This window comes from Mycobacterium sp. NGS34 (assembly GCF_059812845.1).
The window spans coordinates 224,103-336,612 of the sequence record NZ_JCALDM010000007.1 but is presented as its reverse complement, the minus strand read 5'-3'; the positions used below and the strand labels follow the sequence as shown (position 1 = coordinate 336,612).

The following is a 112,510-nucleotide window of genomic DNA, read 5'->3' as shown; positions in this document are numbered from 1 at the left end:
AACCAGGTGTAGTCGTGTCCGGACTTGGTGATGTGCTCGAGCGTTCCGAGGGTGTCGAATCCGGGATATAGCGGCACCGGCAACCGCTTGCCGGACGCGTCCAGCCATAGCGACGAGGGGCCCGGGATGATGCGGATGCCGTGCAGCGGCCAGATCGGGTCGTAGTTGGTGATGCCCTCGGTGTAGTGCCACATCCGGTCGGGGTTGATCACCCGCGCGCCGGCCCGCTGGGAGATGCCGATCATCCTGCCGTCGACGTGCGCCGGCACGCCGCTGAGCAGCTGCTCGGGGACGCGGCCCATCCGCGCCGGCCAGTTCTTGCGCACCAGCTCGTGATTTCCGCCGATGCCGCCGCTGGTGACGATCACCGCGGACGCCCGGAATTCGAATTGCCCCACCGCTTTTCGCGACGACGGCACGCCGCGCGCCGTGGCCGAGGGCTCCAGCACGGTGCCACGGACGCCGGTCACCGCGTCACCCTCGACGATCAGCTCGTCGACCTGGTGTCGGTGGGCAAAGCGCACCGACGAGCGGTCCCGCAGCCGGCGCGCGAAAATCTCGACCAGCGCCGGCCCAGTGCCCCAGGTGATATGGAAGCGGGGCACCGAATTGCCATGCCCCTGTGCCCCGTACCCGCCCCGCTCGGCCCAGCCCACCAACGGAAAGATCTTCAGCCCCCGGCCGCGCAGCCAGCTGCGTTTCTCCCCAGCGGCGAAATCGACGTAGGCGTGCGCCCATTGGCGTGGCCAGTAGTCCTCGGGCCGGTCGAACGCCGCGGTGCCGAGCCAATCCTGCAGGGCCAATTCGTGGCTGTCGCGGATGCCCAGGCGGCGCTGCTCCGGGCTGTCGACGAAGAACAGGCCGCCGAACGACCAGAAGGCCTGGCCACCCAGATTGGCGCTGTTCTCCTGCTCGAGGATCAGCACCCGCAGGCCGCGCTCCACCAACTCGCAGGCGGCCACCAGACCCGAAAGACCGGCACCGACGATGATCGCGTCAGCGGCGAACCCCGCCGAAGAATCGCTCATGTCCGAACAGGGTAATGCGCCCGTCCGGAGAGCTGACCGGACGCTGGGTCAGGCCGCGTCGAGGACGGCCCGGTCCGACCGCCACCGGTAAACCGTCGGGGTGCAGCCGTGCATCGACGCCAGGTCGACGGCGTCCAGCATCGCCTGCAGCGGCCCGGGCTTGCGCAACTGGTGCGCGGCGACCGCGACCCGCACGATGCCGCCGCGGCGCGCTATCCGCTCCGCGGACAGCACGACCATGCGGCACCACCACGGCTCGGTCAGGAAGCCCTCGCCGATGCCCAGCACCCGGGTGCGTTCGGTGCTGTGCCGGACCAGGTCGGTGATCCCGTGCAGATCGGCGAGCAGCCGAAATCCGTTCTGCGGCAATGCCTTGACCACGCCCGGGGAGACCACCCAGCCCGGCGCCGCGAAGAGCCGGGTGCGCAGCCCGAGGTGTTCGAGCACCCGGTCGGCGCCCATCAGTCGGAGGTTGGCCTCGTGCGCGCGCAGCACCGCGAATTCGCCGCGCCGCTTCTTGGTTGCGGGGTCGTCGTAGCCGTGCAGCACGATGGCGTCGCCGCCGGCCCGACGGGCGGTCAGCCACTCCACGGTGCGCGGGTCGCGGTCGAGCCGGTAGTCGCCCTTGAGCCGGGGAGCTACCAGCAACGAAACCGGCACCTTGCGGGCATCCATTTGCGCGCAGAACGCCTCGACGTCGCCCAGGGTACGTTCACCGATCCCCGAGACCGAGACGATCAATTTTCCAGACACACCTGCAGTTTGACGATTCCAGGTGTCGGGATGGTGAAGGACACGCAGACGGCAGGCGTATATCGGCCCAGGCCGCGAAGCCCGTCGAGGATGGCCCAGGGCGGGAAAACACCGCGAACGAGCCGCCCCCGCCGGGCCCCGACAGCAAACGCGTTCCGGCCCCTCTCCGTGGATCGATTCGATATGCTAAGCAACGTCATGGACAGCTCGCCGCCCACCGCTCCCCCCCAGCATCCGGGCGCCCATGTCTACCCGGACAAGCTGGACGCCAGGCTGTTCCGAGTCTCCGGGGTATGCCTGCTCGCCACGGTCATGGCGATCCTGGACGTCACCGTCGTCGCGGTCGCGCAACGCACCTTCATCGACCAGTTCGGCTCTTCTCAGGCCGTCGTCGCCTGGACGATGACCGGCTACACGCTGGCGCTGGCGACCGTGATTCCGTTGACCGGCTGGGCTGCCGACCGATTCGGCACCAAACGGCTTTTCATGGGATCGGTGGTGGCGTTCGCGCTGGGCTCGCTGCTGTGCGCGGTGGCGTCAACGATCGTGCAGCTCATCGTGTTTCGCGTGGTGCAGGGTATCGGTGGCGGCATGCTGATGCCGCTGGGATTCGTGATCATGACCCGCGAGGCGGGTCCCCGGCGCCTGGGCCGGCTGATGTCGATCCTGAGCATCCCCATGCTGCTCGCGCCGATCGGTGGGCCGATCCTGGGCGGTTGGCTCATCGACACCTCCAGCTGGAGGTGGATCTTCCTGATCAACCTGCCGATCGGGCTCCTGACGCTGATTCTGGCGGCGATCGTGTTTCCCGGGGATCACCCGTCGCGCTCGGAGACCTTCGACGTTGTCGGCGCGCTGCTGCTGTCACCCGGGCTGGCGACGTTCCTGTTCGCGGTGTCGTCCGTCCCGCGTTGCGGGACGGTGGCCGATCGTCGCGTCCTGATACCGGCGACCGTCGGCCTCGCGTTGATCGCCGCGTTCGTCGTGCATGCGCGGCGCCGTCTGGACCATCCGTTGATCGACCTGCGGCTGTTCCAAAACAAGGTGATCAGCCAGGCCAATGTGACGATGCTGCTGTTCGCCGCCGCCTTTTTCGGCGCGGGCCTGCTGCTGCCGAGTTACTTCCAGCAGGTGCTGCACCAAACGCCGATGCAGGCCGGCGTGCACCTGATCCCGCAGGGCCTGGGCGCCATGCTGACCATGCGGCTGACCGGCCCACTGGTGGACAGGCAGGGCCCGGGCAAGATCGTGCTGATCGGCATCGCGCTGATAACGGCCGGAATGGGCGCCTTCGCGTTCGGGGTGGCCCGGCAGGCGGGCTACCTGCCCACGCTGCTGGTGGCCCTGGCGATCATGGGCCTGGGCATGGGTTGCACCATGATGCCGCTCTCCGTCGCGTCGGTGCAGGCGCTCTCACCGCACCAGATCGCCCGCGGCACAACGCTGATGAGCGTCAGCAATCAGGTGGGCGGTTCCATGGGAACCGCGTTGATGTCGATGATCCTCACCAACCAGTCCAACCGCAGCGAGAACATCTCCGCGGCAAACAAACTCGCGGCCCTCCAACAGAAGGCGGAGGCCGCCGGGGCGCCGGTCGACCCGGCCGCGATACCCCGGCAGGCGCTCGCGCCCGGCTTCGCCGGCAACGTGCTGCACGACCTTTCGCATGCGTACACAACGGTATTCGTGATCGCGGCCGTGTTGGTGACGCTGACGGTGATCCCGGCGATGTTCCTGCCGAAGCAGCCCGCGATCGAGACGGCCGGCGAGGATTAGCCGTCGAACAGCATGGTCGCGATCCGCATCACGGTGTCCATCGGATCGGCCTTTTTGATCGCAGCGTTGACGGCCTCGTTGAGCCACAGCGTCGAAAACCCGTGCACCAGTGACCAGGCCGCCAATTGGGCGGCGGCGGGATCGGCCTGCGCGTTGGGATCCCGCAGCGTCGCGACCCCGCGGGACAGCTCGGCCCCGGCGGCGGCCTCGGCCGCGGCCAGTTCGGCGTCCAAGGGGTCCAGGAGCGACCTGTTGAACATCACCTGATAGTGGCCGGGATGCTCGAGGGCGAACCGCACGTAGGCCAGGGCGGCGTCGGTGAAGCGGCCGCGGGCCTCGGCCAGCGCCCCGGTCAGCAGCCGGAAACCCTCGGTGGCCAGCGCGGTGAACAACCCGCGCCGATCGGTGAAGTGGTGAGCGGGCGCGGCGTGCGAGACGCCGGCGCTGCGGGCCAACTCCCGCAGCGAGATCCCGTCGGCGCCGCGCTCGGCCACCAGGCGCGCGGCCTCAGCGAGGATCACCGCGCGCAGGTCGCCGTGGTGGTAATTGGGCCGGGTCACGGGGCCAGAATACCGACCGAACTTGACGGTGACTAGATCGCCGCCTATCGTGAGTGTTGGAATCTTGTCACTGTCTAGATTGGGATGATTCAGATGGCCCCGTTGATCACGCTGCTGTTCAGCACCATCGCCGCCCGGAGCATCGGCTGGCTCGGCGTGGCCTACGTCAACAACTGGACGGCCGCGCTCGCCGTCGGCCTCGCGGCGATGTTCCTGCTGACCGGACTCGCGCACTTCGCGCCGCCGCTGCGGCGCGACCTCATCGCGATCGTGCCGCCGCGCCTGCCCGCGCCCGGCTACCTGGTCACCATCACCGGCCTGCTGGAGCTGGCGGGGGCCGCGGGTTTGCTCGTTCCGGCGACCCGGGTGGCGGCCGCCGCCTGCCTCGCGGTGCTGATGCTGGCCATGTTCCCGGCAAACGTCTATGCCTCCCGGATGCCCGATCCGCCCAAGTCGATGACGACCCGGCTACCCCTGCGGGCCGCCATGCAGGTCGTCTTCCTGGCCGCCGCCGTAGCGGTCGCGGTCGGCAGCGGCTAGCAGCCACGCGTACTGGAACGCGGTTTCCTGCCAGGCCTTGTAGCGGCCGCTGACGCCGCCGTGCCCCGCGTTCATCTGGGTCTTCAACAGGATCGGGTTGCCGTCGGTGTTGGCGTGGCGCAGCGCCGCGACCCACTTCGCCGGCTCGACGTAGTAGACCCGGGTGTCGTTCAACGACGTCATCGCCAGGATGGCCGGATACCGTCTGGCCTCGACGTTCTCATAGGGCGAATACGACTTCATGTACGAGTAAACATCGCTGTCGCTCAGCGGGTTTCCCCATTCATCCCATTCGGTGACGGTCAGCGGCAAGGAGGGATCGAGGATGGTGGTCAGCGGGTCGACGAAGGGGACCTGCGCGAGGATGCCGGCGAAGAGGTCCGGCGCCAGGTTGGCCACCGCACCCATCAACAGGCCGCCCGCGCTGCCCCCGAGCGCGACCAGCTGCTGCGGCCGGGTCAGTCCCGAGTCCACCAAATGCCTTGCCACGGCCACGAAGTCGGTGAAGGTGTTCTTCTTCTCCAAAAGCTTGCCGTGCTCGTACCACAGCCGGCCCATCTCCCCGCCGCCGCGGACGTGGGCGATGGCGAACACCATGCCCCGGTCCAGCAGCGACAGGCGGGCGATGGAAAAGCTTGGGTCGGTGCATATCTCGTAGGCGCCGTAACCGTAGAGCAGGGCCGGCGCGGGAAATTCGAGGCCGGCGCGGTGCACGATCGACACCGGGATCCGGGTCCCGTCGTCCGCCCGCGCCCAGTCCCGCCGCTCCACGTAGTCGGCGGGCCGGTAGCCGCCGAGGACGGGTTGCTCACGCAGCAACGTGCGCTCGCCGGTGGCGAGGTCGATGTCGTACACCTGCACCGGGGTGACCAAGGACCCCGCTCGGATCCGCAGCTTGGGCGAGTCCCAGGTCGGATTGCCACCCAGCCCGCTCGACATCAGCTCCGAGTCGAAGGTGATTTCCTCGGGCTCCCCGTATTGTCCGTCGGAACCGATGGGCCACAGTTGAATTCGGGGCAACGCCTCGCGGCGGTAGCTGACCACCAGATGGCGGGCGAAGGCATCCAGTCCGTCGAGCCGGACGTCGTCGCGGTGCGGGATCAGGGTGCGCTGCCGCGTCGGATCGCTGACCGGCGCCTCCGTGAGCGCGAAGTTCACCGCGCCGTCGTTGTGCAGGATCAGGAATCGGTCCTGTCCGCCGACCACCGCGTGTTCGACCGAATATTCCACGCCCTCGCGCCGCGGCAGCACGACGGTGAACGGTGCCCGCGGGTCGGCGGAATCGGCGTAGTGGATCTCGGAGGTGATCGACGATCCCGCGGCGATGAACACGTACTTCTCGCTCCGGGTGAGCCCGACACCGAGCCAATACCGTTCGTCGGCCTCGTGATACACCAGCTCCGACGGCTTGCCTGCGCCGAGCCGGTAGCGCCAGACCTTGTCGGGGCGATGAGCCGGGTCCAGGGTCAGGTAGTACACCGTGCGGTTGTCGGCCGCCCAGGTCGCCCCCGCCGCGATGTCGGCGATCTCGTCGGGGTATTGCTCGCCGGTGCGTAAGTCCCTGAACCGCAAGGTATAACGCTCATCGCCGACGGTATCGACGGAGTACGCCAGCAGATTGCCGTCCAGGCTGACCATCGCGGCGCCCAGGGCGAAGAATTCGTGGCCCTCGGCTTCCACGTTCGAGTCGAGAAGCACCTGCTCGCCGGGGATTTCGGTGTTCTCGTCCAGGACCGGCGGATCCCAGTCATCGGGATCGGCGACCGGGCAACGGCACTGGACTCGGTACTGCTTTCCCTCGAAGGTGCGCGCGTAGTACCACCAGTCGCCCTGCCGGGTCGGCACCGACAGATCGGTCTCCTTGGTGCGCGACTTGATCTCATCGAAGATCTTCTGCCGCAACGGTTCCAGGTGCGCCGTCATCGCATCGACGTAGTCGTTCTCGGCCTCCAGGTAGCCGATGACCTCGGGGTCGGCCTTGTCGCGCAACCACTCGTACGGATCGATGAAGACATCGCCATGGAATTCCCGCCGGGTCTCCACCCGCTTCGCGACGGGCGGCGTGGGCGCGTCCAGTGCGGCGTCCGTCATGCGCCCGGGCCGATCCAGGCGCCGAAACTCAGGCCCGAAATGCGCTCGTAAGCCTCGATGTAACGGCTCCGGGTGGCGTCGATGATGTCATCGGGAAGCGGCGGCGGGGGCTGGGACCCGTGACGATCCCAACCGGACTCGGGGCTGGTCAGCCAGTTGCGGACGAACTGCTTGTCGAAACTGGTCTGGACCACACCGGCGCGGTAGTCGCGGGCCGGCCAGTACCGCGAGGAATCCGGGGTGAAGATCTCGTCGGCCAGCAGCAGGTTGCCGTCGCGGTCGGTGCCGAATTCGAACTTGGTGTCGGCGATGATGATTCCCCTCGTGAGCGCGTGATCGGCGGCCTGAATGTAGATCTGCAGCGTGCGGTCGCGCAGCTGGTTGGCCCGCACCCCGCCCACCAGCTCGATCACCCGGGCGAACGAAATGTTCTCGTCGTGGTCCCCCAGCGCCGCCTTCGTCGCCGGGGTGAACAGCGGGTTCGCGAACTTGCTGGCCTCCACCAGGCCCGGCGGCAGCGCAATGCCGCAGACCTTGCCGGTCGCCTGATAGTCCAGCAGCCCCGAGCCGGTCAGGTATCCGCGGGCCACGCACTCCACCGGAAGCATCTCCAGCCGGCGCACCACCAGCGCGCGGCCCAGCACCTCGTCGGGGATGCGCGGGTCGTCGGGCGGCCCGGCCAGGTGGTTGGGGGCTTGGGCAAGCTCCGAGACGAGCCCGAAGAAGAAGACGCTCATCGCGGTCAGGATGCGTCCCTTGTCCGGGATCGTGCTGTCGAGGACGTAGTCGTACGCGGAGATCCGGTCGCTCGCCACCAGCAGCAGGTGCTCGTCGTCGACGCGGTAAATCTCGCGGACCTTGCCGCTGGCCAGATGCTCGTACTCGGACAGTGCAGGGCGCATCGAGCCAGCCTATCGGGCGCCGTGTGGCCGGCCCTGTGCTGGTATTGCGCTATGACATCGCTGCCATCGCGGGTTCTGCCTTATGCCACCACGCCCGGCCGGCTGGCCGTCCAACTGTTCAGCGACTTCGCCATCTTCCTGTGGACGGCGCTGTGGCTGGTCGTCGGCACGGCGGTCTACGACGCCATCTCAGCCGTCGCCGAGGCCGGCCATCAGGTCGAGATCGGCGCGAACGGCGTCGCGGGCAACCTGGCGTCGGCCGGCCAGGGCGCACACAACATCCCGGTACTCGGCGACGCGGTCAGCCAGCCACTCGCCTCGGCCAGCACGGCCGCCCTCGACATCGCGGGGGCAGGACACAGCCTGGAGACCACCGCGGGCTGGCTCGCGGTGCTGGCGGCGCTGGCCGTCGTCGCCGTGCCGCTGCTGATCGTGGTCATCCCGTGGCTGTTGCTGCGGCTCCGGTTCTTCCGGCGCAAGTGGACCGTCAGCGGCCTGGCCGCGACGCCGGCCGGCGAACAGCTGCTGGCCCTGCGGGCCCTGACCAACCGGGCGCCGCGCAAGCTGGCCGCGATCAGCGCGGACCCGGTCGGCGGGTGGCGGCACGAGGATCCGGCCACCATCCGGGCACTGGCCGCGCTGGAACTACGGTCGGCCGGGATCGCCCTGCGCGCGCGCTAACCCGCTATGCGCCGAGCGCCGGTCCGACGGTGGTGTGCCAGGACTCCTGCATCTCCGACTCGAAGAGGCCCCAGGTGTGCGAGCCCTCGGGACGGACGACGTAGGTGATCGGCACCCCCGCGGCGTTCGCGGCGTCGGCGAATCGCTTGGTGCTGTCCGCGGTTATGCGCTCGATCATGCCGCCGGCGACGTTCGGCCCGAAGCCCGCCGGGAGCCGGTCCACGTCGCCCACACCCCCGCTACCCGACGCGGCGGCGTAAACCGCGACGCCCCTCAGCTTCCCGGCGTTCTTCGACGGGTCGTGGGCCACCCAACCGGGTCCGCCCAGGGGTCCCCACATGTTCTCGGCGCTTTGGCCGCCACTCGCCAGGGTCAGCGCGACCTGTTGGGCCTCATCCGGGTCGGAAACGGACGGGAAACCGCTGTAGGAAGCGACGGCCCGGTAGACGCCCGGCGCCTGAACGGCGTAGTCGATGGCGGTGCCGCCGGTGCTGGACAGTCCGCCGACCGCGTTCTTGCCGTTGGCGTGGTACTGCGCGTTGATCAGCGGGGGCAGTTCCCTGGTCATGTAGGTCTGAAACTGCTTGCCTCCGTCGTTGACCCAGTTCGTCCACCAGCTGAAGGCACCGCCGAGTGGGGAGACGACGTTGACGTTCTTGTTGGCGAAGAATCCTTGGACGTCGGTCATCCCGAACCAAGCGCTGTTGTCGCCGCCGTCGATGCCGGGCAGCAGGTAGAAGGCGGGTGCACCCGCGTTGGGGGCCTTGTAGACATCGTTCACGATGACGGTGTTCATCGCGGGCGAGTAGACGGAAACCTTGTCCCAACGGTCATTGATGTGCTGGATGTCGGTGATGTGCGCGCCCTGCGGCGGGTCCGCGGCGGCGACCGGAATCCCCAGCATCGGCAGCGCAGCGAGCAGTGCAACAACGAACGAGCGAACACGGGAAGTTTTGGTCACGGGGAGATTATGCAGGTTCGTGTGTGACGGGTCACGTCGAGGCGCGAATTTGCGCTCAACGGCGGTCGCCCACCGGCCGCCACACGCGCAGCAGCCCGGCGACGGCCACAATCAGCCACGCCGCCAACGCGTCCCAGAAGAAGACCAGCGAAACCGTGGTCAGCCAACGCTGACCGATTTGGGCGGCCATGGCGTAGCTGGCGGCCGAATACATGCCCAGCGGGAAGACCAGCGCCCACCACACACCGGCAAACCGCAGCGTCTCGGGCCGCCGGTTGATGCGGCGCAGGCCGAAGTAGATCAGCGGCGGAATCCACAGGCTGGCGGCCGCCCAGGTGACGACGGTGACGACCCGCACCGGTCCGGACAGCCACCCCGGGGCAAGGGCGTGGATGTTGTCGCCGGCCAGCGTCGCGATGGCCAACCCGCCCATCAGAATCCAGCTGTCCGGGGCGAAACCGTCGCGCCGACGTTCACCGAGCGCGCGCCACACGATCAGCCACGTCATCAGGCCGTAGATGCCGATCGCCGCCGCCCACATCGGCACCGCGACCGCGAGCCACCAGCGATGGCCGGCGTGCCGGGCCAGCTGAGCCGTCACGATCGCCAGACCGGATGTCCCGACACTGGCCAGTTCCCACGCGCCGTGGGCATTGTCGGGCAGCGCGGCCCAGTTGTGCGCCAACATATTCCGCGCGCTGAGGACGGTCAGCACGAGCCACGACGACAGCGCGACCAGGCCGAGCACGCGCAGCACCCACACGTTGGCCGACAGGCGCGAGTCGATCACGGCGCACGCGGCCACGAAGGTGAACAGCCTCAGGGTGATGTCGGGATCCGTGAGTTCCCAGCGGTTCCGGTGTCGGAGCGCGCCAAGGACCACCAGGGCGGCCAGGAACACCAGAGCGACGGTGGCCACGACGCCGAGCGCGTCGCTGAGCCACCGGTATCCGTGATCGCGCGCGCCGATCGACAAGATCCCGGTCGCCATCACCGCGGCGAACACATCGGGTGACGGCTCGGCATCGACGACCCGGAGCGTCACTATTCCTCTAGTAGCTCCACAACCAGGTGCCGGATGCCGGTGTGGCGATTGCTGCGCGTCCATTCGACGGGCCGGGCCACCCGCACGCCGCCGAAGCGCGCCAACAGTTCCTCGAACAGGACCCGCAGCTCCAGCCGGGCCAGATTGGCGCCCAGGCAATAATGGATCCCCTGGCCGAATCCCAAGTGCGGGTTCGGCTTCCGGCCGATGTCGAATTCGTCGGGGCGGTCGAACACGTCGGCGTCGCGGTTGGCCGAGCCCTCCCAGATTTGGACCTTCTGTCCCGCCCGGACGGACTGCCCGCCGAGCGTGACGTCGCGGGTGGCGGTGCGCCGCTTCGACGGCGACGGCGACGTCCACCGCACCATCTCCTCGACCGCCGTCGGCAGCAGGCCGAAATCCGAACGCAGCGCGCGCAATTGCTCCGGATGTTCGGCCAGCGCCAGCAGGCCGCCGGCGACGGCGTTGCGCGTCGTCTCCGCGCCCGCGCTGAACAGCAGGCTGAAGAACAGGTACAGCTCGAGATCGGAAAGCGCCGGGGCGTCCTCGTCGTCGAGCGTGGCGTTCGCGACGACCGACAGCATGTCGTCGGTCGGCTCGGCGCGCTTGGAGGCGATCAGTTCCTGGCCGTAGGCGTACATCCGCGATCCGGCCTCGGCGTCGGATAGCTGTGACATCGTCGCCTTGCGCGAGCCGCCGAAGTCGAACTGCGGCTCGATGGCCTGGAACAGCCAATGCCGTTCGGATTCGGGCACTCCCAGCAGGATGCAGATCATCTGCATCGGCAGTTCGGCGGCGACGTCGACCAGAAAGTCGAAGGGTTCGCCCGGCACCACCGCGTCGAGTAGCCGGCGCGCCCGGGTCCGCAGGTCGTCCTCGACGCGACCGATCATGCGCGGTGTCAGCCCGGAGCTGACGAGTCGCCGAATCTGGGTATGGCGGGGGTCGTCCATCATGTTGAGCACCTGGCCCGCGATGGCCAGGTCCTGCAGCAGCGTGCCCCCGTACGGCCGTTGCCCGCCGGTGACCGACGAGTACGTTGCCGGATCCCTCAGCACCTCAAGGGTTTCCGCGTACGTGGCGACGGACCAGAAACCCTCGCAGTCGGGAGTGTTGTCGGTCGGCTCGTGCCAGAACACCGGCGCCTCGCGCCGATGGACGGCGAACAGCTCGTGCGGGAACCCGCCGGCGAAATTGTCCAAGTCGGTGAAATCGATCCCCGACAGCGAGCTCGCAAGCGTCACAGGATCGCGCCCGGGGTGTATTTGGCCGCATCCGGGTAGCGGCTCACCAACGCGTCCACTTGTGCGGCAACCTCGTCCACCTGGTCACCGGCCGCCCCGGTGAACGCCTTCTTGTCGGCCAGTGCGGCGTCCAGCGCCGCACGGTCCAGCGGCAGCCGCTCGTCGGCGGCCAAGCGGTCCAGCAGGTCGGGCTCGGCGCCGCGTTCCCGCATGGTCAGCGCCGTCGCGACCGCGTGTTCCCGGATCACGTGGTGGGCCGCCTCGCGACCCATGCCGGCGCGCACCGCGGCCATCAGCACCTTGGTGGTGGCCAGGAACGGCAGGTAGCGATCCAGCTCGTGGGCGATCACCGCCGGGTAGGCGCCGAACTCGTCGAGCACGGTCAAGAACGTCTCGATCTGCCCGTCGATGGCAAAGAAGCTGTCCGGCAAGGCAACTCGGCGAACCACCGAGCAGAACACGTCCCCCTCGTTCCACTGCGCGCCGGCCAGCTCGGCCGCCATGGAGGCGTAGCCGCGCAGCACCACCTGCAACCCGTTGACCCGTTCGCAACTGCGGGTGTTCATCTTGTGCGGCATCGCCGACGAGCCGACCTGCCCTTCGGCGAACCCCTCGGTGACGAGTTCGTGCCCGGCCATCAGCCGGATGGTGTGCGCCATAGACGACGGCCCGGCGCCGAGCTGCACCAGCGCGGAGAGCACGTCGTGATCCAGCGACCGCGGGTAGATTTGCCCGACGCTGGTCAAAACCGTTGCGAAGCCGAGGAAGTCGGCGATGCGCCCCTCGAGTTCGGTCAGCTTGGCCGCTTCCCCGCCGAGCAGGTCGAGCATGTCCTGCGCGGTGCCCATCGGGCCCTTGATGCCGCGCAGCGGGTAACGGTCGATCAGCTCGCGCAGCCGGCCCAACGCGATCAGCGTCTCCTGGGCCGCCGAGGCGAACCGCTTGCCCAGCGTGGTGGCCTGCGCGGCGACGTTGTGGCTGCGCCCGGCCATCACCAGGTCGCGGTACGTCACGGCCCGCTCGGCGAGCCGCGCCGCCACCGCAACGCCGTGGGAGAAAACCAATTCCAGCGACCGCCGGATCTGCAGCTGCTCGACGTTCTCGGTGAGGTCGCGGCTCGTCATCCCCTTGTGCACGTGCTCGTGCCCGGCCAGCGCGTTGAATTCCTCGATGCGGGCCTTGACGTCGTGGCGCAGCGCGCGTTCGCGGTCGGCGATCGAGGCCAGGTCGACGTCGTCGAGCACCCGCTCGTAGTCGGCGATCGCCTCCGGCGGCACGTCGACTCCGAGCTCGGCCTGGGCCCGCAGCACGGCCAGCCACAGCCGCCGCTCGGCGACGACCTTGGCCTCCGGCGACCAGATCGCGACCATCTCGGCGCTGGCGTACCGGGTGGCCAGCACGTTCGGAATGCTCACAAGCACACAGCTTACGGCGGCGGCCATACGCTGTGCGGGTGCACTTCGTCGGCGTCGACCTGGCCTGGGGCGGTCGCAAGCCGACCGGCGTCGCGGTGGTCGACGCCGACGGCCATCTCGTGCAGCTCGGCGCCGCGCGAGACGACGCCGACGTGCTCGCCGCGTTGTCGCCCTACACCCGGGGCGATTGCCTGGTGGCGTTCGACGCGCCGCTGGTGGTGACCAACGCAAGAGGCCAACGGCCCGCCGAGGCGGCGCTCAACCGCGACTTCGTCAGGTTTGAGGCCGGCGCGCACCCGTGCAACACCGCCCGACCGGAGTTCGCCGAGACGCCGCGGGCGGCGCGGTTGGCCGCGGCGCTGGGCCTCGACCTGGACCCGCGTTCGTCGGCCGCTCGGCGCGCAATCGAGGTCTATCCGCATGCGGCGACGGTCGTGCTGTTCCGGCTCGAGCGGACCCTCAAGTACAAGGCCAAGCCGGGCCGCGACGTCGCGCGGCTCAAATCGGAAATGCTGCTGCTGATGGACGGCATCGAAAAGCTCGCGCACGCCGAGGTGCCGCTGCACGTCGAGAGCCTCGCCGGCTGGACGGAGCTGCGCCGGCAAGTCGTCGGCGCGCAACGCAAAAGCGAACTGCGCCGGGCGGAAGATCCCGTCGACGCCGTCGTCTGCGCCTACGTCGCGTTGTACGCCCAGCGCCGTCCGACCGAAATCACGATCTACGGCGACGTGGCCACCGGATGCATCGTGACGCCGTCGCCGCCCCGCGGCTAGAGGCTCAGATCTGCACCGGGCGCGGGTCGATGGGCGCGAGCACGTCGACCAGTTCGACCACGGTGCCCAGCGCGGCGGCGGCGGGATCGCCGCCCTCGACCAGCGCGGCAACCACCGAGCCGTCGACGGCGCAGATCAGCGTGCACACCAGCTCGATCCGCACGGATCGGCCGGATCGCTCCAGTGCCTCGGCCACCGCCTCGGCGCGCTGGCGCAGGCTTCGGCGCATGGTCTCGCGCAGCGCGGGCAGGCGCGTGCAGGCGATGTGCCGCTCGTAGCGGGAGATCAGTTGCTCGGTGAGCGCCGGATCGGACAGGTCGCCCACCAACAGGTCCGCCAGCACCTCGGCGGTGGTCTCGGGTCCGCGGCGCCGCCGGGACATCGCGTTGACCCGCGAGCGCAGCTGCGCGATCTCGATCATCCCGATGTGCTCGACCGCGCGCGCGATCAGGTCGTCCAGCGACGAGAAGTAATAGGTGGTGGAGGCCAAGGGCAGGCCGGCGCGACGGGCGACCGCCCGGTGCCGCACCGCCTCGAAACCGCCCTCGGCGAGCAGCTCGGCGGCGGCGCTCACGAGCGCATACCGTCGACGTTCTCCTTTTGGAGTAACTGCTGCAGTCACGAGTAGCAATCGTGCCAGCCAAAGTGGTACTGCATTGCCATTTTGGCCAAACGGCCATGGCATGATGGCCCGCATGCCCGACCTGAGCCGCCGAACCCTGCTCGGTCTCGGCGCCAGCGCGGCCATCGGTGCTACGGGAGCATACGCCCTCGACATCGTGTTTCAGCCCCGAACATCACACGCCACGCCGGCGGCGACGCGCGGGGCCCAGGCGCCGCTGGGACCCCCGCCACCCGCGCCCGCCGCACCGACCCAGCCGGCGCCGACGATGGTTACGGGGTCCTTCGTGTCGGCGGCCCGCGGCGGGATCAATACCAACTGGGCGATCGCGCGTCCACCCGGGCAGACCAAGGCCCTGCGGCCGGTGATTGCGCTGCACGGCAAGGGCAGCGACGCCGCTACCGTGATGGCGGGCGGCGTCGAGCAGGGCCTCGCGCAGGCCGTCAACGCCGGGTTGCCGCCGTTCGCCGTCGTCGCCGTCGACGGCGGGGGCGGCTACTGGCACAAGAGGGCCTCCGGTGAGGACGCCGGGGCCATGGTGCTGGACGAGCTGATCCCGATGCTCGGGGGCCAGGACCTGGACACGTCACGCGTGGCGTTCTTGGGCTGGTCGATGGGCGGCTACGGCGCCTTGCTGCTCGGCGGGCGGCTGGGAGCCGGGCGGACCGCCGCGATCTGCGCGGTGAGCCCGGCGTTGTGGCTGTCGTCGGGGGCCGCGGCGCCCGGCGCGTTCGACGGGCCCGAGGACTTCGCGGCCAACTCGGTGTTCGGAATGCCGGCGCTGGCGTCGATTCCGATCCGGGTGGACTGCGGCGACAGCGACCCGTTCTACGGGGCGACGAAGCAGTTCATCGCGCAACTGCCAAACCCGCCCGCCGGCGGTTTCTCGCCCGGCGGGCACAACGGCGAGTTTTGGAGCTCGCAACTGCCGGCCGAGCTGACCTGGATGGCGCCGCTGCTGACGGCGTAGTCGGCGCGCGCGAGCGTTAGGCTCGCGAAAGTGACCACACCCTTCGGTTGGAGCCTCCCCTACGCCTGGCCGCGAAAGCCCGTCCTGGCCGCGAACGTCGTCTGCACATCGCAACACCTTGCGGCCCAGGCGGGTCTGCGCATGCTCGCCGACGGCGGCAGCGCCGTGGACGCCGCGATCGCCACCGCCGTCACCCTGACGCTGGTGGAACCGGTGTCCAACGGCATCGGCTCGGACGCATTCGCCATCGTCTGGGACGGCGAACGTTTGCACGGACTCAACGCATCCGGCCGTTCGGCGGCCGCCTGGACGCCAGAATACTTCGGCGGGAACGCCGTTCCGATGGTCGGCTGGAATTCGGTGACCGTGCCGGGGGCGGTGTCGGCGTGGGCCGAGTTGCACGCCAAGTTCGGCAGGCTTCCGTTCGAGAAGCTCTTCCAACCCGCGATCTCCTACGGCCGCAATGGCTTTCTGGTTTCGCCGACGGTCGCGGAGCAATGGGCGGCCCAGGTGCCGCTGTTCAAGGGCCAGCCCGGGTTCGCCGACGCGTTCCTGCCCGGGGGACGCGCGCCGAAACCCGGTGAGCTGTTCAGGTTTCCCGATCACGCGGAAACGCTCGAGCGGATCGCCGCGTCCAAGGGCGAGGCGTTCTATCGCGGGGACATCGCCGCCGAGCTCGAGGCGCACTCGTCGGCCAACGGCGGGGCGATGCGGGCCAGCGACCTCGCCGCGCACCGCGCCGACTGGGTCGGCACGATTGATGCCGGCTACCGCGGTTACACCGTGCACGAGATACCGCCCAACGGCCAGGGCATCGTGGCGCTCATCGCGCTCGGCATCCTGGAGCACTTCGACATGTCTTCGTTACCAGTCGATTCCGCCGACAGCGTGCACCTGCAGATCGAGGCGGTGAAGCTGGCCTTCGCCGACGCGCACACTTATGTCGCCGACATCGACCACATGGCGCTGTCCCCGGATCGCCTGCTGGACAAGGACTATCTGCGGGAGCGCGCGGCGTTGATCGATCCGGCGCGGGCGAAGCCGGCGTCGGCCGGCACCCCGCGAGGGGGCACCGTTTATCTGACCGCCGCCGACTCCAGCGGGATGATGGTGTCGATGATCCAGTCCAACTACATGGGGTTCGGGTCGGGCGTGGTGGTGCCGGGCACCGGGGTCTCCCTGCAAAACCGGGGCGCGGATTTCGTTGTGGCGGAGGGTCATCCGAACAGGGTCGGGTCGGCCAAGCGTCCCTATCACACGATCATCCCGGGGTTCGTCACCAAAGACGGCGCTCCGGTGATGAGCTTCGGGGTGATGGGCGGCACCATGCAGCCACAGGGCCATGTGCAGGTGATGGTGCGCATCGCCGACCACGGGCAGAATCCACAGGCCGCGTGTGACGGGCCGCGATTCCGCTGGGTGCAGGGCATGCAGGTCAGCTGCGAGAGGGGTTTTCCGCCGACGACGCTGGACGAGCTGCGGCGGCGCGGGCACGACCTGGTCGCCGTCGACGATTACAACCAGTTCGGCAGCTGCCAGGCGATCTGGCGCCTCGATGACGGGTACCTGGCGGTGAGCGATCCCCGCCGCGACGGGCAGGCTTCAGGTTTTTGAGGGGTTCTAGACGCTGACCTTGCCCTCGGCGGCCGCGAGGGCGATGTCGCTGCGAAAATGGCTGCCGGGCAGTCGAATTGAACTCAGGATCTGGTACGCGTTCGCGCGTGCGGCCGACAGGTTCGCACCCGTGCCGACCACGGACAGCACCCGGCCGCCCGAGGAGACGACGGCTCCGTCGTCTCGGCGCGCCGTTCCCGCATGCAGCACCCCGTCGGCTTCGGACCCGACGACGACGTCGCCGACGCGGGGGCGCCCGGGGTAATTCTCGGCCGCCAGCACGACCGTGACCGCGGCGCCCTCGCGCCAGCGCAACTCGCCGAAATCGGCCAGCCCGCCGGTGCCCGCGGCGTGCAGCAGCTGGCCGAGCGGCGACTCCAGCAGCGCCAGTACGGCCTGGGTCTCGGGATCCCCGAAGCGGCAGTTGAATTCGACTACCGCAGGGCCTTTTCCGGTGATCGCCAGGCCGACGTAGAGCAATCCGGAAAACGGGCTGCCTCGCCGAACCAGTTCGGCCGCAACGGGTTCGACGATTCCGCTGACGATTTCCCGGTACACGTCCTCGGGCAGCCACGGGAGCGGCGCGTAGGCGCCCATGCCGCCAGTGTTGGGTCCGCTGTCGCCGTCTCCGACGCGCTTGAAGTCCTGCGCCGGCAGCAGCGGCACCACCGTGGCGCCGTCGACGACGCAGAAGAGCGACACCTCGGGGCCGTCGAGAAAAGACTCCAGCAGCACCGGGTGTCCCGACTCGAGCAAGCTCGCCGCGTGCGCGCGCGCCACATCCCGATCAGGGGTCACCACCACGCCCTTGCCGGCGGCCAGGGCGTCGTCCTTCACCACCCAGGCGGGGTCACCGGAGGGCGGCCCGAACCGGTCCAGGGCGGCATCCAAACGTGCTGGGCTGTCGACGATTTCGCTGGCCGCGGTGCGCACCCCGGCCGCGGCCATGACCTCCTTGGCGAACGCCTTGGAGCCCTCGATGCGGGCGGCGTCCTTGCTGGGTCCGAAGCAGACGATCCCGGCGGCGCGCACGGCGTCGGCCACGCCGAGCACCAGGGGCACCTCGGGACCGATCACCACCAGGTCGGCGCGGACCTCGCGCGCCAGGGCGACGACCTCCTCGCCCGAGGTGATGTCGACGTCGTGCTGCTCGGCGAGCCGCCCGGTGCCGGCGTTGCCCGGGGCGACGGCCAGGCCCGTGACCTGTGGGTCTTCGCGGAGCGCCAGTAGCAGCGCATGCTCACGGGCACCGGAACCGATCACCAGGACGCGCACGACACGTCAGACTAGTCCAGGCGCTCAGACAATTCGCTCCAGCAGGCCTTTCAGCTCTTTTTGCTGCGCGGCGGTGAGACGCCCGAGGCGCTTCTCGAACTCCGCCGACAGCAGCGCGAGGCCATCGGCGGCGGTTTTGCGACCCGCCGGGGTGAGTAGCAGCCGGTGACGCCGCAGGTCGGTGGGGTCGATCTCGCGCTGAACGAATCCCGCCGCCTCGAGCCGTTTCAGGTACACCGTCACCGTCGCCTTGGGCATGCTCAGCGTTGCCGCCAGTTCGGCCGGGTAGGGATGCTCGTCGATCTCGGCGAGCAGGAACAGCTCCTTGGACTCGAGCCCGAGCGCGCAGATGCCGGCCTCGGCGCAAGAGATGACCGAAACCAGCACCCGGTAGTTCAACGACCAGATCTTGGCCGCATCGACCGCTGACATCGACTTGCCAGATCGTTCAGGAGTGAACTAGTTTAGAATGGAACAAGAACATAAGCGAACAATCTACCAGAAAGCGATCACCATGCCTCTGGATCACTACGTGACACTCGGACGCTCCGGCCTGCGTGTCAGCCCGCTGTGCCTCGGCGCGATGACGTTCGGCGAAGACCTCGGCTGGGGCACCAGTGTGGAAGAGTCCCAACAGATCATCGACCGGTACACCGAACTCGGCGGCAACTTCATCGACACCGCCAACTTCTATACCCGGAGCCACTCGGAGAAGATCATCGGCGACCACATCGGGCGCCACCCCGCCCGCCGCGACCGCCTGGTGATCGCGACCAAATTCAGCGGCAACCTCTATCCTGGCGATCCGAACGGTGGCGGGTCGGGCCGCAAATCACTGATCAGCGCGTGCGAAAACTCGTTGCGGCGCCTGCAGACCGACTACATCGACCTGTACTGGCTGCACATCTGGGACGCGAACACTCCGATCGAGGAGACGATGGCGGCGCTCGACGACCTCGTTCGGGCCGGCAAGGTGCGCTACGTCGGCGTTTCGGATACCCCGGCGTGGAAGATCGCCGAAGCCAACCTCATCGCCCGCTTCCGCGGTTGGTCGGCATTCGTCGGGCTGCAGGTCGAGTACTCGCTGCTGGAACGGGACGTCGAACAGGAACTCGTGCCCATGGCCTCCGAATTCGGCCTTGGGATCACACCGTGGTCGCCGCTGAAGGGCGGCGTGCTCAGCGGGAAGTACACCCGCCGAAACGCGGGGCAGCACAACGCCGATCGCGGCGCGATGGTTGACAGCTTCCTCGACGAGAAAACCTACGCGCTGATCGACGAACTCGAGGTCATCGCCAAGGCGCACGACACGTCGGTCGCCAGCGTGGCGCTGGCGTGGGCCAGCGCACAGCGCGCCGTCTCGTCGGTCATCATCGGGGCACGCAGGCTCTCGCAGCTCGACGACAACCTCCGCGCCGTCGACGTAAAGCTTGGCGCAGAGGAGCTGGCCCGCCTCGACGCGCTCACCAAACCGGCGTTCGGATTTCCCCACAACATGCTGGAATTGGCGCCGGGCATCATCAACGGCGGGACAACCGTCAACGGCGTGTCCGGGCCGATCTCCGAATATGTGATGCCGCAGGGCGCCCGGCCCTACTGAGGTCGGCCATCACCGCGAGCAGACGCAAAATCGCACGTTTCCGCCTCGGAACGTGCGATTTTGCGTCTGCTCGGCGGAGCTAGTCGGCCTTGCCCCTGTGCATGCTGACCGCGGCGTCGACGTTGGCCTTCTTGTCCTCGCCGGCGCCCTTCGCCGCGGCCTTCTTACGCTTGGCCGCGACCGCATCGACCGCCCCGTTGAGCGCCGAACCCAGCGGGAACCCGAGATAGTGGGTCAGGAAGACCGCCATCTCCTTCAGCTCGGTCTCCGACAGTTCCCCGTTGAGCAGCGCGGCGTTGATCTGGATCTCGGCCAGGTCGCGATTTCCGACCGCCGTCACCGCCGTCAGCGTCATGATGCGCTTGTCGCGCATCGACAACCCGGGTCGGGTCCAGATGCTGCCGAAGAGGTGGTCGACTGTCAGGTCGAAGTAGGGGTCGCCCTCGATGTTGGGCATCTCCCAGCCGTAGACCTCGTTCATCTTCTCGAGGCCCTTGCGGCGCAGTTCGTCCATTTACGTCTCTTTCTCTGCGTGCGGCACGCCGAGGCCCGCCGCCAGGTTTTGAAAGGCCAGCTGCGCCAGCGGCAGGTCGACCGCCACCGACTCACCGAGCGCCAGCGCCAGGCTGAGGTCCTTCTCGCCGAGCCCGCGGGTGTGCAGGAATGGCTGATACAGGAAGTTTTCCGGCTCAAGGTCTTTCATGTTCTCGCGCACCATGATCGCCCCGGGTCCGCTCGTGAGGGCATCGGTGTGGCGCACCACCCGCCCGAGCGCCTGCAGATCCAGCCCGGCCGCCTCGGCCAGCTTCATGGCCTCGCACGCCGCGGCGTACGACGTGAACGTCAACATGTTGCGCGCCAGCTTCATTCGGGTCCCCGCGCCCGGCTCTCCGGCATGGATCACCATCGCGGCCCAGTGTTTGAACGCCGGCTTGATCCGTTCGTACACCTCGCGGTCGGCGCCCACCATGGTGGCAAGCTCGCCCTTGGCCGCCGCGGCCGCGCCACCGCTGACGGGCGCGTCGACGACGTGAATGTCACGCGGTTTCAGCTCGCGGGCCAACTCGACGGCGGTGGTGTCGTTGATGGTCGAGTGGATCGCGATGACGGTCCCGGGCTTGGCGTGCGCCGCGAGCTCGCCGACGACCTCACGCACCTGCGCATCGTCCAGCACGGTGACGTGAATGATGTCCGCCGCGGCGACGTCGGCGACGCTGTCGGCCAGGGTGGCACCCTTTTCGGCCAGCGGCGTCATCGCCTCGGTCCGGATGTCGTAGACCGTCACCCCGCCGGGCCATTCCGTCATCTTGGTGGCCATCGGCGCACCCATGTTGCCCAGCCCGATGTAGCCCAGGCGCAAGTTGTCTGTCATGACCGGATTATCTGTCCGCCGTCAACATTGAAGACCTGCCCGGTGATCCACGACGCCTCGTCGGACAGCAGGAACAGACACATCCCGACGACATCATCGGGCGTTCCCATCCGCGACAGCGGCAGGCCCTTGACGATGTCGGCGACCATCTCCTGCGGCGTGGTGGTCCGGTTGGCCTCGGTGTCGATGGGGCCGGGCGCGATCGCGTTGATCCGGATGTTCTGGCCGCCCAGTTCGCGCGAGAGCTGTTGGGTCAGGCCGTTGATGCCGACCTTGGCCAACGCGTAAAAGTTCGCGTAAAGCCATGCGGCGCTGGAGGATTGGTTGACGATCGCCCCGCCGCCGCGCTTGGCCATCTTCTTGTACACCGCGCGGGTGCACCACAGCGCGCCGTCGAGGTTCACGCTCATGAACTTCTTGTAGTACTCGGGGTCGACGGTGAGCAGGAAATCCAGCTTCATGCCGCCGAATATCGCGGCGTTGTTGACCAGGTAGTCGATGCCGCCGAACTCGGCCAGCGTGCGGTCGGCCATCTCCTTGGCCGACGCGGGGTCCGAAACGTCGACCGGGATGGCCAGCGCCGTTCCGCCCTCGCCCTTGATCCCGTCGGCCACCTTCTCGGCGCCCTGCAGGTTGATGTCGGCGACGACGACGGCCGCGCCCTCGCGGGCCAGCGCCTCCCCGTACGCCTGGCCGATGCCGCCACCGGATCCGGTGACGATGGCCACCTTGTTCTCGAATCGCATGCCGCTCCTCTAGTTGACCGCTGTCGCGATGGTCTTGATTTCCAGGTATTCCTCGAACCCGGCCAGACCCATCTCGCGGCCGTTGCCGGACTGCTTGTAGCCGCCGAACGGTGCGTCGGCCGAGTACCAGACGCCCCCGTTGACGTTGATGGTGCCCGCCCGGATCCGGGCGGCGACCCCGGCGGCCCGTTCCGGGTCGGCGCCAAAGACGGTGCCCGACAGGCCGTATGGCGAGTCGTTGGCGATGCGCACGGCGTCGTCGTCGCCGTCGTGCGGGATGACCGTGAGCACCGGCCCGAAGATCTCCTCCCGCGCGACGCGGGCGTCGTTACCCAGGCCGGCGATCACGGTGGGCTCGATGAAGAACCCGACCTCGCGGTCGGCCGGCCGGCCGCCGCCGCACGCGAACGCCCCGCCCTCCGCGATCGCCGAGTCGAGATAACCCTGTATCCGGTCGCGCTGGCGCGCCGAAATCACCGGGCCGCAAATGGTTCCCGGGTCGGTGGGATCGCCGGCCTTGATGCCGCCCATCGTTGCGGCCGCGATCGAGACGGCCTCGTCGTACCGTGCGCGCGGAACCACCAGCCGGGTGGTGATCGCGCACCCCTGCCCGGCGTGCATGCACACCGAGAATCCCGCAACCCCGACGGCACCGCCCAAGTCGGCGTCGTCGAGCACGACGAATGCCGACTTGCCGCCCAGCTCGAGGAAGACCTTCTTGATGGTCGCGGCGCCGTCGGCCATCACGCTGCGCCCGGTGGCCGTCGACCCGGTGAACGAAACCATGTCCACCCGAGGGTCTTTGGCCAACAGCGCGCCGACGCCGTGATCGCTGGAGGTGACGATGTTGATGACCCCTGGCGGAAAGTCGGTGTGTTCGGCGATGAGTTCCCCGAGCACCGCCGCACACCACGGCGTGTCGGGCGCTGGCTTCAGGACGACGGTGTTTCCGGCGGCCAGGGCGGGCCCGATCTTGGCGAGGTTGATCTGGTGCGGGAAGTTCCACGGCGTGATGGCGCCGACGACACCGACGGCCTCGCGGGCAATGGTGCGCCGGGTGGGGATCCCCATCGGCGACGCCTGGCCGAGATCCTGATTCCACACGTAGGACTCGGCCGTGGCGGCCGCGAACGCCAGGTCGTTGACCGGGACCTCGAGCTGAGCGATGGCGGTGAGCATCCGCGGCGCGCCGACTTCGGCGATGGTCAGCTCGCGCAGCTCTTCGAGGTGCGCCTGCATCGCCTCGCGCAGCTGGCGCACGCACCGGACCCGCAATTCGGTGTTGCGGGACCAGTCCGTGTCGTCGAAGGCCCGCCGCGCCGCATCGATGGCGCGGCCCATGTCGTCGGCGTCGGCGTCGGCGGCGACGCCCAACACTTCCTCGGTCGCCGGGTTGATCGTCGGGAACGTCCCCGCACTCCCGGGCGCCAGCTTGCCGTCGATGAACAATGCGCTCGCGCCGTCGGCCAGTAACGCCATCTCTCCCGCTCCCGCTCAAGTCATGGGCCTAGTGGACAGTTGTCCGATCGAACCCTAGTCGTCGGGCGGTTCGCCGTGCAAGGCCCGATCTTGTTGGGGGCCGGTTATCGGCCCGGCATCCTGCATTAGCCTGCGCATTCACAACTCATGCTTGCTTCCCGTTACCGACATCCGATAGCGTGGACACGTGTCCAGCGATGCCCTGGTTACCGTCGCGGCTACCGGCGACAACCAGACCGGAGAACCGGTGCGCAACCGCCGCCAAGAAGAGACGTTCCGCAAGGTGCTCGCGGCCGGAATCGAAACGCTGCGCGAGAAGTCCTATGCCGACCTGACGGTGCGCGCGGTGGCCGCCCGCGCCAAGGTCGCCCCGGCCACCGCCTACACCTACTTCTCGTCGAAGAACCACTTGATCGCCGAGGTGTACCTCGACCTGGTCCGGCAAGTCCCGTACTTCACCGACGTCAACGACCCCATGCCGGTCCGGGTGGACAAGGTGCTGCGCCACCTGGCGCTCGTCGTCGCCGATGAGCCCGAGGTCGGCGCCGCATGCACGACCGCATTGCTCGGCGGCGGCACCGACCCCGCAGTGGCCGCCGCGCGGGACCGGATCGGCGCGGAGATCCACCGCCGCATCGCCACCGCGATCGGGCCGGGCGCCGACCCCAGCACCGTCTCCGCGCTCGAGATGGCGTTCTTCGGCGCGTTGGTGCAGGCGGCCAGCGGCCAGTTCACCTATCACCAGATCGCCGATCGCCTCGGCTATGTCGTCGGCCTCATCCTCCCGTCCGACGACGATGCGGGCCGTCGCACGGCCAGAGGAGGAGTCGGACAATCGCCCGAGCCTGGAGAAGATCAATGACCGTACAGACCGAAAAGCCGGTCCTGGATCCCTACGATTACGACTTCCACGAAGATCCGTACCCGTATTACAAGAGGCTGCGCGACCAGGCGCCGCTGTACCGCAACGAGGAACTGAAGTTCTGGGCGCTGTCACGACACCACGACGTGCTGCAGGGGTTCCGCAACAGCACAACGCTTTCCAACAAGTACGGGGTCTCGCTGGATCCGGCGTCGCGCGGCCCGCACGCGTCCAAGACGATGTCGTTTCTGGCGATGGACGATCCCGCCCACCTGCGGCTGCGGACGCTCGTGTCAAAGGGCTTCACGCCGAGGCGGATTCGGGAACTGGAGCCTCGCGTCACCGAGATCGCCACGCGGCACCTCGACACCATGCTGGAAAAGTCGAAAGACGGAACCGTCGACTATATCGACGAGTTCGCCGGCAAGCTGCCCATGGACGTCATCTCGGAGCTGATGGGTGTCCCCGAACCGGATCGGGCGCGGGTACGGGCCTGGGCCGACGGCGTGATGCACCGCGACGAGGGCGTCACCGACGTGCCGCCCGAGGCCGTCGAGGCCTCCATCAACCTCATCGTCTACTACCAGGGGATGGTGGCCGAGAGGCGCAAGAAGCTGACGGAGGATCTGACGTCGGCGTTGCTGGAAGCCGAGATCGACGGCGATCGCCTCACCGACGACGAGATCCTCGGGTTCATGTTCCTCATGGTGATCGCCGGCAACGAGACCACCACCAAACTCCTTGCCAACGCCGCCTTTTGGGGCCACAAGAACCCCGATCAGCTGGGCCCGGTCTACGCCGACCTGTCCCGGGTGCCGCTGTGGGTCGAGGAGACGCTGCGCTACGACACGTCCAGCCAGATCCTGGCTCGCACCGTGTCCGGGGAGCTCACCCTGTACGACACCACGATCCCGGAGGGTGACGTCCTGCTGCTGCTGCCCGGATCGGGCCACCGCGACGAGCGGGTGTTCGACAACCCCGACGACTTCGTGATCGGGCGCGAAATCGGGCCCAAACTACTGAGTTTCGGCAGCGGCGCGCACTTCTGCCTGGGCGCCCACCTCGCCCGGATGGAGGCCAGGGTGGCGCTGACCGAGTTGTTCAGGCGAATCCGCGGATATGAGGTGGACGAGGCCAACGCCGTCCGCGTCCACTCGAGCAATGTCCGCGGGTTCGCTCACCTACCCATGACCGTGGAGGTCCGCTGAATGCCCCGCTTCGACCCGTTGCCCGAACGTCGGCCCACGATTGTTGCCGGCGCATCCTCCGGGATCGGGGAAGCCACCGCCATCGAACTCGCGGCGCACGGCTTCCCTGTCGCCCTGGGGGCCCGCCGGGTGGAAAAGCTCAACGACATCGTCGGCAAGATCAACGCCGAGGGCGGCGAGGCGGTCGGATTCCATCTGGACGTCACCGACCCGAACTCGGTGAAATCCTTCGTCGCACAGTCGGTCGACGCGCTCGGCGACATCGAGGTGCTGGTGACGGGCGCGGGTGACACCTACTTCGGCAAGCTCGCCGAGATCACCACCGACGAGTTCGAATCACAGCTGCAGATCCACCTCGTCGGCGCCAACCGGCTGGCCGCCGCGGTCCTGCCGGGGATGCTCGACCGGCAGCGCGGCGACCTGATTTTCGTCGGCTCCGATGTTGCCCTGCGCCAGCGACCGCATATGGGCGCCTACGGCGCCGCCAAGGCCGCTCTCCTCGCGATGGTCACCAACTTCCAGATGGAGCTCGAGGGCACCGGTGTGCGGGCCTCGATCGTGCACCCCGGTCCGACCAAGACGTCGATGGGCTGGAGCCTGCCGGCCGAGAAGATCGGCCCGGCACTTGAGGACTGGGCCAAGTGGGGCCAGGCCCGCCACGACTACTTCCTGCGCGCGGCGGACCTGGCACGAGCCATCACGTTCGTCGCCGAGACCCCGCGCGGTGGCTTCATCGCGAACATGGAGCTTCAGCCCGAAGCCCCGTTGGCCGACAAGAAAGATCGCCAGAAGCTCGCGCTGGGCGAAGAGGGGATGCCAGGAAATGGCTGATTCGACTACGGCGAACACCGCCATCGTGCCGCGGGTTTCCGGCGGCGAAGAAGAGCACGGCCATCTCGAGGAATTCCGCACCGACCCAATCGGTTTGATGCAACGCGTGCGCGACGAGTGCGGCGACGTCGGATGGTTCCAGTTGGCCGGCAAGCACGTCATCCTGCTGTCCGGCGCGAATGCCAACGAGTTCTTCTTCCGCTCCGCCGACGAGGACCTGGACCAGGCCGAGGCCTACCCGTTCATGACGCCGATCTTCGGCAAGGGCGTGGTGTTCGACGCCAGCCCCGAGCGGCGCAAGGAGATGCTGCACAACTCGGCGCTGCGCGGCGAGCAGATGAAGGGCCACGCCGCCACCATCGAGGGCGAAGTCAAGAAGATGATCGCGAACTGGGGCGATGAAGGCGAAATCGAGCTGCTCGACTTCTTCGCCGAGCTGACCATCTACACCTCGACGGCCTGCCTGATCGGGCTGAAGTTCCGCGAGCAGCTCGACCACCGGTTCGCGGAGTATTACCACATGCTGGAGCGCGGCACCGACCCGCTGTGCTACGTCGACCCCTACCTGCCGATCGAGAGTTTCAAGCTGCGCGACGAGGCGCGCGTGAAACTCGTTGCGTTGGTGCAGGAAATCATGGATCAGCGAATCGCGAACCCGCCGAAGGACAAGGCCGACCGCGACATGCTCGACGTGCTGGTCTCCATCAAGGACGAGGAGGGCAACCTGCGCTTCTCGGCCGACGAGGTCACCGGGATGTTCATCTCGCTGATGTTCGCCGGGCACCACACCAGCTCCGGAACCTCCGCGTGGACCCTGATCGAGCTGATCCGCCATCCCGACGTGTACGCCGAGGTGCTGGCCGAGCTCGACGAGCTGTACGCCGACGGTCAGGAGGTGAGTTTCCATGCGCTGCGCTCGATTCCGAAGCTGGACAACGTGGTCAAGGAGACCCTGCGACTGCATCCGCCGCTGATCATTCTGATGCGGGTCGCCAAGGGCGAGTTCGAGGTCGAAGGCTTCCCGATTCACGACGGTGACTACGTCGCGGCCTCCCCGGCGATCTCGAACCGGATTCCCGAGGACTTTCCCGATCCGGACGCGTTCAACCCCGACCGTTACAACAAGCCCGAGCAGGCCGACATCGTTAACCGCTGGACGTGGATTCCCTTCGGCGCGGGCCGACACCGTTGCGTCGGCGCCGCGTTCGCCCAGATGCAGATCAAGGCGATCTTCTCGGTCTTGTTGCGCGAGTATGAGTTCGAGATGGCCCAGCCCGCCGACAGCTACCATAACGACCACTCCAAGATGGTCGTCCAGCTCGCCCGGCCGGCCAAGGCCCGCTACCGCAAGCGCAGCGCGTAAGGAGTCAGTCCCATGGGCGGATTCAGGATCGAAGCGGATCTGGATTTGTGTCAGGGCCACGCCATGTGTGAATTGGAGGCGCCGGACTACTTCCGGGTGCCGAAACGGGGCAAGGTCGAGATCCTCGATCCCGAACCGCCCGAAGACGCCCGCGATGAAGTCGAGCGCGCGGTCGCTATGTGTCCAACGCAAGCACTGTTCCTAAAAGAGAAAGAAGACTAACCATGGCGTCACACTCGCGCGCGGACCTCGAGGCATGGGTCGATCGCTGGCTGCAGGTCAACAGGGACTGCGAGAAGGCCGGCGACTGGCGGCCGCTGGCGGACTTCTACGCCAAGGACGCCACCTACGGCTGGAACATCGGTCCCAAGGAGGACGTGATGTGCGTCGGCGTGGACGAGATCCGCGACGTCGCGCTCGGCCTGGAGATGGAGGGCCTGGAGAATTGGGTCTACGAGTACCAGAAGGTGCTCATCGACGAGAAGCAGGGCGAGATCGTCGGCTTCTGGAAGCAGATCGTCAACAAGAGCGACGGCACCCAGGACGAGATCTACGGCATCGGCGGCAGCTGGTTCCGCCTCAACGGCGACCAGCTCATCGAGTGGCAGCGCGACTTCTTCGACTTCGGTCACGTCGCGAAGATGTTCGCGACCCTGATCGAGTCCGGCGATCTGTCGGCCGGCATGCAGAAACGGATCGAGCGCAGCCTGGCCGGCGAGAAGCTGCCCGGCTACTACCCGCTCGGCGAGGCTCCGGTACCCATCTGGTGACCGCCCGACCGGTTGGTGGTACCCCTTGTCGACAGCCCGGTGACGCAGGTCATAATGGTCTGCGAATGAGAACACGTTCTAACTTGCCGTCCGGTACCGGTCGGTCCCTTTCACCGATACTCGGGTCAGGGCATGCTGATGGAGGTCCTTCATGAAAACAAAAGGCGCGCTGATCTGGGAATTCAACCAGCCGTGGTCCATCGAGGAAATCGAGATCGGCGACCCGCAGGCGCATGAGGTCAAGATCCAGATGGAAGCGGCCGGCATGTGCCATTCGGATCACCATCTAGTTACCGGCGGCATCCCCATGGCGGGTTTCCCGGTGCTGGGCGGCCACGAGGGCGCGGGCATCGTCACCGAGGTCGGCCCCGGCGTGGAGGACATCGCCCCGGGCGACCACGTCGTGCTCTCGTTCATCCCGTCCTGCGGGTCCTGCCCGACGTGTCAGGCCGGCATGCGCAACCTGTGCGACCTCGGGGCCGGGCTGCTCGGCGGCGCCGCGGTATCCGACGGCACCTTCCGCATCCAGGCCCGCGGCCAGAACGTCTTCCCCATGACGCTGCTGGGCACCTTCTCGCCGTATATGGTTGTGCACCGCAGCTCCGTGGTGAAGATCGACCCGTCGGTCCCGTTCGAGGTGGCCGCCCTGGTCGGTTGCGGCGTCACCACCGGCTACGGCTCGGCGGTCCGCACCGCCGACATCCGGCCGGGCCAGGACGTCGCCATCGTCGGCGTCGGCGGCGTGGGCATGGCGGCGCTGCAGGGCGCCGTCAACGCGGGCGCGCGCTACATCTTCGCGATCGACCCGGTCGAGTGGAAGCGCGACCAGGCGCTGAAGTTCGGCGCCACGCACGTCTACCCCGACATCAACGCCGCGCTGGCGGGCATGGCCGAGGTCACCTACGGCCTGATGGCCCACAAGGTGGTCGTGACGGTCGGCGAGTTGCACGGCTCGGATGTCGACGCCTACCTGAACATCACCCAAAAGGGCGGCACCTGCGTGCTGACCGCGATCGGTAGCCTGCTGGACACCAACGTCAACCTGAACCTGGCGATGCTCACCCTGATGCAGAAGAACCTGCAGGGCACCATCTTCGGCGGCGGCAACCCGCAGTACGACATCCCGCAGCTGCTGTCGATGTACAAGGCCGGCAAGCTCAACCTGGACGACATGATCACCCGGCAGTACAAGCTCGAGCAGATCAACGACGGGTACCAGGACATGCTGGACGGCAAGAACATTCGCGGCGTCATCCGCTACACGGACGCCGATCGGTAAGCCCACCGCAGATTCGCCGGTGAGCACCGGCTTCCCACACCTGTTGGCGCCGGGACGAATCGGCGCCATGGCGGTGCGCAACCGGGTGGTCATGTCTCCCATGGAGACCATGTACGGCACCCCCGACGGGCTGCCGTCACAACGCACCCGCGACTACTTCGCCGCGCGCGCCAAGGGCGGGGTCGGCCTGATCACGTTGGGCGCCACCGGGGTCGACCACCAGCACCCCGAGACGCCCGGGGGCCTGCACCTGGCCACCGACGACGCCGTTACGGCGCACCGGGCGCTGGTCGAGGTGGTGCACGAACACGGCGCCAAGATCCAGCCCCAGATCGTGCACGCCGGGCCCGACGGGCTGGGGCCGGAGATCTTCGGCGTCACCTCGCTGGGCCCCTCGGTGATCCCCTCCTACCTCACCGGGCGGCCCTCGGCCGAGATCAGCAAGCGGCAGCTTTGCGAGGTGTTCGATCTGTTCAAGGCCGCGGCGCTCCGCGCCGTCGAGGCCGGTTACGACGGCATCGAGTTGCACGCCGCGCACGGCTATATGCTGCTCGGCTCTTTCCTTGCCCCACAACGCAACCGGCGCACCGACGACTACCGGGGCGACTCGGCGCGAGGTCGGGTGCGCGTGGTGCTCGAGGCGCTGGCCGCGATCCGCTCGGAGGTCGGCGACGCCCTGCCGATCACGTTGCGCATCTCCGGCTACGAGCGGGTCGCGGGAGGCCGGCCGATCTACGAAACCGCGCAGCTCGCCACCGAACTCGTCGCCGCCGGGGTGAGCGCGTTCCACGTCAGCGGCGGCGTGATCGACCGGCTCGTCACCGGGATGGTCAACGGCGCCGACGACGGCGACGAGCTCAACGTGGGCGCCGCGGCCGCGGTCAAGCAGGTGGTCGACGTGCCGGTGATCGCCGTGGGCCGCATCCACGACCCGGTCCGGGCCGAGCGGATCCTGGCCGACGGCCGCGCCGATTTCATCGCGATGGGCCGCCCGCTGCTGGCCGACCCCGACCTGCCCGGCAAGCTGCGATCCGGCCGGGCGGATCGCATCCGCAAGTGCATCTCGTGTGAAAACTGCATCGACGCAATGGAACAACGCTTCTCCGTCGACTGCGCCGTCAACCCCCGCACCGGCAAGGAGCGGGAGCTGGCCGGGCCGCGCGCCGACCGCGCCAAGCGCGTGGTGGTGATCGGCGGAGGGCCGGCCGGCCTGGAGGCCGCCCGCGTGGCCGCCGAACGCGGCCACCGCGTCACGCTCTTCGAGCGCGCCGGCCAACTCGGCGGGGCATTGCGCTGGGCGGCGGTGCTGCATCCGGAGAATCAGCCGTTCCTGCGATACCTGCGCGACGAGATCAAGGCGAGCACCGTCAAAGTTCGGTTGCGACAAAGCGTTTCCGCCGACGAGGTGGCCGCACAAGGGCCCGATGCGGTGGTGGTGGCCACCGGCGGCCACGTCGCGGTGCCCACCATTCCGGGCGCCGGCCTGCCGCACGTGCACACCGGGCCCGGGCTGCGCGAGTTGCTCGATGGCCGCCTGTTCGCCGGCCGGCGACAGCGGCTGTTGTACCCCGCAGCGTTCCGTCTGGCGAGCCGCGCGTGGATGCCGTTGGGCCGGCGAGTCGCCATCATCGGCGGCGACCTGGTCGCCCTCGAGCTCGCCGAGTTCCTCGCCGCCCGGGGCAGGCTCGTGTCAATCCTCGAGGCGGGCAAGGACATTGCCCCCGAGGTGGGCAACAAGCGCAAGACTGAACACATGGATCGCCTCGACCGGCTCGGGGTCACCGTGCACGTGCGCGCGGCCGTCGAACGGATCACCGCGCAGGCCGTGGTGTTTGTACCCGCCGGCGGCGCCACGCGGCAGCTGGCCGCCGACAGCGTCGTCATCGCCGGGGCGGTCCAGCCCGACACCACCCTGTTCGACACCCTGGTCGCCGCCCTGCCCGGTGCCGAGGTGCACACCGCCGGCGACTGCACCGGCCTCGGCCTCATCCGCAAAGCCACCGAGGAAGGCGCACGCGCCGCGTGCGCGATCTAGAGAAGGAGAACAGCATGACCGAAACCGCGCAATCTCAGGCCTCCCCGGCACTGGCCGCATCGCAATCCTCGTGGCGCTGCGTGCAAGCCCACGACCGGGAGGGCTGGCTGGCTCTGATGGCCGACGACGTCGTCGTCGAGGACCCGATCGGCAAGTCCGTCACCAACCCCGATGGCGAAGGCGTCAAGGGCAAGGAGGGCGTCGCGGCCTTCTACGACAACAACATCGCGGCCAACCAGCTGACCATCACCTGCGAGGAGACGTTCCCGTCGAGTTCGCCGGACGAGATCGCCCATATCCTGGTGCTGGACAGCAAGTTCGAGGGCGGGTTCACCAGCTCAGTGCGCGGGGTGTTCACCTACAAGGTCAACGACGCGGGGCTGATCACCAACATGCGCGGCTACTGGAACCTCGACATGATGAAGTTCGGCAAGGAGGACTGAGCCGCTCAGCCGATGCGGCCCAGCCCGGTGAGGTTGCCCTGCATGGCCTTACCGTCCATCAGCACCATGGTCGGGGTCTGCAGCGGATCGCTGAGGATGGTTAGCGACTTCGGCTGCTGCCAGAGCAGCGCCCCGTTGCCGGCGTCGACCACGCCGTAGGCGAACAGGTCGAGCGGTGTCGTGTTGTCGCACCCGATCCGCGTGATGGTGTAAAGCAGGCCGTCCGCGATCGACAGGTGCGGCAGCGCCGCGCTTCGAACTTTGTTCTCCCACACCGTGTGACATCCGGGGTTGTCGACGTCGACCCGGGTCATGCCGCCGGTGAACGGCGCCGTCGGCGGAACCGCCGGGGGCGCGCCGGCGGGAACCGCCGGGTAGGGGTACCCATAGGTGCTCGACACGAACACCGAGTTGCCGACCCCGATCGGCGCGTTCTCGCTGCCCGGACCGCCCAGGGTCAAAACCGGTTGCTGGCAGACTAATTGGCCGGTGCCGGACCGGTAGACCAGCGCGTGCACCTGGGGGCTGGCGTTGTCGACGATGGTCAGGTAGTCGGCGCCGGTGGTCGGGCCGAAGTACACCGGGGTGGAGCCCGTCCCCCAGCTCAGCTGGCCGGGCTTGCGGGCCGGGCCGCGGTCATACGCTGCGCGCCAAAGGATTTGCGGGTTGCCCACGATGTCGAGGTTCAACTCGTAGACGGCGAAGGTGGTGGCCACCGCGACGCGCCCGCTGGGCGCCGACGAGATGCTGTTCGCCACCTGCTCGCCCGCGGGCAGCTGCACGGTGGCGACGCCGCCGCCCGGCTTGGCTACGCCCACGACGCCGTTGCCGGTGGCGAACCAGACGTTGCCCGCATAGTCGGGGACCAAGCCCACCGAATTGTCGCCGGCGGGTATCGCGCCGGACAGGTCGGTGGACTCGGTGATGACCAGCTTCCAACACCCCAGCGCGCCGTCCTTGACATGGGCGATGCGCAGCAGATGGTTGGTGCCGTCGATCATCACCACCTGATTGTTGTTGTCCAGATACGCGTAGACGCCGCCGAGCAGGCCGCCCTTGGCGACGTGCAGCTTGGCCAGCGGAACGAAGACCGGGACCCAGCCACCGGGATCGATCAGGACGACGGTCGGGGTCTGGCCGATGTCGGTGGTGCACAGCGCCAACACCAGCCCGTCGGTGCCCTGCATGATCGTCGGGCACGCCGCCAGCAGCGGGTAGCCGAAGATCGGGACCAGGTGGGCGCCCGGACCGGGAAGCGTTCCGGCGTCGGATGATTCGGAGTCGTTGTGCAGCGACGCTAGCCCCAGCGGCGCCATGAACGGGTTGGGCGGCGCCAACGGCCCGAACGCGGCGGCCGCCCGCACGGACGCCGCCGCGCCGGAGACGAGGGCCGGGGCCATGGCGACGGCGCAAGCGGCCAACAATGCCACGGGAAACCGCACAGAGGTCTCCTCCCGTGAATTGCGTACAGTGATTTTCCCGACACCGCGGAACGAAATGGCAACGGTGCGCTAACGATTCGGCGTCGAGACGGCGCGGCAGACGCAGCTGCCTAACGTCGGGTAAAGCTCAGGTGAGTAACGCCGCTGGGGCCGGTCACCGACTCCACCGCGAAACGCTGCTCGAGGCCCTCCAGCCCCTGCCACAGCGGCTCCCCACGCCCCAAGATGATGGGCACCACCGCGACGTGCATCCGGTCGACGAGGTCCGCGGCGAGGAATTGGCGGATGCTCGACGGTCCCCCGCCGAGGCGAATGTCGAGGCCTCCGGCGGCTTTTCGGGCGATCTCGAGGGCTTCCGCGGGGCCGGCGTCGATGAAATGGAAGGTGGTGCCGCCGTCCATCTCGATCGGCGGCCGGGGGTGGTGGGTAAGCACGAAAACCGGGGTGTGAAACGGCGGGTCGGCGCCCCACCAGCCCGTCCATCCTTCGCCGGCGTCCGATGGCTCGAACTTGTTGCGTCCCATGATTTCGGCGCCGATCCCGGGCACCCACGCGCGGGCCATGGCGTCGTCGATGCCCGTCGTCCCACCCGGCTCGCCGTGCATCGCGCGGAAGGTGCGCGTGGCGAAGAACCACTCGTGCAGCCGGCCGCCGGCGTGCCCGAACGGCGCATCCGCGCGTTGTCCGATGCCCGTGCCGAAGCCGTCGAGAGAAACCGAGAAATTGTGCACGCGCACCTGCGACATGGCGGGACTCCTTTTGGGTCGTGGGTCGTCGCAGGGTTGACCGTCCGCACCCGCCAAACTCATCGGTCGATCGCCGAACCTATGCTGGGGGCCATGGCGTCGATCTTCACCAAGATCATCAACCGTGAACTCCCCGGCCGTTTCGTCTACGAGGACGACGACATCGTCGCGTTCCTGACGATCGAGCCGATGACACAGGGCCACACGCTGGTGGTGCCCCGAGCCGAGATCGATCAGTGGCAGGACGTCGACGGCGCGGTGTTCGCCCGCGTCATGGCGGTGAGCCAGCTGATCGGCAGGGCACTCTGCAAGGCGTTCCGGGTGGAGCGTGCCGGCATGATCATCGCCGGGCTGGAGGTCCCCCATTTGCACGTCCACGTCTTCCCCACCCGCAGCCTGAGCGACTTCGGTTTCGCCAACGTGGATCGCAACCCGTCAGCGGAATCCCTCGATGCGGCCCAAGCCAAGATCAAGGCGGCCCTGGCTCAGCTGGCGTGAGCCGGCTCCGGCGCCGACACGTCGCTGACGCGGGGCAGTGTGACGCGGAAGCAGCACCCCTCACCGGGTGACGTCGTCACCGTGACGTCGCCGCCGTGCGCGCGCACCAACGAGTCGACGATCGACAGCCCAAGGCCGGTGCCGCCGCTGGCCCGCGCCCGCGACGAGTCGGTGCGGTAGAACCGCTCGAAAACCCGCGACGCATCCTGTTGATTCATGCCCGGACCCTTGTCGGCGACCTCGAGCACCGCGTTGCGGCCCGCGGTGCCGACGCGAACGGTGACGTCGGCGCTGGGCGGGGTGTGCTGCAGGGCGTTGGCGACGAGGTTGCTGAGCACCTGGCGGATGCGGGGTTCGTCGCCGAGCACCTCCGGGGTGCCGGGGCCGTCGAGGACCTCCATGGTGATGGCGCGCTTGGGGTCGATCGCCTGCGCGTCGTGCACGGCGTCGCTGGCCAGCGCCAGCAGGTCGACGCGGTTGTGTTCCAGCGGTCGCTGCACGTCCAGGCGGGCCAGCAGCAACAGGTCGTCGACCAGCAGGCCCATCCGGCTGGCCTCGCTTTCGATGCGCGACAACAGCATCGACACGTCGCGCGCGGCACCCTGGCGATACAGTTCCGCGAAGCCGCGGATGGTAGTCAGCGGCGTACGCAGCTCGTGGCTGGCGTCGGTGATGAACCGTCGCATCCGTTCCTCGGAACCGCGGGCCTTCTCGGCCGACGACTCCGAGGAGGCCACCGCCCGCTGGATCTGGGTGAGCATCCCGTTGAGCGCCAACGAAAGTCGGCCCACCTCGGTTCGGGGATCGCGTTCTGGGACGCGGCGATCCAGCTGGCCCGCGGCGATGTCGGCGGCGGTGTGTTCGACCTCGGTCAGCGGCCGCAGGCTGCGGTGCACCACCGCGAAGCTGGCGATCCCGACGACGGCCAGCACCGCCACCCCGATGCCGATCTGCAACCAGACCAGGGAGCTCAGCGTGTGCTGCACGTCGGACAGGTCGACCGCGACGGTGGTCAGGCCGTGTGGCCCGCGCACCGACACCGCGCGCCACTGGATGTCCGAACCGTTGACCGAGGGCAGCGTCGTCGGATTTGGACCCACGTCGTTGTCGGGCGGCAGCGCGGGTTCGGCGTTGCGGTCGTTGATGGCGGTGAATGGGGTGCCGTCGGTGCCGATGCCGCGCACATAGAACTTCGACGGCGGCCGCCCGGGGTCGGGGCCTTCATACGGCGGCGGTGACTGCCGCCGCGGGGCCTGCGCCCAGCTGCGGGAGGCGTCCAGCAGGTTCTGGTCGATCCGGCTGATCAGGCTGTGCCGCAGGATCGAGGTGACGGCCAGGCCGGAGACCGCCAGACCGCAGGCCACAAGAAGTAGGGTGGCGGCCACCAGCCCCACCCGTAGCGGCAATCCGCGTCGAATCTTGTTGGGCATGCCCATCTTCCTCGCTACCGCCCGCCGCTCAGCGCGGCTCCCGCAGCACGTAGCCCACGCCGCGCAGGGTGTGCAACAGCCGCTTCTCCCCCGTGTCGATCTTGCGGCGCAGGTACGAGACGTAGGACTCGACGACGTTCACGTCGCCGCCGAAGTCGTAGCGCCAGACGTGGTCGAGGATCTTCGGCTTGCTCAGCACGGTGCCGGCGTTGATCACGAAGTAGCGCAGGAGGGTGAACTCGGTGGGCGACAGCGACACGGGTTCGCCGGCCTTCCACACCTCGTGGGTCTCCTCGTCGAGCTCGATGTCGGCGAAACTCAGCCGGGCGTTGCGCGGTTCGGCCCCACCCTTGCCGGCGCGCCGCAGGATGACCCGCAGCCGCGCCACGACCTCCTCGAGGCTGAACGGCTTCGTCACGTAGTCGTCGCCGCCCAGCGTCAGGCCCGCGATCTTGTCCTGCAGGGAGTCGCGGGCGGTCAAGAACAGCGCCGGGGCGTCGATGCCGTCCGCGCGCAGCCGCCGCAGCACCCCGAAGCCGTCCATGCCGGGCATCATCACGTCGAGGATCACCGCGTCGGGGCGGGCGTCACGGGCCCGATCCAGCGCCTGGGCCCCATTGGTGGCGGTGTACACCTCAAACCCCTGGAACTTGAGGCTGACGGAGAGCAGTTCGACGATGTTGGCCTCGTCGTCGATCACGAGGACGCGAGCTTCCGGTTTGGATCCGCTTTGGCTGGGCGCTGTCATGAGGTCACATCTGTCCTTTGCTTGAACACTTATTTGGAGAAGCCTTTCCAATTATTGTGTGATTCCTGAAAGCTCGATGCCAGTCGTCTGCTAACAGTCTGCAAAGAATCATGGTATGAGCTTGGAACGGCTGGGGTCGGGCAGGGTGTGTCGCGAATAGACTCTGGAGGCATGAACTTCGCCAAAGGAATCGTGTCGCTTGCGACGGCCCCCGCCCGGGTGGGGCTGGCCGCGGCCGACGCGGGCTTGAACGTCGCCACCGCGGCGGTGGGGGTGGCGAAGCGCGCGCTGGGCGATGCCGGGGACTCGGGAACCAACGCAATGGCTTCGATGTTCGGGATCGACGAGGCGATCGTGCGCGCCAACCGGCTGGCCCGGCTGCTGGATGAGGACGCCCCGCTGGGGCGCGCCGTGGCGACCGACGGGCCGCTGGACCGGCTGCTGCGACCGGGCGGGGTGGTCGACATGCTGACGTCGGAGGGCGGCGTGCTCGACCGGCTGACCGCCGAGGGCGGAGGGTTGCAGCGCGCGCTGCAGCCTGGTGGGCTGGCGGATCAATTGCTCGATGAAGACGGGTTGATCGAGCGCCTGCTGTCCGAGGACGGCCTGGCGGACCGCCTGCTCTCCGAGGGCGGGCTGGTCGACAAGCTGACCGCCAAGAACGGTCCGCTGGACCAGCTCGCCGGCGTCGCCGACACCCTGGCCCGGCTGACGCCGGGGATGGAGGCACTGGAGCCGGCCATCGCCACGCTGCAGGACGCCGTCATCGGGCTCACCATGGTGGTCAATCCGTTGAGCAACATCGCCGACCGGATTCCGCTGCCCGGCCGGCGGCGTCCGTCGTCGCGGCCGGTGCGCTCAACGCGGATCATCGAGAGCGACGAGTGAACCGTTAGGCTTGCTGCTTGGTTTACCCGGCCTCCTTAGCTCAGTGGTAGAGCACTCGCCTTGTAAGCGAGCGGTCGTCAGTTCAATCCTGACAGGGGGCTCCGATGACAGCGCGCGCCGACAAGGAGGCGGTTGCGGCATGCGCAGCGTCACCGGCATTTATGGTTGAGCGTGCCCCTTAGGCGTGTCGACGAATTGAAGCCCGGAGACAGGATCCGCATGAAGATCGGGCACGCCACCGTCGTCGCGACCGAGCCCCTCGACGATGACCGCACCCTGATCACTTTCCTCTACGGGACGCAGGGCCCTGCCGACAACTCGCTCACCGTCGACGTCTTAGACGAGGACGAGTGGGGTTGGTAGCCAGAGCTTTTCGCGAGCCAGTGATCACGACTTCTTCGACGGAATGACGATCACGACGATCAGCGTGATGATCGAGAAGAACAGTCCGAGAATGCCCCAGACGATCGCGCTGCGGCCCTTCATGCCGGCGATCACGGCGCACACGATGGCGGCGATGACGCTTCCGATCGCGACGAAGATGCCTTTGATCCCCCTGAGGATGATGCCCGCGGCCTCGGGCTGTTGTGCCGCTGCAAGGACAATGCTGTGCAACATGGTGCCTCCTTCGTGAACGACACAGTCCGGGCGTGCGCCGATCTCTTCGCATACATACCCAAACGGCCCAGCAACCAAGCCAGCCGTCAGCGATCCGAGATCGCCGCCTCGGAGCGGCGCTTTCCCAGCAGCAAGCTGAGGCCGGCGAGTCCGGCCAGCAACGGGTGAACGATGCGGTCGCGCGTGTCCACCGGCACCGCACCCAAGAGGTCGGTGCCGTGCAACGCCTCGAGCCCGGTGGCCGCCACGTAGATCAGGCCGACCACCCCCGCGGCCACGCCCGCGGCCCGCGGGCGTGCGATTCCGGTGGCGAGCACGGCGACCATCGCCAGCTGCCAAACCGATCTCCAGCCATCGCCGGGTAAGCCGAAACTGGCCCCCGTTGCCATCGTCGAGGTCGCGCGCACCCCGAGAAACAGCGCGACGACCAGGCAATACCAGCGTGGAGCGCTCGCCGCGCCCGTCCAGCCATACCTCATTGGAAGCTCCTCTACCGATGTTAATGCCACTGTGGCAGTAACGGGTCATGACTATACTGCCACCGTGGCAGTAACGCGACTGGCCGAGGAAGCAGGATCCGGTCCCCCGGCGCGGCGCCGGCGCGCCCCAGCCGAGGCTCGCCGCGAAATCCTCGACGCCGCTGGCGAATTGCTGGCCGAGCAGCCGGCGCACGCGGTCAGCGTGGCGGCGATCATGGACCGGACCACCCTGTCGCGCAAGTCCTTCTATGTGTACTTCCGCGACCGCGCCGAATTGATCGCCGCGCTGATCCGCCCCCTGCGCGTCGACGCGGACGCGGCACTGGACCGATGGCGCCAAGCCGACGACCCGGTGGCGGCCGGGCGCGCAGCTCTGCTCAGTGCAGCGCACACGTATCGGCGGCACGGGGCGATCTTGCGCGCGGTGTTCTGGTCGTCCGGCGATGATCCCGAGGTCACCGCGGCGCGATCGGCCCTGATCGAACCCGTGGTGGCGGTCGCCGAGGAGCTCATGGCCGCCCTGAAGACCGATGTTGCCGATCCGCACGGGACGGCCACTGCCCTGGTGACGATGAATGTGCATCGGCTGCTGACCCTCGCCCCTGCCGCGTCGGATGCGGAGGTGCGGGCGCTCGTCGACACGTTGGCGACGATCTGGGAACGGGTGCTCAATCCTTGAGCCGGCGCGAAAACCCGCCAGAGTAGTCCGGCCGGTCGCGGGTAGCCGATGACAAGGAGTTTGTTCGACCTGGAGGTTGCGCGATGCCGGTTACCGCGGGGCACGTTCCCGGCTTGACGTCGGGTTGGCGGCGGGTGCCGATGGATCCGGGGCGCTTCCACAGCGGGCGCTGGTTCCTGCTGGCCGAGGGTGCGGCGGTAAGCGCCTTCGGCGTTGCCGGGCTGGTCTCGGCGGCCCTGTCTCCGCACGCCGGGCCCACCGGAGCCCCCGTTCTCGGCCTGACGTCGACCCCGGCGCACAGCGGCCTGTTGCTGGCCTTCGGGATCCTGGCAATCGCCGCCGTCGGCAGCCGCCGCGCGGCGGTGACGGTCACCGCGCTGAGCGCGCTGGGCTACACGATGTTGCTGTTCTTCAGCAGTGTCGCCACGGCGCGCAGGATCCCGACGCCGATGGGGTTCCACGCCGCCGACATCTTGCTGCACGGGGTGCTGGCGGTGGTCAACCTCGCGCTGCTGATGTGGCTGATTCCCGACGAGTTGGGAGACGAGGTATGGGCGCCGCGACGGCGGGGTCGCGCCGGCGATCGGCGCACGCCCCGGTCCCCCGAAGCGGTCACCGGAATACCCCCCGCCGCGGCCGCACGTACGCCCGAGCCGGGCGCTCAAACAAACGCTCCTCAACCCGCCGACTTCGGGCAGTCGAGCAACCCGGAAACCAACGACCCCTCTCCGCCCGATGCCGAAATATCAACGCCGGTAAGGCATTCCGTCGATCGGATGACCGATAGGGCGCAACCACGTCGCGTTCTCGTGGCCGTGGCGGTCCTGGTGGCCGTGGTCGGCGTCGCCATCTGGATACGCCGCCGCGGTCATTAGAGCAAGCCGCTCAACTCCGTCGTCAGCCCGCTGACGCTGGTGTTGGTCACCGCGTGGATCAGGTCGCGGGTCACCGCGACGGGGAAGTGCACCGTCGCCGCCGCGACCTCGTCGACGCCGTTTTGCACCGCGCCGGCGATCGTCAGCGGGTCGCCGGTGCCGAGAGCCGCCCAACTGTTCCACGCCGCGAATTGCGGCGCCGTGATCAGGTCGCGCACGTCGACGAACAGCTTGGTCGGCAAGGTCGGCGGGCCGACGGGTATGCCGTCCCAACTGGTCATCGTCCAGCCACCCTGCGGGCTGCCCTGCACCACGACGACGCCGGTGTTGGGCAGCGGGTGGGTGAGCATCAGCAAGGGATCGGGATTGTTGACGTTCATGAGCGTGCCGACCTCGATCGCGAACTCGCTCGAGAACCCGACGTCGGTGATGTGGCCGTTCGCGGGGTTCACGACGGGGTTCGTGATGGCGGTGCCATACATCGTCTGCATCGCATTGGTGAAGCCCTGGTCGAAAACGACCCCGTTGATGTGCGCCGAGCCGGGGGCAAGCATCGGCACGATGGGGAATCCAAGCGTCCACGCCAGCGGGGCGACCAGATATAGCAGGCCCTGGGGGCTGATGTCGGGCGCGCCGTCGAAGGCGCCGGCACTGATCTCGTTGAGCCCGGCCAATGCCGGCACGTTGGTCATGCCGGCGTAGAACGCGGTCTGCTGCACCCTGGTCAGCTGCGACTCGAAAACACCGGCGAAATTGCCTTGCGGACCCAGCGCGGTGCCGATCGCCGTCGCCTGTTGCACGCCCAGTGGGGTGAGGGGCAATCCCGGCACGGCCGTGTCAATCAGGTTGGCCGCGTTGCCAACTGACTGCCCGTGCCGCACGAAGTCGATGACGATCGACTGCTGATTGCCGCCGGTGCCGAACAACGCCTGATCGATCGCGCTGCCGAGCGGGCTGTTGGCCCAGACCCCGGTGATCGTGTTGAGCGGAGCGTCGAGGAACGTCTGCAGCCCGCTGGGAAGGCTCGCGGCGGAGACCGCCTCGGTGGCCGCATACGACGCGGCCCCCGCGCTCAACGTGCGCACGAACTGCTCGTAGTAGGTCGTCGCCTGCGCCGCCGAGGCCTGATACTGCTGGGCGTGCGCGCCGAACAGCACCGCGATGGCCGCCGACACCTCGTCGGCGCCCGCCGCCGCCAGCTCGGTCGTCGGGATGGCCGCGACCAGATTGCCGGCCGTGACGGCCGAACCGATGCGCGCCACATCGGCCGCGGCCGTCTCCAGGATCTCCGGCACCACGAACACAGATGACATACGCCTAAACCCCCCGGTTTGGTGTTGAGTACTAGCCATCATGGAGCGCTACACGCGAAGATGTGCCGGTTTCGACCAATCAGCATCACGCGAAAGTGCAACTATCGACGCATTTCCCGAGTGGGCCTTTCGGCGTTGCACGCTCGCGGTAGGGGGCTGCTTATCGGCCCTTCTTGCGCGTGAGGAACGCCCGCATGTGCTGTTGCGGCTCGCCGGTCAGGAACGCCAGGCCGAACTGCTCGATGCTGTCCTCGATGGCGCCGTGAACGGTCGTATCGAGCCAGTTGTTGAGGAGACGCTTTTGCTGCCGGACCGCCTGCGGGCCGAAGCCGCCGAGCCTGGCGCTGAGCTCGGCGATGCGGGCGTCGAGGGCGTCGGCCGCGACGACCTCGTGCACCAGGCCCCAGGCGGCGGCCGTGGCGGCGTCGATCGTCTCGCCCGTGAGCAGCAGCCAGGCCGCGTGCGAGGCGCCGATCAGCCTCGGGATCAATGCCGCGTGGATGACCGACGGGATGCCGACCGCCACCTCCGGCATCCCGAACTTGGCGCCCGGTTCCGCGATTCGCAGGTCGCAGGCCGCCGCGACCTCGAGGCCGCCGCCGAGGCAGAACCCCGCGAGCCGCGCGATGACGGGGACGGGGCAGTCGCGAATCGCCTCGCATAACCCCGCGAGCCGCCGGATGAACACCTCCGCGCTGGACTGGTCAAGCGCGACCATCTCGTTGATGTCGGCGCCCCCGATGAACGCCTTCTCCCCGGCTCCGCGCAACACGACGACCCGCACGTCGCCGTCGTGGCTGACGGTGTCGAACGCCCGCGTCAGCTCCTCGATGGCGCCGGTGCCGAGGATGTTCAGCGTCTTGGAGTTGATCAACTCGATGGTGAGCGCGCCGCCGTCGCGACCCAGCCTGACGAATTGCCTGTCCGTCGTGTGCATGCTCTACGCCTACACGAGTCGCGGGCAAAGGTCAGCCACTAAAAGTGGCCCAAGGACGTCAGTACAGCGGGACCCAGACGCCGAAGAACCAGTAGCCCCACCCGCCGTAATACCAGTTGAAGACTGGGAAGACGGTGAAGGTGTTGTACTCGAACGGGCCGAAGTCGGACCGGGCGTAGACCACGTCGCGCGGCGGGCCGGCCCAGGGGCGGTTCCACCCACCGGGAGGCGGCGGGCCGTCCCAGCCGCCGGGGGGCGGGGGACCATACCAGCCGGGCGGGGCGTGGTGCGGGGCCGGGCCGTCGTTCCAGCCCCACCCGCGCGCCGGCGGCGGAGGCGGGGCGCCGCGGCCGACGACGCTGAATTGGATATCGCCCGCGGGGCCGCCGATTTCCGCGCTGGCCGAGACCAGGTCGCGGCGCGGGACGTAGGCCGGGTGGGGCGGCTGGGTGCTCGGCGGATTGAGCGCCGGGCGCGCCGCCGGGCTGGACGGCGTGGTGGTTTGTCCGCTCGCCGGAGCCGTGGTTTGGGCGCTCGGCGACGTCGTTTGCCCGCCCGGCTGGGTGGTCTGCGAGGTCGGCGGCTCGCTGCTCGGTGTCACTGACGGCTGCGTGCTCTTGGTGGTCGGCGGCTGGGTGGATTCCGTCGCCGGCGGCTGGGTGGATTCCGTCGCCGGCGGCTGCGTGGATTGGGTGGCCGGCGGCTGCGTGGATTGGGTCGCCGGTGGCTGCGTGGATTGGGTCGCCGGCGGCTGGGTGGCTTGGGTGCTCGGCGCGTGCGTCTGTGGCGGGTTCTGCGGGGCCTGCGTCGCTCCGCCGCCCCCACCGCCGCCGCCGTGGCAGTTCGGGCACGGGGGTGGGGGGTCCAGCGGCGCGGAGCTGGCGAACCCGGGGTTCAGGGCGGAGATGCTGAGCCCCGCCGCGACCGCGGCCGCGCTGACGATACGTTTCATAGACATAAGGTGCGTCCCCTTTTTGGGTGTCGATCGCCTGCGCTAGGGGCAGGTCACGTCCAGTTCGAATGGCTTGGTCACCTGCTGCGGCTGCTGCGGATTGCTCATATCGGTGCCGCTCGCCGTGCCCTTGATGGCGTAGGACTTGCCGTTGACCGCGGCCCCGGCGTTGCTGGCCTGGTTGGGGGCGGCGTCGGAGAAACCGAGCGCGATGCCGTTGACGCTGCCCAGCCCGACCGAATGGACGATCGGTGGATTGTCGTTGCTGACCACCGCGCCGACCCCGGCCGTCGGGTCGCCGATGCCGATGGTGGTGACGCCGTTGGCCGAGTTGCACGTGACCTGGCCACTGACGTTCTGGTTCTGGCCGTCGACGATGACCTGGGGGCCCGCCGCCGCCGGCGCGGAACTCGATGATGCTCCGGTGCTGGACTTGTTGCTCGAACAGCCGGCGCACGCCGCGACCACCACGGCCACGCCCGCTACCCCGACCACGATCCCACGCTTCACTACTGATCTCCTTGGTGTCGCTGGTTCGCTACCTTTTCGTTTGGCAGGCTCCGATGAACGGACGCCGCCGAGCGCCGCTGCGCCTGATACCCGTTCCGAACCGATTGCAAACGTCGATTCTCGGTTCGCCGGGTTCAGGGCAGTACGCGCAAGCCCCACCGTCCGAGCAGCGGATTCACGAGCGCGAAGTACGTCGTGTAATCGTCGCCGTCGGGTGACGACATCAACAGGCCGACGGCGCTGACGGTGCCGTCCGGGTTCTTCACGAAGCCGGGACTGCCGCTGTCGCCGTTGAGGCTGTACACGCTGGCTTCGACGACGTCGCCCTCGACCCCTTTGACGGCGCCACACGTCTCACCGGTGACCGCGCCGATCTTGCAGAACGGCATGCCGACCTGAATCTGGTTGGCGCCCAGCACGTCCCGGACGACATACCTGCCCCCGACGTGACCCATGGGTGCGCCGACGCTCGGATCGAGCCGGATGATCGCGGCGTCCCTGGTGTCGCCTTCGTGCTCGCTGGCCGTGATCCGGCCGAGGGGCACGTTGTCCCCGTAGGTCCATGCCGAGCCGTCGTGCGCGTCGCAGTGCCCGCTGGTCATCAGGTAATAGCCACCGTCGTCGCCCTGCGCAGCGAAACCCGCTGTGCACGTGCTGCTTTCGTCCTCGACCTTGATGCCCGGCTCCACGCCCGGATTTGCCCACACCGGGTTCGCCAATGCTGTCGCGACAATGACGACGGCACCGACCAGCCCCAACCCCCGCAACCAACGCACGGCCACGCCGCCTCTCTTCTCGTGTAGGGCAGCATGCTAACAGCAGCGGCTGAGTCGCGCCGAGCGTCTGCCGTAGGCTCTATCCGGTTCGGAGCGGAGGATGCGTGTTCGGTATCGGTAGCCGGCGGCTGGAGCGGAAGCTACGCCGGCGCGGAAAGGCGGCGATGGCCACGGTGCTGTCCACGCGCCGGGCGATGTCGGGGCTCTACAAGAGCAACGATCCGTTCTATCAGACCCCACCCACCCAAGCGACTCCGGATCTTTGGGCGATGACGGTCAGGGTGCAGCCCGACGGGGCGCCCGCGTTCGACGCCGAAATCGAGGCCTGGCTCTGGCAACGGGAGCGGCCCTGGCTCAATACGGTCGTGCCGGTGCTCTACGACCCCTCGGATCAGCGCAAGGTCGTGCTGGACCGGTCCCCCGAGGCCCAAAACGCCGCGCAGCAGGCGACTTTCGCGATGCGCGACCAATGGCTGGCGGAGCAGGCCCGCAGCCCGGTGGACCGGCTCACCGAACTCATGGATCTGCGCGATCGCGGCGTTCTCAGCGCCGAAGAGTACGAGGCCCAGAAGCGAAAATTGCTCGGACAGTAGGGAATTCGGGATCGATCAGCCGCCGACGTGGCGGGTGAGGAAATCCAGGACGGCCTCGGCGAAGATGTCGTTGCGGTCGCCGGCGACCATGTGTCCCGCGCCGCGCACATCGGTGAACTCAACCTGCGGGAAGCGCGCGAGGAACTCATCGGCGCGCTCCTGGCTGACCAGGTCGCTCACCTGGCCCCGCACCAACAGCATCGGCACGCCGTTGCGCAAAATCGCCTCGACAGCGGTGTGCATGCGGTCGGCGTCGGTGACCTCGAACGGGGGGTTCGGCGCAGTGCCACTGATGAATTGCGGATCCCAATGCCAATACCAGCGATCGCCGCGGCGGCGCAGGTTGGTGGTCAGGCCGTCCAGATCGGTGGGCCTGGGGCGATGCGGGTTGTACTCGGCGATCGCGTCAGCGACCTCGTCGAGCGACGCGAATCCCGATTCGACCCGGTCGGCCATGAAGTTGTGGATGCGGTTCGCGCCGGATTGCTCCATGTTGGGAACGATGTCGACGAGGACGACGGCGCTGGCGGTGCCCGGCGAAAGTTCCCCCTCCAGCAACATCGTGGTGAACCCACCCAGCGACGCGCCCACCAGCACCGGCCGCGGCGGCAAGGTGCGCAACACCTCTTGGACGTCGGCGGCGAAGCTGACCACCCGGTAGTCGCCCTCGCTGGACCAGTCGGATTCGCCGTGGCCGCGCAGGTCGATGGTGACGGACTGAAAGCCGCGCTCGGCGACGGCCGCGGCCGCCTTGGCCCAGGAACGACGGGTCTGCCCGCCGCCGTGCAGGAACACCACGGCCCGCGCCTCGGGATCGCCCAGGCGGTCGGCGACGATGCGGACACCGCCGGGGCCCTGGGTCGAGAACGTTTCAGGCGCGGTGGTCACCAGAGGATAGTAAGACCATCTCGGCATCTCCGGGTGTTTCCGGCGCCGAAGAGTTGCTGAGTCAGCCGGCGCGCCGACCGCCCCGGGAAGCCTTGTTGATCCCGACGTACTTGGTTATCCGCAGGAAAAGCCTGCCGAGCGGGCTTCCCGCCCGTTGCGAGTCCTTGATCCGGCCGAGGGTTTGCTCGCCCTCGACGGCGTAGTCCTTCATCGTTTCGTCGCCCTCTTCGGCGCGCATGCCTCATCTCCATCCGTGCTCGGGTCTGTCATGCCGGCGTCTCACGCTCGGGCGGGTCCGTGGGCGTCAGGCTGCTCCGGCGGGTCCGTCGGCGTGAGCCGTTCGGGTGGTTCCGCCGGCGTCAGCCGCTCCGGCGTCTCCCGGCGTACCGGGTTCGCTGTCGATCATCCCGAGTGCGTACCCGCCGGGCACGCGCATCGAAACGAGCCGGAACCCAATAGCGGCCTAGCCGAGCGTTTCCCAGAAGCCGGTCAGGGCCGCGGCACCGCGGGCCGGATCCTGCACCATCCACCAGTGCCCGAGCCCCTCGAGCACCTCGGTGCGCGCGCCCGCCCGGTCGGCGGCCCGGCGCCGGTTGTCGGCGACGCCGATGAAGGGGTCCTCGGTGGCCAGCAGCGAAAGCCCCGGTCGGGCCGCAGCCCGCTCCAGCTCCCGACCGGCCTCGGCCAGGGCGGGCTGGCGCGCCGAGCGGTACAACGCCAGGATGGCCCGGCCCATCTCCGGCCCCTGCTCCGGTGCCATCAAGTTTGCGATCTCGATGGGGATGCCGAGCGAGGCCATCCGTTCCGCGCGGTCCTCGTCCGTGCCGCCGAGCAGCGCGTCCACCAGCTCTTCGCCTTCACCCGGCGTCTGCCACTTCTGGGCGAAGTCGTGCCAGACGTAGTCGGGGTCGAACAGCCCGACGACGTCGCTGGCCCAGCTGCGCACGAGTTCCGGCCGGTGCATCACGGCGTTCACCACGTGCCCGCCGCCCCAGTCGTGCCCGACGAGGTCGATCGGTGGCTCGATGCGCTCCAGCTCGGCTTCGAGCCAGTCGCGGTAGTCCAGGTAGGTCGCCGCGAAACCGTCGGGCAGCGGAGCCCCGAACCCCGGCGGCGACAGCAACACCACATCCTGGCGCCCGAGGGCCTCGACCAGCGGCCCCCAGATGGCGGAGGTCTCGGGATTGCCATGCACCAGAACCAGGGTCATGGCGAACATCGTGGCACGACACGACGGTCCGGCGGGAGGGCCGGTCGCCCGGACGGCGCTTACACTCCTTTGATGCATCCTGGGCCGACCAGGCACGCAGCGATCAGAGTGCCACTCGCGGTCGGGCTGCTTGTCGCGCTGGTGATCGCCATCCTCGCGATACCGGTCAAGCAACGGTGCGGTGCGCCGGGCCTGTTTTGCGCGACGGCGGTCGATCCGCAGGGCAATATTCACTACTACTACGAGGTCGAACCGATCGGCGTGTACCTCGCCGAAATCATCGCGGGCTCAAACATTCGCCTCTACTACACCTCGGGCGAAGATTTGGTCAAGGCGGGCTAGGGGTCCAGATGTGGCGACATGCCAGCACCGCGGCAGCGGGGCTGCTCGTGACGGCGGCGCTGACTTCGAGCACGGCCGCCGGCGAGGTGGTGCTCGTCGTTACGCGCCAAAGCATGTGCGGCGCAAGCGGTTTCTGCCCGGCAGACCCCGCACCCGACGCCGGTGACCAAGCCACGGCCGAGCAGAAGATCAAAGACGGCTATATCCAGAAGCAAATCAATTGCACGCCAAGCCTGCCGCCCAATCCTCAGTCGATCACCTGGGATCCGCCGGGCTTCGCGCCGAACGTCGGCGGCTCCGGTGTCATCCGGGACGCCAATCCGCAATTGGGCGGCCAATACCGCGCCGACTATGTGAACGGCAAATGGCACATCGAATACCCGTATTGCTGAATCGGCTCGGGCAGCCAACATTTGATGCCGGAGCCATAACAAGTCGGGCTCGATCGTGACACCAGCGCGGTGAACCGCTGCGCCCTAGGCGGCTAAAAGCGCTGGTAGCAGCCCGATTGACGGCATAAAATCCGGGTATTCCCGGCGCGTGAGCCTGGTTACACCGGCCCTCTTGACTAGAGGGTTCTCAGCAAGCTACCGCATACTTGACGGCATGCTGCAAGCGACATCACCGCAAACCCCTATTGCGGTGGCGGGTGGTGCGCTGGTAACAGAACGAGGTTTTTGATGGCTCAGTCTGGCGGCGCACATCGTCGCCATCGCGCCGTTCGGCGACCGTCGCGCCTTCGCAAGGCCCTGACGCGCAGCCTGATGACGCTGGTATCGGTGGGGGCCGTGCTCATGACGGGCGCGGGATACTACGTCGCCCACGGCGCGCTGGGCGGCATCACCGTTTCGGACGCCCTGTCGTCGGAGGACCCGCGATCCAGCGGCAACAACATGAATATCTTGCTCATCGGGCTGGACTCGCGCAAAGACCAGGACGGCAATGACCTGCCCTGGTCGATCCTAAAGCATTTGCACGCAGGCGATTCCGATAACGGCGGGTACAACACCAACACCCTGATACTCATCCATGTCGGGGCGGACAACAAAGCCGTCGCCTTTTCCATCCCCCGCGACGACTGGGTGCCGTTCAACGGTGTCCCGGGATACAACCACATCAAAATCAAAGAGGCATACGGGCTTACGAAGCAGTACGTCGCGAACAAGCTCGCCAGCCAGGGCAGCATCACCCAGAAGGAACTCGAAACTCGGGGTCGCGAAGCGGGCCGCGCGGCGACGCTGCGCGCGGTGCGCAGCCTGACCGGGGTTCCGATCGACTACTTCGCCGAGGTCAACCTGGCCGGCTTCTACGACTTGGCCCAAACCCTGGGCGGCGTGGAGGTGTGCCTGAATCACGCTGTCGAGGACTCGTATTCGGGCGCGGACTTCCCCGCCGGCCGGCAGCGGCTGGATGCGTCCCAGGCGCTGTCGTTCGTCCGGCAGCGCCACGGCCTGGAAAACGGGGACCTGGACCGCACCCATCGGCAGCAGGCGTTCCTTTCGTCGGTCATGCAGGAGCTGCAGGCGTCGGGCACCTTCACCGACCTGGACAAGCTCAAGAGCCTGATGGCGGTGGCGCGCAAAGACGTTGTGCTGTCGGCCGGTTGGGACGAGGACCTGATCCAACGGCTGGGCTCGCTGGCCTCCAGCGGCAACCTCGAATTCCGGACGCTGCCCGTGGTGCGTTACGACAACATCGACGGGCAGGACGTCAACATCATCGACCCGGCGGCGATCAAGGCCGAGGTGGCCGAGGCGATCGGGGCGCCGCCGCCGACGACCACGCCCGCCACCACCGCCGCCAAACCCAGTCCGTCCACCGTCGTCGACGTGATCAACGCGGGCAGCATGAGCGGGATGGCCAGCGAGGTGTCCCGCGCCCTGAAGAAGCGCGGTTACACCGCCGGCCAAGTGCGCGACCGCAATTCGGGTGAGCCGACCGCCACCACCGTCGAGTACGGCGCCGGGGCCGAGACCGACGCACGCAACGTGGCCACCCTGCTCGGGCTCGACGCGCCCAAGCAACCGAACGCCGAACTCCAGCCCGGGCACATCCGGGTGACCGTGGATACCAACTTCTCGATGCCGTCGCAGGACGAGACCGCGATGGACGACACCACGACCACGACGACGACCAGCAAGTCGAACACCTACTACTACAACGGAACCACCACCACGTATCCGACGCCCGATCAAGGAAAACCGATGGCGGCCGGCGGCGTGCCGTGCGTCAACTAGCCAGCGGTTGATCAGGCGTGGGTTCCGCCGTCGATGCGGATCTCGGTGCCGGTGATCCAGGCGCCGTCGTCGGACACCAGCATGGCGATGACGCCGGCGATCGCGCTGGGCTCGGCCATCCCGGCGCCGCTCGATTCGACGGTGGTCGGCAGGATCGGCATGAGGCGCGGAAACAGTGACCAGTCGGCGTCTTTGGGAATGTATCCGCCTGTGGCGTCGGTGATTCCGGACTTGATGCTGCCCGGCGCCACGCAGGCCGCACGCAGGCCGTCCTTGGCGTATTCGAGTGCCAACGAATGGGTGAAGGCCTGGATGCCGCCCTTGCTCGCGGCGTAGGCCGCCATGTAGGGGTGGGCGAACGAGGCCGACGTGGAGCTGAAGTTCACGATGGCGCTGCGTGGATTGCCCAGCAGCGTCGGAAGCGCCTCGCGGACCACCAGAAACGTTCCGGTCAGGTTGATCCCGACGATCCGGTTCCACAGTTCGAGGCTGGTCTCGTGGGTGTGTGCGGCGCGCAGGATGCCGGCCGCGTTGACAAGGGAATCGAGCCCACCGAGCTTCTGGACCGCGCGGCGGACGCCGTCGATCACCGAGCCCTCGTCGCCGACGTCCATCGGCATGGTGGTGAGCCGGTCGGCGGTCCCGGCCTCGTCCGCGAGGGCCCCGGTGGCGGCCAGGCCGTCTTCCGCGACATCGGAGGCCACCACGGAGGCGCCCTCGTCGAGCAATCGCACCGCGCTGGCCTGGCCGATGCCGGACGCCGCGCCCGTCACCAGGATCCTCTTGCCCTCGAGTCGCTTCATCGCTCAGACCACCCCGCGTAGGCCTTCGGCGCCGAAGGCGGGTTCCAGCATCGCCGAGAAGTCGGGGCCGCGCCGCAGGATGTGGCCGCCGTCGACGTTGATGCACTGCCCGGTGATCCAGCTGGCCGCATCGGACAGCAAGAACATCGCCAGGTTGGCGACGTCCTCGACCTCGCCCACTCGTGGCAGTGGCGTGCATTGCCGGTAGTCGGCGCTCAGCTCCGGTGATTCCGTAATGGGCACAACGAGATCCGTGCGGATCAGGCCGGGACGGATGCTGTTGACCCGCACCCAGGACGGGCCCAGCTCGTCGGCCGCCAGCTGCATCATGTGGTCGACGGCCGACTTGGTGACACCGTAGGCGCCGAACCACCGATGGGTGTTGCTGGCCGCGATCGACGAGATCCCGACGAACGAACCGCCGCCGCCCCGAACGAGTTCGCGTGCGGCGTGCTTGAGCACGTACATGGTGCCGTTCACGTTGAGGTCGACCGTGCGCCGCCACGCCTCCGAGTCGATCTGGGTGATCGGCCCGATGGTCTCCGATCCGCCGGCGCAATGCACCACCCCATGCAGCCGGCCGTGCCAGGCCGTCGCGGCGTCCACCGCGCGGGCGGCCTCCTCCTCGTTGGTGATGTCGGCCGGCTCGTAACGGATCGCGCCGCTCGCCTTGAGTACTTCGATCTCTTGGACCGCGGTCGCCAGCCGATCGGCGTTGCGGCCCACGATCATGACGGACGCCCCGGACGCCACCAGCCCGGCCGCGACCCCCTTGCCGATCCCGCTGCCACCACCGGTCACCAGGTACGTCCGGTTGTCGAAAGAAAGCTGCACGCCGCGTCCCTTCACGCCGAAACTGAAACGGGTTCTAGCATAGGCGAGGGGTCACAGCCGCCACACGGGTCACGCTATGGCGTATCGCGGCGGGCAATCTGCGTGGGCTTGGCGTCGCGCCAGTCCTCGACGTCGGGCGGCAGGCCGACGGCGTACCTGTTCTCGTTGTGGGCTGCCCAGTGCGCATGGCCCAGCTCGTGAATGTGGAACGCGTGCCGCAGCGCCTCGGTGAAACCCATCGCGTCGGAGGCCGCGTTCACCGAGTCCTTGACGAGCAGCGCCGCCATCGTGGGCCGCTCGGCGATGCGCCGGGCGAATTCCAGCGTCTTGTCCGCCAGCTCGTCGACCGGGAACACCTTCGACACCATGCCCAACTGGTAGGCCTCGTCGGCGTCCAGCGCATCGCCGGTCAAGAGCAGCTCCTTGGCCTTGCGTGGCCCGAATTCCCAAGGGTGGGCGTAATATTCGACGCCCGGCATCCCCAGCCGCACGGCGACGACGTCGCTGAACTTCGCGTTGTCGGCCGCCACGATCAGGTCGCAGGCCCAGATCAGCATCAGGCCCGCCGAAATCGCGTTGCCCTGCACCTGGGCGATGGTGATCTTGCGCAAATCGCGCCAGCGGCACGTGTTCTGGAAGAAGTAGTGCCACTCCTGCAGGTAGATCTTTTCCGCAATGGGATCGCGGGTGCCGCCGTTGATGCGGAAGCTCGGCAGCTGGCTGCGCTCGGCGATCGCCAATTCCGAGCCCAGGTCGTGACCGGCGGAGAAGTTCTTGCCGCGCGCCGCCAGGATCACCACGCGCACGGTGTCGTCGGCCTCGGCACGCAGGAACGCCTCGTCGAGCTGGACCAGCAGCCCGCGGCTCTGCGCGTTGTGCGCCTCGGGCCGGTTGAGCCAGATCCGGGCGATGCGGCCGTCATCGAGGGTTTCATAGGCCACCAGCTGATCGGCGCCGGTCGCCTGGGTGCCGGCCTGGTCGGAGAGTGTCATTCCGCCCACCTACCTTTAGTCATCGGGGTCATCGGGCTCCGTTACAAGTTGGGGCCGATCCGTAAATGCCGGACCGACTCTCTGCAGATTACGGCCACTGCCGAAGACGCTGATCGCTGGGTGGATCGAGCGAGGGCCCGACACCGGCCAACGCACTGGTGGCGGCCCGCCGAGACGCTACTGACCAGCCATTTCAGCGGCTGCGCGCCGGCCGTCGGTGAGAGACGCCTGCGCGCGAATATCGACGTCGCCTACAGTTGTGTTATGCCTACGAAATCTGATCCTGGCGAACTCGGCGATGTGGAGCCCCTGGCCGACAGCACCGCGAGCCAGGCCAGGCGGGTGGTCGCCGCGTACGCGAACGACGCCGACGAGTGCCGCGTCTTTCTGTCCATGCTCGGCATCGGACCTGCAAAACACGACACATAAATGGCTCCCGGCGGAAGCCAGCAATTCGGCAATTCGGATTTCGTAGTCGTCGCCAATCGGCTGCCGGTCGACCTCGAGCGCCTTCCCGACGGAACCACCACCTGGAAACGCAGCCCCGGGGGCTTGGTCACGGCCCTGGAACCGCTGCTGCGTCGCCGCCGCGGCGCGTGGGTGGGGTGGCCCGGCGTCGCCGATGACGACGACGAGCTGGACTACGAGCCGATCGTCCAGGACGACCTGCAGCTGCACCCAGTGCGGCTGACGTCCGACGACGTCGCCGAGTACTACGAGGGATTCTCCAACGCCACGCTGTGGCCGCTGTACCACGACGTCATCGTCAAGCCGATCTACCACCGCGAATGGTGGGAGCGCTACGTCGACGTAAACCGCCGTTTCGCCGAGGCCACGTCGCGCGCGGCGGCCCGCGGGGCAACCGTGTGGGTGCAGGACTACCAGCTGCAGCTGGTTCCCAAGATGCTGCGCGAACTCCGGCCCGACCTGACCATCGGTTTCTTCCTGCACATCCCGTTCCCGCCGGTGGAGCTGTTCAGGCAGCTGCCGTGGCGCACCGAGATCGTCGAGGGCCTGCTCGGTGCCGACCTGGTGGGCTTCCACCTGCCCGGCGGCGCGCAGAACTTCCTGGTCCTGTCCCGACAGCTGATCGGGGTCAACACCTCCCGCGGCTCGGTCGGGGTGCGGTCGCGTTTCGGCGAGGTGGAGCTGCCGTCCCGAACCGTGCGGGTGGGCGCCTTTCCGATCTCGATCGACTCCACCGCGCTCGACCACGCGGCCCGCGACCGCGACGTGCGGCGCCGCGCGCGGGAGATCCGCGCCGAGCTCGGCAACCCGCGCAAGATCCTGCTCGGCGTCGACCGGCTCGACTACACCAAGGGCATCGACGTTCGGCTGAAGGCCTTTTCGGAGCTGCTCGCCGAGGGCCGCGCGAAACGCGACGACACCGTGCTGGTTCAGCTCGCGACGCCCAGCCGCGAACGCGTGGAGAGCTACCAGATCCTGCGCAACGACATCGAGCGCGAGGTCGGCCACATCAACGGCGAGTACGCCGAGGTGGGGCATCCGGTGGTGCACTACCTCCACCGGCCCGTCCCGCGCAACGAGCTCATCGCGTTCTTCGTCGCCAGCGACGTCATGCTGGTCACCCCGCTGCGCGACGGGATGAACCTGGTGGCCAAGGAGTACGTCGCCTGCCGCAGCGACCTCGGCGGGGCGCTCGTCCTGTCCGAATTCACCGGTGCCGCAGCCGAACTCCGGCAGGCCTACCTGGTCAACCCGCACGACACCGATGGCGTCAAGGACGTGATCGAAGCGGCGCTCAACCAGTCCCCCGAGGAGGGACGCCGCCGCATGCGTGCGCTGCGCCGGCAGGTCCTCGCCCACGACGTGGACCGCTGGGCGCGGTCATTCCTCGATGCGCTCGCCGAGTCGCATCCGCGCGATTCGAACTAGCCCACCTGCCTGAACGCGGCCCCATCCACCGTTGCAACGGCTGGTTGGCCGTGCAGTTAGACGGGCGGCATTTCCACCGAATATGACTGTTGGGGTTCCCTCTATTTGCTGCGAAAACTTTCTGAAGGGCAGGTCATTTACGAGCGCACCGACGGAGCGCCGGGCTGCGCCGACCAAATCAATCACCGGTGATGTCTTGATCAGTTGGCAGAACCGGACGTACGATGCAATCTGCCTAAAGAAAGGACGGTAGGAATCGAAATTAATTCCCGAATCGTAGCTGAGCGCGGCACGATAACCCCTTCTGGAAACGGCAGTTCATTCACATGGTCCGCCGTTTCGTCGTTTCCCAAGCCCCAGAAGTAGTGCGAACGTTCACATGGAATGTTGGCGTTACATGTCCCATAGATATCGCTGTACGCAAGGTTTCAACTCAACGGACGAATGATTCTTTTGGTTTGTTGACCACGCTATTCGCGTACTTCGAAATGGCAGAACGCCAAAAGGATAAAGCGACACTGACCGCTAGAGGTCGCCCGGCGGACGAAATCGTTGTCCGCAATAGAATGCCAGCGCGGTACGAAATAATTGTTGGCCCGTGGCGCCACCAATCGATTGCTTGCCGGAGCCGGTGAAAGATTGTTGTCGATGGCGGCAGGTTCGAGTTGCGAATCCGCGCCGGGAAGCCAGCGAAAATGGGCGGCTTGTTGTAGACGCGTAGCGCATAAATGGGCGTGTGCTGCGCACTTTCAGCGCGGTGTCAGGCCGGTCGCGAGCTCGGTGAGCGGCCGCCGAACCAGGGTTCTTGCTGGAATGGTGAATTTGCTGTAACGACAGCGATGAGCTGCTGTCGTTTCTGTTTTTCTCGGTGACCAAACAGGCGAAAGCCGAACTGTCGGGAGGTGCGGAATGTCGTTTGTGATCGCAGTGCCGGAGCTGGTGACAACGGCGGCGACAGATCTGGCGGGCATCGGGTCCGCGATCAGCGCGGCCAGCGCGGCCGCGGCGCCGCCCACCACAATGGTCTTGGCCGCGGCCTCCGACGAGGTGTCGGCGGGCATCGCGGCCGTGTTCGGCGAGCACGCCCAGGCATTTCAGTCAATCAGCGCGCAGGCGACGGCGTTTCACGACCAGTTCGTCAAAGCCCTCAATTCCGGTGCGGGAGCATACGCGGCCGCCGAGGCCGCCAACGTCTCACCGCTGCAGATCCTTCAGCACGATGTGCTCGGTGTGATCAACGCACCGACCGAGGCGCTGTTCAAGCGACCGCTGATCGGCAACGGCGCCAACGGGGGAACCGTCAACGGGGTGGGGCAGCCCGGCGGCGCCGGCGGGCTGCTGTTCGGCAACGGCGGCGCCGGCGGCAACGGCACCAACCCTGGAGCGCCCGGCGGTGCGGGCGGGCACGCCGGCCTCATCGGTAACGGCGGCATGGGCGGGCAGGGTGGGACCGGCGGGATCGGTGGCTTCGGCGGCCGGGGCGGGTGGCTGATCGGTTCCGGGGGTGCGGGCGGAGCCGGCGGGAGTGCCACGGCCGTCGGGGGAACCGGCGGCATCGGCGGTGCCGGCGGAAACGCCCCGATGTTCGGCCACGGCGGCGCGGGCGGAGCCGGCGGAAGCGACGCCAACGGTTTCGGCGGGTACGGCGGTGCCGGCGGCAGCGGCGGGTGGCTGCAAGGTTCCGGCGGCGGGGGCGGGGCCGGTGGGGCCGGCGATACCGCCGGCGGTTTGGGTGGCAACGCCGGAAATGGCGGGTGGTTGCAGGGCAGCGGCGGCGCCGGCGGGGCCGGCGGGACCGCCACCGGCGCCAACGGGATCGGCGGTTTCGGCGGCCACGGCGGCAAGGGCGCGTGGTTGCACGGGAACGGTGGCACGGGCGGGACCGGCGGCGACGCCACCGGAACCAATGGACACGGCGGCAGCGGCGGGGACGCGGGTACCGCCGGGGTGTTCGGCAACGGTGGTCACGGCGGCCAGGGCGGCTCCGCATTCCTCGGGTTCGGCGGGAACGGCGGCGAAAGCGGCAACAGCGGGATCGTGGGCGATGGCGGCAACGGCGGCGACGGTGGGGCCGGGTTGTTCGGCGGCCGCGGAGGCGACGGCGGAAACGTCAAGCTGTTGGGCGGCGGTGGTGCGGGTGGCACCGGCGGTGCCGGCAGTGGCCCGGCCGGTGTTGGCGGCGCCGGCGGGAAGGGCGGCGGGACCGGGATATTCGCCCACGGCGGCGCCGGCGGCACGGGTGGCGCCGGATCCGGCACCGGCGCCGGCGGGTCGGGCGGCGACGGCGGGTCCGGCGGGCTCTTCGGCGGAGGCGGCCGAGGTGGCGACGCCGGCAACGGTGCCGCACCCGCCAGCGGCGGGCGGGGCGGCGACGCCGTGTTCATCGGTAACGGCGGAAACGGCGGGAACGGCGCGGACGGCGGAAACGGCGGCAGCGGCGGCTTTGCCGGGCCGTTCGGCCACAGCGGGGCCCAAGGGTTGCCCTAGACCCGCCGGACCCATGGTGCTACCACCGAAACGCTGTGATACTCAATGCAGCGTAGAGGGAGGAACGTCATGAAGCTCCGTCGTAGCCTGGCCGCCGGTGCCGGCATCTGCTCGGTCGTCGCGCTCGGGATCGCGTTGGAATCCGGCGAGCCGGCCGGTGCCGTCGCGCCGCCGGCGGACGGGAACTACTCCTTCAACCAGGCGGGGGTGTCCGGCGTGACCTGGACGATCACGGCGCTGTGCGATCAGGTGAACGGAAGCCGCTACTACAAGGACTATTCCAACCCGGACATCATGGCGGACTTTTGCGCCCTGAACATCGTGAGCGCGACCGACGAACGGATCAGCCGGCAGGACAAGCTGCAGAACTTCAGCGGCAGGGCCCGGCTGGTGAGCCAGCGGTGGACCTTCAAGGTCGACATCGCCGACGGCGTCTCGTGCCCGGGCGGTGGCACCGCGTCGTCCACCGAGACCTTTGCGTTTGACGACGAGACGCTCACCGGCACGCACACCAGTCTGCACGGGCCCGAGTGCGGCCTCGAGTCGGCGATGAGCAAGCAGCCCTTTTCCTTGGCGCTCACCGGGCCGCCACCCAGCCCAATCGAGCGTTATCCGTTGCGGTGCAACGACATTGCGATGTGCTTCTGAGACCGATCTAGATCGGCGTGATGTAAGCGATCAGCCACTGCTTGCCGACTTTGGTGAAGTCGACCCGCAGTCGGCTGCCGTCGTACAGCGGCTGCCGCGACTTGTCGGTGACAGTGCGGTTGAGATAGACCATCACCGACGCCGAATCGCGCTTGGCGGACATGACGCCGACGCCAACGACATTCGCCTGGACGACGACCTCGCGCTTCTTCGCCTCGGGAATGATCTGCGCGTTCGCGCTCTTCTGGAACTCCTGGCGGTAAGTGGGCGTCAGCAACGGGTAGGCGGCCGAGAGGCTGCGTTCGACGGTCTGGTAGTCGTAGGCGAACACCTCGGGTATCTCCTTGGCGGCCAGCCCCGGCAGCACGGCCCGCGCGGCCGCCTCGCCGCGCGTCTGCACCCGCTCCCAGTAGAACCAACCGGCCGCCGCGGACAGGCCGACAAAGGCCGTCACCAACAGGGAGCCCGCTGCGGCGATCAGCCACCGCATCAGTTACCCCCGTCCGGATACTTCAGGTCGTAGCCGGTCATCCGGCCCTGCTCGTCCTCGTGCACGACCACGCGCAGCCGATACGGCATGGACGGCTTGTTCGTCCCGTCGATGTCGGCGACCGTCACCCGCACCGACACCAGCACCGACGCGTTGTCGGTGACCGAATCGATGCCCTCCAGCGCGGCACCGTTGACGACGGCTTCCGACGTCGCGTTGGTGGAGCGGAACAGGCCCTTGAGGTTCTCGATGTTGTTGTTGGCGCCCAACATTCCGCGCAGCGGGCCACTGGTGCCGTTGTAGAACCGGTTCACGCTCTCGTCGATGTTGTCCTGCTTGTAGCTGAACATGTTGACCACCGTCTGCGTGGCGGTATCGACGAAACGTTGATCGCGAGCCTGCGCCGCGTCGGCATGCCGCTGCGAGACGATCAGCGCGACCAGGCAACCGGCCAGCGCGCCGACCGCCACCAGGGCGGCGGCGAACGACGTCCATAACACCAGGGCGCGGTTCGGCCGGCGCCGCGGCGGCGGCTTCACCGGCTTGAGGGTTGCGACGGGTTTCGCGGGCGGCTTCGGCTTCGCCTTCGGCGCGGCCGCAACCTCGACCGTGACCGGAGCGTCCTCGCGCTCCTCCCCCTTGGCCGGCCCCGCCGCGCGCGATGCGCGGCGACGCACCCGCCGCGTCGCCGTTTCCGGCACTTCTGGGGCCACTACATCGGCCTTGGATCAAGCATCAGGTCCACCCAATTCTCGGCGCTGGATGCGCCACTGGCGCCGGCCGCGAAAGTACCAGTGCCACCGGCCGGGTCCACAAACGCCCCGGTGCGCTGGTCATAGGTGGTGTAGGCCGGCCCGCTGGCCTGCGGAGGCGGACCCTGCGGCGGCCCCCAGGGCTTCTCCGGGCCCGGACCCGCCGGCGGAGGATTGACGCCCTCCGGCGGAGCCGGCGGTGGGAGCCACTTGGGATAGGGAAGCATCGGCGGCACCGGTGGGACGCCCGGCGGCATCCACGACGGATTGCCCGGCGGCGGCGGCCTGTCGTTGGGCGGCGGCGGATCGTAGGCCGGCTGGTGCGGCGCCGGACCCGGCCCCGGCACGACGCCGGGCGGGGGCGGCCCCACAATGGGAACGCCCGGATCGGGGTCGGCGCCCGGCGGAATGTACGGGAACTTGTTGGGCGGCAACACGTTCAGCCCGTTCGTCACCGGGGTGTCGTAGGGCACCGGAGGGCCGCGCCACGGGTTGCGGCCGACCGGGACGTAGCCCTTCGGGTCGCGGCAGAGCTGGATCGTCGGCGCCCGTTTGCCGGGGAACTCCTGGCATGGATAGTTGCGCGCGCCGCGCACGGTGCTGGGGTCGTTCTGCGCCGTCTTGCAGTACATGTCTCTCGGAAGCTCGCGCAACGTCTCGTCCGCCGGCGTGCGCATCAGCGGCGGGGGCAGGAAGCCGACCGCGCAGGGGGGCGGGTCGTTGAGGTCGAGCTTGAAGTCCAGCTTGGCGCCCTCGTCCTGTGGGGCGCCGCCGGCGGCCGTGGTGATCGCCGCGAACAGCGGCGGCAACACCACCAGCAGCTGCTCGATCGACTTGTGGTAGATGACTCCGACCCGGCCCAGGTTCGCCAGGCTGGCCGCCAGCGCCGGGAAGGACGGGCGAATCCCGGAGAACGCAGTGCTGGCCTCGTCGGTCGCACCCGGGGCGGTCGCCAGCGTCTCGCGCAGCTGCGGGTCGGCCTGGCGCACCTCGGAAGTGAACCGCGCCAAGCCATCCGACAGCGACTTCACGTCGGCGCCGGCACGAATCTGGGCCTGCAGGAACGGGCCGGCCTGATCGATCAGCTGCGACACCTGCGGGTAGTTGGCGTTGGCCTCGTCCACCAGCAGCCGGGCGGACTCGATCAGCCGGGCCAACTCGGGGCCCGACCCGTTGGCCGCAATGAACGTCTCGTGCAGGAGTTCGCGCAACCGCGTGTCGCCGAGGCTGTTGACCAATGCCTCGGCCCGCTTCAACAGGTCGGCGACCTCCTGACCGATCCGGGTGTTCTGCCGGTCGATCCGGGATCCGTTGTGCAGCTTGGTCGATGCCGGATTGCCCGGCGGCACCAGGTCGATGTACTGCTCACCGACGGCCGAGACACTCTTCACGGTGGCGGTGACGTTCGACGGGATGGGCGTGCCACTGTTGAGGCGCATCTCGGCGATGACGCCATTGGGGCTCAGGCCCACCGATTCCACCCGACCGACCGCGACCCCGCGGTAGGTGACGTTGGCGTTTTTGTACAGGCCGCCCCCCGCGACGAAATCGGCGCTGACGCCGTACGTCCCGAGCCCGAAGGTGGCGGGCAGCCGCAGGTAGAAGATGGCCATCACCGTCAGCGTGACCGCGGTGATCACCGCGAAGATGCCGAGTTGGACCCTGGTGAGCTTGTCGATCATCCGCGCTACCGCCCCTCAGTGCCCGAAGACGTGGCGGGCGGAATCTTGAACGGGTCGGCCGCCTGCCCGGACAGGTTGGCCATCTCGCCGGTCAGGAAGTCGGGCGGGTTGAGAACCTCGCTCATGTGCATCATGTTCGGGTCGAGCGCATAGGAGGTGGTGAAGAACGTCTCACCGATCCGGCGCAGGGTCAGGTCGAAGGTGGTGAACACGTTGAGGTAGTCGCCGCGCACCGACTGCTTGATGCCGAAGTTGGGGAAGGGGAACGTCAGGAGGATCTGCAGCGAGGTGACGAAGTTCTTGCGGTTGTCGCTGAGGGCCTTGACGACCGAGTACAGGCCCTTGAGGTCTTCGGCGAAGTCCACCTTGGTTTTTGCCAGGATGTGCGAGGTCACCGTCGCCAGCTTCTTGAGCGCGCCGAACGCTTCGACGATGTGGTCCCGGTTCTTGTTCAGCACCCCCAGCGCCTCGGGCAGCGTGTCCAGCGCCCGGCCCAGGTTGTCCTTGTCGCGCGCCAGGGTCGCGGAGAATCGGTTCAGCCCGTCGACCGCGTCGATGATGTCGTTGGTCTGCCGGTTGAGCCCCGCCGTCAATTCGGCGAGCCGGGGGATCAGGTCGGCGAACTGGTCCTGGCGACCCGCGAAGGCCTGATAGGTCTCGTCGGTAATGTCTTCCAGCGCACCGAGATTGCCCTTGTTGACGACGACACCCAACGCCGAGAGGACTTCCTCGGTGGTCGGGTAGCGGCCCGTGTTGGCCTCGGTGATCCTGGAGCCATCCTTGAGCCGCCCGGTCGGCGGCTTGTCCTTGGGGCGCGCCAGGTCGATGTGCATCGAACCCAGCAACGATGTCTGGGCCACCGTCGCGGTCGCGTTGGCCGGCAACACCACGTTCTTGTTCAGCGCCAGCTTCACCGCGGCGTAGAAGGATCCATCGGAACGCTGCTCGGCTGAAATGCCCGCGACGCTCCCGACGGTGACCTCGTCGACCATCACCGGCGAGTTCTGCGGCAGCGTCGCCACGTCGGGCATCTCGACGGTGATCGAATACGCCCCGCTGCCGTGGCCGGCCGTGCCTGGCATCGACAGGGAGTTCAGGCCGTTGAATTGGCAACCGGCCAGCAGCGCGCCGCCCGCCGCTAACACGGTGCCGCGCAACCAGATTCGCCTCATCCGCCACCGCCCTGATCGGCCGGCGGCGCGCTCGGCGCCTGGCCCGGCGGGGGGCCGGGCAGCGGACCGTACGCATTGCCGGGGCCGGGGCCCGGGGCCGGACCCGAGCTGAGGCCGGCCGGTGGCGGGGCGCCCGCAGCGGTCTGCGGCGCCGTCGGGACCAGGAGGGCCTGCAGGTCGGTGGGGCTCTGGGCGGGCGGCGGCAGGTGCGAGCCCTGGGCCGGTATCCAGGTCAGCTGCGGAACCGGGGTGGCCGCCTTGGCCTGGGTCTCCGGGGTGTCGTAGATGATCTGGCCCTTGTACGCGGTGATCGTGTTCAGCGGGTGGAACATGACCGGCGGGTAGTTCACCGCGAGCCGGCGCAACACCGGGCCGAGCCGTTCGCGGCATATCTCAGCGCGCCGGAAGTAGTCCGGCGCCCTGGGCCCGGCGGCGGTCTCGAAGGTGCCGCCGCAGATGAACTGCACGGGGTTGGCGAACTCGGGTATCGACAACAAACCGTTCAGCGTGCCCTGCGCCGGGTCGTAGATGTTGTAGAAGTTGGCGATACCCGGGCCGGCCACGTGCAACACCTGCTCGATGTTGTCGCTCTGGTCGCTCAACGTCTGCGCAAAGTCGTTGAGGTTGTTGACCGTATCGATGATCGTCGAGTTGTTCTCGTGCAGGAATCCCCGGATGTCCGAGAGCGCCTGATTCAGCGTGCCAAGCGTGTTGTCCAGATGCCGCGAGCTGTCGGCGAGCACCTGCGACACCGAGGCGACGTTGCCGGCGAACTGCACGATCTGTTCGTTGCTCGCCGACAGCGCGTCGACGAGCACCTGCAGGTTCTTGACCGTGCCGAAGAGGTCGCTACGCGAATCCCCCAGCCGCCCGGCGACTTGCGAGAGCTCGCGCAACGCATTGTGGAACGACTCGCCCTTGCCGTCGAGGGTGTCGGCGGCCTGGTTGATCGCCTTGCCCAGGGGCCCCTGCATCGATCCCGTCGTCGGGCCCAGCTGAACGGCCAGTTGCGTCAGGGACTCCTTGACCTCGTCCCATTCCACCGGCACCCCGGTGCGGTTCAGGTCGATGCTGCCGCCGTCGGGCAGCGCGGCCCCGCCGGTGTAGGCCGGGGTGAGCTGAATGAACCGCGCCGACACCAGGTTCGGCGAAATGATGACGGCCCGGGCATCCTTGGGGATCTTCACGTCCTTGGTCACCGACATGACGATCTTCACGTCGGACGGCCGCGGCTCGATCGTGTCGATCGAACCGACCGGCACGCCCAGGACGCGGACCTGGTCGCCCGGATAGAGGCCGACGGCGGAGGTGAAGTAGCCGATGACGGTCCTGTTATTGCCTTGCGCGGTCAGCACATACACGCCGCCCACCACCATCGCGACCAGCGCGATGATGATGCCGTAGCGCAGCCCCTTGCTGCCGGCGATGCGGTTCATCATGGCGACTTCGGCCTGATGATCCAGCGTTCCTGAATCAGCCCGCGCAGGTAGTCGGCGAGGCTGGCCGGCAGCTTGCCCGGCTGGTAGAAGAAGTCGAACACCATCGCGATCATCGGCGCGGGCAACACGCTGAACACGTTCACGTTGAACCCGGGACCGGAGCCGACGACCTCACCCAGCTCGGTGGCATAGGTGGGCAGCCGCTTGAGCGCCTCGGTGATGTAGTCGCGGCGCTCGTTGAGGTTGGCCAGCACCAGGTTCAGCTTGCTCAGCGCGGGGCCGAACTCCTTGCGGTTGTCGGCAACGAAGCCGGAAATCTGCTGGGAGAGACCGCCGATGCCGGAGATCAGCTCACCGATCGCGGCGCGCCGCTCGTCGAGCGCGGCGAACAACTGGTTGCCGTCGTCCACCAGCTTGTTGACCTGGTCGGCGCGCTGCGACAGGACACCCGTCACCGACTTCGCGTGCGCCAGCAGGCTTTGCAGCGCCTCGTCGCGGCGATTGAGCGTGCGGGACAGCGACGTCACGCCGTCCAGCGCGCCGCGCAGTTCCGGCGTGGCGTCGTGCAGCGTGTCGGTGAGCACGTTCAAGGCCTGCTCGAACTGCGGCTTGTTCAGGTTGCTGGCGTTGTTGCCCAGATCCTCGAGGGCGCCGGCGAGCGTGTACGGGGTCGTCGTGCGGCTCAGCGGGATGGTGGTCGCCTTGCCGCTGCCGGCCGGGGTCACCGAGACGGAACGCTCACCGAGGATGCTGTCGGTGCGGATCGCGGCCATCGACTGGTCACCGACGGTGATGTGCCGGTCAACGGAAAACGTCACCTTGGCGCTGTCGCCGGCCAGGCCGACGGAGGCGACCTTGCCCACCTTGAAGCCGGACACGTAAACGGCGTTGCCCGGGTTGATTCCGCCCGCGTCGGTGAAGAAGGCGTCGTACATCTTGCCCTGCGGAAAGAACGGCAGGTTCGAGTACCCGAAGGCGATGAGCACCACGCAGACCACGAGCACCACACCGAAGATGCCGGTGCGCAGCGGGTCGCGTTCGCGCCTTGCGTTACTTGACAAAAGCGCACCTCCCCTTGCTGGGATCCACCGGGCCGCCGAACGGTATCAGGATGTCGCCGCCGGCCGGGCCGTTGATCTTGATCGTCACCGAGCAGAAGTAGATGTTGAAGAACGACCCGTAGGCGCCGAGCGCCGCCAGCCGCAGGTAGTCCTCGCCGAGTTGCTCGACATCGTTGTTCACCTCGGCCTTCCGGTTGTCCAACTCGGTGGCCAGCGGGCGGGTGTTCTCAATGATGCCCTGCAGCGGGCGGCGCGAATTCTTCAGCAGCTCAGTCAAGTCCGTGGTCGTCGACGCCAGCGGCGGGATGGCCCCCGCGACCGCGTCCTTGTTTTTGGCCAGCCCCGTGATCAACTGCTGCAGCTGATCGACGCTGGCCGAGAATTGCGCGCTCTTCTGGTCGACGGTGCCCAACACGGTGTTGAGGTTGGTGATCGCGTCACCGATCAGCTGGTCGCGCTGGCCCAGCGCCGACGAGAACGCGCTCGTGTCGGCCAGCACGTTGGACAACGCCCCGCCCTGGCCCTGCAACAACTGGATGACCGCGCTGCTGATGGTGTTGATCTTGTCGGCGTCCAGGCCCTTGACCAGCGGCCGCAGCCCGCCCAGCAGCGCATCGAGATCCAGCGCGGGCTGGGTGTGTTGGGAGTTGATCGTGCCGCCCGCCGGCAGCTTGCGGAGCTCCCCCGGGCCCGACGTGATCTCCAAATAGCGGTCGCCGACCAGGTTTTCGTACCGGATCACCGCGCGCGTCGACGAATACAACGTGTAACGGCTATCCACCCCGAACTTCACGTCGATCGTGTTGTCGTGGTTGAGCTTCACGCCCGACACCGCGCCGACCGGCACGCCGGAGATGCGAACCTTCTGGCCTGCCTTCAGCTTCGACACGTCGGTGAACGTTGCGTGGTAAGTACTTTCGGGCCCGAACCGGAAGTCGCCGAAAACCACCACCAGCGACGCACTGACCAACACCATGGCCACCGCGAAGATGCTGACCTTGATCAGCATGGACCGGTGCGACGGCATCCCCGCGGCCGCCATCAGAAGTCGTCCCGTTCCGCGAAGGCGCCGTGGAACAGGAACTGCAGGGTCGAGGGCGCGTCGAACTGCAGCTCGGTGAACGGCTCGTACGGGATGTTGGCGTTATCGGTGACCAGGAAGGGCGCCCGGTAGAACGAACCGCCGGTCTGCTTGGTCGGGATGTCGGGCAGCCCGCGGCAGTTCGGACCCCCGGAGGCGTTGACGATCGGCAGGGATTCCGGATACGTGTACGAGGGCGCGCCCAAGACGAAGCTGGACGAGGTGAACAGGCCCGCCTTGCGCACACCGAGCAGCGGGGCGAATTCCTTGATGCCGCGCTCGACACCGGCGAAGAAGCAGCCGAATTCGGGCGAGTAGTCGTGGGCCACCTTGATCGGTGCGCGCAGCCTGTTGATGGCGTCGATGAAGTTCTGCTCGGCGGGCTCCAGTGTCTCGTAGGCGTTGTTGGCCAGTCCGATCGCCGCGAGCAGCGTGTCGTTGAGGTCCTTCTGTTTGTCGACGACGGTCCGGTTGATCGTCGGCAGGTTGTCGAAGACGGTGTTCAGGTCGGGGGCGGCGTCGGCGTAGGTGTTGGTCACGATCCCGGCCTTGCGGAAGTCTTCCTGCAGGGCGGGCAACTTCGGATTCGCCTGGCGCGCCAGCGTGTTCAGCCCCGCGAGCAACGATCCGAAGTCGTCGCCGTGGCTACGCAGCCCTTCGGACAGGGCGCTCAGCGTCCCGTTCAGCTCGACCGGGTCGATTTTGTGCAGCAGGTCGATGAGCGATTGGAACAAGGTGTTGACCTCCAGCGCCACCGCCGAGGCCTCCACGTGCGCGTCCGGGCGCAGCGAGGTCGGCGAAGGGGCCTGCGGCGGAACGAATTCGACCGACTTGGCACCGAAGATGGTGTTGCCCGCGATGTGCACCGTCGCGTTGGAGGGGACGAAGTGCATCTGGTCGCTGCTGATGGCCAGCGTCAGCCTCGCCTGGTCACCGGAGTAGTCGATGGCGGTGACCTTGCCGATCTGGATGCCCCGGTACTTGACCTTGGCGCCCTTGTCCATCACCAGACCCGCCCGCGGCGCCGAAACGGTGACGGTGTCGGTCGAGGCGAAGGCCGCCGTGTACGAGAGGTAAGTGAGGGCGGCGAAGGCAACGATCACGCCGGCCAGCAGCGCCGCTGCCAGCCGAACCGATGAGCGTCGTGATGCGCCTTCCGCCATGTCTTTTCGAGAGCTCCCTTCACCCGGAGAGGTTGAAGTTACCGGACGCGCCGTACACGGCGAGAGAGATGAACAAGGTGATGACGACCACGACGATCAGCGAGGTGCGCACGGCCTGGCCGACCGCGACGCCGACGCCGACCGGGCCGCCGCTGGCGTTGTAGCCGTAGTAGGTGTGCACCAGCATGACCGCAATGGCCATCACGATGGCCTGCAGGAACGACCACAGCAGGTCCGACGGTATGAGGAAGGTGTTGAAGTAGTGGTCGTACAGGCCCTTGGACTGCCCGTTGATGTACACCGTGGTGAAGCGGGCGGCGAAGAACGCGGCGAGCACCGACAGCGAATAGAGCGGAATGATCGCGATCAGGCCGGCGATCAGCCGGGTCGACACGAGGTAGGACACCGACTGCACGGCCATGCATTCGACGGCATCGATCTCCTCGGACACCCGCATGGCGCCCAATTGCGCCGTAGCGCCGGCTCCGATTGTGGCCGCCAGCGCGATGCCCGCGATCACCGGGGCGACGACGCGGACGTTGAGGAACGCCGACAGGAAGCCAGTCAGCGCCTCGATGCCGATGTTGCCCAGCGACGAATACCCCTGCACGGCGATGACGCCGCCGGAGGCCAGGGTCAGGAAGGCCGCGACGCCGACCGTGCCGCCGATCATGACCAGAGCGCCCGCGCCCAGCGTCATCTCGGCGACGTTGCGGATCGTCTCCTTGCGGTATTGGGTGAGCGCCTGCGGCACATAACGGACCGTCTTGCCGTAGAACAACGCCTGCTCGCCGAAGTCGTCGATGGGCCCCTGCAGCCGCGACATGAAGCGGCGAAACCGGAGGGTGGCGTCGTAGCTCATCGGGTGTTCCCTCGCCTCACTTCGCCGAAATCCGCACGCCGATGGCGGTCATGACCACGTTGATGACGAACAGGCAGATGAACGCGTAGACGACGGTTTCGTTGACGGCGTTCCCGACGCCCTTGGGACCGCCCTTGACGGTCAGGCCTCGGTAGCACCCGACCAGGCCGGCCATCACGCCGAACAGCAGCGCCTTGACTTCGGCGAGCACCAGCTCGCGCAGCCCGGTGAGCACGGTCAGGCCGTTGATGAACGCGCCGGGGTTGACGCCCTGGAGGAAGACGGAAAACACGTAACCGCCGGACAGACCGATGGCGCACACCAGGCCGTTGAGGAGCAGCGCGACCACGGTGGACGCCAAAACCCTTGGCACCACCAGCCGGTGGACGGGGTCGATGCCCAGCACCCGCATCGCGTCGATCTCTTCGCGGATGGTGCGGGCACCCAGGTCGGCGCAGATCGCGGTGGCACCCGCGCCGGCCACGACGAGCACCGTGACCACCGGGCCCAGCTGGGTGACGGTGCCGAAAGCCGTGCCCGCGCCGGACAAGTCGGCCGCGCCGATCTCGCGCAACAGGATGTTGAGGGTGAACGCGACCAGCACGGTGAACGGGATGGACACCAGCAGCGTCGGAACCAGCGAAACGCGGGCGATCATCCACGTCTGTTCGAGGAACTCGCCAAATTGAAACGGCCGTCTGAAAGTCTCACGGCCGGTGTCGATCATCATCTCGAAGAACCCGCCGATCGCGCGGGCGGGGACGGCAAGTTGTTCTCTCAACTTGGCCACCCCCCTTTGCTGCTCGCGGCGAAGCCTGTGTGTCGCCTTAACGTTGTCTTCGGTCGCATGCGGCTCGGTGTAAGCCGGATCATATTAACTCAGAGAAAGAGCACCATGTCAATGAACGCCATTTCCGTATCCGAACCGTTAATTTGTCCAGGTCAGAGGTATTGCCGCCGGTTCAATCTGACACGTGTTCTACTCGCCATTTTCAGCGCATAAAGTGCGTGTGGACCGTCATTGCTCCATGAGGTTGACCGCGGAAAAGTTCCGCTCCGGATCGCGTCCAGCAAAGTATTCTCCGAGCACACCGCTGAGCTGGCCGGGCTCCCAGGCCGGCCCGTCCGCCTTGAATCTGTGCTCCGCCGTCGGTGCGGCCACGAGTGTCACCTGTGGTCCGTAAACAATGAACACCTGCCCGTTGACTTCCGTGGCGGCGGGCGATGACAAGAACTTGACCAGACTCACCACGTGCTCGGGCGAGAGCGGGTCGATGCCGCCCTGCTCCACCTCCGGCGCCTCGCCGAACACGTCGGCCGTCATCGCCGTGCGCGCCCGTGGGCAGATCGCGTTCGCGCACACCCCGTAGCGTCCCAGCGCCCGCGCGGCTGTGAGGGTGAGCGAGATGATGCCGGCCTTGGCCGCGCCGTAGTTGGCCTGCCCCACCGGCCCCACCAGGCCGGCTTCCGACGCGGTGTTGACGATTCGGCCGAAAATGTGCCCGCCCGCGTCCTTCGCCTTGGCGCGCCAATACGTGGCCGCGTTGCGGGTCAGCAGGAAGTGCCCGCGCAGGTGCACGGCGATGACGAGGTCCCATTCCTCGTCGGACATGTTGAACAACATCCGGTCGCGGGTGATCCCGGCGTTGTTCACGACGATGTCCAGGCCGCCCAGCCCGTCGGCCGTGGCAACCAGTTCGTCGGCGGTCGCGCGCTGGCTAATGTCGCCGGCGACGGCGACGGCCTTGGCGCCCGACGAGTTGATCTCGTCGATGACGTCGGAGGCGTCGAGCGCGGCGGCGATGTCATTGACGACGACGGTGGCGCCGAGCCCGGCCAGGCCGAGCGCCTCGGCCCGTCCCAGGCCCGCGGCCGCGCCGGTCACCACCGCGACCTTTCCGGATAGATCGGTCGCGTTTGTGCTGCTAGTCAATTTATGAATACCTCTAGTCTGTGGTCAGTCTTCGCGCAGGAGCGCGGCGCGGGGGCATTCGGCGATCGCCTGCTCGGCCAGCTGCTCCCGGTCGGGCGGGATCGGATCGCTCTTCACGACGGCATAGTCCTCATCGTCCAGATCGAAGAGGTCGGGTGCGATTCCCAAGCACACCGCGTTCCCTTCACACCGGTCACGATCGACGATCACCCGCACGGCACCCTCCTTGAGACTGGCCTTCAACCTGAGCGCACGCCCTATCGGTTGGTAGGTCCACCATAGGGCCCCGGTGCGCCAGGCGAAACGGTCGCTGGATTCCCAGACTAGAACGTGTTACAACCGGGGAGGCGAACGGGTAGCCGTTGGTCGAGCTACGCGTGTCACGTTAACCAAAGGACGGCTGGAATGCGCATCAGTTACACCCCTGAACAGGAGGAGCTGCGTCGCGAGCTGCGGTCGTACTTCACCACGCTCATGACTCCGGAGCGCCGCGCGGCGCTGACGTCGACCGAGGGCGAGGTCGGGACCGGAAACGCGTATCGCGACACCGTCGCGCAGATGGGCAAGGACGGGTGGCTAACCCTGAACTGGCCCAAAGAGTACGGCGGCCAGGACCGCTCCCCGATGGACTCGCTGATCTTCACCGACGAGGCCGCCATCGCCGGCGTCCCGGTGCCGTTCCTGACGATCAACAGCGTGGCGCCGACGATCATGGCCTTCGGCACCGACGAGCAGAAGAAGTTCTTCCTGCCCAAGATCGCGGCCGGCGAGCTGCACTTCTCCATCGGCTACTCCGAGCCCGGCGCCGGCACCGACCTGGCTAACCTGCGCACCACCGCCGTGCGCGACGGCGACGACTACGTGATCAACGGCCAGAAGATGTGGACCAGCCTGATCGCCTACGCCGACTGGGTCTGGCTGGCGGTGCGCACCAACCCGGAGGCCAAGAAGCACCGCGGCATTTCGATGCTCACCGTGCCGACCACCGCGGAGGGCTTCTCCTGGACGCCGGTGCACACCATGGCCGGGGTGGACACCAGCGCCACGTATTACTCCGACGTGCGGGTGCCCGTGACCAACCTGATCGGCGAGGAGAACGGCGGCTGGAAGCTGGTGACCAACCAGCTCAACCATGAGCGGGTCGCGCTGGTGTCGCCGCAACCGATCTTTCTGGCGCTGCGCGAGGTTCGCGAGTGGGCGCAGAACACCAAGGACGACGGCGGGGCCCGCCTCATCGACTCCGAATGGGTGCAGCTCAATCTGGCCCGGGTGCACGCCAAAGCCGAGGTGCTCAAGCTGATCAACTGGGAGCTGGCCTCGGCGTCCAGTGAAGCGTTGAACCCCGCGGATGCGTCGGCGGCCAAGGTCTACGGGACCGAGCTCGCCACCGAGGCCTACCGGCTGCTGATGGAGGTGCTCGGCACCGCGGCGACGGTCCGACAGGATTCGCCGGGCTCGTTGCTGCGCAGCCGGGTCGAGCGGATGCACCGCGCGTGCCTGATCCTGACCTTCGGCGGCGGCACCAACGAAGTGCAGCGCGACATCATCGGGATGGTCGCGCTGGGCCTGCCCCGGGCAAATCGCTAGAGCTTCTATATATAAGGACGAGAAATTCATGGACTTCACGACGACAGAAGCGGCACAGGACCTCGGCGGGTTGGTCGACACCATCGTCGACGCGGTGTGCACGCCCCAGCACCAACGCGAGCTGGACGGCCTGGAGCAACGATTCGACCGCACGCTGTGGGGCAAGCTGGTCGAGTCCGACATCCTGACCAGCGCGGCGCCCGCCGCACTGGGCGGCGACGGCTTCGGCGTGCTCGAGCAGGTCGCCATCTTGGTGGCGCTGGGCCATCAGCTGGCCGCGGTGCCCTACCTGGAGTCGGTGATGCTGGGCGCCGGGGCGCTGGCCCGCTTCGGCTCCGAGGACCTGCAGCAGGCCTGGGGCGCGCCGGCGGTGCGGGGCGAAAAGATCCTCACCGTAGCGCTCGACGGCGAGATGGGTGAGGGGCCGGTGCAAGCGGTCAGCGCCGGTGCGGGCTACCGGCTGACCGGGACGCGCACCCAGATCGCCTTTGGTCCGGTCGCCGACGCCTTCCTGGTTCCGGCCGAAACCGATTCCGGCGCGGCCGTTTTCCTGGTCGCAGCCGACGATCCCGGGGTCACGGTGACGGCGCTGCAGACCACCGGGCGGGGCAGCGTCGGGCATCTGGTCCTGGACGGGACGCAGGTGGACGCCGGGCGGATGGTCGGCGACGGGGTCGTCTCCGCTTGGCTCGACACGCTGATGACCTTGGGGCGCAGCGCCTTTCAGCTCGGGGTGCTCGAGCGGGGATTGCAAATGACGGCCGAATACGCCCGCACCCGCGAGCAGTTCGACCGCCCGATCGGCAGCTTCCAGGCGGTCGGTCAGCGGCTGGCCGACGGCTACATCGACGTCAAGGGTTTGCGGCTGACGCTCACCCAGGCGGCCTGGCGCGTGTCGGAAGACATGCCCGCCGAGATTGACGTGGCCAGCGCGGCGTTCTGGGCCGCCGACGCCGGGCACCGGGTGGCGCACAGCGTCGTGCACATCCACGGCGGCGTCGGCGTCGACACCGACCACCCCGTGCACCGTTACTTCCTGGCCGCCAAGGAAATCGAGTTCGCGCTGCACGGTGCTACCGGGCAGTTGCGCCGGATCGGCCGCGAACTGGCGGAAACGCCGGCCTGAGAGCGGCGGGCGTGGAGCAGGCGGGGTCTTGAATGGGCTTCGTGATTCCTGCCGACCCCACCGTCACCAAACTCCTGGCCCCGCTGGCCGAAATCGAGGACCGGGGCGTCTATTTCGAAGACTCCTTCGTCAGCTGGCGTGACCACCTGCGCCACGGCGCCGCGATCGCGGCCGTGTTGCGTAAACGCCTCGATCCGGCCAAGCCACCACACGTCGGCGTGCTGCTGGAGAACACCCCGTTCTTCTCGGCGATGCTGGTGGCGGCGGGGATGTCCGGCATCGTGCCGGTCGGGCTCAACCCGGTGCGCCGCGGTGAGGCGCTGGCCCGCGACATCGCCCACGCCGACTGCCAAGTGGTGCTGGCCGATTCGAGATCGGCCGCGCCCCTGGGCGATATCGACCATGTCGACGTCGATTCCGCCGCGTGGGCGTCCGAGCTGGACGCCCATCGCGACGCGGCGCCCCGATTTCAGTCGGCGTGCGCCGCGGACCTGTTCATGCTGATCTTCACCTCGGGCACCAGCGGCGAGCCCAAGGCGGTGAAGTGCAGCCACGGCAAGGTCGCCATCGCGGGCGTGACGATGACGCAGCGCTTCGGCCTCGGGCGCGACGACGTCTGCTACGTGTCGATGCCGTTGTTTCACTCCAACGCCGTGCTGGTCGGCTGGGCGGTGGCCGCGGCGTGCCAGGGCTCGATGGCGTTGCGGCGCAAGTTCTCCGCGTCCGGGTTCCTGCCGGACGTGCGCCGCTACGGTGCCACCTACGCCAACTACGTCGGCAAGCCGCTGTCGTACGTGCTCGCCACGCCCGAGCGCCCCGACGACGCCGACAACCCGCTGCGCGCGGTCTACGGCAACGAGGGCGTGCCCGGCGACATCGAACGCTTCGCCCGCAGGTTCGGGTGCGTCGTGCAGGACGGGTTCGGCTCGACCGAGGGCGGGGTGGCGATCGCCCGCACCCCCGACACCCCGGCGGGCGCGCTGGGCCCGCTGCCCGACGGCGTCGACATCGTCGACCCCGACACCGGCGAGCCGTGCCCCGTCGGGGTGGTCGGCGAGATCGTCAACACCGCCGGGCCGGGCCGTTTCGAGGGCTACTACAACGACGAGGCCGCCGAGGCGCAGCGCATGGCCGGCGGCATGTACCACAGCGGCGATCTGGGTTACCGCGACGAGGCCGGCTACGCGTATTTCGCCGGGCGGCTTGGCGATTGGATGCGCGTGGACGGCGAGAACCTGGGCGCCGCCCCCATCGAGCGCGTGCTGCTGCGCTACCCCGACGCCACCGAGGTCGCGGTGTACGCGGTGCCCGACCCAATCGTCGGCGACCAGGTGATGGCGGCGGTGGTCATGGCGGCCGGCGTCGAGTTCGATCCCGACAAGTTCCGGGCTTTCCTGGCCGAGCAGCCCGACCTGGGCCCCAAGCAGTGGCCGTCCTACGTGCGGGTGAGCGAGGAACTGCCGCGGACGGTGACCTTCAAGGTGCTCAAGCGGCAGTTGTCGGCGCAGGGTGTCGACTGTGGTGATCCGGTGTGGCCGATCCGCCGGTAGCGCCCGCGATCGAAGCGAGCTTCGAGAGGCTGGCGGCAGCGGTGCCGGCGACCATCGGCATCGCGGTCGCTCGCCCGGACGTCGGCGAGGTGTATTCGCTGGGCCGATGGTCGTCGGGAGTTGCATGGTCAACCATCAAGGTGCCGTTGGCAATTGCGGCCCTGCGTGGCGATTCGGCGCGCGCCGGCGATCTGGTCGTCAAGGCCATCACGGAATCCGATAACCACGCGTCCGAGCAGTTGTGGTCCCAGCTGGGCGAGCCGGCGCAAGCTGCGCAACAGGTGCGTGCCATCGTCAGCGAATGCGGCGACGCGGATACCGTGGTCGAGTCGCGACGACTTCGCCGCGGTTACACCGCATTTGGGCAGACCCAGTGGACGCTGCGTCGCCAGGCGCGCTTCGCCGCGCGGCTTCCGAACATCGCAGACTCGGCCACCGTGATCGACCTGATGCGTCGGCTCACCCCGTCCCAGCGGTGGGGGCTGGCCGCCAAAGGCGCTGCCGCCAAGGGGGGTTGGGGGCCAGGCGTGCGCGGCGACTACCTCGTCCGGCAATTCGGCGTTCTGCCAACGGATTCCGGGCAGGTGGGTGTTGCGCTCGCGGCCCAGGCCCACGCGTACGAGGCCGGGGTGGACGCCGTGGACGCGATGACCGACTGGCTCGTCGGCCAGCTTCCCGCGCTCACCGGCCGGTGACGCGAATTCACTTGCCATCGAGCACCTTTGGCGAAACCGCTACATTTCCCCGGAAATGCTCAATAGCTGCCCGCATCGCGATACGCTTCCCGCGTGGTTGTCCCGACGATGGCCGGCGATTGCCCACTCGTCTGACGGTGCGGCGAGGTGGCCGATGATGTATGTGCTCATCTCACCGGAGGCGATGGGCTCGCTGGCCGCGGATGTGCAAGGCATCGGCGCGTCCCTGGCCAGCGGCAACGCGGCCGCGGCCGGTCCGACCACGGCCGTGGCGAGCGCGGCGGCCGACGAGGTGTCGACGGCCATCGCGACGCTCTTTTCCCGGCAAGCACAGGCGTATCAGGAGCTCGCGGCGCGCGCGGCGGCGTTCCATGACGGGTTCGCGCGCTCGCTAGCCGAGAGCGCGGCGTCGTACGCCGCCGCCGAGGCCGCCAGCACCTCGCCGTTGCAGACGGTCGAGCAGGACCTGCTGGGTGCGATCAACGCGCCCACCCGACTGCTACTGGGGCGGCCGCTGGTCGGCGACGGCGCCAACGGCGCGCCCGGGACCGGGCAGGCCGGCGAGCCCGGCGGGATTTTGTTCGGCAGCGGCGGCGACGGCGGGTCGGGCGCGGCCGGGGGGCCCGGCATGCCGGGGGGAACCGGCGGGCGGGGCGGGGACGCCGGGCTGTTCGGCAACGGCGGCGCGGGCGGGACCGGGGGGCTGGGCGGCACCGGCGCCGCCGGCGTGGGCACGGCCGGCCAGACGGGCGGGGCGGGCGGAAACGGCGGCGCGGGCGGAAACGGCGGGACGCTCGGCGGCATCGGCGGTCACGGCGGTTCCGGCGGGGTCGGCGGCGCCGGAGGCATGGGCGGTGCCGGCGCGGCCGGCCAAAGCGGATTCGTAGGCGGCGACGGCGGAGCCGGCGGGGCGGCCGGTGCGGGCGGCGGGGGTTCGGCGTCGGGGGCGGCGGGCAGCGCGGGGAACGGCGGAGCGGGCGGCACGGGCGGCACCGGAGGCCAAGGCGCGCAGGGCGGCCTCGGCGTGCCGGGCGGCGGGCAGGGCGGTTCGGGTACGGCGGGCGGCGACGGCGGCCCCGGCGGAAACGGCGGGGCGCCCGGCCCCGGCACCGGGGGCCACCAGGGCGCCGGCGGCCAGGGCGGCACCGGCGGGGCCGGCGGCACCGGCGGTCAGGGCGGCACCGGCACCGCCGGCACGTCGAACACCGCCGTCGGACAAGGCGGCGGCGGGGGCGACGGCGGAACGGGCGGCGCCGCCGGGCTCGGCGGCGCGGGCTTCACGCCGGGGGCTGCCGGCACCGCCGGTAACGGCGGGCAGGGCGGCCAGGGTGGCACCGGCGGCGCGGGCGCCAACAACACCACGGCGGCCGCGCCCGGGGCCACCGGCGGCCAAGGCGGCCAGGGCGGTCAAGGCGGCCAGGGCGGTCAAGGCGGCAACCCCGGATCCGGCGCGGGCGGCCACCAGGGCATCGGCGGCACCGGTGGCACCGGTGGCGTCGGCGGGGCCGGCGGGCAGGGCGGCGACGGCACCGACAACACCGCCAATGCCGGGCAGGTCGGCGGCATCGGCGGCCAGGGCGGCCAGGGCGGTAGCGGCGGCGCCGGCGGCCAGGCCGGCACCGGCAGCCAAGCCGGCACCGCCGGCACCGGTGGCCACGGGGGCCCCGGCGGCACGGGCGGCGAGGGTGGCAACGGCGGAAGCTCGGCCAACGGCGGCGCTGCCGGCAGCGGCGGCGACGGGGGCACCGGCGGCAACGGCGGCGCGGCCGTCGGCGGCGGCAACGGCGGAAACGGCGGCGACGGTGGCGATGCCGGTGCGGGCGGCGCCGGCGGCAACCCGGGCGCCGGGGGTACCGCCGGCGGCACCGGCGGCCACGGCGGCCACGGCGGCGCCGGCGGGCAAGGCACCAACGGGGGATCGGGCATCAACACCGGCGGCGGCAACGGCGGCAGCGGCGGTAACGGCGGAAGCGGCGGCGGCGGGGGCGAACCCGGCCAAAGCGCCAGCCTGCAAGCCGCCGAGAACGCCAACGTGTTCTTCGGCAGCGGCGGCGACGGGGGCGCGGGCGGCAGCGGCGGGGCCGGCGGCGGCGGCGACCACGGCGCGGCGGGCCCCAACTCCGGTTTCGCCGGGGGCAATGGCGGCGCGGGCGGCCAGGGCGGTCAGGGCGGCGCCGCCAGCCAGAGGCCCACCTCAACGGCCCCGCAGCACGGCTACTTCGGAGCAAACGGCAGCGGCGGTCCGGGCGGCGACGGCGGCGCCGGCGGCGGCGGTGGCACGGGCGGCACCGGCAGCGGCGGCGTCGGGGGCGACGGCGGGACCGGGGGCAACGGGGGCTCGGCCGGCGCGGGCGGCGCGCCCGGCAACGGCTTCCAGTCGCAGTCTGCGAGTTCGGGATTGGGTCTGCCGGTCGGGACCGGCGGCACCGGCGGTGACGGCGGGGCCGCGGGTGCCGGTGGCGACGGCGGGCAAGGCAGCAGCGGCTTCGCCGGCGGGATCGGCGGGGGCGGCGGCCACGGCGGCAACGGCGGAGGCGGCGGCGACGGGAGCGGCACCTTCAATTCCCAGGGCAACGACGGCGGCACCGGCGGCGCGGGCGGAAGGGGCGGCACCGGGGGCAACGGCGGCGCGGGCGGGGTCGGCGCCGGCGGCGGCAACGCCGGGCCGGGGGGCAGCGGCGGGAACGCCGGCGCCGGCGGCGCCGCCGGCAACGGCCCCACGACCGGCCTCGGCGGCAACGCGGCCTTCGGCGGCCAGGGCGGCACCGGCGGCAACGGCGGCAGCGCCGGCGCCGGCGGTGGGGCCGGCGCGGGAGGCGGCGCCAGCGGCGGCGGCGCCAACGGGGGCAACGGCGGCAACGGCGGCCCCGGCGGCAGCGGCGGCGCGGTCGGCACGCCCGGCACCAACGGCACCGGCGGCCTCGGCGGCGCCGGCACCGGCGCGGCCGGACACACCGGCACCAACGGGACCCCGATTTCGCAAAACGCGGTCGTCCCGCTGACGATGATCGATGGCGGCCGCTTTCCCATCGTGTACGTGTCGGTCAACGGCGGCCCGCCGACGCCCGTGCTGGTCGACACCGGATCGACGGGCCTTGTCATCGAGGGCCAATACGTCCCGACAACAAGCCTCGGCCCCTCGGTGGCCACGGGTTCGGTTACCTATTCCGGGCCGAGCCAGTCGACGACGGTCAGCTATACCACCTACGACACGATGGTGGCTTTCGACAATGGAAATACGAATGCCGTCGTGACCACCACCGCCCCGACCGCCGTCGACGTCCTCACGGGCGGCAATCAGACTGCGTTCCAACAGTATTGGGGCCCGGGGATAGGTGGCGTTTTGGGCATCGGGCCGAACTCCGGGTTCCCGGGAACCAGCACGGTGATCCCGGCGCTGCCGGGCACCCTCGATCAGGGGGTCCTGATCAACCAACCGCAGGGCCAGCTGGTGTTCGGTCCCAACCCGTTACCCGGCGGGGTGGCGGTCACCGGATCGCCGACCATCAGCAACCCGGACGTTCAGATCACCGTGCCCGGGCACGCCACGACGTCCACGGTCGTGCCCTCACTGCTCATCGATTCGGGCGACAATTTCGGATCCATTCCGGCGTCCCTACTCGGAACCGGTCAGTCATCCGGGACCGTGCCGGTGGGGACGGTCATTTCGGTCTACGACAACACGGGCCAGCTGCTGTACACGTACACGACCACCGCGGCGAACCCCCTCACGGTTTCCGGCAGCGTGATGAACACCGGGAACATCCCCTTCGAGCTGGGGCCCGTGTACATCTCGCAAAGCCCCAGCGCGCTGGGGACGACGACCTTCGATACCTGACGGCTACCCCGTCAGCGACGGCACCACGGCGTCGATGAGGTGCGGCCCGGGTTCGGCGAAGGCCGCGCGCAGGGCGTCGGCGAGTTCCTCCGCAGTGCCGACGCGACGGGCGGGAACCCCCAGGCCCTCGGAGATCTTGACGAAGTCCATTGTGGGACGCGACAAGTCGAGCAGATCCAGGGCCTTGGGACCGGGCGCCGAACCGGCACCGACGCGTTGCAGTTCGATCCGCAGGATGTCGTAGGCGCTGTTGTCATAGAGCACGGTCGTCACGTTCAGGTTCTCGCGAGCCTGGGTCCACAGGCCCGAAATCGTGTACAGCGCAGAACCGTCGGATTCCAGGCACAGCACGGGACGATCGGGGGCGGCCACCGCGGCGCCCACCGCGGCGGGAATTCCGTAGCCGATCGCGCCGCCGGTCAGCGTCAGCCAATCGTGCGCCGGCGCACCGGCGGTGGCCGCCGGTAGCAGCAGACCGGACGTGTTCGACTCGTCGACGACGATCGCGCGCTCGGGCAGCAGCGCCCCGATCACGTCGGCGGCCGACGCGGACGTCAGGGCGCCCTTCGGCAGCTGCGGGCGTGATGCCAGCGCCAGCGGTGCGGAAGTGCCGGGGGCCAGCTGGTCGGCCAATGCGACCAAAGCGGCTGCGGCGCCGTTGTATTCGGCAAGCAGGTGCACCTGGCAGCCGGCCGGCACCAGGTCGCTCGGCATGCCCGGGTACGCGAAGAACGAGACCGGCGACTTGGCGCCCGCCAGCACCAGATGCTTCGCGCCGTCGAGCTGGGCGCTGGCCGCCTCGGCGAAATACGCCAGCCGCTCGACGGCGGGGACGCCCGCGCCGCGCTCCAGCCGGGTCGGGAACGTCTCGCACAACAACCGGGCCCCGGTCGCCTGGGCGATGCGCGCCGCGGCGGCCAGCCCCGGCCCCCGGGTGGCGCCGCCACCGATCATGAGCACCGCGGGCTCCCCCGACCGCAAAACGTCGAGCACCGCGGAGGCGAGGGCGGGATCGGGTCGCGGCGTTTGGGCGGGCGGTGTCCGCGCGGGTTGCGCGCCGTCGGACCAGGACACGTCGGCCGGCAGGATCAGGGTCGAGATCTGCGACGTGGACCGGCTGGCGGCGATCGCCTCGGCGGCATCCGAGGCGACGTCGGCGCTCGTCTCGGTGCGGCGCAGCCATCCCGAGACGCTGCCCGCCAGCGCGTCGATGTCGGATTCCAGTGGGGCGTCGTACTTTTTGTGATAGGTGGCGTGGTCGCCGACGACCACGACCATGGGCACCCGGGCGCGCCGCGCGTTGTGCAGATTGGCCAGGCCGTTACCCAAGCCGGGGCCCAGGTGCAGCAGCACCGCGGCCGGCCGATCGGCCATGCGCGCATAGCCGTCGGCCGCGCCGGTGGCCACGCCCTCGAAAAGGGCTAGCACGCCCCGCATTTCGGGGACGGTGTCGAGCGCGGCCACGAAGTGCATCTCCGAGGTGCCCGGGTTGGCGAAGCACACGTCGACGCCGCCGTCGACCAGCGTGTTGATCAGGGCCTGCGCGCCGTTCACCTGCTTGCCTCCAGTCCGAAAACACGTTCCGCGTTGCCGCGCAAGAAGTCTCGACGGGCGTCGTCGCCGAGCCCGAGCTCATCCAGTCCGGCCAGGGCGTGCGCGTGGTTGATCATCGGGTAGTTGGTGCCGAACAGGACTTTGCGTTGCCCGGTACCGGTTTTCATGAATCTGATGAGCTCGTCGGGCAGCCGTTTGATGGTGTAGGCCGAGGTGTCGATGTAGACGTTCTCGTGCTTGCGGGCGACGGCGACCATCTCCTCGGTCCACGGATAGCCGACGTGGCCGCAGACGATGACCAGCTCGGGAAAGTCGAGGGCCACCTGGTCGATGTAGGGAATCGGGCGCCCGGTCTCCGACGGCCGCAGCGGGCCGGTGTGCCCGACCTGGGTGCAGAACGGCACGCCGGACTCCACACATTCGGCGAACAGCGGGTAGTAGCGGCGGTCGGTGGGCGGCGCGTTCCAGAGCCACGGCACCACCCGCAGCCCCACGAATCCTTCCTGCACGCGGCGCCGCAGCTCGCGGACCGCCTCCATCGGGCGATCGAGGTCCACCGTGGCCAGCCCGGCGAAACGGTTGGGATGCGAGCGCACCCACCCCGCGACCTCCTCGTTGGAAACCAGGTCCTGGCCATTCGGTCCGCGCCAGGCACTCAGCAGCGCGAAGCCGACGTCGGCGGCGTCCATCGCCGCCAGGGTCGCCTCGATCGGGATGTCGGTGTCGGGGATCGCTCCGCCGGTCCAGCGCCGCAGCGAGGCCAGCATGTCGCTGCGCAGAAACCGTTGCGTCGGATGCTGCATCCAGACATCGATCGTCATCGCGCTCCAACATAGACCGCCGGTCAAGCGGTCAGCGCGGCGCGGGCGGCGGCTCCCGTCCGCGCCGCGTGCCCGCCGCCGAACAGCACCACGTGCGCCAGCAGCGGGTAGAGCTGGCGCAGCCCGATGCGGCCGCGCCAGCCGGGCCGCAGCGGGCGGACCCGCTGGTAACCGGCCAGAATGGCGTCGTAGTGGGGGCAGCCGAACAGCGCCAGCATCGCCAGGTCGGTCTCGCGATGGCCGGCGTGTGCGGCCGGGTCGATCAGCACCACCCCGTCGGGTGTCCACATCACGTTGCCGCCCCACAGGTCGCCGTGCAGCCGGGCCGGCCGGTCGTCGTCGTCGAAGTCGCCGGCACGGCAGCGCTCGGCGACCGCGGCGATGGTGGCGCGGGTCGAAGCGTCGAGCCGCGGCGCGGCCAATTCGGCCATCGGGGCCAGCCGCTCGTCGGCGTAGAAATCGCCCCACCGTCGATGCTGTCGCAGCGACATCGGCAGCGGCTGCGACAGTGGCCCGAAGAACCCGGTCCCGTCCCAGCCGTCGGGGCCCGCGCCGAACGCGGGGGCACCCGCGTCGTGAGTGACGGCCAATTGGGCGCCGAACGCGTCGGCCGCCTGGGCGGTCGGGTGCACGGATTCAAGCCGCCGCAGGGTCAGGCTCGTCGCGTCGACGGACACCACCGGCGCGCAGGGCACGCCGCCGTCGACGCCGGCAAGCCACCGCAAACCCGCTGCCTCCCAGGCGAAGTAGCCGGCGGGCGCGTCCGGGTGCTGCTTGACGAAGTCGGCCACGCGCTAGGTGCGCATCAGGTCGTCACGTGGCTCGCATGCACGTCGTCGGCGCGGCGGGCCTCGGTCTGCTCCTTGGCCCAGCGGTAGTCCGGCTTGCCGGCGGGCGAACGCTTGACCTCGTCGACCAGCCAAAGGCTGCGCGGCACTTTGTATCCCGCGATCTCGGAGCGCACGAAGCTGTCCAACTCCGCCAGCGTGGGGCGGCATCCGGGCCGGGCCTGCACGACGGCGGCCACGTGCTGGCCGTAACGCGGGTCCGGCACGCCGACCACCAGGGCGTCGAAAACGTCGGGGTGACCCTTCAGGGCCGCCTCGACCTCCTCGGGGTAGACCTTCTCGCCGCCGCTGTTGATCGAGACCGAACCGCGGCCCAGCATCGTGACGGTGCCGTCCTCCTCGACGACGGCCCAGTCGCCCGGGATCGCGTAGCGAACACCGTTGATGGTCCGGAAGGTTTCGGCCGTCTTCTTCTCGTCCTTGTAGTAGCCGACCGGGATATTGCCCTTCTTGGCGATGAAGCCGCGCACACCGGACCCGGGCTTGACCTCGTTGCCGTCCTCGTCGAGCACGACGGTGCGGTGGTCGATGGTCACCCGCGGGCCGCCGCTGTGCGGGGCGTCTTTGGCGACGATGCTGGTGCCGCCGAAGCCGGTCTCGGAGGAGCCGATCGAGTCGGTGATGACCCGGTTCGGCAGCAGCTCGAGCAGGCGCTCCTTGATGCTCGGCGAGAACAACGCCGCGGTGCTGCCCAGCATGAACAGCGACGACAGGTCGTAGTCGTTTTTCTTGTCGAGCGCATCGAGCAACGGGCGGGCCATCGCGTCGCCGGTGAAGAACAGCATGTTCACCTTGTGGTCGTGAATCGTGCGCCAGACCTCGTCGGCGTTGAATTCCGGTGCCAGCACGGTGGTTTGGCCTGAGAAGATCGACCTCCAGGTGGCCGACTGGGTGGCGCCGTGGATCATCGGCGGAACCGGATAGTTGATCATCGGCGGGTTGGCGGCCGCGCCCTTGGCCAGATCGTATTCGTCCTTGACGAATTCGCCTGTGGCGAAGTCGGTTCCACCGAGCAGCACCCGGTAGACGTCCTCGTGACGCCACATCACGCCCTTCGGGAATCCGGTGGTGCCACCGGTGTACAGCAGGTAGATGTCGTCGGCGCTGCGCGGGGCGAAGTCACGCTCGGGCGAGCTGTCCGCGATCGCCGAGTAGAACTCGACGCCGCCGTAGCGCTTGTAGTCGTTGTCGCTGCCGTCCTCGACGACCAGGATCGTCTTGACGTTCGGGGTGTCCGGCAGCACGTTGGCGACCCGGTCGGAGTACTGGCGCTCGTGCACCAGCGCGACCATGTCGGAGTTGTCGAACAGGTAGCGCAGCTCGCCCTCGACGTAGCGGTAGTTGACGTTGACGATGATGGCGCCGGCCTTGACGATGCCGAGCATCGCGATGACGATTTCTATGCGGTTGCGGCAGTACAGCCCGACCTTGTCGTCCTTCTTGACGCCCTGGTCGATCAGGTAGTGGGCGAAGCGGTTGGCCTTCTCCTCCAGCTGGGCGTAGGTCAGCTTCTCGTCGCCGGAGATGAGGGCAACACGGTCAGGCACAGCGTCGATGGCGTGCTCGGCAAGGTCGGCAATATTCAGGGCCACGGCCACCAAATTAGAACGTGTTACATTTCTTGACAAGCTCACCCCCAACGTCGACGGAAAGGCACCTGCCGTGGCCGAGGCTCCAGCAAACGAACAAACGGGTCCCGACGCGCTCGTCGAACAGCGCGGTCACACCCTGATCGTGACGTTGAACCGGCCGCATGCCCGCAATGCGCTGAGCACCGAAATGATGGAGATCATGGTGCAGGCCTGGGACCGCGTCGACAACGACGATGACATCCGGTGCTGCATCCTGACGGGGGCCGGTGGCTACTTCTGCGCGGGCATGGATCTGAAGACGGCAACCAAGAAACCGCCGGGCGACTCGTTCAAGGACGGCAGCTACGACCCGTCACGGATCGACGCCTTGCTGAAGGGGCGCCGGCTGACCAAGCCGCTGATCGCGGCCGTCGAGGGACCCGCGATCGCGGGCGGCACCGAGATCCTGCAGGGCACCGACATCCGGGTCGCCGGTGAGAGCGCCAAGTTCGGCATCTCCGAGGCCAAATGGAGCCTGTACCCGATGGGCGGGTCGGCGGTGCGGCTGGTGCGCCAGATCCCCTACACCGTCGCCTGCGACCTGCTGCTGACCGGCCGCCACATCACCGCCGCCGAGGCCAAGGAGATGGGCCTGATCGGTCACGTCGTCCCGGACGGGCAGGCGCTGACCAAGGCGCTGGAGATCGCCGAGATCATCGAGAACAACGGCCCGCTCGCCGTGCAGGCGATCCTGCGCGCGATCCGGGAGACCGAGGGGTTGCACGAGAACGACGCGTTCAAGATCGACACCCAGATCGGCATCAAGGTGTTCCTGTCCGATGACGCCAAGGAAGGGCCGCGCGCGTTCGCCGAGAAGCGCAAGCCCAACTTCCAGAACCGCTAGCGCCTCGCTCTTCGCGCCGAACGTGCTCTGAGGGCGCGAATTAGGCGATTTTCTCGTCCTCAGAGCACGTTCGGCGTGCCCAGACGGTGGCCAACCTCGCCAGTATCCCGCCCCGCAGGTCACCCGCGGTGACCCGGATGGCGATCCACCCCAAATCGTGTAATGCCTCGTAACGTCCGACATCCTTGCGGAACTGCAAGGGGTCCGTCCAATGATGAGCCCCCTCATATTCGAGTGCGATTTTGAGGTGCTCCCAACCCATGTCGACTACTGCGACCAGCTCTCCAAATTCGCCGTAGACCGGAATCTGGGTCTGCGGCGCTGGATAACCCGCCTCGATGACCAGCAGCCGCAGCCACGTCTCGCGAGGTGACTCGGCGCCGGCGTCCACAAGCGTCAGCGCGCGGCGCGCCCGTCTGATATTGCGGTGGCCTTCGTAGCGTTCCGCGACCATTTGGGCATCGGCGACCTTCAGTCTGGTCGCCCGGGCCAGGGCATCGATCGCTGGGACAGCTTTGCCGACCGGATTACGGCAGGCGAGGTCGAATGCGGTGCGAGCCGGTGTCGTCACGCGCATGTCGCCGATCAGTTGGATCTCATCGTCGGCGACGGTGTCCAGCCATGTGTTGATGCCGACCGGGGGGCGGCGATGTGCGTACAGCAACTGGGCGGGCGCCCGGTGATCTACCCATTTGGCGCCGTGCAGCGCGGACGCGGAATGCCCGGCGATGATCCCGCGACGCCGCGACCACAGCCAGGCGGCACGAGCGCGGGCCGCGGCGGTGAGGTTTGCGTCGCGCGGAACGTAGACGTCAGGGTGCAATGCCATGAACCGGCTCCGCAGCTGGTACCGCGTCAGGGCACCCGATTTGGTGGCTTCGCTGCCGATAAATGCGTCTTCCATGCGGCACAGCGTGTCGTAGAGCACCGACATCGCCTCGAACGTGCTCTCGGGGCGAGAAAATCGCCTAAATCGCGCCCTCAGAGCACGTTCGGCGGAAAGGGCTCAGCCCAGCGGGGTGGTGGGCGTGAACGCAACCGGCATCTTCTCGAGGCCGGACACGAAATTCGCCGGCCGCAACGGCAACGCGGCGTCCGGAGACGCCAGCCGCAGGTCCGGAAGGCGCTGCAGCAGCCGCGTCTGCATGATCGACAGCTCGAGGCGCGCGAGCTGGTTGCCGAGGCAGAAGTGCGTGCCGAAGCCGAACGCCAGGTGGTTGTTCGGGTAGCGCTCGATGTTGAAGCTCTCCGGTTCGTCGAAGACCTTCTCGTCGAAGTTCGCCGACTCGAACAGCAGGATCATCTTTTCGCCCTCGCGCAGCGCCGTGCCGTGGAATTCGGTGTCGGCGGTAATGGTGCGGGCCATGTTCTTCACCGGGGCGGTCCAGCGCAGCATCTCTTCGATCGCGTTGGGCAGCAGCCCCAGGTCGCCGACCAGCCGCCGGTGCTGGTCGGGGTGCAACAGCAGCTGCCGGGTGCCGCCGGACAGCGTGTGCCGGGTGGTCTCGTCGCCGCCGATGAGGAGCAGCAGCACCTCGGTGACGATCTGGTGGTCCTCCAGGCGTGATCCCTCGACCTCCGCGTGCACCAGGACGCTGACGAGATCGTCCGTCGGCTCCGACTTGCGGGCCGCGATCATCCCCATCATGTATTCGCTGTAGGCGGCGAAGGCATCCATCGTGACCTGGATATCCGCCTCGGCCGCCGTGCTGCTCAAGGCGCCGACCAGGTCGTCGGACCACTTGAGGAACATCTCGCGCTCCTCCGGGAGCACCCCGAGCATGTCGCCGATGACCGCCATCGGCAGCGGCGCGGCCAGGTCCCAGACGAAGTCGCACTCGCCGCGTTCGCACACCGCGTCGATCAACGTGTCGCACAGCGAAAGGATCTTGGCCTCCTGGTCTTTCACGCGCTTGCGGGTGAAGCCGGAGTTGACGAGCTTGCGGCGCAACAGATGTTGCGGATCGTCCATCTCGATCATCATCTCGACGCCGTCTTGGTCGGGCCGGATGCCGCCCGCATTCGAGAACAACTCGGGGTTGCGCTCGGCATCGATGACGGCCTGGTACGTCGACGCGGCGGCCAGCCCGTTGCGGTCCCGAAACACCGGTTCGTTCTCCCGCATCCAGCGGTAGACGGAGTGGGATTCGCCGGCATAGAAAGTGCCGTCGGTCAGATCCACATCGGGTCTGGTCACTGAAGTCACTGACATGAGATCTCCTGAGCATCGCCGAAGGTCATCTGCACGTTGTCGACCGAGCTGGACAGCATCGCGCGCTTCGGAAGGCCCAGCGACGCCAGCTCTTTCGCGTAGGGGTGATCGCCCAGCCGGACCCGCACCCCGCCGAATCGGGTGCGCACACCGTCCAGCGTGTGTTCGAAGGAGGTCTCGCGCGTGACGCCGTCGCGGTGCGAGTAGGTGCGCTGCGCCTGCTGGCGCGGGGTCAGCGAAAACGGCAGGCCCCGGCGGAATTCCATGTCGATCACCAGTTGCCCGTCGACGGTGCAGTCGAATCCGAAATCACGGCCCTCGCGAACGGTGAAGTCCGCCATGACTTTCGGGTAACCCCAGATCTTGGTCCCGGCCTCCAGCGTGAACGGCTGGTCGACGGGCAGGTGGTGGATGAAGGCGCCGGCGTCCCCCAACGCGCGCGGCCCACGCGCGTCGGACCCCGGCGGGTTGACCATCACGCTGGTGCCGAATTCGTAGTACTGGCCCAGGTCGCCGTCGATGTAGTGCATCAGCATCAGGACGACAACCGTGCGCCCCGGCAGATACCGGCACACCTTGAGGCCGCTGTAGTCGATCATGCGCTGGGCGGCGTCCGCGTCCACCGAGAACATCGCCATGTGCTGATTTGCCAGGCGGATCCGCACCGGCATGGTGAGTACGGTGCCGGCGATCGTGTGTTGCGAGGCTGTCATCGGGCCAATCTAGAACGCGTTCTATTCGTACGGCAATACCGGGCTAGACCAAGGTAGCAAGCTCCCTGATCTGCTCGGCATTGCGGCCGTTGACCACCATCATCGTCACGCCCGCGGCCTCCCACACCTTCACCTGCTTACGCACGTAGTCGATGTCACCGACAATCGCGGCGTCGTCGACAAGCTCATCGGGGATGATCTCGGCGGCCTTGTCCTTCTGGTTGCTGCGGAAGAGCTTGGTGACGTCGTCGACGACGTCGGAGTAGCCCATCCGGCGGTAGACGTCGGCGTGGAAGTTGGTGTCCTCAGCGCCCATGCCGCCCATGTAGAGAGACAGATACGGCTTCATGGCCGCGAAGGTGGCGCTGCGGTCATCGGTGATGACGATCGTGGCCGTCGCGCAGATTTCGAAGTCCTCGCGGGAGCGGCGCGCGCCCGGCCGGGCGAAGCCCTCGTCGAGCCATTCGTTGTAGGTGTCGGCCATCCGCGGCGTGTAGAAGATCGGCAGCCAGCCGTCGCAGATCTCGCCCGCCAGCGCGACGTTCTTGGGGCCCTCGGCGCCCAGCATGATCGGGATGTCGGCGCGCAGCGGATGGGTGATGGGCTTGAGCGGCTTGCCCAGCCCGGTCGTATCGGGGCCGGTGAACGGCAGCGGGTAGTGGGGGCCGTCGCTGGTCACCGGCTTCTCCCGGGCCCACACCTGCCGCAGGATGTCGATGCACTCGCGGGTGCGCGCCAGCGGCTTGGGGAATCGCTGGCCGTACCAGCCCTCGACCACCTGCGGGCCGGACACGCCCAGCCCCAGGATGTGCCGCCCGCCGCTCAAATGATCCAAAGTCAGTGCGGCCATCGCGCAGGCCGTTGGCGTCCGCGCGGAGAGCTGCACCACCGACGTGCCCAGCCGGACCCGCGACGTCGACGATCCGTACCAGGCCAGCGGGGTGTAGGCGTCGGATCCCCACGCCTCGGCGGTGAACACCGCGTCGAATCCGGCCTCCTCGGCCGCGACGACGAGTTCCGCGTGGTTCTCCGGCGGCTGTGCGCCCCAATACCCCAGCTGCAACCCCAGCTTCATGGCCTCCGCCTTTCCAGCCGACCCAGTGTTGAAACGATTCTTAGAACCTGTTCTACTCGATGGCGTGACAGCCAGTTCGAGCAGCCCGACCCTGATGGATCATCCCGAGCCACCGCTCTCCGCGCCACTGACGTTGTCATTCGACTACACCCGTTCGGTGGGCGCCACGCTGAGCAAGTTCTTCACCGCGTTGCGTGACCGCCGCATTCTCGGGGTGCGCGGTTCCGATGGCCGGGTGCTTGTCCCGCCGGCGGAATATGATCCGGTTACCTATGAGCCGCTGGGCGAGATGGTACCGGTGTCGAGCGTCGGCACCGTCGCGTCCTGGACGTGGCAACCGGAGCCGCTGGAGGGCCAGCCGCTGGACCGGCCCTTCGCCTGGGCGCTGATCAAGCTGGACGGCGCGGACACGCCGCTGATCCACGCCGTCGACGCGGGCGAACCCGGCGCCATCCAAACCGGGACCCGGGTGCACGCGCACTGGGCCGAGGAGACGGTGGGCGCCATCACCGACATCGCCTACTTCGCGTTGGGTGAGGACGCCGAGCCCGAAGGGCCCGCCAGCGACCAGGACCCGGTCACCATGATCGTCACGCCGATCTCGCTGACGATTCAGCACACCGCCTCGCACGAGGAGAGCGCCTACCTGCGCGCCATCGCGGAAGGCAAGCTGCTGGGGGCGAAAACCGGCGAGAAGGGCAAGGTGTACTTCCCGCCGCACGGCGCGGACCCGGCCACCGGCCTGCCGACCACCGACTTCGTCGAGCTGCCCGACAAGGGCACGGTGACGACGTTCGCGATCATCAACATCCCGTTCCAGGGCCAGCGCATCAAGCCGCCCTACGTGGCGGCCTACGTGCTGCTCGACGGCGCCGACATCCCCTTCCTGCATCTGGTCGCCGACATCGACGCGCACGAGGTGCGGATGGGCATGCGCGTCGAGGCGGTGTGGAAACCCCGAGACGAGTGGGGATTCGGCATCGACAACATCGAGTACTTCCGGCCAAGCGGGGAGCCCGACGCCGAGTACGACACCTACAAGCACCACCTGTAAAGGACCCAGCTGCACATGAGCGCTCGCAACGTTGCGGTCGTCGGCTTCGCGCATGCCCCGCACGTCCGCCGCACCGACGGCACCACCAACGGCGTCGAGATGTTGATGCCGTGCTTCGCCCAGCTCTACGAGGAGCTCGGCATCAGCCAGACCGACATCGGATTCTGGTGCTCGGGATCGTCCGATTACCTTGCCGGACGGGCATTCTCGTTCATCTCGGCGATCGACTCCATCGGAGCCGTCCCCCCGATCAACGAGTCGCACGTCGAGATGGACGCGGCCTGGGCGCTGTACGAGGCCTACATCAAGATCCTCACGGGTGAGGTCGAGACCGCCCTGGTGTACGGCTTCGGCAAGTCGTCGGCGGGGATACTGCGCCAGATCCTGTCGCGGCAGACCGACCCCTACACGGTGGCCCCGCTGTGGCCGGACTCGGTGTCGATGGCCGGATTACAGGCCCGTCTCGGGCTGGACTCCGGCAAATGGACGCCCGAACAGATGGCTCAAGTCGCCCTCGACTCGTTTGCCTACTCCGAACGCAATGACTCGGAAAAGCCGGCCAAGAGCATCGACGAACTGCTTTCCCGGCCGTTCTTCAACGACCCGCTGCGCCGGCACGACATCGCGCCCATCACCGACGGCGCCGCGGCCATCGTGCTCGCCGCCGACGGACGGGCGCGCGAACTTCGCGAAAACCCCGCCTGGATAACGGGAATCGAGCATCGCATCGAAACCCCCGTCCTGGGTGCCCGCGACCTGACGCAGTCGCCGTCGACGGCGGTCTCGGCCAAGGCGGCCAGCGCCGGCAACACTTCGGTTGACGTCGCCGAGATTCATTCGCCGTTCACCCACCAGCATCTGATTCTGGCCGAGGCCATCGGGCTTGGCGAGACGGCGAAGGTCAACCCGTCCGGCGGCGCGCTGGCGGCCAACCCCATGTTCGTCGCCGGCCTGGAACGAATCGGCTTTGCCGCACAACACATCTGGAACGGTTCGGCCGGGCGGGTGCTGGCGCACGCCACCAGCGGGCCCGCCCTGCAACAGAACCTGGTCGCGGTCATGGAAGGAAAGAACTGATGGCCGGTGCAGGGGCACACCTCGCCGCGGTACTCGGTACCGGGCAGACGAAGTACGTGGCCAAGCGCAAAGACGTCTCGATGAACGGCCTGGTACGCGAGGCGATCGACCGCGCGCTGGAAGACTCCGGTTCGACCTTCGACGACATCGACGCGGTCGTGGTCGGCAAGGCGCCGGACTTCTTCGAGGGCGTCATGATGCCGGAGCTGTTCATGGCCGACGCCATGGGGGCCACCGGCAAGCCGATGATCCGGGTGCACACCGCGGGTTCGGTCGGCGGATCCACCGCCGTCGTCGCCGCCAGCCTGGTGCAGTCCGGAAAGTACCGTCGCGTGCTGGCGATGGCCTGGGAAAAGCAGTCGGAATCAAATGCCATGTGGGCGTTGTCTATTCCGATCCCGTTCATCAAGCCGGTCGGGGCCGGCGCGGGTGGTTACTTCGCGCCGCACGTTCGCTCCTACATCCGCCGGTCGGGCGCTCCGCTGAACATCGGCGCCATGGTCGCGGTCAAGGACCGGCTCAACGGGGCCCGCAACCCGCTGGCCCACCTGCACCAGCCCGACATCACCGTGGAGAAGGTGATGGAGTCCCCGATGCTGTGGGACCCGATCCGCTACGACGAGACCTGTCCGTCCTCCGACGGCGCGGCGGCGGTCGTCATCGGCAACGAGGAGGCCGCCGAAGCCCGTGTGGCGCAGGGGCAGCCGGTGGCCTGGATCCACGCGACCGCGTTGCGCACCGAGCCGCTGCAGTTCTCCGGGCGCGACCAGGTCAGCCCCCAGGCCGGGCGTGACGCGGCCGCCGCGCTGTGGAAGGCGGCCGGCATCACCAGCCCGATCGACGAGATCGACGCCGCCGAGATCTACGTGCCCTTCTCCTGGTTCGAGCCGATGTGGTTGGAAAACCTCGGGTTTGCCCCCGAGGGCGAGGGCTGGAAGCTCACCGAGGCCGGCGAGACCAAGATCGGCGGCCGGCTCCCGGTGAACCCGTCGGGCGGCGTGCTGTCGTCGAACCCCATCGGCGCGTCGGGCCTGATTCGCTTCGCGGAGTCCGCGATTCAGGTGATGGGCAAGGGCGGCGACCACCAGGTTCCCGGCGCGCGAAAGGCGTTGGGCCACGCCTACGGCGGCGGTTCGCAGTACTACTCCATGTGGGTGGTGGCCGCCGACAAGCCCGAAAAGGCATCGGCGTGACCGAGCACCCGGCCCACGAAGCCGGTCGCCGCTCACGGGAGGCGGTCATCGCCAGGGACAAGGAGGCGTGGCTGGCGGTGTTCGCCGACGACGCGATCGTCGAGGACCCGATCGGGCCGTCGCCGCTGGATCCCGAAGGCAAGGGACACCGCGGCCGCGACGCGATCGAGGCGTTCTGGGACAACACCATCGCGCCCACCACCAAGATCGAGTTCTTCTTCCGCGACACCTACCAATGCGGCAACGAGGAAGCGAACGTCGGGCACATCCTCATCACCACGGGCGAGTATCAGACCACCGCGGAGGGCGTCTTCACCTACAAGGCCGACGACGAGGGCCAGATGGTCGCCCTGCGCGCGTACTGGGAGATGGACCGCGCGATCGCGAACACCAAGAAGGTCTGAGGCGCGGCAGCCCTAGATCGGCTCCAGCCCGGCCAAATGCCGTTGCGCCAGGTCACGATAGGCCTGCGGGTTGACGTTGATCCACATCTCCGCGCCCGTCCCGGCGACCGGGCCCTTTACCTGCGCCGGCGCGCCGACGGCAAGCATCCCGGCCGGAATCTGGGTGCCCGCCAGCACCAGTGACCCGGCGGCGATCAGGCTGCGCGCGCCGATCACCGCGCCGTCCAAAACGGTGGCGTGGTTGGCGATCAGCGCCTCTTTCCCGACGTGCACGCCGTGGATCACGCACATGTGCGCCACCGTCGCGCCCGGACCGACGTCCACCGGGATGCCGGGCGGCGCGTGCAACACCGAACCGTCCTGGACGTTGGCGCCCTCCCGCACGACGATCGGCCCGTAGTCACCGCGCAGCACGGCGTTGAACCAGACCGACGCCCCCGCCTCGACGGTGACGTCACCGATCAGGGTCGCGGTCGGGGCCACGAACGCTGTCGGATCGATCCGCGGCGACCGGCCCTCGAAAGCAAACAGCGGCATCGTCTAGATATACCTTGCGCCGACGCGCCGGCGGTAACCCGGCCAGACCAGCGGTCATTGCGCCATCGAGCCCAAAAACTGTAACGTGTTCTAGTTAGAGAGCACTGGAGGTGACTGGTGAGTACCGACACCAAGGCGGCCGGCATCCGGGAAATCGATCCCGGCGACTTGCCGACGAGATATGCGCGCGGCTGGCACTGCCTGGGCGTTGCGAAGGACTTTCAGGACGGCAAGCCGCACTCCGTGGACGCTTTCGGCACCAAGCTGGTGGTTTTCGCCGATTCCCACGGCGACCTCAAGGTGCTCGACGGCTACTGCCGGCACATGGGCGGCGACCTGTCCGAGGGCACCATCAAGGGCGACGAGGTCGCCTGCCCGTTCCACGACTGGCGCTGGGGCGGCGACGGGCGCTGCAAGCTGGTGCCGTACGCCAAGCGCACGCCCAAGACCGCGCGCACCCGGTCGTGGGCCACCGACGTGCGCGGCGGCCTGCTGTTCGTCTGGCACGACCACGAGGGCAACCCGCCGGACCCAGCGGTCCGGATCCCCGACATCGCCGAAGCCCACAGCGGCGAGTGGACCGAATGGCGGTGGAACCGCATCCTCATCGAGGGATCCAACTGCCGCGACATCATCGACAACGTCACCGACATGGCGCACTTCTTCTACATCCATTTCGGGTTGCCGACGTACTTCAAGAACGTCTTCGAGGGCCACATCGCCTCGCAGTACCTGCACAACGTGGGCCGGCCCGACGTGGACGACCTGGGCACGTCTTACGGTGAGGCGCACCTGGATTCGGAGGCGTCGTACTTCGGGCCGTCGTTCATGATCAACTGGCTGCACAACAGCTACGGCGGCTACAAGGCCGAGTCGATCCTGATCAACTGCCACTACCCGGTCACGCAGAACTCGTTCGTGCTGCAGTGGGGCGTGATCGTCGAAAAGCCAAAGGGCATGGACGAAAAGATGACCGACAAGCTGTCGCGTGTCTTCACCGAAGGTGTCAGCAAGGGTTTCCTGCAGGACGTCGAAATCTGGAAGCACAAGACCCGGATCGACAACCCGCTGCTGGTCGAGGAGGACGGCGCCGTCTACCAGCTGCGCCGCTGGTATCAGCAGTTCTACGTCGACGTCGCCGACATCACGCCGGAAATGGTGGAGCGCTTCGAGATTGAAATCGACACCACCCGTGCCATCGAACACTGGAACGTCGAGGTCGAGGAGAACCTGAAGGCAAGGGAATCCGAATCCGCCGAGGTTCCGGCCGAACAACACTAGGACCATGCCCGACGATCAGCCGGCAGTACCGGACGTCGATCGGCTCGCCCGGTCGATGCTGATGCTGCACGGCGATCACCCCGATCACGAGGAATCGCCCGCGCGAAACGGCGGGTCCGGATCCTGGTCAAAGTCAAGGGATTTCGCCGACGATCCGCAACGCGCCGCCGCGGTCGCCGAGGCCAGCCGGGCCGATCGTGAGCGCTACCTGACGTCGGGGCTGCTGCCGGTGGATTGCCGGTTCTGCCACGTCACGGTAACGGTGCGCAGGCTGGGCCCGGGTCACACCGCGGTGCAGTGGAACACCCAGGCGGCGCAGCGTTGCGCGTACTTCAACGAGATTCGCGAATCCGGCGGTGACACCGCGCGTGCGCGCGCCTGCCCGAAGCTGAGCGACAGCATCGAGCACGCCGCCGCCGAGGGCTACCTGGACCATCCGGACGACGGCTGACTCCGCCGGGGCCTACAGCCCCGCAAACCGCTCTTTGACGACCTCGGCGGTCAGGCCGTAGTCGGCCAGGGAGTACTTGTGCTTGGGAGCCCGGGCGCCGGTCTGACTCTCGGCGTGGCTGTCCTCCATGGCCTTTCGCGCCTCATCGGTCAGCGGGATAGCGAAGTGCCGGTATACGTTGGCGACCGTCCCGAGCGGGTCGGCGATCAAGTCGTGGTAGTCGACGTCGTAGAACTGGGCCGGATCGTATTTGGCGCGTGCGGTGTTGAACAGCCGCAGACCGCGCGACCAGGTTTCCATGTTGTCAGCACCGATCTGGGCGCCGGAGAAGGTCGTCGACCAGCCCTCGGCGGTGTGCTGCGCCAACGAGCACATCGACGCCAGGATCGTTTCCACCGGCCGGTGAGTCTGTATCACCAGAGCATCGGGATAGGTCGCCATCAGAGCATCGAGCGCAAACAGATGGCTGGGATTCTTTAGTACCCAACGCTTTTCGACGTCATTGAGGCCGATCAGCTGAAGGTTGCGGCGGTGCCGCTGGTATGACGGCGTCCAGTCCTGCTCCGACAGCCAACGCGAATAGGTGGGCAGGTGCGACAGCGTTTCGTATGACACCGAATGCAGCGATTGGCGCAGCAGCTGCCAGCACTCCTCCAGCTCGTAGGCGGCCATGAAGTGCAGGCCGGTGTACTCCGGGTTCTCCGAGTGAGCCTTTTCGAACTGGGCATTCAGCGCGCTGTACCACGGGTTTTCGTCCCAGGTGTCGCGGGGCGGCCGCGGCTGGGGAAACTCGGCCAGCCACAGGTGCAGGCCCTGGTGTACCGGGTCGGCGCCCAACAGGCGGTGCAAGATCGTGGTTCCGGTGCGCGGCAGGCCGGTGACGAAGATCGGCCGCTCGATGGCCACGTCGACGTACTGCGGGTACTGCTTCCATGCCGACTCGGAGAACAACCGGGCCACCAGGGCGCCGCGCAAGAAGAACCGATTCATCTTGCTGCCCAACTCAGTGAGGCCCGCATCACGCTGATAGGAGTCCAACAGCACGCCCAACGCCTCGCGGTAGTTGTCGTCGTCGACGCCGAAGTCATCGAGCCCGCACAGCTTGGTTGCCGACGCTTGCAGGTCCTCGACGGTGCCGACGTTGGTCCGTTGGATCATCAGGTGTGATACTCCCCGCAGTTGACATCCAAGCACTGTCCGGTGATACCGCTGGACAGGTCGCTGGCCATGAACAGAATCGCCGAGGCCACCTCGTCCTCGGTCGGCAGTCGCTTGAGGTCGGAGTTGGCCGCGGTGGCCTCGTAGATCTGCTCGGCCGTGGTGCCGTACTTGCCAGCCTGATGGTTGAAGTAGGCCTGTAGCGTCTCGCCCCAGATATATCCGGGTGCAACGGAATTGACCCGGATACCCTTTTCACCCAGTTCGGTCGCCAACGACTGCGACATCGACAACAGAGCGGACTTGGCCATCTTGTAGGCGCCGTATTTGGCCTGCGAGTGGCGCAGCACCATGGAATTGACGTTGACGATCGATCCCTTTGCCTCTTCCAGCGCCGGGGTGAAGGCCTGGATCAGCCGCAACGCGCCGAGCGCGCTGAGTTCGATCGCATCCCGGATGTGCTGAAAGCTGGTTGCGGCCAACGGCTTCATCGACGGCACCCGGAACGCGTTGTTGATCAGCACGTCGACCTTGCCGTAGGCCTCCAGCGTGGCATCGACCAGGTTGGCCACCTGGTCGTCCTCGGTGATATCGGTGCGCACCGTCACCGCACGCCCGCCGGCGTCGGCGATCTGCTTGGCGACGTCGTCCAGGCGTTCGGGAGTGCGCGCGGCCAGCACCAGATCGGCACCCTCCCGCGTGCATCGGTGCGCCAGCGTGGTACCCAGACCGGGGCCGACACCGCTGATAACCACAACCCTGCCGTCGAGCAACTTCGTCATCCCAGCATCCTTGCCTGAATTTGTTGTTGGCGCAGCGCAATTCGAGCACGCCAGTCGTCCTCGGAGATCTTATTGTGGCCGAAATACGGCAACTTGCTCGCCACCGCGTCGAGGTCGACCAGCTCGACCGTCGGACCATCGGCGTCGGTGAGCTCACGGGACACCCGCTGCCAGCGGAACTGCAGGTATCCGCGCCGGTGGCCGAGGGTCTCGACCCAATTGGTGACACCCGGATTCTGGTCGGCAACGACGATGCGCACCTTGCCGTCCGGATCCGCTTGCGCCTGAGTGTTGTTCAGCGAGGTCTGATGGTTGATGTAGTCCAGCGAGATGTACCAGAGGCTGCCAAGCTGGAAGCCGAGGTAGGGCGCGTCGCTGACCGGAATGGTGATCAGCAGCGCCTGGTCGGGCCGCAGATCCCAGTGCCCGACCGACGAGTACTGCGTGGCCAGTCCGCCCGGCGTCAGCCGGGGCGCCACCATGGTGTTGACCGGGAGATTGTCATAGAACCACTGCGGAAATTGCAGCCAGGTCTTCACCCGCTGAACCAGCTGCTTTCCCGCTGTCGCGTAACGCCTTTCGATCATTTCGCGAGTTAGCGGCGGCGGGGCGGTGCCAGCAGTATCAGTTCGGGCGATCGCCAGGGTGCCGCGCTGCGCCGACCAGTCGCCGTAGACCTCGCGCATCACCAATTGACCCGCGCTGGTGGGACGCACCCGCCACTCGAAGCTGCCGTCTTCGGCGATGTCGAGCTCTCGGTCGTCGAACGCGGCCTGGCTGGCGGGAACGTTGTCATCGGTGTACTCGCCGCCGAGCAGTTGGAAGCTCAGGTCGGTGGTCGTGCCGCGCCTGCCGGTGACCACGTACTCATGGCCCGCATGCACCCGGGTGCCGAAGTAGAGGGTGTCGGGGTTGTCGAGGCCCATCTTGGTGAACGGCCCGGTGCCCGACTGCAGGAACGGATGGTCGCGGTCGTAGTCGAAGGCGAGATGCTCGCACGCGGCAATGCAGCCACCCAGGTACTGCAGTCCTTCGAGCAGGTCGGCTTCGGTCTCGATAAACGGTGCGGCCGCGACGAGTTTTTCGGCTTCGGCGATGGCTTCGTTGAGGGGATCAGAGAACACGCCTAAACCTAGAACGTGTTCTACTTTTTAGTCAATGGCGAACGTTCCCGCGCGTCGTCCACGACGTTTAAAGACGACACCCGCTCACTAGGGCACGCACTGCTGGGACAGATCGATCAGGTGCTGCCGCACGTCGGGATGGCGACTCAGGTAGTCCATGACGTTGCCGCCGCCACCCTCGGCCTGAGATTTGGCCTGCAGTTGCGCCTTCACGTCCGGATGCCGGGTCAGGTACGAGTCGATGGAGTTGCCCACCGTCTGATCGGGTGGACAGTCGGGAGCCGCGTTAGCCGGCAACGCGACCATTACCGGGGCACTCAGCAGACCGGCGGCAACCAGGCCGCACAGTCCGCGCCGAAGATTGCTGAGAGTTTTCACGGTCATCGGATCCCTCCCTTGCCAGAGACGTCCCGATCAACACTACCCGCGGCGTCCATGCGCGGACCGCCCTCAGCGCCTGGTACCGGCGCTCCGCGGCGACGGTTAGTTGGCCCGAGCTTCCTGCTCCGGCGGTTCGTCGAGCGCCAGCGCCACTCGCTCGCGCTCCCCCGCCTCCGCCGTCTCCGCAGCCCTGGGTTTGGCCGCCGAGATCTCCGCGGCCGGCCCGGCGGCGGCCTGTGTCGTCCCGAGCGGGGTGGCGGCCACCGGAATGGCTTCCTCGACTTCCGCGGCCACCGGTTCCTCCACCGGAGGCGCGGCGGGCGGGGTTTCCTCCGCGGCCTTGGCCGGCGGGATCGGCGGCGCAGACGGCCCGGTCGACGAGCTCGACGAACCCGCCGCCGCAGCCGACATCATCATCATCGCCCCCATGCCACCGGCCCCGAGCATGCCGGCGCTGCCGCCGCCACCGCCACCCACGGCACCGGCGTTCGCCGCGCCCACGTCTCCGGTGCCGGCGTAGCCGCCGCCCGCGGCTGCGACGCCGGCGTTGGGATCGGTTGCGCCGACACCACTCGTGTAACCGCTGTCCGCACCCCCGACGGCGGCCGCACCCCCGGCGCCGTCGCCTCCGCCGCCGGACGCGGCGCCACCGGCGGCCACGCCACCCGCGCCCCCGCCGCCCCCGCCGCTCGAGGCGGCCGCGGCCGCACCGCCCGCGCCGGCGGTTGCGGTGCCGCCGGCCGGGCCAGAGGCGCCGGCGCCGATGCCGCCCAGCCCGGGCAGGCTCGGAATCGCCGGCAGACTCGCCTGCCCCGACAGCAGTTGCCCGGCCGCCGCCGCCGCCCCGCCGTGGTAGCCCACCATCGCCGTCACGTCCTGGGCCCACATCTCCAGGTAGTTGAACTCGGTCTCGGCGATCGCGGGCCAGTTCTGCCCGAACAGGTTGCTCATCACCAGGTTGACCAAGCCGTTGCGGTTGGCCTCCACCTCCAAGGGATGCACCGTCGCCGCGAGCGCGGACTCGAATGCGCTGACGACCGCCTGCGCTTGGGCCGCCGCCCCGGCGGCCTGGGATGCCGCCGCGTTCAGCCACCCGGCGTACGGAGCGGCCGCAGCCGCCATCGCCTGCGCCGCCGCACCCTGCCAGGCCTGGCCGGCCAGCGTCGACGTCACCGACGCAAACGACTGCGCGGCAGACGACAACTCAGAGGCCAGGCCGTTCCACGCCGCCGCGGCCGCCAGCATCGGACCCGAACCGGCGCCCATGTACATCCGCAGCGAATTGATCTCCGGCGGCAACCCAAAGAAGCTCACAACATCCCCTAGCGATACGTGCAGTCGATCTAACGCTAAGCCAAGGCCGACGGCGGATCAGCACCTTCCGCCGGTTTCAAAGCATTCTATGAGAAGCGGGGGGCGTGATACGCGACAACAGCGATTTCAAGGTCGTCGGCAGCGCCCACGTCACCTGTGACGTCAGTGGCCGAAGCCCGACTGGTTGTTGGACCGATTGAACCCACCCGAGCTGATGGCACCCGAGTTGAAGATGCCGCTGACCACCGAGCCGGAGTTCCCCAGGCCAGCGTCTTGGTGGCCCGAGTTCGCGATGCCCGCCGTCTGCAGCGCGCCCGCCAGGTTCTCGTAACCCGAGCTGCTGTTGGCCGCGTTGAACAGGCCGGAGCTGGTGCCGCCCGAGTTGAAGAACCCGGAGGTGAAGGAGCCGGTGTTGCCGAAGCCCGAGGTGTTGCCGGGGCCGACAGCGATGGCTCCGACGCCGGTGTTCACCGACCCCGAGTTGAAGGCACCGGTGTTGAGGTTCCCGGAGTTGGCGCTGCCGGTGTTCACCTGACCGGAGTTGAAGTCGCCGGTGTTCACGGTTCCCGAATTGAAGTTGCCGGTGTTCAGCAGGCCCGAATTGAAGAAGCCGGCGTTGAGCTGACCCGAGTTGCCGTAGCCGAAGTTCCCCGCGCCGCCGTTGCCGATGCCGCTGTCCAGGGCGCCGCCGTTGAACAGGCCCGTGTCCAGACCACCCGAATTGAAGAGACCCGTGTTGTGACCCGCCATGACGCCGCCGACCATGGTGCCCGAGTTTCCGACGCCGACATTGCCGACGCTCGAGTTGAAAATTCCGACATTGCCGTCGCCGGAGTTGAAGAACCCGATGTTGTTGTTGCCGGAATTGAACAACCCGATGTTGCCGCTGCCGGAATTGAGCAGGCCGGCGAGGTTGATGCCCACTTGACCGTTTCCGGTCATTCCGATACCGATGTTGTTGTTTCCGCTGTTGCCGAAACCGATGTTGCCGATTCCGCTGTTCCCGAAACCTTGGTTACCAGACCCGGTGTTGCCGGCTCCCGCATTGTTGCTGCCACTATTTCCTATGCCGACGTTGGCGTTGCCCGCATTGCCGAGGCCGATGTTGCCGTTGCCGTTGTTCCCGCTGCCGAAGTTGTTATTTCCGATGTTTCCGTCGCCATAGTTTCCGCTGCTCGGAGTCGTGTTCACCCCATTGCCATTGCCGAAGTTGCCATTGCCGTTGTTCCCGCTGCCCATGTTGAAATTGCCGGTGTTGCCGCTGCCCAGGTTGGAGCTGCCTTTGTTGCCGCCGCCGAAGTTTCCGCTGCCTATGTTGCCGTTGCCAAGGTTCTGTCCGCCGTTGTTGCCGCTGCCCAAGTTCCCGGTGCCGCCCTGGTTGCCGATGCCGATGTTGGGCAGGCCGGCCAGCAGGTCCTGCAGGGTCTGCGCCGGGGTCAGCCCGGCGGCCGCGGCCGACGCCCCCGAGTAGTAGCCCGACATCGCCGAGACGTCGCGCGCCCACATCTCCTCGTACTCGGACTCCAACTGTGCGATCGCCGGGGCGTTCAGCCCGAACCAATTCGACATCACCGTCTGGACAAACGAATTGCGGTTCAGCTCCACCATGATCGGCTGCACGGTCGCGGCCTGCGCCGCTTCGAAAGCGCTCACCACCGCCCGCGCCTGCCCGGCCGCGCCGGAGGCCTGCGTCGCGGCGGCGCTCAGCCACCCGCTGTAGGGGGCGGCCGCCGCGGCCATCGCCTGCGACGCCGGCCCTTGCCACGACTGGCCGGCCAACCCCGAGGTCACCGAGGAGAATGACGACGCCGCCGCACCCAACTCCGACGCCAGCCCGTCCCACGCCGCCGCCGCCTCTAGCAACGGCGCGGATCCCGCACCGGAAAACATGAGCAAAGAATTGATCTCCGGTGGCAACGCCATAAAACTCATGTGGTGTAGTCCTTTTCAGCCCGAATGCCTACGACGACACCGAACGGTAAAGCAACCAGGGGCGCGCCGTCTCGGGTTTCGGCAAATTGGGCGGCTACCGTGGCCACCCGGCATCAGGACCTCGTCAGTGCGTGACGACCGCACCGTCCTCTTGCTCGCGCTTGATTTCCAGCGCGATGTCGATGAGTTGGTCTTCCTGGCCGCCGATGAGCTTGCGCTGGCCGGCCCGGTGCAGCAGCGCGTGCGCGGGCACGCCGTAGCGTTCGGCCTGTCGGACGGCGTGTTTCAGGAAGCTGGAGTAGACGCCCGAGTAGCCCATGATCAGGGCGTTGCGGTCCAACACGCATTCGGCCGGCATCGCGGGGCGCACGACGTCCTCGGCGGCATCGGCGATGTCGAAGAAGTCGATGCCGGTCTTCACGCCGATCTTGTCGAAGACCCCGATCAGCGCCTCGACGGGCGCGTTGCCCGCGCCGGCCCCGAACCGCCGGCACGAGCCGTCGATCTGCTTGGCCCCGGCGCGGACGGCCTCCACCGAGTTGGCCACGCCCAGGCCGAGGTTTTCGTGGCCGTGGAAACCGACCTGGGCGTCGTCGCCCAGCTCGGCAACCAGCGCCGCCACCCGGTCGCGCACGCCTTCGAGCACCAGCGCCCCGGCCGAGTCGACCACGTAGACGCACTGACATCCGGCGTCGGCCATGATGCGCGCCTGCGCCGCCAGCTTCTCCGGCGCGATGGTGTGGGACATCATCAGGAAGCCGACGGTTTCCAGGCCCAGCTCGCGGGCCAGCCCGAAGTGCTGGATCGATACGTCGGCCTCGGTGCAGTGCGTGGCGATCCGGCAGATCGAGCCGCCGTTGTCCTGCGCTTCCTTGATGTCCTCCTTGGTGCCCACCCCGGGCAGCATCAGGAACGCGATCTTGGCCTCTTTCGCGGTCTCGGCCGCGAGCTTGATCAGCTCCTGCTCGGGCGTCTTGGAGAACCCGTAGTTGAAGCTCGAGCCGCCCAGCCCGTCGCCGTGGGTCACCTCGATGACGGGCACCCCCGCGGCGTCCAGGGCGGCCACGATGGCGCCCACCTCGTCCTTGGTGAACTGGTGGCGCTTGTGGTGCGACCCGTCGCGCAGCGACGTGTCGGTCATCCGCACGTCCCAGATGGGGTTGAAGAAGATGTCACTCATGCTTGCGCTCCTCCCGTCGTCGTCGACAGGGATTCCTTCGCGATCTCCTCGCCGACCTTGGTGGCCGCCGCGGTCATGATGTCGAGGTTGCCCGCATACGGCGGCAGGTAGTCCCCGGCACCCTCGACCTCGACGAAGGTGGTGACCAGGGCCTGGCCGCCGGAGTTGAGCGACGGGTCGTCGAACTGCGGCTCGTTGAGCAACCGGTAGCCGGGCACGTAGGTCTGCACCTCGGCGACGACGTCGTGGATGGACTTGGCGATCGCCTCGCGGTCGGCGTCCTCGGGGATGGCGCAGAAGATGGTGTCGCGCATGATCATCGGCGGGTCGGCGGGGTTCAGGATGATGATCGCCTTGCCGCGCGTGGCGCCGCCGATGGTCTGCACACCGCGCGACGTGGTCTTGGTGAACTCGTCGATGTTGGCGCGGGTCCCCGGACCCGCCGACACCGAGGCCACCGACGCGACGATCTCGGCGTACGGCACCTCGACGACCCGGGAGACGGCGTAGACGATCGGGATGGTCGCCTGCCCGCCGCAGGTGATCATGTTGACGTTGGGCGCCTCCAGATGCTCCCGCAGGTTCGCCGGCGGGATCACCGCCGGGCCCACCGCGGCCGGCGTCAGGTCGATCGCCCGGATGCCCGCGGCCGCGTATTTCGGCGCCGCGTCCCGGTGCACGTAGGCGCTGGTCGCCTCGAACACCAGATCAGGTTTCTCCGGCTGCGCCAGCAACCAGTCGACCCCCTCGTGGGTGGTCTCCAGGCCCAGCTTGCGGGCCCGCGCCAGGCCCTCGCTTTCCGGATCGATGCCCACCATCCAGCGCGGTTCCAGCCAGTCCGATCGGAGAAGCTTGTAGAGCAGGTCAGTGCTGATGTTTCCCGACCCGACAATGGCCACACTCGCCTTGGACGGCATGATGCTCCTAATTCGCAGCTTTAAAGCGACTGATTCAAAACTAATCCGTGCCTATTCAAACGACAAACGCACCGAACCGAGGCCCGTGAAGTCCGCGACGAACTCGTCACCGGCGCGGGCATCTATCGCCCGCGTGCACGATCCGGGTAACACGATGTCACCTTTTCGCAGCCGCACCCCGAAGCTTTCCACCTTGCGGGACAACCACGCGACCGCCGTGACGGGGTTGCCCAGAACCGCGTCGCTGCGGCCCTCGGCGATCACCTCGCCGTTGCGGGTCAGGACCGCGTCGATCGCCTTGACGTCGATGTCGGCCGGCGACACCCTCGCCTGGCCGAGCACGAAGCCCGCCGACGAGGCGTTGTCGGCGATGGTGTCGCACAGCGCGATCTTCCAGTCGGTGATGCGCGTGTCGATCAGCTCGATCGACGGCACCAGCGCCTCGGTGGCCGCCAGCACGTCGTCTTCGGTGCAGCCGGCGCCGGGCAGGTCGTCGGACAGGATGAAACCGACCTCCACCTCGACCCGGGGGAACAGGTAGCGGCCGGCCTTGACCGGGACGTCCTCGAACACCTGCATCTCGTCGAGCAGGTGGCCGTAGTCCGGCTCGTCGACCCCCATCATCTGCTGCATCGCCAGCGACGACAGGCCCACCTTGTGGCCCAGCACCCGGGCGCCCTCGGCGACGCGCTGACGGATGTTGATCAGCTGAATCTCGTACGCGTCGACGACGTCGATGTCCGGGTAAGCGGCGGTCAACGGTCTGATGGGCTCACGGCTGCGCTCGGCTTGCGCCAGGTCGGCGGCCAGCTCCTCGCGGATCGCAACATCGAGCATTTCCCGGAAGTCCCCTTAGTTCGTTTGACCGGGCCAGTAGCGCCCAACCCGGGCAATTCTATAACGTGTTCTACATGACAGGGCAGGAGTACGACGTCGTCGTGGTCGGGAGCGGCGGAGCCGGCATGGTTGCCGCCCTTGCCGCCGCGCACCGTGGCCTTTCGACAGTAGTCATCGAGAAGGCCGCGCATTTCGGCGGCTCCACCGCGCGGTCCGGGGGCGGGGTCTGGATTCCGAACAACGAGGTGCTCAAGCGCGACGGTGTGCGGGACACGCCGGAGGCGGCCCGCACCTACCTGCACGGAATCATCGGCGACATCGTGGAGCCGGAGCGCATCGACACCTACCTCGAGCGCGGACCCGAGATGCTCTCCTTCGTGCTGAAGCACACGCCCCTGAAGATGTGCTGGGTGCCGCGCTATTCCGACTACTATCCCGAGGCGCCGGGCGGCCGCGCGGACGGGCGGTCGATCGAGCCCAAGCCGTTCAACGCCCGCAAGCTCGGCGCCGACGAGGCGGGGCTGGAGCCCGCGTACGGCAAGGTGCCGCTGAACGTCGTTGTGATGCAACAGGACTACGTGCGCCTGAACCAGCTCAAGCGGCATCCGCGGGGCGTGGCGCGCAGCCTGAAGGTGGGCGCGCGCACGATGTGGGCCAAGGCGACCGGCAAGAACCTGGTCGGCATGGGCCGCGCGCTGATCGGGCCGCTGCGCATCGGCTTGCAGCGCGCCGGCGTTCCCGTGCAACTCAGCACCGCGCTCACCGACCTCTACGTCGAGGACGGCGTGGTGCGGGGCGTGTTCGTTCGCGACTCGGCCGCATCGGAATCGACCGAGCCGCAGCTGATCCGGGCGCGGCGCGGCGTGATCCTGGCGAGCGGTGGGTTCGAGCACAACGAGCAGATGCGGGTGAAGTATCAGCGAGCCCCGATCACCACGGAGTGGACCGTCGGGGCCAAGGCCAACACCGGCGACGGCATCGTCGCGGGCGAAAAGCTCGGCGCCGCACTGGATCTGATGGAGGACGCCTGGTGGGGCCCGACGGTGCCGCTGGTGGGCGCGCCGTGGTTCGCGCTGTCCGAGCGCAACTCGCCGGGGTCGATCATCGTCAACATGTCGGGCAAGCGCTTCATGAACGAGTCGATGCCCTACGTCGAGGCCTGCCACCACATGTACGGCGGGGAATTCGGCCAGGGCCCCGGACCCGGCGAGAACATCCCGGCGTGGCTGGTGTTCGACCAGCAGTACCGCGACCGCTACATCTTCGCGGGACTGCAACCGGGGCAACGCATCCCACGCAAGTGGCTGGAATCCGGCGTGATCATCCAGGCCGACACGCTCGAGCAGCTGGCCGAGAAGGCCGGTCTCCCGGCGGCCGACCTGGTGGCGACCGTCGAGCGTTTCAACGGCTTCGCGCGCTCCGGCGTCGACGAGGACTACCACCGCGGCGAGAGCGCCTACGATCGCTACTACGGCGACCCCACCAACAAGCCGAACGCCAACCTCGGCGAGATCAGCCACGCGCCCTTCTACGCCGCCAAGATGGTGCCCGGCGACCTGGGCACCAAGGGCGGAATCCGCACCGACGTACACGGGCGGGCGCTGCGCGACGACGGCAGCATCATCGAAGGCCTCTATGCGGCGGGCAACGTCAGCGCCCCGGTGATGGGCCACACCTACCCGGGGCCGGGCGGCACCATCGGGCCGGCGATGACTTTCGGTTATCTGGCGGCGCTACACATCGCGGGGGCTAACTGAGATGCCGATCGATGTCGACGTCGCGCTGAACGCAGAGCTGGACCCCATCGAATTCTCTTGGGAGAGCAGCGATATCCAGCTCTATCACCTGGGGTTGGGCGCCGGCTCGGACCCGATGGATCCCCGCGAGCTGCGCTATCTGGTGGACGACACCCCACAGGTATTGCCGACGTTCGGCAACGTCGCCGCCACCTTTCACATGACCACGCCGCCGACGGTGCGATTCCCCGGCATCGACATCGAGCTGGCCAAGGTGTTGCACGCCAGCGAGCGGGTCGAGGTGCCCGGGCCGCTGCCGCCGTCGGGATCCGCGAAGGCCGTCACCCGGTTCACCGACATCTGGGACAAGGGCAAGGCCGCGGTGATCTGGAGCGAGACGACGGTCAGCGCGCCGGACGGGACACTGCTGTGGACGCAGCGGCGGTCGATCTTCGCCCGCGGCGAGGGCGGCTTCGGCGGTGAGCGCGGCCCGTCCTCGTCGGACATCGCGCCGGACCGGGCCCCCGACCTGGAGGTCGACGTGCCGATCCTGCCGCAGCAGGCGCTGCTGTACCGGCTCTGCGGCGACCGCAACCCGCTGCACTCCGACCCCGAATTCGCCGCCGCCGCAGGGTTTCCCAGGCCGATCCTGCACGGCCTGTGCACCTACGGCATGACCTGCAAGGCGATCACCGACGCGGTGCTCGACGGCGACGCCGGCGCGGTGGGCGCATACGGCGCGCGGTTCGCCGGCGTGGCCTTCCCCGGTGAGACCCTCAAGGTCGGCATCTGGAAGGAGAACGGCCGCTTCGTGGGCAGCGTTGTCGCGCCGTCGCGCGACAACGCCGTCGTGCTCAGCGGCGTCGAGCTGGTCCCCGCGTAAGCCGGTCGTTGCCGAGTGTGCGGCCAGCCGCACGTTCGGTCTCGACTGTGCGGCTGGCCGCACGGTCGGCGAACCAACGCCCCGCATCGCGCCTCTGCGCCGTGCGGACTACCGCTAAACGGCACAATATGCTTTCGTCCTTTCATGGTCGCTGAAGGGCAGTCGCCCGAACCGCGTGCGGCCGACGAGCGAACCGCACTGCGGAGCATTCCGATATTCGCCGAGATCGGCGACGAACAACTCGACCTGCTCACGAAGGCCGTAGGTCGCCAGCACGTCCCCGCCAACGAATGGCTCTTTCACATGGGCGACCCGTCGGACGCCATCTATGTGATCGCCTCGGGACGATTCGCGGCCATCAGCGTCGACGGACAGGTGATTCGTGAGATGGCGTCCGGTGACTCGATCGGAGACCTGGGCGTGATCACTGGCGCCGCTCGCTCGGCCGGAGTACGCGCCCTTCGGGACGGCGTCGTCTGGAGGATCGACGCTGACACGTTCAGCGAGGTGCTCGCCAAGGCGCCGCAACTGCAGTCGGCGATGTTCCGGGCGATGGCGGTAATGCTTCGCGAGTCACGAGCCGCCACCGTCTCCCGCGGTCGCCGGGTAGTCGGCGTGGTGTCGACCGGAAATGCGGTCGCGATGCCGATCGTCGAGGCGATCGCGACTCGGCTGAGATCGCACGGTCGCGCCGCCGCCGTCGCGCCGCCCGTCGAAACAACGGCTGCGGCCAATCATTACGGCGAGCTCGTCGAAGCGTTCAGCGAGACCCTCGACCGCGTCGAGCGAAGCAACGATTGGGTCTTGTTGGTGGCCGATCGGGGCTCGGGCGACAGCTGGCGACGCTATGTCACCGCGCAAAGCGACCGCGTCGTGGTCCTTGCCGATCAAACCGATCCGCCGGAAGCGCTCGAACCACCCGTGACGCAAGGGCCGGTCCACCTGGTCACTTGCGGCGTCGTGCCGGACCCGAGCTGGTGGGATCTGCTGCAGCCGGTCTCGCATCACCCCGCCGACGACGACGGAATCGGCGCGCTGGCCCGCAGAATCGCCGGCCGGTCCCTGGGCCTCGTCCTGGGCGGCGGGGGCGCGCGGGGCCTCGCGCATTACGGGGTCTACGAAGAGCTCACGCGGGCGGGCGTCGTCATCGACCGGTTCGGCGGAACCAGTTCCGGCGCCCTCGCTGCCGCCACCTTCGCGCTGGGGCTGGACGCGCGGGATTGCACCGCGGCGGCGCGGAAGTACGTTGCGGAGACCAAGCCGGTCAGCGACTACACGATCCCCGCGATAGCCCTCACGCGAGGTCGCCGTGTCGACCGCCTGATAGAGGGATTCTTCGGCAGCACCACCCTGATCGAGCATCTGCCGAGGGAGTTCTTCTCCATTTCGACCGACATCATCACGGGCGATCAGATCATCCATCGGCGTGGGCTGCTGTGGGTCGCCGTGCGCGCATCGATCTCGATACCCGGCCTCCTGCCGCCTGTGCAACATCGCGAGCGGCTCCTCGTCGACGGCGGACTGATGAACATCCTCCCGGCCGACGTGATGTGCGCCGACCCGGACGGCGAAGTGATATGCGTCGATCTGCGCACAACGTGGGTGCCATCGAAGGGCTTTGGCCCGCTGCCGGCAAAGCTCCAGCCTCCTGCTTTCATCCGGCGCCTCGTGACCGGCACTGACGCGGCCCTGCCACCGCTGCAAGACACGCTGCTTCGCAGCGTCGAACTCGCGGCCCCCAAGTGGAACCTGCGCGAGCTCCCTCGGGTCACGGCGATCATCGAGCCGGACGTCTCAGCGATCGGTCCGTTGGACTTCAGAAACATCGATGCCGCGCTGAATGCCGGGCGGATCGCGGCCCGGGCGGCTCTCGAAGCGCAGCCCACCCTGGTTCGCTGAGCGTCGGATACGATTACCCCTGCAGCAAACAGCTCAGCATCTTCAGATGGCAGACGCTTCGTGTGTGCACAGGGTCGTCAGGCGGAGCGGGGCAGGCAACGGGGAGCCTCGCTCGCGCACGCGGCCGTTCGAGTGCGGCTAGGTCGTTAAGCCATGGGCTCCGATTGGTGGGACAAGCCGCTGGCCAATCTCGTCATGCACTTGAATGGTGGCGAGAAGATCGTGCCGATATTCGACCAACTGTTCGTCGGCCGGCAGTGCGCGGGCATCGACGACCAGCGCCGGCTGGTTATCCCGGATCCGAACATCTCCCGCAACCACCTCGAGATCCGTTTGGACGTCACGACCGACCGGGCGTACCTCATCGACACGAGCACCAACGGGACATTGCTCAACGGCATGCCGCTGGAACGGGCCGTGCAGGTCCCCATCAAGCCCGACGACCAGATCTCGATAGGCGATGTCGTGCTGATCTTCCGATCGGACCGGTTCACCGCGGCCGGGATGACCAATACGAGCCCGACGCTGACCCGGATCGTCGAGGAGACGATGGTCATGGTGGTCGGCGACATCACCAACTACTCGACGATTTCCGAGGTCACCGATAACCGGGTGATCGCCCAGAGCCTGAACTATCTCTGGCACGAGCTCAACCTCGTCCTGCGCGCCCATCGGGGCACGCTCAACCATTACGCCGGCGATGCGCTGTACGCGGTCTGGGAACTGCGGACGATCCCGAAGGCCAATGAGCTCGCGATCGACTTCGCGCTCGCCGCGAACCGTCGGGTCGAGGAGCTCGGGCCCACACTGCCGCTGCGTTCACCGGACGGTTCGCCGATCCGCATGGGCTGGGGCGTGGTGCAGGGGCGGGCCGCGATCGCCGCGATGACGAGGACGGTCACGGCCGTCATCGGCGATGCGACCAACGTGGCGTTCCGGTTGGCCGGCATCGCCGGGCGCGCGGGCCGCCCGGCCGTGATGGTCAGCACCGGCGTTCATGCCGCCGTCGAGGCGCAATACGACTGGGGGCAGTCCGAGCAGGTGGAGATCAAGGGCCGGCGCGGAATGGAGACCGTCTTCCCGGTCGTCGCGCGTTCTTAGCCGACCGCCGCCGAGTGTGCGGCTAGCCGCACGCTCGGTCTCGAATGTGCGGCTAGCCGCACGCTCGCCGGGCCAATGCGGCTCGAACGCGGCCGACGACCTCAGTTGGCCGGTCGCCCGACACCACTCGTACGACGAACCAGCCACACCGCTGTAACCTTTCCAATCGCCTTACGTCCCAGGTGTATTGCTGGCGATCGCTGCGATGCTGGTCGCCGTCGTATTCGACGGCGACCTTGACGTCCTCCCAACCCATGTCGAGGTAAGCGAAGACGTTGCCGAATTCGTCGCGGACCGGAATCTGTGTCTGCGGTCTGGGCAGACCCGCCTGGACCAAGACGACGCGCAACCAGGACTCTTTGGGTGACTGTGCACCCCGATCGAATAAGTCCGCCGCTTGGCGCGCTCGCGCGACGCCTCTGCGTCCGGCGTATCGCCGGACCAGCAGCTCGACATCCGCCGCTTTAATTTCCGTGGCTCTGGCGAGGGCGTCGATGCCTGCCACCGCCGTCATGGTCGGGTACCAACAGCCGAAATCGAGTGCCGTCCTGACCGGCGAGGTGACCCGCATACCGGCCACCAGCTGGATCTCGTCCTCCTCGATGCGGTCTGCGTGCAATGTGATCCGTGGCGGCCCGCGGTGGTTGTCGTGCAGTAAATCCACCGCCTGTGCATCGTCGACCCACTTGCTGCCGTGCAGAGCGGCTGCCGCGAACCCTGCGACAACACCTCGGCGCCCGCTCCACAGCCACGCGGCGTTGGCACGTAGTTCGGCGGTGACGTCGACGTCACGCTCCACGTAGACGTCTGGGAACAATCGGCGAAAGCGAGTCGCCAGCTGGGACTTAGACACCACCCCTGCAGCGATGGCGTCGCTGCCGATGAACGGCTCTCGCACCCTGGCAGCCTCGCAGGCAATGCCATCGGCGTCACTTCAACTATCAACACTCCGCCGAACGTGCGGCTAGCCGCACACTCGAACGCGAACGTGCGGCAGGCCGCACACTCGGCGGCGGGAACGGCAAGGCTAGCCGAGGATCAGGCCCGACGTGGGCACACCCGTCCCGGCGGTGACGAGCACGTGCTCGACGTCGGGCACCGGGTTCACCGAGGTGCCGCGCAATTGCCGCACACCCTCGGCGATGCCGTTCATGCCGTGGATGTAGGCCTCGCCGAGTTGGCCGCCGTGCGTGTTGATGGGCAACCGCCCGCCCACCTCGATCGCACCGTCGGCGATGAAATCCTTCGCCTCCCCGCGACCGCAGAAACCCAACTCCTCCAACTGAATCAGCGTGAAGGGCGTGAAGTGGTCGTACAGGATGGCAGTCTGGATGTCGGTCGGTTTCAGACCGGACTGCTGCCACATCTGCCGACCGACCAGCCCCATCTCGGGCAGGCCGAGCTCGTCGCGGTAGTAACTGACCATCGTGTACTGGTCGGGGCTGGAGCCCTGCGCCGCGGCCTCGATGATCGCCGGCCGATGCTTGAGATCTTTCGCGCGCTCCGGCGAGGTCACGACGATCGCGACCGCACCGTCGGTCTCCTGGCAGCAGTCCAGCAGTCGCAGCGGCTCGGCGATCCACCGCGAATTCTGGTGGTCCTCAATGGTTATCGGCTTCTCATAGAAGTACGCCTTGGGATTCTTGGCGGCGTGCTTGCGGTCGGCCACCGAAATGGCGCCGAAGTCCCGGCTGGTCGCGCCCGACCAGTGCATGTAGCGCTGCGCGATCATGGCGACCTGTGCGGCCGGGGTAGACAGGCCGTGGGGATACGAGAAGGCGTTGTCGGCCGTCGTCGAATCCGCTTGGGCACCACCGTCTCCCACCAGCCGGGTCTGCACCTGGCCGAACCGCATGCCGGATCGCTCGTTGAACGCCCGGTATGCGACGACGACGTCGGCCACCCCGGTCGCGACGGCCAGCGCGGCATGCTGAACGGTCCCACACGCGGCACCGCCACCGTAATGAGTCTGGGCAAAGAACTTCAGCTCGCCGATGCCGGCGGCCCGCGCGACGGCGATCTCCTTGTTGGTGTCCATCGTGAACGTGGTCAGCCCGTCGACGTCCGACGGCGAAAGGCCGGCGTCGTCCAACGCATCCAGGACCGCCTCGGCCGCCAGGCGTAGCTCGCTGCGGCCGGAGTCCTTGGAAAAGTCGGTGGCGCCGATGCCGACGATGGCGGCCTTACCCGACAACATCAGGCACCCCCCATCGTCAGCGTCACGTTCGCGATGACGTGATCGCCAAGGCTGTTGCGGCCGAACACCTTCAGCGTGATCAAGCCGTCGTCGATGGCGGTCACCTCACCGGAGAAGGTGACGGTGTCGTAGGCATACCACGGCACCCCGAGCCGCAGCCCGATCGACTTGATCAGCGCCGACGGTCCGGCCCAGTCGGTGACGTAACGCTGCACCAGCCCGGTGTCGGTCAGGATGTTGACGAAGATGTCCTTGGAACCCTTGGCCTGCGCCAGGTCCCGATCGTGGTGCACGTCCTGAAAGTCCCTGGTAGCCAGGGCCGTCGAGATGATGAAGGTGGGGTCGCCGTACAGCTTGAGCTCGGGCAACTTGGTACCCACTTCAACAACAGGCGCGCTCATGCGTCAGGCTCCCAGGCGTAGAGGCTCCACTCCGGGCCGGAGTCACCGGCCGGGAAGTCGATATAGGTTGCGCGAACCGGCATTCCGATCTTGATCTCGGCGTGGTCGACGCCGCGCAGCTCGCCGAGCATCCGAACGCCCTCTTCCAGCTCGACGAGCGCGATCACGAAGGGCAGCGTGCGTCCCGGCACCTTCGGCGCGTGGTGCACGACGTAGCTGTACAGCGTGCCACGGCCGCTGGCCACGACGTAGTCGATGGGTTGGGCCTTGTCCTGCCACACCGCCGGCACCGGCGGATGCTGCAGGCTGCCGTCGGGCCGGCGCTGAATCCGCAACTCGTGCGCTTTGACGCCCGCCCAGAAGAAGGCGGTGTCACGCGACGACGCCGGACGCATCATGGTGTCGGGATCGAGGTCCTCGGGCACCGAGGACGGCGCGGATTCGCGGGGCTTGAACTTCAAGATCCGCCAAGCCATCTCGGCT

110 protein-coding genes, 1 tRNA gene and 2 pseudogenes (2 of these 113 only partly in view) are annotated in these 112,510 nt (G+C 68.1%); 46 read left to right on the top strand and 67 right to left on the bottom strand.

The genetic code is table 11. The features are described from left to right. Together AC5Y7V_RS19805 and AC5Y7V_RS19800 are read right to left on the bottom strand one after the other, a co-directional pair. On the bottom strand, positions 1–1,028 hold the 5' portion of the coding sequence (locus AC5Y7V_RS19805) for an FAD-binding dehydrogenase (protein ID WP_499881725.1). It extends 637 nt beyond the left edge of the window; only the first 1,028 of its 1,665 coding nucleotides appear in the window; its start codon is at positions 1,026–1,028; its stop codon lies off the left edge, out of view. 48 nt (positions 1,029–1,076) lie between these two features. Next, positions 1,077–1,781, bottom strand: coding sequence for a DUF2334 domain-containing protein (locus AC5Y7V_RS19800; protein WP_499881724.1), 705 nt, complete (start codon positions 1,779–1,781; stop codon positions 1,077–1,079). 183 nt (positions 1,782–1,964) lie between these two features. Between AC5Y7V_RS19800 and AC5Y7V_RS19795 the strand changes: the two genes are divergently transcribed. Then, entirely contained in the window at positions 1,965–3,557 is a 1,593-nt protein-coding gene (locus AC5Y7V_RS19795) for a DHA2 family efflux MFS transporter permease subunit (protein ID WP_499881723.1), read from the top strand. Here the strand turns inward: AC5Y7V_RS19795 and AC5Y7V_RS19790 are convergent. Next, on the bottom strand, positions 3,554–4,117 hold the full coding sequence (locus AC5Y7V_RS19790; RefSeq protein WP_499881722.1) for a TetR/AcrR family transcriptional regulator: 564 nt from the start codon (positions 4,115–4,117) through the stop codon (positions 3,554–3,556). The genes AC5Y7V_RS19795 and AC5Y7V_RS19790 overlap by 4 nt on opposite strands. 93 nt (positions 4,118–4,210) lie before the next feature. On the opposite strand from AC5Y7V_RS19790, the gene AC5Y7V_RS19785 reads away from it, so the two are divergent. After that, positions 4,211–4,657, top strand: a complete 447-nt coding sequence (locus AC5Y7V_RS19785) for a DoxX family protein (RefSeq protein ID WP_499881721.1) — start codon at positions 4,211–4,213, stop codon at positions 4,655–4,657. On the opposite strand, the gene AC5Y7V_RS19780 is transcribed toward AC5Y7V_RS19785, so the two are convergent. Both AC5Y7V_RS19780 and AC5Y7V_RS19775 read right to left on the bottom strand, forming a co-directional pair. Further along, positions 4,586–6,748 (bottom strand): S9 family peptidase, encoded by a 2,163-nt coding sequence (locus tag AC5Y7V_RS19780; RefSeq protein WP_499881720.1) that lies wholly within the window; start codon positions 6,746–6,748, stop codon positions 4,586–4,588. The genes AC5Y7V_RS19785 and AC5Y7V_RS19780 overlap by 72 nt on opposite strands. Further along, positions 6,745–7,650, bottom strand: coding sequence for a phosphoribosylaminoimidazolesuccinocarboxamide synthase (locus tag AC5Y7V_RS19775; protein ID WP_499881719.1), 906 nt, complete (start codon positions 7,648–7,650; stop codon positions 6,745–6,747). Before AC5Y7V_RS19775 ends, AC5Y7V_RS19780 begins: the two co-directional genes overlap by 4 nt. 60 nt (positions 7,651–7,710) lie before the next feature. Between AC5Y7V_RS19775 and AC5Y7V_RS19770 the strand changes: the two genes are divergently transcribed. Then, positions 7,711–8,331, top strand: coding sequence for a hypothetical protein (locus tag AC5Y7V_RS19770; protein ID WP_499881793.1), 621 nt, complete (start codon positions 7,711–7,713; stop codon positions 8,329–8,331). A 4-nt stretch (positions 8,332–8,335) separates the two neighbouring features. Here AC5Y7V_RS19770 and AC5Y7V_RS19765 read toward each other — a convergent pair whose 3' ends face one another. The 4 genes from AC5Y7V_RS19765 to purB are packed head-to-tail and all read right to left on the bottom strand — an operon-like array spanning position 8,336 to position 12,996. Continuing rightward, positions 8,336–9,292, bottom strand: a complete 957-nt coding sequence (locus AC5Y7V_RS19765) for an alpha/beta hydrolase (protein WP_499881718.1) — start codon at positions 9,290–9,292, stop codon at positions 8,336–8,338. Positions 9,293–9,347: 55 nt separating this feature from the next. Next, entirely contained in the window at positions 9,348–10,337 is a 990-nt protein-coding gene (locus tag AC5Y7V_RS19760) for a tellurite resistance/C4-dicarboxylate transporter family protein (RefSeq protein ID WP_499881717.1), read from the bottom strand. Further along, on the bottom strand, positions 10,337–11,581 hold the full coding sequence (locus AC5Y7V_RS19755; RefSeq protein WP_499881716.1) for a cytochrome P450: 1,245 nt from the start codon (positions 11,579–11,581) through the stop codon (positions 10,337–10,339). The genes AC5Y7V_RS19760 and AC5Y7V_RS19755 overlap by 1 nt, the downstream gene beginning before the upstream one ends. Then, positions 11,578–12,996, bottom strand: a complete 1,419-nt coding sequence (gene purB / locus AC5Y7V_RS19750) for an adenylosuccinate lyase (RefSeq protein ID WP_499881715.1) — start codon at positions 12,994–12,996, stop codon at positions 11,578–11,580. Before purB ends, AC5Y7V_RS19755 begins: the two co-directional genes overlap by 4 nt. Positions 12,997–13,034: 38 nt before the next feature. Between purB and AC5Y7V_RS19745 the strand changes: the two genes are divergently transcribed. Beyond that, positions 13,035–13,769, top strand: coding sequence for a DUF429 domain-containing protein (locus tag AC5Y7V_RS19745; protein WP_499881714.1), 735 nt, complete (start codon positions 13,035–13,037; stop codon positions 13,767–13,769). Between the two features lie 4 nt (positions 13,770–13,773). On the opposite strand, the gene AC5Y7V_RS19740 is transcribed toward AC5Y7V_RS19745, so the two are convergent. Next, positions 13,774–14,391 (bottom strand): TetR/AcrR family transcriptional regulator, encoded by a 618-nt coding sequence (locus tag AC5Y7V_RS19740; RefSeq protein ID WP_067011242.1) that lies wholly within the window; start codon positions 14,389–14,391, stop codon positions 13,774–13,776. Positions 14,392–14,452: 61 nt separating this feature from the next. Between AC5Y7V_RS19740 and AC5Y7V_RS19735 the strand changes: the two genes are divergently transcribed. Continuing rightward, on the top strand, positions 14,453–15,361 hold the full coding sequence (locus AC5Y7V_RS19735; protein WP_499881792.1) for an alpha/beta hydrolase: 909 nt from the start codon (positions 14,453–14,455) through the stop codon (positions 15,359–15,361). Between the two features lie 30 nt (positions 15,362–15,391). Further along, positions 15,392–16,975, top strand: a complete 1,584-nt coding sequence (locus tag AC5Y7V_RS19730) for a gamma-glutamyltransferase family protein (protein ID WP_499881713.1) — start codon at positions 15,392–15,394, stop codon at positions 16,973–16,975. 6 nt (positions 16,976–16,981) lie between these two features. Here the strand turns inward: AC5Y7V_RS19730 and purD are convergent, their stop codons facing one another. Together purD and AC5Y7V_RS19720 are read right to left on the bottom strand one after the other, a co-directional pair. Next, on the bottom strand, positions 16,982–18,250 hold the full coding sequence (gene purD / locus AC5Y7V_RS19725; protein WP_499881712.1) for a phosphoribosylamine--glycine ligase: 1,269 nt from the start codon (positions 18,248–18,250) through the stop codon (positions 16,982–16,984). 24 nt (positions 18,251–18,274) lie between these two features. After that, a complete protein-coding gene (locus AC5Y7V_RS19720; protein ID WP_499881711.1) occupies positions 18,275–18,649 on the bottom strand; it encodes a MarR family winged helix-turn-helix transcriptional regulator in 375 nt (124 codons plus the stop codon). Positions 18,650–18,764: 115 nt separating this feature from the next. On the opposite strand from AC5Y7V_RS19720, the gene AC5Y7V_RS19715 reads away from it, so the two are divergent. Further along, positions 18,765–19,850: an aldo/keto reductase gene (locus tag AC5Y7V_RS19715; protein ID WP_499881710.1), complete on the top strand. Its 1,086-nt coding sequence runs from the start codon at positions 18,765–18,767 to the stop codon at positions 19,848–19,850. A 79-nt stretch (positions 19,851–19,929) separates the two neighbouring features. On the opposite strand, the gene AC5Y7V_RS19710 is transcribed toward AC5Y7V_RS19715, so the two are convergent. Genes AC5Y7V_RS19710 through AC5Y7V_RS19695 form a run of 4 tightly spaced genes read right to left on the bottom strand, consistent with a single transcriptional unit; the run spans position 19,930 to position 23,447 of the window. Then, positions 19,930–20,364 carry a carboxymuconolactone decarboxylase family protein gene (locus AC5Y7V_RS19710; protein ID WP_499881709.1) on the bottom strand — a complete coding sequence of 145 codons (435 nt, stop codon included), beginning with the start codon at positions 20,362–20,364 and terminating at the stop codon, positions 19,930–19,932. Beyond that, positions 20,365–21,222: an NAD(P)-dependent oxidoreductase gene (locus tag AC5Y7V_RS19705; protein ID WP_499881708.1), complete on the bottom strand. Its 858-nt coding sequence runs from the start codon at positions 21,220–21,222 to the stop codon at positions 20,365–20,367. Continuing rightward, a complete protein-coding gene (locus AC5Y7V_RS19700) occupies positions 21,219–21,968 on the bottom strand; it encodes an SDR family oxidoreductase (protein WP_499881707.1) in 750 nt (249 codons plus the stop codon). The genes AC5Y7V_RS19705 and AC5Y7V_RS19700 overlap by 4 nt, the downstream gene beginning before the upstream one ends. Positions 21,969–21,977: 9 nt before the next feature. Continuing rightward, positions 21,978–23,447 (bottom strand): aldehyde dehydrogenase, encoded by a 1,470-nt coding sequence (locus AC5Y7V_RS19695; RefSeq protein ID WP_499881706.1) that lies wholly within the window; start codon positions 23,445–23,447, stop codon positions 21,978–21,980. A 187-nt stretch (positions 23,448–23,634) separates the two neighbouring features. Here AC5Y7V_RS19695 and AC5Y7V_RS19690 point away from each other — a divergent pair, with 187 nt between their 5' ends. The 9 genes from AC5Y7V_RS19690 (at position 23,635) to AC5Y7V_RS19650 (ending at position 32,238) form a co-directional block, all read left to right on the top strand. Beyond that, positions 23,635–24,309, top strand: coding sequence for a TetR/AcrR family transcriptional regulator (locus AC5Y7V_RS19690; protein ID WP_499881705.1), 675 nt, complete (start codon positions 23,635–23,637; stop codon positions 24,307–24,309). Next, positions 24,306–25,517 (top strand): cytochrome P450, encoded by a 1,212-nt coding sequence (locus tag AC5Y7V_RS19685; RefSeq protein ID WP_499881704.1) that lies wholly within the window; start codon positions 24,306–24,308, stop codon positions 25,515–25,517. Before AC5Y7V_RS19690 ends, AC5Y7V_RS19685 begins: the two co-directional genes overlap by 4 nt. After that, entirely contained in the window at positions 25,518–26,348 is an 831-nt protein-coding gene (locus AC5Y7V_RS19680) for an SDR family oxidoreductase (protein WP_499881703.1), read from the top strand. Then, positions 26,341–27,711: a lanosterol 14-alpha demethylase gene (gene cyp51 / locus AC5Y7V_RS19675; protein WP_499881702.1), complete on the top strand. Its 1,371-nt coding sequence runs from the start codon at positions 26,341–26,343 to the stop codon at positions 27,709–27,711. Before AC5Y7V_RS19680 ends, cyp51 begins: the two co-directional genes overlap by 8 nt. Positions 27,712–27,723: 12 nt before the next feature. Then, positions 27,724–27,933 (top strand): ferredoxin Fdx, encoded by a 210-nt coding sequence (gene fdx, locus AC5Y7V_RS19670; protein WP_499881701.1) that lies wholly within the window; start codon positions 27,724–27,726, stop codon positions 27,931–27,933. A 2-nt stretch (positions 27,934–27,935) separates the two neighbouring features. Continuing rightward, positions 27,936–28,481, top strand: a complete 546-nt coding sequence (locus tag AC5Y7V_RS19665; protein WP_499881700.1) for a nuclear transport factor 2 family protein — start codon at positions 27,936–27,938, stop codon at positions 28,479–28,481. 151 nt (positions 28,482–28,632) lie between these two features. Next, a complete protein-coding gene (locus AC5Y7V_RS19660) occupies positions 28,633–29,760 on the top strand; it encodes an NDMA-dependent alcohol dehydrogenase (RefSeq protein ID WP_499881699.1) in 1,128 nt (375 codons plus the stop codon). 19 nt (positions 29,761–29,779) lie between these two features. Further along, positions 29,780–31,795, top strand: a complete 2,016-nt coding sequence (locus tag AC5Y7V_RS19655) for an FAD-dependent oxidoreductase (protein ID WP_499881698.1) — start codon at positions 29,780–29,782, stop codon at positions 31,793–31,795. A 14-nt stretch (positions 31,796–31,809) separates the two neighbouring features. After that, positions 31,810–32,238 carry a ketosteroid isomerase family protein gene (locus AC5Y7V_RS19650; RefSeq protein ID WP_499881697.1) on the top strand — a complete coding sequence of 143 codons (429 nt, stop codon included), beginning with the start codon at positions 31,810–31,812 and terminating at the stop codon, positions 32,236–32,238. A gap of 5 nt (positions 32,239–32,243) precedes the next feature. On the opposite strand, the gene AC5Y7V_RS19645 is transcribed toward AC5Y7V_RS19650, so the two are convergent. Beyond that, positions 32,244–33,638: a hypothetical protein gene (locus AC5Y7V_RS19645; RefSeq protein WP_499881791.1), complete on the bottom strand. Its 1,395-nt coding sequence runs from the start codon at positions 33,636–33,638 to the stop codon at positions 32,244–32,246. A gap of 152 nt (positions 33,639–33,790) precedes the next feature. Beyond that, positions 33,791–34,426 (bottom strand): dihydrofolate reductase family protein, encoded by a 636-nt coding sequence (locus AC5Y7V_RS19640; protein ID WP_499881696.1) that lies wholly within the window; start codon positions 34,424–34,426, stop codon positions 33,791–33,793. 93 nt (positions 34,427–34,519) lie between these two features. Here AC5Y7V_RS19640 and AC5Y7V_RS19635 point away from each other — a divergent pair, with 93 nt between their 5' ends. Continuing rightward, positions 34,520–34,924: an HIT family protein gene (locus tag AC5Y7V_RS19635; RefSeq protein WP_499881695.1), complete on the top strand. Its 405-nt coding sequence runs from the start codon at positions 34,520–34,522 to the stop codon at positions 34,922–34,924. On the opposite strand, the pseudogene AC5Y7V_RS19630 reads toward AC5Y7V_RS19635, so the two are convergent. Together AC5Y7V_RS19630 and phoP are read right to left on the bottom strand one after the other, a co-directional pair. Then, positions 34,896–36,354 (bottom strand): annotated as a pseudogene (locus tag AC5Y7V_RS19630) (sensor histidine kinase). The gene AC5Y7V_RS19635 and the pseudogene AC5Y7V_RS19630 sit on opposite strands and share 29 nt — an antisense overlap. 28 nt (positions 36,355–36,382) lie before the next feature. Further along, positions 36,383–37,102: a two-component system response regulator PhoP gene (gene phoP, locus AC5Y7V_RS19625; protein ID WP_067155676.1), complete on the bottom strand. Its 720-nt coding sequence runs from the start codon at positions 37,100–37,102 to the stop codon at positions 36,383–36,385. Positions 37,103–37,273: 171 nt separating this feature from the next. Here phoP and AC5Y7V_RS19620 point away from each other — a divergent pair, with 171 nt between their 5' ends. From AC5Y7V_RS19620 to AC5Y7V_RS19610, 3 genes are all read left to right on the top strand, one after another. Beyond that, the gene (locus AC5Y7V_RS19620; RefSeq protein WP_499881694.1) at positions 37,274–37,990 is read left to right on the top strand and encodes a hypothetical protein; all 717 of its coding nucleotides are present in this window, start codon (positions 37,274–37,276) and stop codon (positions 37,988–37,990) included. Positions 37,991–38,019: 29 nt separating this feature from the next. Further along, a tRNA-Thr gene (locus tag AC5Y7V_RS19615) sits at positions 38,020–38,091 on the top strand. Between the two features lie 118 nt (positions 38,092–38,209). Further along, complete coding sequence (locus AC5Y7V_RS19610) at positions 38,210–38,353, top strand: hypothetical protein (protein ID WP_499881693.1); 144 nt, start codon at positions 38,210–38,212, stop codon at positions 38,351–38,353. A 24-nt stretch (positions 38,354–38,377) separates the two neighbouring features. On the opposite strand, the gene AC5Y7V_RS19605 is transcribed toward AC5Y7V_RS19610, so the two are convergent. Continuing rightward, complete coding sequence (locus AC5Y7V_RS19605; RefSeq protein WP_499881692.1) at positions 38,378–38,608, bottom strand: deoxyribodipyrimidine photolyase; 231 nt, start codon at positions 38,606–38,608, stop codon at positions 38,378–38,380. Positions 38,609–38,694: 86 nt separating this feature from the next. Then, a complete protein-coding gene (locus tag AC5Y7V_RS19600; protein WP_499881691.1) occupies positions 38,695–39,087 on the bottom strand; it encodes a hypothetical protein in 393 nt (130 codons plus the stop codon). A gap of 64 nt (positions 39,088–39,151) precedes the next feature. On the opposite strand from AC5Y7V_RS19600, the gene AC5Y7V_RS19595 reads away from it, so the two are divergent. Both AC5Y7V_RS19595 and AC5Y7V_RS19590 read left to right on the top strand, forming a co-directional pair. Next, the gene (locus AC5Y7V_RS19595) at positions 39,152–39,766 is read left to right on the top strand and encodes a TetR/AcrR family transcriptional regulator (RefSeq protein WP_499881690.1); all 615 of its coding nucleotides are present in this window, start codon (positions 39,152–39,154) and stop codon (positions 39,764–39,766) included. An 83-nt stretch (positions 39,767–39,849) separates the two neighbouring features. Beyond that, on the top strand, positions 39,850–40,641 hold the full coding sequence (locus AC5Y7V_RS19590; RefSeq protein ID WP_499881689.1) for a DUF4383 domain-containing protein: 792 nt from the start codon (positions 39,850–39,852) through the stop codon (positions 40,639–40,641). Here the strand turns inward: AC5Y7V_RS19590 and AC5Y7V_RS19585 are convergent. The 5 genes from AC5Y7V_RS19585 to AC5Y7V_RS19565 all read right to left on the bottom strand — a co-directional run bounded on the left by AC5Y7V_RS19585 (position 40,638) and on the right by AC5Y7V_RS19565 (position 45,135). Then, positions 40,638–41,954, bottom strand: coding sequence for a PE domain-containing protein (locus tag AC5Y7V_RS19585; protein ID WP_499881688.1), 1,317 nt, complete (start codon positions 41,952–41,954; stop codon positions 40,638–40,640). The genes AC5Y7V_RS19590 and AC5Y7V_RS19585 overlap by 4 nt on opposite strands. 160 nt (positions 41,955–42,114) lie before the next feature. After that, a complete protein-coding gene (locus AC5Y7V_RS19580; protein ID WP_499881687.1) occupies positions 42,115–42,891 on the bottom strand; it encodes an enoyl-CoA hydratase in 777 nt (258 codons plus the stop codon). A 58-nt stretch (positions 42,892–42,949) separates the two neighbouring features. Then, entirely contained in the window at positions 42,950–43,843 is an 894-nt protein-coding gene (locus AC5Y7V_RS19575) for an MAP_0585 family protein (RefSeq protein ID WP_499881686.1), read from the bottom strand. Positions 43,844–43,885: 42 nt separating this feature from the next. Continuing rightward, positions 43,886–44,353 (bottom strand): lipoprotein LpqH, encoded by a 468-nt coding sequence (locus tag AC5Y7V_RS19570; RefSeq protein WP_499881685.1) that lies wholly within the window; start codon positions 44,351–44,353, stop codon positions 43,886–43,888. Positions 44,354–44,487: 134 nt separating this feature from the next. Further along, positions 44,488–45,135, bottom strand: a complete 648-nt coding sequence (locus AC5Y7V_RS19565) for a S1 family peptidase (protein ID WP_499881684.1) — start codon at positions 45,133–45,135, stop codon at positions 44,488–44,490. Between the two features lie 98 nt (positions 45,136–45,233). Between AC5Y7V_RS19565 and AC5Y7V_RS19560 the strand changes: the two genes are divergently transcribed. Next, positions 45,234–45,722 (top strand): SHOCT domain-containing protein, encoded by a 489-nt coding sequence (locus AC5Y7V_RS19560; RefSeq protein WP_499881683.1) that lies wholly within the window; start codon positions 45,234–45,236, stop codon positions 45,720–45,722. A gap of 15 nt (positions 45,723–45,737) precedes the next feature. Here the strand turns inward: AC5Y7V_RS19560 and AC5Y7V_RS19555 are convergent, their stop codons facing one another. The 3 genes from AC5Y7V_RS19555 to AC5Y7V_RS19545 all read right to left on the bottom strand — a co-directional run bounded on the left by AC5Y7V_RS19555 (position 45,738) and on the right by AC5Y7V_RS19545 (position 47,820). Further along, entirely contained in the window at positions 45,738–46,637 is a 900-nt protein-coding gene (locus AC5Y7V_RS19555; RefSeq protein WP_499881682.1) for an alpha/beta fold hydrolase, read from the bottom strand. Positions 46,638–46,671: 34 nt separating this feature from the next. Beyond that, on the bottom strand, positions 46,672–46,848 hold the full coding sequence (locus AC5Y7V_RS19550) for a hypothetical protein (protein WP_499881681.1): 177 nt from the start codon (positions 46,846–46,848) through the stop codon (positions 46,672–46,674). A 225-nt stretch (positions 46,849–47,073) separates the two neighbouring features. Further along, positions 47,074–47,820, bottom strand: coding sequence for an alpha/beta fold hydrolase (locus AC5Y7V_RS19545; protein ID WP_499881680.1), 747 nt, complete (start codon positions 47,818–47,820; stop codon positions 47,074–47,076). 72 nt (positions 47,821–47,892) lie between these two features. Here AC5Y7V_RS19545 and AC5Y7V_RS19540 point away from each other — a divergent pair, with 72 nt between their 5' ends. The 3 genes from AC5Y7V_RS19540 (at position 47,893) to AC5Y7V_RS19530 (ending at position 50,399) form a co-directional block, all read left to right on the top strand. After that, on the top strand, positions 47,893–48,162 hold the full coding sequence (locus tag AC5Y7V_RS19540; RefSeq protein WP_499881679.1) for a hypothetical protein: 270 nt from the start codon (positions 47,893–47,895) through the stop codon (positions 48,160–48,162). A gap of 8 nt (positions 48,163–48,170) precedes the next feature. Further along, entirely contained in the window at positions 48,171–48,554 is a 384-nt protein-coding gene (locus AC5Y7V_RS19535) for an integrase (RefSeq protein ID WP_499881678.1), read from the top strand. 288 nt (positions 48,555–48,842) lie between these two features. Beyond that, positions 48,843–50,399, top strand: coding sequence for an LCP family protein (locus AC5Y7V_RS19530; protein ID WP_499881677.1), 1,557 nt, complete (start codon positions 48,843–48,845; stop codon positions 50,397–50,399). An 11-nt stretch (positions 50,400–50,410) separates the two neighbouring features. Here the strand turns inward: AC5Y7V_RS19530 and AC5Y7V_RS19525 are convergent, their stop codons facing one another. The 3 genes from AC5Y7V_RS19525 to AC5Y7V_RS19515 form a co-directional block, all read right to left on the bottom strand. Beyond that, a complete protein-coding gene (locus AC5Y7V_RS19525) occupies positions 50,411–51,202 on the bottom strand; it encodes an SDR family NAD(P)-dependent oxidoreductase (RefSeq protein WP_499881676.1) in 792 nt (263 codons plus the stop codon). Positions 51,203–51,205: 3 nt separating this feature from the next. Next, positions 51,206–52,036 carry an SDR family oxidoreductase gene (locus tag AC5Y7V_RS19520; RefSeq protein WP_499881675.1) on the bottom strand — a complete coding sequence of 277 codons (831 nt, stop codon included), beginning with the start codon at positions 52,034–52,036 and terminating at the stop codon, positions 51,206–51,208. Positions 52,037–52,110: 74 nt separating this feature from the next. Then, complete coding sequence (locus AC5Y7V_RS19515) at positions 52,111–53,028, bottom strand: enoyl-CoA hydratase (protein ID WP_499881674.1); 918 nt, start codon at positions 53,026–53,028, stop codon at positions 52,111–52,113. A 264-nt stretch (positions 53,029–53,292) separates the two neighbouring features. Here AC5Y7V_RS19515 and AC5Y7V_RS19510 point away from each other — a divergent pair, with 264 nt between their 5' ends. From AC5Y7V_RS19510 to AC5Y7V_RS19495, 4 genes are all read left to right on the top strand, one after another. Then, positions 53,293–53,457 carry a hypothetical protein gene (locus AC5Y7V_RS19510; protein WP_142281923.1) on the top strand — a complete coding sequence of 55 codons (165 nt, stop codon included), beginning with the start codon at positions 53,293–53,295 and terminating at the stop codon, positions 53,455–53,457. Next, positions 53,458–54,924 carry an alpha,alpha-trehalose-phosphate synthase (UDP-forming) gene (locus AC5Y7V_RS19505; RefSeq protein ID WP_499881673.1) on the top strand — a complete coding sequence of 489 codons (1,467 nt, stop codon included), beginning with the start codon at positions 53,458–53,460 and terminating at the stop codon, positions 54,922–54,924. Positions 54,925–55,833: 909 nt separating this feature from the next. Then, positions 55,834–57,411, top strand: coding sequence for a PE family protein (locus tag AC5Y7V_RS19500; protein WP_499881672.1), 1,578 nt, complete (start codon positions 55,834–55,836; stop codon positions 57,409–57,411). A 69-nt stretch (positions 57,412–57,480) separates the two neighbouring features. Next, on the top strand, positions 57,481–58,059 hold the full coding sequence (locus AC5Y7V_RS19495) for a hypothetical protein (protein WP_499881671.1): 579 nt from the start codon (positions 57,481–57,483) through the stop codon (positions 58,057–58,059). A 7-nt stretch (positions 58,060–58,066) separates the two neighbouring features. Here AC5Y7V_RS19495 and AC5Y7V_RS19490 read toward each other — a convergent pair whose 3' ends face one another. The 12 genes from AC5Y7V_RS19490 to AC5Y7V_RS19435 form a co-directional block, all read right to left on the bottom strand. Then, positions 58,067–58,549 carry a mammalian cell entry protein gene (locus AC5Y7V_RS19490; protein WP_499881670.1) on the bottom strand — a complete coding sequence of 161 codons (483 nt, stop codon included), beginning with the start codon at positions 58,547–58,549 and terminating at the stop codon, positions 58,067–58,069. Then, positions 58,549–59,262 (bottom strand): Rv1363c family protein, encoded by a 714-nt coding sequence (locus tag AC5Y7V_RS19485; RefSeq protein ID WP_499881669.1) that lies wholly within the window; start codon positions 59,260–59,262, stop codon positions 58,549–58,551. Before AC5Y7V_RS19485 ends, AC5Y7V_RS19490 begins: the two co-directional genes overlap by 1 nt. Continuing rightward, on the bottom strand, positions 59,262–60,983 hold the full coding sequence (locus tag AC5Y7V_RS19480) for a virulence factor Mce family protein (RefSeq protein ID WP_499881668.1): 1,722 nt from the start codon (positions 60,981–60,983) through the stop codon (positions 59,262–59,264). The genes AC5Y7V_RS19485 and AC5Y7V_RS19480 overlap by 1 nt, the downstream gene beginning before the upstream one ends. A gap of 5 nt (positions 60,984–60,988) precedes the next feature. Further along, a complete protein-coding gene (locus AC5Y7V_RS19475; RefSeq protein WP_499881667.1) occupies positions 60,989–62,155 on the bottom strand; it encodes a virulence factor Mce family protein in 1,167 nt (388 codons plus the stop codon). Next, on the bottom strand, positions 62,152–63,594 hold the full coding sequence (locus AC5Y7V_RS19470) for a virulence factor Mce family protein (protein WP_499881666.1): 1,443 nt from the start codon (positions 63,592–63,594) through the stop codon (positions 62,152–62,154). The genes AC5Y7V_RS19475 and AC5Y7V_RS19470 overlap by 4 nt, the downstream gene beginning before the upstream one ends. After that, complete coding sequence (locus AC5Y7V_RS19465; RefSeq protein WP_499881665.1) at positions 63,591–64,655, bottom strand: virulence factor Mce family protein; 1,065 nt, start codon at positions 64,653–64,655, stop codon at positions 63,591–63,593. The genes AC5Y7V_RS19470 and AC5Y7V_RS19465 overlap by 4 nt, the downstream gene beginning before the upstream one ends. After that, positions 64,645–65,697 (bottom strand): MCE family protein, encoded by a 1,053-nt coding sequence (locus AC5Y7V_RS19460; protein WP_499881664.1) that lies wholly within the window; start codon positions 65,695–65,697, stop codon positions 64,645–64,647. Before AC5Y7V_RS19460 ends, AC5Y7V_RS19465 begins: the two co-directional genes overlap by 11 nt. Continuing rightward, positions 65,697–66,899: an MCE family protein gene (locus AC5Y7V_RS19455; protein WP_499881663.1), complete on the bottom strand. Its 1,203-nt coding sequence runs from the start codon at positions 66,897–66,899 to the stop codon at positions 65,697–65,699. Before AC5Y7V_RS19455 ends, AC5Y7V_RS19460 begins: the two co-directional genes overlap by 1 nt. Before the next feature lie 19 nt (positions 66,900–66,918). Then, positions 66,919–67,761 (bottom strand): ABC transporter permease, encoded by an 843-nt coding sequence (locus AC5Y7V_RS19450; protein ID WP_067159662.1) that lies wholly within the window; start codon positions 67,759–67,761, stop codon positions 66,919–66,921. A gap of 16 nt (positions 67,762–67,777) precedes the next feature. Continuing rightward, complete coding sequence (locus tag AC5Y7V_RS19445) at positions 67,778–68,542, bottom strand: MlaE family ABC transporter permease (RefSeq protein WP_499881662.1); 765 nt, start codon at positions 68,540–68,542, stop codon at positions 67,778–67,780. 237 nt (positions 68,543–68,779) lie between these two features. Then, entirely contained in the window at positions 68,780–69,694 is a 915-nt protein-coding gene (locus AC5Y7V_RS19440; protein WP_499881661.1) for a 3-oxoacyl-ACP reductase, read from the bottom strand. Positions 69,695–69,718: 24 nt separating this feature from the next. Then, the gene (locus AC5Y7V_RS19435) at positions 69,719–69,910 is read right to left on the bottom strand and encodes a ferredoxin (protein ID WP_499881660.1); all 192 of its coding nucleotides are present in this window, start codon (positions 69,908–69,910) and stop codon (positions 69,719–69,721) included. A gap of 189 nt (positions 69,911–70,099) precedes the next feature. Here AC5Y7V_RS19435 and AC5Y7V_RS19430 point away from each other — a divergent pair, with 189 nt between their 5' ends. The 5 genes from AC5Y7V_RS19430 to AC5Y7V_RS19410 all read left to right on the top strand — a co-directional run bounded on the left by AC5Y7V_RS19430 (position 70,100) and on the right by AC5Y7V_RS19410 (position 78,490). Then, positions 70,100–71,281: an acyl-CoA dehydrogenase gene (locus AC5Y7V_RS19430; RefSeq protein WP_499881659.1), complete on the top strand. Its 1,182-nt coding sequence runs from the start codon at positions 70,100–70,102 to the stop codon at positions 71,279–71,281. Between the two features lie 28 nt (positions 71,282–71,309). After that, on the top strand, positions 71,310–72,407 hold the full coding sequence (locus tag AC5Y7V_RS19425; protein WP_499881658.1) for an acyl-CoA dehydrogenase family protein: 1,098 nt from the start codon (positions 71,310–71,312) through the stop codon (positions 72,405–72,407). A gap of 41 nt (positions 72,408–72,448) precedes the next feature. Next, a complete protein-coding gene (fadD17, locus tag AC5Y7V_RS19420; RefSeq protein WP_499881657.1) occupies positions 72,449–73,957 on the top strand; it encodes a long-chain-fatty-acid--CoA ligase FadD17 in 1,509 nt (502 codons plus the stop codon). Further along, positions 73,939–74,652 (top strand): serine hydrolase, encoded by a 714-nt coding sequence (locus tag AC5Y7V_RS19415; protein ID WP_499881656.1) that lies wholly within the window; start codon positions 73,939–73,941, stop codon positions 74,650–74,652. The genes fadD17 and AC5Y7V_RS19415 overlap by 19 nt, the downstream gene beginning before the upstream one ends. A gap of 154 nt (positions 74,653–74,806) precedes the next feature. Beyond that, entirely contained in the window at positions 74,807–78,490 is a 3,684-nt protein-coding gene (locus AC5Y7V_RS19410) for a PecA family PE domain-processing aspartic protease (RefSeq protein ID WP_499881655.1), read from the top strand. A 3-nt stretch (positions 78,491–78,493) separates the two neighbouring features. On the opposite strand, the gene AC5Y7V_RS19405 is transcribed toward AC5Y7V_RS19410, so the two are convergent. From AC5Y7V_RS19405 to AC5Y7V_RS19390, 4 genes are read right to left on the bottom strand one after another with little or no spacing between them, the layout of a single operon-like run. After that, a complete protein-coding gene (locus AC5Y7V_RS19405; RefSeq protein WP_499881654.1) occupies positions 78,494–80,044 on the bottom strand; it encodes an acetolactate synthase large subunit in 1,551 nt (516 codons plus the stop codon). Next, a complete protein-coding gene (locus AC5Y7V_RS19400; protein WP_499881653.1) occupies positions 80,041–80,865 on the bottom strand; it encodes an amidohydrolase family protein in 825 nt (274 codons plus the stop codon). Before AC5Y7V_RS19400 ends, AC5Y7V_RS19405 begins: the two co-directional genes overlap by 4 nt. Before the next feature lie 23 nt (positions 80,866–80,888). Continuing rightward, positions 80,889–81,656, bottom strand: coding sequence for a fructosamine kinase family protein (locus AC5Y7V_RS19395; protein WP_499881652.1), 768 nt, complete (start codon positions 81,654–81,656; stop codon positions 80,889–80,891). A gap of 14 nt (positions 81,657–81,670) precedes the next feature. After that, positions 81,671–83,311 (bottom strand): acyl-CoA synthetase, encoded by a 1,641-nt coding sequence (locus AC5Y7V_RS19390; RefSeq protein WP_499881651.1) that lies wholly within the window; start codon positions 83,309–83,311, stop codon positions 81,671–81,673. A gap of 64 nt (positions 83,312–83,375) precedes the next feature. On the opposite strand from AC5Y7V_RS19390, the gene AC5Y7V_RS19385 reads away from it, so the two are divergent. Further along, on the top strand, positions 83,376–84,188 hold the full coding sequence (locus AC5Y7V_RS19385; protein ID WP_499881650.1) for a crotonase/enoyl-CoA hydratase family protein: 813 nt from the start codon (positions 83,376–83,378) through the stop codon (positions 84,186–84,188). 40 nt (positions 84,189–84,228) lie between these two features. Here the strand turns inward: AC5Y7V_RS19385 and AC5Y7V_RS19380 are convergent, their stop codons facing one another. The 4 genes from AC5Y7V_RS19380 to AC5Y7V_RS19365 all read right to left on the bottom strand — a co-directional run bounded on the left by AC5Y7V_RS19380 (position 84,229) and on the right by AC5Y7V_RS19365 (position 88,188). Next, positions 84,229–85,092: a hypothetical protein gene (locus tag AC5Y7V_RS19380; RefSeq protein WP_499881790.1), complete on the bottom strand. Its 864-nt coding sequence runs from the start codon at positions 85,090–85,092 to the stop codon at positions 84,229–84,231. 102 nt (positions 85,093–85,194) lie between these two features. Continuing rightward, positions 85,195–86,400 carry a cytochrome P450 gene (locus AC5Y7V_RS19375; RefSeq protein WP_499881649.1) on the bottom strand — a complete coding sequence of 402 codons (1,206 nt, stop codon included), beginning with the start codon at positions 86,398–86,400 and terminating at the stop codon, positions 85,195–85,197. Then, positions 86,391–87,113 carry an acetoacetate decarboxylase family protein gene (locus AC5Y7V_RS19370; protein ID WP_499881648.1) on the bottom strand — a complete coding sequence of 241 codons (723 nt, stop codon included), beginning with the start codon at positions 87,111–87,113 and terminating at the stop codon, positions 86,391–86,393. The genes AC5Y7V_RS19375 and AC5Y7V_RS19370 overlap by 10 nt, the downstream gene beginning before the upstream one ends. 43 nt (positions 87,114–87,156) lie before the next feature. Further along, positions 87,157–88,188, bottom strand: coding sequence for an LLM class F420-dependent oxidoreductase (locus AC5Y7V_RS19365; protein WP_499881647.1), 1,032 nt, complete (start codon positions 88,186–88,188; stop codon positions 87,157–87,159). A gap of 64 nt (positions 88,189–88,252) precedes the next feature. On the opposite strand from AC5Y7V_RS19365, the gene AC5Y7V_RS19360 reads away from it, so the two are divergent. From AC5Y7V_RS19360 to AC5Y7V_RS19345, 4 genes are read left to right on the top strand one after another with little or no spacing between them, the layout of a single operon-like run. Beyond that, entirely contained in the window at positions 88,253–89,242 is a 990-nt protein-coding gene (locus AC5Y7V_RS19360; RefSeq protein ID WP_499881646.1) for a Zn-ribbon domain-containing OB-fold protein, read from the top strand. 15 nt (positions 89,243–89,257) lie between these two features. Beyond that, positions 89,258–90,319, top strand: a complete 1,062-nt coding sequence (locus tag AC5Y7V_RS19355; RefSeq protein ID WP_499881645.1) for a thiolase family protein — start codon at positions 89,258–89,260, stop codon at positions 90,317–90,319. Further along, entirely contained in the window at positions 90,319–91,512 is a 1,194-nt protein-coding gene (locus AC5Y7V_RS19350; protein ID WP_499881644.1) for a thiolase family protein, read from the top strand. The genes AC5Y7V_RS19355 and AC5Y7V_RS19350 overlap by 1 nt, the downstream gene beginning before the upstream one ends. Continuing rightward, on the top strand, positions 91,509–91,916 hold the full coding sequence (locus AC5Y7V_RS19345; RefSeq protein WP_499881643.1) for a nuclear transport factor 2 family protein: 408 nt from the start codon (positions 91,509–91,511) through the stop codon (positions 91,914–91,916). The genes AC5Y7V_RS19350 and AC5Y7V_RS19345 overlap by 4 nt, the downstream gene beginning before the upstream one ends. Positions 91,917–91,928: 12 nt before the next feature. On the opposite strand, the gene AC5Y7V_RS19340 is transcribed toward AC5Y7V_RS19345, so the two are convergent. Next, on the bottom strand, positions 91,929–92,453 hold the full coding sequence (locus AC5Y7V_RS19340) for a gamma carbonic anhydrase family protein (protein WP_499881642.1): 525 nt from the start codon (positions 92,451–92,453) through the stop codon (positions 91,929–91,931). 117 nt (positions 92,454–92,570) lie between these two features. Here AC5Y7V_RS19340 and AC5Y7V_RS19335 point away from each other — a divergent pair, with 117 nt between their 5' ends. Both AC5Y7V_RS19335 and AC5Y7V_RS19330 read left to right on the top strand, forming a co-directional pair. Continuing rightward, complete coding sequence (locus AC5Y7V_RS19335; protein WP_499881641.1) at positions 92,571–93,734, top strand: 3-ketosteroid-9-alpha-monooxygenase, oxygenase component; 1,164 nt, start codon at positions 92,571–92,573, stop codon at positions 93,732–93,734. Positions 93,735–93,738: 4 nt separating this feature from the next. Continuing rightward, entirely contained in the window at positions 93,739–94,185 is a 447-nt protein-coding gene (locus tag AC5Y7V_RS19330) for a hypothetical protein (RefSeq protein ID WP_499881640.1), read from the top strand. A gap of 12 nt (positions 94,186–94,197) precedes the next feature. On the opposite strand, the gene AC5Y7V_RS19325 is transcribed toward AC5Y7V_RS19330, so the two are convergent. From AC5Y7V_RS19325 to AC5Y7V_RS19285, 9 genes and pseudogenes are all read right to left on the bottom strand, one after another. Beyond that, a complete protein-coding gene (locus AC5Y7V_RS19325) occupies positions 94,198–95,343 on the bottom strand; it encodes a sulfotransferase family protein (RefSeq protein ID WP_499881639.1) in 1,146 nt (381 codons plus the stop codon). Further along, the gene (locus tag AC5Y7V_RS19320; RefSeq protein WP_499881638.1) at positions 95,343–96,125 is read right to left on the bottom strand and encodes an SDR family oxidoreductase; all 783 of its coding nucleotides are present in this window, start codon (positions 96,123–96,125) and stop codon (positions 95,343–95,345) included. The genes AC5Y7V_RS19325 and AC5Y7V_RS19320 overlap by 1 nt, the downstream gene beginning before the upstream one ends. After that, positions 96,122–97,249, bottom strand: coding sequence for a hypothetical protein (locus AC5Y7V_RS19315; protein ID WP_499881637.1), 1,128 nt, complete (start codon positions 97,247–97,249; stop codon positions 96,122–96,124). Before AC5Y7V_RS19315 ends, AC5Y7V_RS19320 begins: the two co-directional genes overlap by 4 nt. Before the next feature lie 87 nt (positions 97,250–97,336). Beyond that, positions 97,337–97,633 (bottom strand): hypothetical protein, encoded by a 297-nt coding sequence (locus AC5Y7V_RS19310; RefSeq protein ID WP_499881636.1) that lies wholly within the window; start codon positions 97,631–97,633, stop codon positions 97,337–97,339. Positions 97,634–98,379: 746 nt separating this feature from the next. Continuing rightward, positions 98,380–98,902: pseudogene (locus AC5Y7V_RS19305) on the bottom strand (PPE family protein); the annotation flags it as partial. 204 nt (positions 98,903–99,106) lie between these two features. Beyond that, positions 99,107–100,876: a PPE family protein gene (locus AC5Y7V_RS19300; RefSeq protein WP_499881635.1), complete on the bottom strand. Its 1,770-nt coding sequence runs from the start codon at positions 100,874–100,876 to the stop codon at positions 99,107–99,109. A 124-nt stretch (positions 100,877–101,000) separates the two neighbouring features. Beyond that, the gene (dmpG, locus tag AC5Y7V_RS19295) at positions 101,001–102,056 is read right to left on the bottom strand and encodes a 4-hydroxy-2-oxovalerate aldolase (RefSeq protein WP_499881634.1); all 1,056 of its coding nucleotides are present in this window, start codon (positions 102,054–102,056) and stop codon (positions 101,001–101,003) included. Then, a complete protein-coding gene (locus tag AC5Y7V_RS19290; protein ID WP_499881633.1) occupies positions 102,053–102,973 on the bottom strand; it encodes an acetaldehyde dehydrogenase (acetylating) in 921 nt (306 codons plus the stop codon). The genes dmpG and AC5Y7V_RS19290 overlap by 4 nt, the downstream gene beginning before the upstream one ends. 51 nt (positions 102,974–103,024) lie before the next feature. Further along, a complete protein-coding gene (locus AC5Y7V_RS19285) occupies positions 103,025–103,810 on the bottom strand; it encodes a 2-keto-4-pentenoate hydratase (RefSeq protein ID WP_499881632.1) in 786 nt (261 codons plus the stop codon). A gap of 74 nt (positions 103,811–103,884) precedes the next feature. On the opposite strand from AC5Y7V_RS19285, the gene kstD reads away from it, so the two are divergent. The 4 genes from kstD to AC5Y7V_RS19265 all read left to right on the top strand — a co-directional run bounded on the left by kstD (position 103,885) and on the right by AC5Y7V_RS19265 (position 109,429). Next, complete coding sequence (kstD, locus tag AC5Y7V_RS19280) at positions 103,885–105,567, top strand: 3-oxosteroid 1-dehydrogenase (protein WP_499881630.1); 1,683 nt, start codon at positions 103,885–103,887, stop codon at positions 105,565–105,567. A 1-nt stretch (position 105,568) separates the two neighbouring features. After that, a complete protein-coding gene (gene chsH3 / locus AC5Y7V_RS19275; RefSeq protein WP_499881629.1) occupies positions 105,569–106,429 on the top strand; it encodes an enoyl-CoA hydratase ChsH3 in 861 nt (286 codons plus the stop codon). A 144-nt stretch (positions 106,430–106,573) separates the two neighbouring features. Next, on the top strand, positions 106,574–108,328 hold the full coding sequence (locus tag AC5Y7V_RS19270) for a patatin-like phospholipase family protein (protein ID WP_499881628.1): 1,755 nt from the start codon (positions 106,574–106,576) through the stop codon (positions 108,326–108,328). Between the two features lie 153 nt (positions 108,329–108,481). Continuing rightward, positions 108,482–109,429: an FHA domain-containing protein gene (locus AC5Y7V_RS19265; RefSeq protein ID WP_499881627.1), complete on the top strand. Its 948-nt coding sequence runs from the start codon at positions 108,482–108,484 to the stop codon at positions 109,427–109,429. A gap of 52 nt (positions 109,430–109,481) precedes the next feature. Here the strand turns inward: AC5Y7V_RS19265 and AC5Y7V_RS19260 are convergent, their stop codons facing one another. The 4 genes from AC5Y7V_RS19260 to AC5Y7V_RS19245 form a co-directional block, all read right to left on the bottom strand. Continuing rightward, positions 109,482–110,327 (bottom strand): putative endonuclease domain-containing protein, encoded by an 846-nt coding sequence (locus AC5Y7V_RS19260; protein ID WP_499881626.1) that lies wholly within the window; start codon positions 110,325–110,327, stop codon positions 109,482–109,484. Between the two features lie 129 nt (positions 110,328–110,456). Beyond that, a complete protein-coding gene (gene ltp2, locus AC5Y7V_RS19255) occupies positions 110,457–111,626 on the bottom strand; it encodes a 17-hydroxy-3-oxo-4-pregnene-20-carboxyl-CoA lyase (protein ID WP_499881625.1) in 1,170 nt (389 codons plus the stop codon). Continuing rightward, the gene (locus AC5Y7V_RS19250) at positions 111,626–112,027 is read right to left on the bottom strand and encodes a MaoC family dehydratase (RefSeq protein WP_499881624.1); all 402 of its coding nucleotides are present in this window, start codon (positions 112,025–112,027) and stop codon (positions 111,626–111,628) included. The genes ltp2 and AC5Y7V_RS19250 overlap by 1 nt, the downstream gene beginning before the upstream one ends. Then, positions 112,024–112,510: the 3' portion of a bifunctional MaoC family dehydratase N-terminal/OB-fold nucleic acid binding domain-containing protein gene (locus tag AC5Y7V_RS19245; RefSeq protein WP_499881623.1), read on the bottom strand. The gene runs 461 nt beyond the window's last position; 487 of the gene's 948 nt are visible here — the last part of the coding sequence; the start codon falls outside the window, past its right edge; its stop codon occupies positions 112,024–112,026. The genes AC5Y7V_RS19250 and AC5Y7V_RS19245 overlap by 4 nt, the downstream gene beginning before the upstream one ends.

Bases quoted from the DNA above. Each gene is read 5' to 3' on its own strand.
- AC5Y7V_RS19795 (WP_499881723.1), top strand. From the start codon at position 1,965: ATGCTAAGCAACGTCATGGACAGCTCGCCGCCCACCGCTCCCCCCCAG.
- AC5Y7V_RS19785 (WP_499881721.1), top strand. From the start codon at position 4,211: ATGGCCCCGTTGATCACGCTGCTGTTCAGCACCATCGCCGCCCGGAGC.
- AC5Y7V_RS19780 (WP_499881720.1), bottom strand. From the start codon at position 6,748: ATGACGGACGCCGCACTGGACGCGCCCACGCCGCCCGTCGCGAAGCGG.
- AC5Y7V_RS19775 (WP_499881719.1), bottom strand. From the start codon at position 7,650: ATGCGCCCTGCACTGTCCGAGTACGAGCATCTGGCCAGCGGCAAGGTC.
- AC5Y7V_RS19735 (WP_499881792.1), top strand. From the start codon at position 14,453: ATGATGGCCCGCATGCCCGACCTGAGCCGCCGAACCCTGCTCGGTCTC.
- AC5Y7V_RS19715 (WP_499881710.1), top strand. From the start codon at position 18,765: ATGCCTCTGGATCACTACGTGACACTCGGACGCTCCGGCCTGCGTGTC.
- AC5Y7V_RS19710 (WP_499881709.1), bottom strand. From the start codon at position 20,364: ATGGACGAACTGCGCCGCAAGGGCCTCGAGAAGATGAACGAGGTCTAC.
- AC5Y7V_RS19705 (WP_499881708.1), bottom strand. From the start codon at position 21,222: ATGACAGACAACTTGCGCCTGGGCTACATCGGGCTGGGCAACATGGGT.
- AC5Y7V_RS19700 (WP_499881707.1), bottom strand. From the start codon at position 21,968: ATGCGATTCGAGAACAAGGTGGCCATCGTCACCGGATCCGGTGGCGGC.
- AC5Y7V_RS19695 (WP_499881706.1), bottom strand. From the start codon at position 23,447: ATGGCGTTACTGGCCGACGGCGCGAGCGCATTGTTCATCGACGGCAAG.
- AC5Y7V_RS19685 (WP_499881704.1), top strand. From the start codon at position 24,306: ATGACCGTACAGACCGAAAAGCCGGTCCTGGATCCCTACGATTACGAC.
- AC5Y7V_RS19680 (WP_499881703.1), top strand. From the start codon at position 25,518: ATGCCCCGCTTCGACCCGTTGCCCGAACGTCGGCCCACGATTGTTGCC.
- cyp51 (WP_499881702.1), top strand. From the start codon at position 26,341: ATGGCTGATTCGACTACGGCGAACACCGCCATCGTGCCGCGGGTTTCC.
- fdx (WP_499881701.1), top strand. From the start codon at position 27,724: ATGGGCGGATTCAGGATCGAAGCGGATCTGGATTTGTGTCAGGGCCAC.
- AC5Y7V_RS19665 (WP_499881700.1), top strand. From the start codon at position 27,936: ATGGCGTCACACTCGCGCGCGGACCTCGAGGCATGGGTCGATCGCTGG.
- AC5Y7V_RS19660 (WP_499881699.1), top strand. From the start codon at position 28,633: ATGAAAACAAAAGGCGCGCTGATCTGGGAATTCAACCAGCCGTGGTCC.
- AC5Y7V_RS19650 (WP_499881697.1), top strand. From the start codon at position 31,810: ATGACCGAAACCGCGCAATCTCAGGCCTCCCCGGCACTGGCCGCATCG.
- AC5Y7V_RS19645 (WP_499881791.1), bottom strand. From the start codon at position 33,638: ATGGCCCCGGCCCTCGTCTCCGGCGCGGCGGCGTCCGTGCGGGCGGCC.
- AC5Y7V_RS19640 (WP_499881696.1), bottom strand. From the start codon at position 34,426: ATGTCGCAGGTGCGCGTGCACAATTTCTCGGTTTCTCTCGACGGCTTC.
- AC5Y7V_RS19635 (WP_499881695.1), top strand. From the start codon at position 34,520: ATGGCGTCGATCTTCACCAAGATCATCAACCGTGAACTCCCCGGCCGT.
- phoP (WP_067155676.1), bottom strand. From the start codon at position 37,102: ATGACAGCGCCCAGCCAAAGCGGATCCAAACCGGAAGCTCGCGTCCTC.
- AC5Y7V_RS19620 (WP_499881694.1), top strand. From the start codon at position 37,274: ATGAACTTCGCCAAAGGAATCGTGTCGCTTGCGACGGCCCCCGCCCGG.
- AC5Y7V_RS19610 (WP_499881693.1), top strand. From the start codon at position 38,210: ATGAAGATCGGGCACGCCACCGTCGTCGCGACCGAGCCCCTCGACGAT.
- AC5Y7V_RS19605 (WP_499881692.1), bottom strand. From the start codon at position 38,608: ATGTTGCACAGCATTGTCCTTGCAGCGGCACAACAGCCCGAGGCCGCG.
- AC5Y7V_RS19600 (WP_499881691.1), bottom strand. From the start codon at position 39,087: ATGAGGTATGGCTGGACGGGCGCGGCGAGCGCTCCACGCTGGTATTGC.
- AC5Y7V_RS19590 (WP_499881689.1), top strand. From the start codon at position 39,850: ATGCCGGTTACCGCGGGGCACGTTCCCGGCTTGACGTCGGGTTGGCGG.
- AC5Y7V_RS19585 (WP_499881688.1), bottom strand. From the start codon at position 41,954: ATGTCATCTGTGTTCGTGGTGCCGGAGATCCTGGAGACGGCCGCGGCC.
- AC5Y7V_RS19580 (WP_499881687.1), bottom strand. From the start codon at position 42,891: ATGCACACGACGGACAGGCAATTCGTCAGGCTGGGTCGCGACGGCGGC.
- AC5Y7V_RS19575 (WP_499881686.1), bottom strand. From the start codon at position 43,843: ATGAAACGTATCGTCAGCGCGGCCGCGGTCGCGGCGGGGCTCAGCATC.
- AC5Y7V_RS19555 (WP_499881682.1), bottom strand. From the start codon at position 46,637: ATGCCGAGATGGTCTTACTATCCTCTGGTGACCACCGCGCCTGAAACG.
- AC5Y7V_RS19550 (WP_499881681.1), bottom strand. From the start codon at position 46,848: ATGCGCGCCGAAGAGGGCGACGAAACGATGAAGGACTACGCCGTCGAG.
- AC5Y7V_RS19545 (WP_499881680.1), bottom strand. From the start codon at position 47,820: ATGACCCTGGTTCTGGTGCATGGCAATCCCGAGACCTCCGCCATCTGG.
- AC5Y7V_RS19540 (WP_499881679.1), top strand. From the start codon at position 47,893: ATGCATCCTGGGCCGACCAGGCACGCAGCGATCAGAGTGCCACTCGCG.
- AC5Y7V_RS19535 (WP_499881678.1), top strand. From the start codon at position 48,171: ATGTGGCGACATGCCAGCACCGCGGCAGCGGGGCTGCTCGTGACGGCG.
- AC5Y7V_RS19530 (WP_499881677.1), top strand. From the start codon at position 48,843: ATGGCTCAGTCTGGCGGCGCACATCGTCGCCATCGCGCCGTTCGGCGA.
- AC5Y7V_RS19525 (WP_499881676.1), bottom strand. From the start codon at position 51,202: ATGAAGCGACTCGAGGGCAAGAGGATCCTGGTGACGGGCGCGGCGTCC.
- AC5Y7V_RS19515 (WP_499881674.1), bottom strand. From the start codon at position 53,028: ATGACACTCTCCGACCAGGCCGGCACCCAGGCGACCGGCGCCGATCAG.
- AC5Y7V_RS19510 (WP_142281923.1), top strand. From the start codon at position 53,293: ATGCCTACGAAATCTGATCCTGGCGAACTCGGCGATGTGGAGCCCCTG.
- AC5Y7V_RS19505 (WP_499881673.1), top strand. From the start codon at position 53,458: ATGGCTCCCGGCGGAAGCCAGCAATTCGGCAATTCGGATTTCGTAGTC.
- AC5Y7V_RS19500 (WP_499881672.1), top strand. From the start codon at position 55,834: ATGTCGTTTGTGATCGCAGTGCCGGAGCTGGTGACAACGGCGGCGACA.
- AC5Y7V_RS19495 (WP_499881671.1), top strand. From the start codon at position 57,481: ATGAAGCTCCGTCGTAGCCTGGCCGCCGGTGCCGGCATCTGCTCGGTC.
- AC5Y7V_RS19490 (WP_499881670.1), bottom strand. From the start codon at position 58,549: ATGCGGTGGCTGATCGCCGCAGCGGGCTCCCTGTTGGTGACGGCCTTT.
- AC5Y7V_RS19480 (WP_499881668.1), bottom strand. From the start codon at position 60,983: ATGATCGACAAGCTCACCAGGGTCCAACTCGGCATCTTCGCGGTGATC.
- AC5Y7V_RS19475 (WP_499881667.1), bottom strand. From the start codon at position 62,155: ATGAGGCGAATCTGGTTGCGCGGCACCGTGTTAGCGGCGGGCGGCGCG.
- AC5Y7V_RS19470 (WP_499881666.1), bottom strand. From the start codon at position 63,594: ATGATGAACCGCATCGCCGGCAGCAAGGGGCTGCGCTACGGCATCATC.
- AC5Y7V_RS19460 (WP_499881664.1), bottom strand. From the start codon at position 65,697: ATGGCGGCCGCGGGGATGCCGTCGCACCGGTCCATGCTGATCAAGGTC.
- AC5Y7V_RS19455 (WP_499881663.1), bottom strand. From the start codon at position 66,899: ATGGCGGAAGGCGCATCACGACGCTCATCGGTTCGGCTGGCAGCGGCG.
- AC5Y7V_RS19450 (WP_067159662.1), bottom strand. From the start codon at position 67,761: ATGAGCTACGACGCCACCCTCCGGTTTCGCCGCTTCATGTCGCGGCTG.
- AC5Y7V_RS19430 (WP_499881659.1), top strand. From the start codon at position 70,100: ATGCGCATCAGTTACACCCCTGAACAGGAGGAGCTGCGTCGCGAGCTG.
- AC5Y7V_RS19425 (WP_499881658.1), top strand. From the start codon at position 71,310: ATGGACTTCACGACGACAGAAGCGGCACAGGACCTCGGCGGGTTGGTC.
- AC5Y7V_RS19410 (WP_499881655.1), top strand. From the start codon at position 74,807: ATGATGTATGTGCTCATCTCACCGGAGGCGATGGGCTCGCTGGCCGCG.
- AC5Y7V_RS19400 (WP_499881653.1), bottom strand. From the start codon at position 80,865: ATGACGATCGATGTCTGGATGCAGCATCCGACGCAACGGTTTCTGCGC.
- AC5Y7V_RS19380 (WP_499881790.1), bottom strand. From the start codon at position 85,092: ATGGAAGACGCATTTATCGGCAGCGAAGCCACCAAATCGGGTGCCCTG.
- AC5Y7V_RS19375 (WP_499881649.1), bottom strand. From the start codon at position 86,400: ATGTCAGTGACTTCAGTGACCAGACCCGATGTGGATCTGACCGACGGC.
- AC5Y7V_RS19370 (WP_499881648.1), bottom strand. From the start codon at position 87,113: ATGACAGCCTCGCAACACACGATCGCCGGCACCGTACTCACCATGCCG.
- AC5Y7V_RS19365 (WP_499881647.1), bottom strand. From the start codon at position 88,188: ATGAAGCTGGGGTTGCAGCTGGGGTATTGGGGCGCACAGCCGCCGGAG.
- AC5Y7V_RS19355 (WP_499881645.1), top strand. From the start codon at position 89,258: ATGAGCGCTCGCAACGTTGCGGTCGTCGGCTTCGCGCATGCCCCGCAC.
- AC5Y7V_RS19350 (WP_499881644.1), top strand. From the start codon at position 90,319: ATGGCCGGTGCAGGGGCACACCTCGCCGCGGTACTCGGTACCGGGCAG.
- AC5Y7V_RS19340 (WP_499881642.1), bottom strand. From the start codon at position 92,453: ATGCCGCTGTTTGCTTTCGAGGGCCGGTCGCCGCGGATCGATCCGACA.
- AC5Y7V_RS19330 (WP_499881640.1), top strand. From the start codon at position 93,739: ATGCCCGACGATCAGCCGGCAGTACCGGACGTCGATCGGCTCGCCCGG.
- AC5Y7V_RS19325 (WP_499881639.1), bottom strand. From the start codon at position 95,343: ATGATCCAACGGACCAACGTCGGCACCGTCGAGGACCTGCAAGCGTCG.
- AC5Y7V_RS19320 (WP_499881638.1), bottom strand. From the start codon at position 96,125: ATGACGAAGTTGCTCGACGGCAGGGTTGTGGTTATCAGCGGTGTCGGC.
- AC5Y7V_RS19310 (WP_499881636.1), bottom strand. From the start codon at position 97,633: ATGACCGTGAAAACTCTCAGCAATCTTCGGCGCGGACTGTGCGGCCTG.
- AC5Y7V_RS19300 (WP_499881635.1), bottom strand. From the start codon at position 100,876: ATGAGTTTTATGGCGTTGCCACCGGAGATCAATTCTTTGCTCATGTTT.
- dmpG (WP_499881634.1), bottom strand. From the start codon at position 102,056: ATGAGTGACATCTTCTTCAACCCCATCTGGGACGTGCGGATGACCGAC.
- AC5Y7V_RS19290 (WP_499881633.1), bottom strand. From the start codon at position 102,973: ATGCCGTCCAAGGCGAGTGTGGCCATTGTCGGGTCGGGAAACATCAGC.
- AC5Y7V_RS19285 (WP_499881632.1), bottom strand. From the start codon at position 103,810: ATGCTCGATGTTGCGATCCGCGAGGAGCTGGCCGCCGACCTGGCGCAA.
- kstD (WP_499881630.1), top strand. From the start codon at position 103,885: ATGACAGGGCAGGAGTACGACGTCGTCGTGGTCGGGAGCGGCGGAGCC.
- chsH3 (WP_499881629.1), top strand. From the start codon at position 105,569: ATGCCGATCGATGTCGACGTCGCGCTGAACGCAGAGCTGGACCCCATC.
- AC5Y7V_RS19270 (WP_499881628.1), top strand. From the start codon at position 106,574: ATGGTCGCTGAAGGGCAGTCGCCCGAACCGCGTGCGGCCGACGAGCGA.
- AC5Y7V_RS19265 (WP_499881627.1), top strand. From the start codon at position 108,482: ATGGGCTCCGATTGGTGGGACAAGCCGCTGGCCAATCTCGTCATGCAC.
- ltp2 (WP_499881625.1), bottom strand. From the start codon at position 111,626: ATGTTGTCGGGTAAGGCCGCCATCGTCGGCATCGGCGCCACCGACTTT.
- AC5Y7V_RS19250 (WP_499881624.1), bottom strand. From the start codon at position 112,027: ATGAGCGCGCCTGTTGTTGAAGTGGGTACCAAGTTGCCCGAGCTCAAG.